Raw genomic sequence first — 114065 nt, forward strand, 5'->3', positions numbered from 1 at the left:
CGACGAACCCGCCCTGCCCACCGAACTCACCGCATAGCCTCAAAACCGAGATCACCGAGTGGCCGTCAATACACCACTTCGGCGGACGTGACCGTTTCCCGGTACCGGACCCCGCCGCCTGTAGTGCATCCCGGAGAACCGCGCTGGGGGAACCAAAGCGTCCGGCATAGGGCAGACCCCACAACTTTTCGAGGCGAGCACGACACGACGCAGGGACCTCGCCCCGCTGTGGGGTTGCCCCGACATCCCCCGTGGGGAGACCCCGGAGCACGAGTCAGGTGGCCTCGACAGCCATCGGGCACTGCCTGACCCCACCATGTGGAGGACGCGGGAGACGGCACACGCCCTGGACAAGGCCTCGCATCGTCATGTCTGCCGTCCGTCGCAGCGAAGAGGACCAGTGGAGGTTGCCATGAACCAGGCGATTGACATCTCATGGCCGCTGTCCAGCGGCGCCTGTGAAGTGGCATTGCCCACGGTTCGAGGGCGCCAGGCCGAGCAGGAACACATCACCCAGTGGATACGCCGGCTCATCCACCGCCGCGCCGGAGGTGCGCTGTGGATCGAGGGACCGGCCGACATCGGCAAGTCACGCATGCTGGCCTGCGCCGCGGACGAGGCGGCCCTGGCCGGCGCCCAGATACTGGCCGGGGTCGGCTCGGCGGGCAGCGAGATGGCCCCGCTGGCGCCGCTGCTGGACGCACTCACGCACGACGTCGCCGGCTTCGCGCACGGCCTGCGTCATCGCTCCTCCGCGCAGAACGACTCCTACTGGCTGGTGCAGGAGATCAAGAACCGGCTGCGGGTCCTGACCCGCGAGCGGCCTGTGGCCCTGTTCCTCGACGGACTCCAGGACTGCGACGAGCTCACCCTGGTTACCGTGCGCACCCTCACCGTGCAACTCGCCGACCTGCCGATTCTCTGGGTGCTCGCCGCCCGCGCCCACAGTGAGCGGCCCGCCGTTGAGGCACTGCGCCGGCACCTGCTCACCGGGCGCGCGGCCCACCTCGAGCTCCGCCCCCTCCCCGAGGAGGCGGTCCGGTCGATGACCCAGGACCTGCTGGGGGCACGGGCCGCGGAGGCGGCACCCTGTCTGCCCTACCTCGACGGTCTGCCGGGCGCGGTCCACCATGTGTGTGCGCAGATCGCGAGCGAGCCGCCCGCCACGGTGCCGCGCGCCCTGGACGCCCCGGGGTACGAACAGACCGTCGTCGCACCGTCCGTCCTGCGCCGTCTTGAGCAACTGTCCGACGAAGCACGGCAGTTGGTGCAGATCGCAGCCGTCCTCGGGGAGCGTCTGTCCGCCCGGCACCTGTTCCGGGTACTCAACCGCTCCGAGTCCGCCCTGCTCAGGCCCCTGCGCGAGGTGCTCGACGCCCGCCTGCTCAGCACCGACCAGGACCGTCTCTCCTTCCGCCACGCACTGGTGCGGCGGACCGTGTCCGCGACCCTGCCCCGGCCCGTACGCCAGTCCGTCCGCCGTCGTTCGATCGACCTGCAACTGCGCGCGGGGGTACCGGCCGCGTCGGTGGCCGCCGAGCTGGTCGACGTGGCCGAGCCGGGCGACACCCGCGCGATCGAGATCCTCCGCGCCGCCGCTCGGGAGCTGGCCGCCCTCTCGCCGTGCGCCGCGGCCGACTACCTGCACTGTGCGATGGGCCTGGTCCAGGGTGCCCCGCAGACGCGGCAGCAGGTCGCCGCGGAGCTGCTTCCCCTGCTGTGGCAGGTGGGCGAGGTCGGCCAGGCACGCGAACTGGCCCAGGAGATACTCCAGGCGCCGCCGGACCCTGTCGTTCATGCCGAAGCATGTCTGCACCTGGTGCGCATGGGCAGCCAGTTCCGCCTGCCCCGCCCGGCCACCCATCTGCGCCACGTCCATCGCCGCCGCGACGTCCCGGTGGCCCTGAAGGATCAGCTACTGTCCGCGACCTTGCTCAACGACCTGCTCACAGGCGGCGTCGAGGAACCTGGCGGAGGCATGTCCGACACCCTGATGCGGGCCCGGGGTGTGCACGCGGTCAGCGAGCTGACCTTGCGCACGCTGCAGTCGATGAACGCCTGCCACCGGCAGAACTGGGGAGACGCGCTGAAGCACAGCGAAACCGCGGTCACCGGCATCGCCCACCTGGACCTGGCTCACGCCACCGCCCTCCCCGAGGTCGCCTTGGCGACCAGCTGGCACGCCTCGGTACTGAGCCTCGCCGGCCACGACCGGGCCGCGCTGGAACTCGTCGACGACGGGTTGCGCACCGCGGAGGCGCGCGGTCGCCGGGTGTTCCTTCCGCTGTGGCGCACGGCGCGTGCCCGTTTGCTGCTCGACGCCGGTCGGCTCACCGACGCAGCGAGCGAACTGACCTCGGCCCAGGCGCTCGTCGCCACCACCGGCCTGCCCTTCACAGGTGAGGCCGCCACTCTGTGCACCCGCGTGCAGGTGGTCCGTCACCTGGGTGACGAGGCGGCTCTGGACCAGTGCGCGGCGAAGGCCGATGCCTGGCTCACCGGCGGCGATCCGTATCAGCGGCGCGTGGGTGCCTGGCTCACCGTGGTCATCGCGGCCCACCGTTCACAACGTCCGGCACCGCAGCTTCTCACTCACGCTGCGGCCTGCCTACGGCGCGGTTTCGTCCATGCCGTCGCTGTCGACCCCGGAGACGTGGTCATGCTGGCGCGTGCCGCCCTGCACTCGGACCGGCGCGACATCGCCGGCGCCGCGGTGGAGTTCGCCGAGAACCGGGCCCGGCGCAATCCCGGTTTCCCGCTGTTCCAGGCGGCGGCCGCGCACGCGAGAGGTCTCTTCGACGGCGACCGTGACCGGCTGCGGACCGCGACCGAGCTGTACGGCGACGCCCGCCCGCTGCTGAGGGCCGAGGCGCTGAAGGACACAGGCGAGCTGGAGACGACGGCCGTAGAAGCCCAGGCCTGCTTCGAGCAGGCACTGGAGCTGTACGACGCGTGCGGGGAGCACCCGGAGAGCGGACGCCTGCGGAACCGGCTGCGCAGGCTGGGCATCAGGTCGACGGGGGCCGTCTCCCCCGCAGCGGAGGCCGGCTGGCGTGGCCTGACCCCGGCTGAGCTGGGTGTCGTCCGCCTCATCGCGCACGGCGCGACCAATCGTGAGGCGGCGCAGCGGCTGTTCCTGTCCCCGCACACAGTGAACACGCACCTGCGGCACGCCTTCACCAAGCTGGAGGTGCGCTCGCGGGTCCAGCTGGCACGCCTCTATCTCCGCGAAGTTGATCACTCGGTTGGCGAGCCCTGATCACGACGCCCCGGGCCGGCTGCACAGCCTCCCGTGGGGTTTACCCCACGGCCCCCGTGTGGTCGGCGCACCCACTGCTGTGGAGATGCCTCGACAGATTGACGCGCCGCATATCAGCAGACTGAAACCACCACGCCGCCTGTGCCTGGTGGGCCAGAGGAAGACCCCGTCGGCCACGCACAGTGCGGGACCGCAAGAAGCGAAAGCGAGAGACGACATGTCCCACCACCTCGACTCCCCCATCGCCCGTCAGGACCCTCGCCTGGACATTACGGACCTGTATGTCTTCCGGGGTGAGCAGGGCACTGTCTTCGTCACCGACCACAGCCATTCACTCGCCGGTGAGGACATCCCCCGTGGTCTGCACCCGGAGGGCAAGTACGAGTTCAAGATCGACTCAAACGGGGACGCGGTCGAGGACGTCACCTACCGCTTCACGTTCGGCGAGGCCGACGAAGACGGTGTGCAGACCTACCAGGTGCGCCGGCTGTCCGGTCCGGAGGCGCGGAACGACTTCGCCGAGGGCACGCTGCTCGGCGAGGGCCGCACCGGCGAGCCGCTGGACCTTCCGGGCGGCAGCCGGGCCTGGGTCGGCAAGGCGGGCGACCCCTTCTGGATCGAGCCTGACGTGCTGCACGCCGTCGGCCACGCCTTCCAGGACGGCACCAAGGTCGACCTGTCCAACTGGAATCCCGCCGAGGCGACGAACCTCTTCGCCGGCCACACGGTCTACTCCATCGTCCTGGAGGTCGCCGACGAGGAACTGCTGCGCATCGCGGGCCACGACCGGAAGATCGACGTGTGGGCCGTGGCCTTCCTGGCCACCGACGCCGGCAGCTGGCGTCCGATCAACCGTGCGGGCCTGCCGATGATCCACCCGCTGTTCACGCAGTACAACGAGACGCTCGGCGACCGCCTCAACGAGAACACGCCGTCCGAGGACATCGAGCTGTACGGCAAGGCACTCACCGAGTCGGTGGCCGGCGTGGTGCGCGCCTACGGCACGGCGGAGAACCCGGAAGCCTACGCCCAGACCGTCGTGGACCGCATCCTCCCCAACGTCCTGCCCTACGAGATCGGCACGCCGGCGTCGTACGGCTTCGCACGCTGGAACGGCCGCACACTCACCGACAACGCGCCCGACGTGATGTTCTCCTTCGCCAGCAACACCCCAGTGACGCTGGGCATCACCAAGGAGTCGGTGATCGCCAAGCCCACCCAGACCTTCCCGTATGTGCCTCCGGCCGCGTGAACCGTCTGACGGAACAAGCCGTGCGGGCCCGTAACAGGTCGGCACGGCTTTCCTCTCGGCCACTCTCCGATCGTGCCGGTGGCCGACAGCACATTGCCCGGAAAGAGGAGCCGCCATGTCCACCGCGCCCACCGCGCCACCGCCACCAGCCACCGACACCTCGTCCTCCGTCCGGCGCGCGCTGACGCGGGCCGAGTGGTCACGGTTGGGAGCCGTCTTCGGGTTCATCGCGGCCCTGCACATCATCGGCTGGGGCATCCTGCTGACCGTCATCGCTCCGCACCACTTCGCCCTCGGGCAGCAGGGCTTCGGCGTGGGCGTCGGCGTGACCGCCTACGTCCTGGGGATGCGGCACGCCTTCGACGCCGACCACATCGCGGCCATCGACAACACGACGCGGAAACTGATGAACGCCGAGCGGCGACCGCTGACCGTCGGATTCTGGTTCTCTCTCGGCCATTCCAGCATCGTCTTCGCCCTGTCGCTCCTGCTGGCGTTCGGTGTCCGTAGCCTGGCCGGGCCCCTCCAGGACGATGACTCGACGTTGCACAACCTCACCAGCTGGATCGGCACTTTGGTCTCCGGGGCCTTCCTGTACGCGATCGCCATCCTCAACCTCGCGGCACTGGCAGGCATTTGGCGTATCTTCCGCGCCATGCGTCATGGCCGCTACGACGAGACGGAGTTGCAGAAACAACTCGACCAGCGCGGCTTCAAGACCGTTCCCTTAGGCCGCTCGGGCAACCCACCTGCGCTCCTGCCACGTGGGGCGGAGCGGGTACAGCGTACCGGCCTCCAGCTTCGCGCGGGGTCCGTGGTCCACACGGGGTCCACTGGCCATGCTTTCCGCTCGAAGACCGGCGACCTTCTGATCCGTAGGATCGGGCAGTACTCCACGAATGTCCACAACAGCCTCCCATTTTGATCGCAGAGGCTAGTGATCACGTGTAGGCATGTGCGTGGTTACCGTCAGAACTGCCATCAACTCCGCGAAGGCACCATCGTCATGAAGCCTTACGGCCCATCGGTGGCCGGCACATACTGAGACATCTGCCTCACTCACCGCGCGGAGGCCCAGTCGGCGCCTGTGCCACGTGAACGATTGCCTCCAACTGTTCCACGACCAGACGCCACTCCCGAGAGACCACGTCGGGAACGTTCAGCATGCTCGATCGGCCATGTAGCACGTCGGAAGACTTGCTATACACGTGACGCGCGATCCTGATTAGTCCGATCGTGTCGCTTCTGCGGCCTTCGGTAACCATTCCAAGAACGAAAGCCAACCGCTCCGGAATTCTGTTATTGAACGAAATTGAAGAATCCTGACACACGACTCGATAGGCTTCTAGTGCCACTCTCTCGATTCGCAGCCTGAGTTCCAGAACCTCGATACGAGAAGCAGATGAGAAACCCAGTGTCATTTCATTCAGCTCCCTGCTAGATCCATGCACGCCTTACGGGCAACGTCGATCTCCGACTTCAAGTCTTTCTTTTCAATAGGCGTCCCATGAACGGCATTGTTCCATGTCTTCAAGTAGACGCCGCACCGAACTTTAGCCTCGCGCACCGGATGCTTACTACCGTCAGGCACGATAATCACCTCTTCCGCCTTATCGAATCGCGCCAGGGTATTCTGACACGAATCAAGGCTGGCGAGGTTCTCAACTACGTCTCGACCACTTGAGAGAGCATTTCGTACGACAGCTTGGTGAAGGGCAATGTCAACCGCCTGACGCAGAAGACCTCGAATGATCTGTGTCTCATTGAGGTAGCCATTTACTGACACCTTAGGCGCCAAGGCTCGAATGTACTCTGCGTCGTCAATCAGCATGCGCCACAGCTCATCAGTGGACTCTAGAGAGATCACGCCAGTCTCAAGATCTCGACTAATCGCCCATGAATTATAGTTGAGCGAGCGCGCCATCAAGTGTGCTTTCAGCCGCTCATCATGCGTGAAAACAATAACCCGCCTCCTCGATGCGATTTCAGCGAGGACAGCAGCAAGCCTGTCAACGCGAATTTCATCAAAGGCATGCACAGGGTCGTCAAGCACCAAGAAGCCAAAAGGCCCGGACTCGATTGTTGCCAGAAGAGGAGCAAGGAGAAAGGCGTTTCTTTGCCCTGCGCTAAGCATAGCGAGGCTAAGCGGCTGCCCCGCTGGATTCTGAACCCTAACCTCCGCTCGCTGTGTAGTTAGCCGGACGTCCTCCAGAACAATCCCAGCATCATCCAATAGCGCTTTCACGCGTCCGCCGGCCAGTGCCGTAAAATCTTGGGCACGCTTATCACGCAGATGGCCCGTGAGGTCCTTCAGACATACACTGACTGCCTTCCAGAGTTGATATTCACCCGCGACCTCTGCGTTCTCACGCCATGCACTGACGAAGTCCTCAATTGCAGCCCTTCGCTTCAGCCTCCACTGCTTATCGAACGCGCTTAGGCTCGTAGCCTCTACACACGCTCTCCACCAGTCACGTGTTTCTAGCAGTGACCGAAGCTCAGTAAAGAAATTTCGCGCCACACTAGTGGGCTGACACCCGTAACGCTCCAAAACCTGGCAGAGTCCGTCGGCGCGACTCTGTACTCGGTCGAGGAGTTCCTGGGAGGTGACGACAGGAACAGTGGACGAACGCAGAACTGAGATCACTTGTTGCATCTCTGTCTCAATCGACCTCTTGAGCTCGATTAGCGACGACTCCGCTTCAAGATGGAGCGGTTCCAGGTCTGCCAGCTCAGAGACGCTCTTCCGCAGTCGCAGCGGCCAGTCAGCCTGCTCGCTCTCGCAGACAGGGCACTCCGTTCCCGGAGACTCAAGATCCATCACATGCTCATGGAAACCACGCAGCGAGTTCGCAAGTTTACGCTTTACTGAGTCTGGTGAAGCATCAATGCTAAGGAAAGCATCACCTGTCCTCGCCAACGCGGCAGTCAAGATTTCTGCATGCTTGTCCGTGACTTGCGGTAGAAATCCCCCCGAATCGCTCAACTGATTTTCTTCTAGCCATGCGTCAATATCAGAAATCCACGTAGGCCAGTTGACAACACCAACACTTACCGCAGGGTCAAGTTTCCCATTGACCTCATCAACTTGCGCGATTCTGCTTTTAGCCTCCTTGACTGCATCGTCGATGCATTTCTTTGCCGATGCCGACTTTTCACTAAGATCAGCGACGCGATCGTTCAAAACAACGAAGCATCCACCGAAAGCCAAAAGATTTTCAATGTACTCACGCAGGTCCTTACTTTGCTGAACTCGACGCTCGATGTCAGCATAGGCAAATACTGGAGGATGCCCTGCGAGAGCATGGTTCCATGCCGTCTCCCTCAGGTCGACGCTCATCACTTCACCGCTAGGTAGGGTCCATTCAGCATCATGGGAAGCGACCTCACCATCGCTATCGATCAGACAGGACAGTGCAAGTCTCTCTCCCCTTCTTGAAAGAACGACCTCAGCCATCGTCTTCTCGGCGTCGATCGCTGCGTGAAGCTTCTCCCACAGCGGCTCCAGCTTAGAGCGGGAGGATTTTTGCTCCACCGACGTCCACCATTTGGTGGACCCCGCTAGAGCAGTCCGAATTCCATCCGCAATGGTTGATTTACCTGAGCCGTTCGGGCCATGAATGATCGTCACGCCTGGCGAAGGGTCGACCTTCATTATCACTTGGTTCGTGGCACCCTGATACCCCACGACTGTCACAGATGTGAGATGCCACGGTTCCCCCGCTGCTGGATCCCATCGACCCTCTGACTTAGATTTCAGCTCTGCGGTCAGATCGCGAAGCTTAAGCCACGCCGCCTTCTTCTCCGAAAGGCGTGCGGCAGAGAGGAACTTATCGATATCCGTAGCCAGATCAGAGAAGCTCAGAAGTCGCAGGTTGGGGAGTTTCTGGCTCGCACTCGGCACTACCGTGTCAAGCTTCAAGTCAGTCGACGCTACGAATTCCGTGCTCACTGCCCCTCCATCAAACGCCATGATGGCCTAGATGGCCCGAGAATACTGTGAGGCAAAGTTCGACGCTTGGGGTTTTTGTGAGCAGAGGGAAAGTCGAACCTATTTTCGATTTTCGTGATTACCAATAAATGTCACAAAATTGGTCAAATGTATCAGCCCTGTTGCCCACTACGGACATCTCGTCAGGTTGACGTGAAATGGGGTGAACTTGCGTCGCCTTCGGATTCGGTCTGAGATCCTGGAGACTGATCGAGAGGGGTCGCAGGTATGGAATGGAAGACGCACGGTGAGCGACAGATCTACACCAACAAGTGGGTGAATCTGTGTCTGGTCGACGTCCAGCAGCCTGACGGGCGCAGGTGGGAGTACCACGTCGTTCGTCTGCGGCACCTGGCCGTCGCCGCCGTGGTCAACGACCGCCAAGAGGTCCTGATGATGTGGCGGCACCGCTTCATCACAGACTCGTGGGCTTGGGAGTTGCCCATGGGCCTGGTCGAGGAGGGCGAGACGCCGGAGGAGGCGGCAGCACGTGAGGTTCTGGAGGAGACGGGTTGGCGTCCCGGCCCCATCAAGCCCCTGATCTACGCCGAGCCGGCCAACGGGATCACCGACTCGCAGCACCACGTCTTCCGGATCGACGGCGCTACCTACGCCGGGCCTCCCACGGAGAAGAACGAGTCCGACCGCATCGAGTGGATTCCCCTCTCTGAGGTGCGAGGCATGATCGACCGCCGGGAGGTGGTGAGTAGCGGCTCACTCGTCGGCCTGCTCTACCTGCTCATGGATGAAGCGATCCGCTGACCGGCGGCAGGACTTCCCGTAGCCGCGCCTCGAAGGCCAGCGCTACGGGCTCCTGCCTGTGCGGGGCCAACTGGTCGTAGAACTCCCTGAGATGGCCTGATACTCGCTCGGATGCCACCGCCGACGCCGGTTTCAGTGCTTGCGTGGCGGTGTCACATGCCTGGTCGAGCTTGCCTTGATCCAGCTGCGTACGGGCAAGCCAGAACGAGTGAAACGCCCGCCCGCGCTGATTGGTGCGGGCCTCGCGCCGCAACGCGTCCGCGATCAGAGGTTCGGCGGTGGCTGCTTCGCCCAGTCGGCCGTGAGCGATCCCCGTGTCCACGATCAGCTTCGTCTCGTCGAAGTACGACACCCAGGACGGATCCGGGTCGCTCAACCGAATCCGCTCGAAATGGCGGTGCGCCTCCCCGATCGCCTGGTGCGTGGAGTCCCGGATGCCGAGCGTGGCGTGAGCGAAGGCTTCCCGCATCGACAGCATGGACAGGACCCGTGGGGTGGTGTCGACGGCCGAGCGTGCCTGGTCCTGGGCGGCGGTGACGAAGGCCAGTGAGTCAGCAGGCTTGTCCTGGTATGTGCCCTGCAAGCTCATGCAGGCAAGGACGTTGGCCATGAACTGGCGGTCGTCGATTTCCTTGGCCAGTTGCAGGGCCTCGGTGAAGTACGCGCGGGCCTGGTTGTACTGGCGGGCGTCGAAGTAGGTCCAGCCGGTGAGGCGTGCCAGCTCGGCGGCGATCCCGTACAGGCCGTGCTGGATGGACGGCGGTCGGTTCTCCTTCAAGAGACCGACGACATGGCGGAGCTGGCCGACGATCGCCGGCCGCAGTGCCTCGCCTCCGTGCTGGTCGTCCCGTCGCCAGTAGTCCTCGATGGAGGAGCGGAAGGCTTCAAGTGTGGCCGCGTTCAGGCTCGTTCGCGTGGCCAGGGCCAGAATGCCGTCCACGTCCGGGCCTGGTAAAGCGGCCGGGGTCTGCGGCTCGGGCTCCTGGACTACCTCGCGCTCGGTGACTACGAGGGCTTGAGGTGTCTCCCACACCCGACGGGCGAGCCCCAGCATGTGTCCTGGGATGCGCAAGCCGTCCGCGATGCGCTCGATGACGTCCATGTGCTGCAACTGGCGTTGCCCTGCGATGACTTCGCCGACACGGCTGGGCGTCAGCTCACAGCGTCTGGCGATCATGGATGGGTAGATGCCCGCCTTGATCTTCACCAGTCGGAAGACTCTGGCGAAGTCCCGCACTCGGCACGCATCGATCATCTCGGGATCGGTGAGCAGCCTGGCTGGCAGTTCCTGCGGCCGGTCTGCGTCGGGCATCGGCAAGCTCCCACACTGCGAGGGCTACGCAACGTCGCTGGTTCTCTACTTGCCGCGATGTTACCCAAGTTGGGTAATCAGCCTGACCTTTTGGCAGGGGTCCCCGGATCGCGATGCTCCTTTTATGGCGAGCAACCAGCAGACCAGACCAGGCATCGGTGAACTGGCGAAGGACAGTGCCCGCGACCGGATCGGCGTCGTCATGGGTGCACTCGGCGGCCGGGTGCAGATGAGGCCGATCGGCGGCGGCACGGAATGGGACGTCATGCCGGACAACGTGGTGGCGCCGAGTCCGCGGGAGGAACTGAGCGCGCGCCTGGCCATCAGGAACAGCAACAGTCGAGACGGGCTGTGATCCGCACTGTCGGCCGGTACGCAGGAGTCCTGTTCGTGATCATGCTCAGTGGCTCGTGCGGCCTGGTGATCGGCATGGCTCTCGCCATGGGCCAGTAGACGGGCCGCCCCGGACGGGTGCCAACTCCCCGGCTCCCCCTTCCCCGTTCGGGGCCGGCCATCCAACCCACGCACCGCCACACACAAGGAGTACTCGCATGACAGCAACGGCGAACGATCTGAAGACCGGTCGCGCGGTGGCTGGCGAGGAGCTGTTCGAGAGCCTCGCCCACTTCGTGGTCGTCCACAACGGGCAGTCACCCGAACGGGCCGAGCGGATCGCGGACCAGGCGGTCGCCTTCCTGGTCACCGCGGCCACGGCCAACGTCCCCATGGTCCCGTCCGATGACGTGGACCTCGGCCTGCACGCGCTGATCCTGCACACCAAGGAGTACGCGAGGCTGTGCGAGCGGTATGCGGGCCGCTTCCTGCACCACAACCCGAAGCCGGGCGGCGGCCCCCGCGACCTGCTGATGGTCATCACCGCGGCGCGCGCCATGAAGGCGGCCGGGTTCATGGTCTTCGACGACCTGTGGACCATGAACGGCACAAACCTCGCGCAGTGCGACTCGGACTGCGGCCGTCCGTACGGTCAGGACTATCAGGAGTAGGACACGACAGCAGCGACGCGGCCGGCCTCGACTCGTGGTCGGCCGCGTTCGCCCGGAAGGAGAACAGACGTTGCCCGGGTCACCCCCTGAACTGCCGATCGTGGTACTCGACGCGCTCATGTCCACGTCCCAACGGCTGGTCCTCGACCGCCGGGGCTCCACGGTGTGGGAGGTGGAAAGCCATCGAGGCCACTACGCCGTGAAAGTCGGCTACCCGATCGAGGCCACGGACGAATGGTCCGCCCAGCCCTGGACCGCCCTCGCGCCCGCACGCGAAGGGGCCGTTCTGCTGCGCCTCGGCCTGGTCGACCTCGCGTACGGCGAGTGGGAGCGCGGTACCTGGAACTTCCAGCCGTGGCACGAAGGGCCGGACCTGTACCAGCTCTGGGAGCCCTGCCGTAGGTCGGACTCGTCCATCGCACCGCACACCAGCGTGGCGTTGGGCTGCGTCGAGGCGCTGGCCGAACTGCACGCCAAGGGCTGGGCGCACGGTGACGTACAGCCCGCCCACTTCATCATCGGCCCGGAACGAACGCATCTCATCGACCTCGCCCTTGCCCGGGGCGGGCACGTGCCCGAGGGGTACGACTTCCCGTTCCGCGGCTGCCTCGTCCACTACGAGGCACCGGAAATCGCTCGCAGCGTGCTCGACACCGGAGAAGCCGAGCCAACGCCGGAAGCCGACATCTACGCGCTCGGCGCCTCCCTCCTCATCTCCGCCACCGGCTGGCGCGCGATGGAGTACCCGGACGACGCGCCCCGCCCGGTGCAGAGAGAGGCCGTGGCCAACGGTCGTCGCCGGCCCGTGAAGGCGCCCGGTGAACTGGGCGAGTTGATCGACGCCATGCTCAGCCACACGCCAGGGGACCGACCCACCATCTACGAGGTGGGCAAGGCTCTGAGCTGATTCCGAAGCGCCGGTTCGTCGGCACTGCTCGCACGGCTACGGCCGACAACTCAAAGACCGGACCACCCCTCAGCCTGGACAGCATTCCGGGTGGTCCGGTCGCGGAAGCCCTGATCAGGACCCCGGTGCCGATGGTACCGGGGCGGTTGGCGTGCTCGAACGTGGGTGCGGCTGCAACCCCGGTTTCTCGATGTCGAGTTGGAGAGGGTCTGAGCTGAGCCAGCGAAAGTCAGCCACGACGGCGGGTGGGCCGACTGAGCACCCGTCATGTGTGTTTCCAGCAACCCCGTGCCGTCCTCAGCCACGCTTCTTCCATCGTCACGGGCCGCACCTCGCTCGGACCTGGACGTTGCCGACGCGGCCCGTCCTCCAGGACCCCGCGTACGTCGGTGTCGCGGTCATGTCCCAGCACGGCCGCCCCGGCTTCGTCCGCATCCGCACCCCCTACGTCGCCGACGAGGACGCCGCCCGCGTCGCCGCAGAAACCTGCGATCTGATGCGCCACCCGGCCCGGCTCCTGGAGGACCTGACCGGACAGGACGTCGTGGACCTCGGCAAGAACGCCCCCGAGCCCCCGTCCATGGCGGCCTGACATGCGCCGCGTCATGAGGATCTACATCCGCCACATGCACAAGGCGATCGCCATCGGGGACCTCGACCGCGCAGGCCGGATCGGCATCGCCGCGTACCGCGTCGCCAACACCCACGAACGCCGGGTTCTGGAGACCTACCTCGGCCCGAACGCCGCTCACATGGCCGGCCTCGCCCCGAAGCCCTGACCCACGCCCGCCAGACTTCCCCACCGACACCGCGAAAGGAGGTGAACCCCCATGAGTGAGGACCGGATCACCCAACGCACCGTGACCGTGGTCATGGGCATCATCGCCCTCCTGGCGTTCGTCTTCTCCTTCGGCAACGTCTGGGCCCTGGCCCTGCGCCTGGGCGTCCCCGCCCCCATCGCGCCGCTCATCGCCCCTATGGTCGACCTGTCCGTGGTTGGACTCCTGGTCGCCCTGCGCTACCTCTCCCTACGCGGCGTCCCGCCCGAGCAGATGAAGGCGGCCACCCGGCTGATGCACGTCTCAGGCCTGCTGACCCTGGCCCTCAACATCGCCGAACCCGTCGTCGCCGGACACTACGGCCGCGCCGCCATCGACGCCGTAGCACCCCTGCTCCTGCTTGGCTGGGGAGCGGTCGGCCCGCAGCTCCTCCGCTCGTTCCACACGGTCGCCACTGCGGTAGCCGAGCCGGCACCTGCGACCGAGACGGAAGCGGTCCAAGAGCCCGCACCGGCTTCCGGCAAACCCGCGCCCGTCATATCGACTGCCCCGCCCGTCACGCCGGAACCGACCCCGCCCCCGGTCGCTCCGCTCACCGTTCCGGTTCCGGCTCCGGCCGCGCCTGCGGTCAAGGTCCCCGAACCGCTGCTGACCGAAGCACGGTCTATCGCGGCATCGCACCAGGCCGAGCACGGAGAAACGATTACTCCGGCCCAGCTCAAGATACGGCTCGGCATCGGCCTGCCCATGGCCACGGCCCTCCACTCCGCCCTGTAGAGCCGCGCTCTCCCCGTCGGCCTCCCGGCACTTCGGCACTTCGGCACTTCCCACCCTCGCCCGCCCCTGGGCCCGACCTGCCATTCCTGCGGGCAGCAGCCCGAGCGCACTGAATCGCTGCTGCCCGCAGGTCTCCACCCTCAAGCCAGAACGGAGACCCCGCCACCCATGCGCCGCCCCCTCGACCTGCGCCACGTGATCAGCCCCAGCCTGCGGGACCTGATCGAATTGGCCAACACCCACGACTTCGACCGCGTCACCGAACAGATCCGCGACCTGCACGGCTGCACCAGCCCCGTCAACCTCCATGGCTGGACGGTCACCACCGACCAGACCACCAAGGAAGTAGTCCGCTCCTACCGCTCCGAAGACGAACCCTCCGGACGCCTGCTGACCACCTGCGGCAACCGCCGCTCTTCCCGCTGCTCCGCCTGCTCCCGCGTCTACGCCGCCGACACCTACCACCTCATCAAGGCCGGACTGTCCGGCGGCAAAAACGTCGCCGAAACCGTCTACGACCACCCCCGGGCATTCGTCACCCTCACCGCCCCCTCCTTCGGCCCCGTCCACAACCGCAAGACCGACCACGCGGGCAAGCCTCGGTCCTGCGGCTGCGGCGCCCAACACCCTGAGGACGACCCGGCGTTGGGCACCCCGCTCGACCCGGCCACCTACGACTACACCGGCGCCGTGCTCTGGAACGCCCACGCCGGACAGCTCTGGGCACGGTTCACTACCTACCTTCGCCGCGCCCTGGCCGAGCACCTCGGCATGACGCAGAAGGCACTGAACGCCGCCCTGCGCGTCTCCTTCGCCAAGGTCGCCGAGTACCAAAAGCGCGGCCTGGTCCACTTCCACGCTGTGATCCGCTTCGACGGACCCGACGGCCACACCACCGAGCCCCCGCCCTGGGCCACCTTCGACGCCCTGAACGCCGCCGTGGGCCTGGCGGTCGAGCGTGCCCGGCTCGTCGTCGCCTCTGACGCCATCGGCGAACGCGTCATCGCCTGGGGCCGCCGATACAAGGTCGACCCCATCACCGCCCTGGGCGACGGCGAACTCACCGACGCCCGCGTTGCCGAGTACACCGAGAACAAGGTCGCCGGATACGTCGCCAAGTACGCAACAAAGAACGCCGAAGGCGCGGGCACCGTAGACCGCACCCTGATTTGCCGCCCCTGCCACGGGCGCGGCTACGTACGCGGCCCGGACGGCTTCCACGACCGGTGCGCCGACTGCGACGGCACCGGACAGGCCGAACTCATCGCGGCCCTGCCCATCCAGCAGCACGTACGGCAGATGATCCGCACGGCCTGGGCTCTGGGCCACCTGCCGGAGTTCGCCGAACTTCAAGCCAAGTCCCGCGCCTACTCCATCACCCTCGGCGCCCTCCGCGACGTACGCCGTGCCTGGCGCCTCGCCCAGGACGAAGCCGCCCGCGCCCGCGCCGGCCTCCCCACCACCGACGAGAACACCACCCTCGTCACCGCCTCCTCCTGGACCTACCTCAGCAGCGGCTACCGTCCCGGCGAAGAACTCCTCGCCGCCCAAGTCCGCCACGACATAACCCACGCCGAACTGATCAAGTCCGAAGGAGAGCCCTGGCTGTGACCACTTCACCCAAGGCCGACAAGCAGACCCTGAAGCTGGTGGAAGCGCTGGATGAGATCGGGGTCTCCCGTGCCACCTTCTACCGGATGCGCGCTCGGGGCCAGGCTCCCAGGCACCTGAAGCTGCCCAACGGCCAGATCCGTATACGCCGGGCCGACCTCGACGCCTGGTTCGACGCCTGCGAGGTGCCGGAAGCATGCTGACGTACGACGTTCAGATCTGGGGTATCCGCAAGCGGCCCAACCGTGCGGCGGCCTATCAACTCCGGTGGCGCGTCGGCCCACGCCCCTTCTCCAAGAGCTACAAGATCAAGGCTCAGGCGGACGGACGACGCTCCGAGCTGCTGACCGCCTTGCGCAATCGCGAGCAGTTCGACACGGAAACCGGCCTGTCCGCCTCGGAGGTGCAGGCACTCAACTCCTTCACCTGGTACGCCCACACCCGCGCGTACGCCGAGATGAAGTGGCCGGGCGCCTCCGCCAAGCACCGCGCGAGCATCGCTGACACGCTGGCGACCATCACGCCGAAGCTGGTCAAGGAGAAGCGCGGAGCTCCGGCCCCCAAGGTGCTACGGATCGCGCTCTACTCGTGGGTCTACAGGTTCGCCCTGGACAACGACGGGACGCTGAAATCCCGCCTTGACCTCGAAGAACCCCCGGCCGACATCGTGGCCGCGCTGGACTGGATCGCCCGCAAGTCGGTAGACATCACCGACCTCAACACACCGTCGGTGGTGCGGACCGCCCTCGACGCTCTGAAGCTGAAGCAGGACGGCACGGCCGCTGCCGAGAACACGGTGAACCGGAAGCGAACCGTCTTCAGCAACTGCCTGCGCTACGCCGTGGAACGAGAGCTGCTGACGACGCTGCCCCTCGACAAGGTGGACTGGACAGCGCCCGAGACCGATGACGAGATCGACTTCCGGTTCGTCCCCGGCCCGAAGCTGGCCAAGGCCCTCATCGATGCTGTCACCGAGCAGGGCGAACGCGGGCGGCATCTGACGGCGTTCTTCGGCTGCCTCTACTACGCGGCCAACCGCCCCGGTGAGGCGGTCAGTCTGCGCGAGAACGATTTCACGCTTCCCGAAGAGGGCTGGGGGGAAGTCCTGCTCTCCACGAGCATGCCCCGAGTTGGCTCCGGATGGACCGACACAGGCGAGTCATTCGATACGCGCGGCCTGAAGAAACGGGCTCGCAAAGCGACCCGGCCGGTACCCATCCCGCCCGTGCTCGTCCGCCTGGTCCGCGAGCACATCAAGGAGTTCGGCACGGCCGAAGACGGCCGGCTGTTCCGTGCGGCCCAGGGCGGCCATCTCCTGTCCAAGGAGTACGGAGAGGTCTGGAAGGCGGCCCGGCTCGCGGCGCTGACAGAGTCCGAGGCTGCCTCACCGCTGGCTGACGTGCCGTACTCGCTGCGCCACGCGGGTGTCTCGCTCTGGCTTGAGTCCGGCGTCTCCCCGGCCGAAGTCGCACGCCGGGCCGGACACAGCATCGCGGTCCTGTTCCGGTTCTACGCCAAGGCGATTCACCGCAACCAGCAGCGCTCGAACGAACAGATCGAGCGGGCCTTGGAGGCAGCCGAAGAGGAGTAACCGGTGCGACTGTCCGTGCATCAGGCGCCATCCTTACCTCACTCCGGGGAGGGATGGCGCCCCTTTTCGCTGCCCTGGACTTGGTCCGTCCCGCCTGAGCCGTTCATATCGCGCCATGTCTTTGCTTCCGTTTCCAGCCAACAGGAAATCCTTATATCACCGGGCCCCAAACCTCCAACATGCGAATCTATGGGAATCTTTTTACCTTCCATCAGGCATGGGCACTCAGCGTCACCTTCAGTCGGCACCCCGTACCATCACGGATGACAACACGGCAAATCCCGGATTAACACTCAACAAAAGACCGATGCGGAAATCCTGTGGATCGCCAGCTAGAAAGCGCTGTCCAGATACCTCCCTGTACAGTGTTGACTACATCCGCTTTGCCCCAAGTCACACATCCGTGTAGCCTTCAACGTTTTCCCACCATGCCCTTGACCGGCATCGCCGGCACCTCTTACGTTTCTGGCGTCGGGATCATGCGTTTCCCCCGGATAACGGGAATCACGAAGCGCATACCGTGTAACCAACTGGAGGATGAAATGAAGAAGATCGTCAAGATCATCAGCGGCATCACCCTCGCCAACCCGGCCAAGGCGGAGCGCCGCGACCACTGAGTCACGGACTCAAAGGACCGCCCGGCCCCGCGAGAACGGGGCCGGGCGGTCCACTCCGCTTGAAGCCCGCTTCGGAATAATGGGATTCAATGTCACGAATCGACCTAGTCAGTGCCGCGCAGGTATTGGTGACGGTACTCGTTGTCTTGAGGATGATCTGGGTCGGCTTTCTTCGAGAATCAGGGAAAGTTCTCAGTTGGCCGATGTTCACACTCGGCTGTTCCGTGATCGTCAACCTTAGAGCGGGCGATGCCGAAGCTGCCGAGGACATCAACATTTTCGAGATCTTGCCATCGGGGGAGTTCGCAATCTCTCTTAGCGAACTTCAGTTGGTAGTCGACTACGTATCCACCGAGCACGGCCAAGTAAATGGCACTGGCCGCATGCTCTGGGCTGAGGGTGAAAAGCCGATCACCGTCGAGGACAGTCATGTGGTTTCTTGACGCGCTTACCTCCGGATTCTCGACTCCAACATCTGAAATCCGGCTCCAATATTTCCGCATCCTGATCGGTCTCGCATGCTTCGCCAAGTTTGCGTTAGCGCTGCTCCATCGCGGATGGTTCCGCCTCGAACGGGGCGGATACACACACTACGCGCTGCAACGTCGGATGGGAAAGGAGCAGGCAGATCTAATCAGCACCACCTACCGACCCGTAGTTGCAATACGCCTCCTTGCGAGTGTTGCCGTAATCTGCGGAGTCGAACCAAAAATATCAGCACTACTGGTACTTGGTGGACTTTTCTACGAGCTCATCTACGAGTATCGATACAACACCATATACATGGCTCTGATGGTTGCATGCCTGCTGCCCGCCGGAAATCTTGGCACTGGATTCTCATTTTCCGATCAAATTTCCTCAACAAACACCTGGGCACAGTTTCTGGCGGTTTTGATAACTCTTGACCTCTACTGGAACGGAGTGTGGCTGAAGGTTCGATCGCCTCATTTCATGAGCGGATTACTGCTCGCGCAATACGTCCATGGAGCGGAAGAGGTCAAGGAGCGGTTGCCGTACAGGGAGTTCTTCTACCCGCGCCCAGTGCTGACAGCACTGGATGACAGCCCTGCCGGCATCAAGAAGTGGCGGCTCGCCGCGCAGGCCACAATAATCCTGGAGGTAGTGATCCCGATCGCGCTTTTCGTGCCGCAAGCTCGACCATGGGCCATCTCCATTGGCGTGCTGCTGCACACAGGTTTTGCGCTTTTGAAGCCTCGCGGAATCATCGGATTTTCCATAGCTACACTAGCCAGCTACATCCTCTTTGTGCCGTAAAGGGATCGCCTCATGAGCGTACTATCGGAGATTGGCGCCTTCGTCGCTGTTGCTACTGTTCTCACTATTACTCCAGGATTGGACACCACTCTCGTCCTCCGCGCAGCGGCGAGTCAGGGAACACGGAACGCTTACGCGACCGTCTTCGGTATTAGCGTGGGAGTACTGTGCTGGGGCTTGGCTGCCGCTGTCGGGGCAAGTGCGATTCTCGCAGCCTCGCCGACTGCCTACACGGTGCTCTGCGTCGCGGGCGCCGCTTACTTGATCTGGCTGGGAATCGGCATGCTCCGTCGTGCCCGAACCAGAGGAAGGGGGGCGGGTGTCTCCGAAGCTGATGCCGGGAGTTCATCAGCAGGTGAGCTTCCCATTCGCTCATGGTCGCGCGGGTTCTTTTCGAACCTGCTGAATCCCCGTTTCGGTCTATTCTACATGGCAATGTTGCCTCAGTTCATCCCGGAAGGGGCTCCTCATTTCCTAATGGGGCTCCTCCTGGCCTTGATCCACAACGCTATCGATTTGATTTGGTTCAGCCTACTGATACTCGGTGTCCACTTTCTGGGGCATTGGCTCAACAAGCCAACGGTTCAACGCGGCCTGGATTGCGTCGCTGGCGTGGTTGTAATTGCCTTCGGCGCCAAGCTGGTCATTCCCGTCCTACTGCCGTAGAGAGGCGCCATGGAACTACTACTGCTTTCGAACTCCACAGCGTTCGGGCGAAAGTACCTGGAACACGCGTTGGAGCCGATATCAGAAGCGTTGGGCGGGACAAAAGAAGTCCTTTTCGTACCCTTCGCCTTGGCCGATCATGATGGATACACCTCCGAGGCCGCCGAAGCTCTCGCCCCCTTGGGGGTGAAAGTCAGAGGCGCGCACACCGGCAACTCGGTTGACCTTGTAAAAGATGCAGAAGCAATATTCATCGGCGGAGGTAACAGCTTCCGCCTACTTAAAGCGCTGCACGCTCAGGGTCTCGTTCCTGTCATTCGCGACCGCATCCGAGGCGGCGTCCCCTACATGGGATCAAGTGCGGGGACAAATATGGCTTGTCCCACCCTACGCACCACGAATGACATGCCCATCGTTCAGCCGACAACGTTTGATGCGCTGAGCTTGGTGCCGTTCCAGATAAATCCCCACTATGTTGAGCGCAGTCCTGACAGCACTCACATGGGAGAAACCCGCTCCAAGCGACTGGAAGAGTTCCTTGAGGAGAACGATGTTCCTGTCGTGGCGATGCGAGAGGGGACGTGGCTCCGGCGATCCGCTGACCGTCTGGCCCTCGGCGGCTCTGAAGCGGGAGGTGTGCTCTTCCGGCGTGGGTCCTCGCCTGTGCAGCTCCGCCGGAACGCTGATCTCAGCGACCTACTCGAGGTTCCAGCTCGCTTCGACCTATGAGACGGCCGGAACCCTGGACCGTAGGCCCGTGAAGGGCACCAAGGAACTTCGTGCCCCCACCAGCGCATAAGCCCTGGTCACAACCACGGCTCGCGGCTGCAACATGGTCCACGCCTGGTCCACACGCACTGATCCACAACGCAACAGGGCCGGATCAAGGTGAGACAGACCCCATAGAGAAGGGGCCCCTCATCGAGGAACACCCCTTCTGACCAGCACGTCTCTGATCTGCGGAAGCGGTGGGATTCGAACCCACGGTGACGTTCTCACGCCACTACGGTTTCGTGAACCGTTTCCTCACACGCCTGACGGGATCCCTCAGCAAGCCGTGGCAGATGTACCCCCTGGGTCTGCTCTTCGGCCTCGGCTTCGACACCGCCAGGGAGATCGCCCTGCTGGTTCTGGCCGGCACCGGAGCCGCCTCGGGCCTGCCCTGGTACGCAATCCTCTGCCTTCCGGTGCTGTTCGCCGCGGGAATGACCCTGCTGGACACGATCGACGGTTCTTTCATGAACTTCGCCTACGGCTCGGCGTTCAGCAAGCCGGTCCGTAAGGTCTACTACAACCTGACTGTCACCGGCCTCTCAGTGGCCGTCGCCCTCCTGGTGTAGCTTCGCAATTGGGATGTCCCTTTCTCATTGACGGTGGCCCTTGTCCGACCCATGGGACACCGATGTGAGACGAACGCCTGCCCTGCCGCATGCGGTACCCCACGTTTTGTGAGAACACACCCTTGGAAACCACGCAGGGTGGAGCGGTAGGTGCCGCACATCGACCCGCCAGAGTCTGCCGATGAGGGGCGCCGCCGAAGATGAGAGTTGACAGGGCCTCTGACCTGGGCGCTATCACTTCAACGCCTGTCGAGCTGGTGGAACTTCGAGTCAACGGAAACGGAAGCCGGCCTCGGCTGCGGTCTGCGGTTGCACCGTTGAGAGTCCAACGACGCCTTGATGCTCGCCCGCATGGACGTCCGTAGGTGATAGTGCGCAGGTCAGAGCGTTGTTCACTCTCACTTGCACTATCAAGTTGGGCTCCACACTCTCATTTCGGCGTTCCGCGCTCAGCCGAATGATCTACGCTCCCACCTGGTGACAGGTGGGAGCGTAGATAGTCGTTCGAGGCTAGGAGGCTGCTTCAGCAGATGCTGATCCACTCCGTTGCGTACAGGATTTCGTCGGTGATGCCGAACCTGCCGTTTCCGAAGGACGCGATCTCCGCTTGTGAAGCGTTGTAGAGCCGCACCCTTGCGCCACCGTACTGGTTGTTTACGAGAGCGCCCGCGTTGATGAAGTCGTAGACCTTCCGCCATCCGCACCTATACATGACGAAACCGGAGTGCGTTCCATCGCCATCTCCCACGGTGATGCATGCGTAACCATTAAGATCCTCGGTCTGGCAGAGATCCAGGAGACGCTTTCGGGCTTCAGCGGAATCCAGCGCAACCTTAGTCTCGCCTGAGTAGAGCGGAACGACCCGAGGGTTCCAGGCCGCAGGTGCGACAACGTTCGTGGCCGACCTTGATTCGATGGCTGTCGATGCGGCTGTTGCCGACGTCGGCGACAGCGCGATCATGGTCAGCACCGCCAGTACCAACCCGACGAGCACTACTAGTGCCCTGCGTGCGCGCCCAGGCCCGAGCATGCTGTGAGTTCGCATCAGTCCTCCTGACTGTGTGTTCATTGCCCGCACCGCCGACGCGCCTGCGGACAGCGCCGTCCCGAGGCATGGGATCACGCTCCGGATCAGGTGCGGTCGAGGAGCAGGAGGCCGCCGAAGCCAGCTGCCGGCGAGGCCTGGCCGACACCGAGCCGCAGCGCGGACCGCGTGGCCGGGGCATGGGCACACCAGACATCGGCGATTCCCGTTGTTGTGGGCCGAAGTGGTCAGGTGCACGACGTTAGGGGGCGCGGCTCAAGGAAAACTGCGGAGATTCTGCGGCTCGGCCGTGGGGGGCGGTGGGACGGCCGGGGGCAGCGCCGGACGCGAGGAGATCTCTGTACACCGGCCGCGGGGGGACGACGTCGGGTCTGGCACGGTGAAGGGCTCGCCCGCCTCCCTGCTCCCGAAACGGCGGAACGTGGCCCTTGCCTCGTCCTGTGCCGCAGCCGCCTCGCTCCACCGCTCGAGACGCCACTGGGCCTCGGCCAGATCACGCAGGGTGCGAGCCCGCCACAGCGGCAGGCCCAGTGAGTCCCACCATTCCAGCGCCCGGCTCAGGAAGCCGCAGGCATCCTCCGGCCGGTCAGCGGCGAGTTCCATCTCACCCCATGTGCGCAGGACCAGCGCCTGGCCGAAGCCGTCTTCCATCTCGCGGCAGACGTCCAGCGCCTCCCGCAACAGTTCCCGAGCCTTGGCCTCCCGCCCCTGTCGAATCCAGGTCTTGGCCAACGCCTGCGCGGCGTACGCGGCCATCAGCCGGTCCCCCGACGCACGCAGCGTGGCAAGCGCCCGTGCACCGTCGCGCGCCGCGCCTTCCCAGTCGCCTGCCGCGCGCCTGGTGATGCCGAGGGAGCGCAGTACGAGGCCGACGCCGTGCTCGTCACCGGCCGCCTGGTACTGGCGCTGCGCTGCGGCCAGTTCGTCGCGGGCCTGCCCCAGCCGGCCGACCTCCGTCAGGATCCTGCCGCGGCTGTGCCGCGCCCCGGCCCGGGCGCCGGTGTCCGGGTGGGAGGGCAGCAGAGGGTGGGCCCGGTCCAGGGCGGCCAGAGCCGACGCGAACTCCCCCTTCTCCACGAGAACCCCGCTCAGTTTCAGCAGGGTCACCACCAGACCGTCGGTGTCGCGCGTGTCCTCGTACACCCGAAGGGCTTGACCGTAATAGTCGACGGCCTCGTCGAAACGATCCTGCTCGCTGCGCAGCCAGCCCAGACCCGCCAGCAGCAGTGCCTCCGCCGCGTGATCGCCATCCCGGCGTGCGGCCTCCAGAGCCACGGAGTGGGTGTGCCACCAGGAGTGGAACCGGTTGTGCACCGCAAACGAGGAGGCGCACAAGGCGGTCGCCAGATCGGTGGCGAGCTGGCCGAGCCCTACCTCGGTGGCCCGCTCGACCATGCGCACGAGCGCCGACTGCTCCGCCTCGAACCACGCATCCGGCGCGGCGAGCACTGCTACCCGGACCTCGCCGTCGATCACCGTCGCCGGGCCGCGCGCGGAGGGGCGCGGACGCAGCAGCCGTACAGGGGTGCCTCTGGACGCCTCCTCGATCAGAGCCAGCCACCAGCCACCGGCGCGGCCGGCCGCCGCATGCAATACGTGAGCCTCGTCCTCGGCCACGGCACGCTCATGGGCGAATAACCGGGTCAGGTCGTGCAGGCGGTAGCGGACGATGCCGGTACCGTCCATTCCAGCAACCTGAACTAACTGCGCGCGGACCAACTCGTCGACGACGTCCTCGCCGTCCTCGGCATCCCTCTCCAGCAGGACGGCGACGAGCCACGCCGGGAAGTCGGGCACCCCGAGCCAGCCGATCCGTCTCAGTCCTTTCTGCGCCAGGGGGGATATACCCGCGTAACTGAGCACGAGGCTGCCACGCACCTCCAGATCGCCAATGGCCAGTTCGTTCAGGCGCCGATGCTCTTCACGCAGCCGGCCAGCCAACCTGAGTAGTGTCAGGTCGGGGCGGGAGGACAGACGCGCTCCCGCGATCCGCACCGCGAGCGGCAAGTGCCCGCATAATCGGACGATCTCCAACGCCCGGCCGCGTTCGGCCTCGACCCGGGCGGATCCGGCGACACGCTCCAGAAGCTGGACGGAGTCCGCGTCGACCAGTTCGGGCAGGTCCAGCCGTCGGGCACCCTCCAGCGCCGCGAGCTGCGAACGGCTGGTGACCAGGCAGACGCAGCGCGGGCCACTGGGCAGCAGGGGACGCACCTGACGCTCGTCGGCCGCGTCGTCGAGGACGACGAGCACACGACGGTCGGCGAGCAGGGTGCGGTAGAGGTCGACGCGTTCACCGGTCCGTCGCGGCAGGCTGTGCTCCGAAGCACCGAGGGCGAGCAGGAAGCGTCCGAGCACCTCGTCGGGCTTCCTGGATTGGCCCTGGGTGCCGTGCAACTCGGCGAACAACTGGCCGTCGGGAAAGCGATGGCGTAGCAGGTGAGCGGCGTGCACTGCCAGGGTTGTCTTGCCCATGCCTGGGGCTCCGGTGATCGTCAGCACCGGGTCCCGGAGATCACGCAGGTATCGGAGTTCGGCTGTACGCCCGGTGAAGTCAGGCGTGTCCGGCGGGAGCTGGCGGGGTGTCGGCGAGGCTGCGGGACAGCTGACGTGGGCGGACGGCTCGACGAATGCAGGAGGTCTGCCCTTGGACCCCTGCGACTGGTGGCCGAGTCGTGATCCGTCGCCTCGGCCTCCGAGGACCTGGCGATGGATCTCCCGCAGCGCGGGGCCCGGTTCGATGCCGAGTTCCTCGACGAGGATCCGCCGCCCTTCCTGGTAGCAGACCAGTGCGTCCGACTGCCTGCCCTGTCTGGTGAGGGCGAGCATGAGGTGCCCGCGCAGTCGCTCCCGCAGGGGATGGCGCTCGACCACGGCCGCCAGCTCGTTCACTGGTACGACGTCCCGGCCGAGCAGAGTGGCGGCGTCCAACAGGTCTTCCTGAACGTCCAGGCGCACCGTGGTCAGCCGACTGCGTTCGCCGGCCGCCCAGGCGCCCGAGGCTCCGCCCAACGGCGCGCCGCGCCAGCAGCCCAGTGCCCGGAGGAACGCCGCCACGGCCTCCTCATGCCGGCCCTCGTCGGTCGCACGGCGGGCAGCCGCGGCACCGTCGGTGAATGCGTGTACGTCGATGTGGTGCGCCTCGAGTTCGAGCCGATAGGCGTCGCCCTCCCGGACCAACACGCCCGGGCCGAGGATCCTGCGCAGTGCCGAGACCTGCGTGTGCAGCGAGCTCCGGGGATCTTTGGGCAGCCGCTCGTCCCACAACGCGTCGATGATCCGGTGGACCGGCACCGCCCGGCCGCTCTCGCAGGCCAACAAGGCCAGTAACGTGCGCTGTCTGGGTCCACCGAGCGTGATCGCGCCGCGCTCGGTGTCCCGCACCCGGACAGGGCCCAGCACTTCGATGTCCATGGATCATGCCCCCGGTTCACGCCGTTCCCTGTTGGTCAGTCAGGGCACGCACACCAAGAGTTTATCGCCGGCGATGCCGACAGGTAGGGAGGGCAATGTCGATCGTTTGGGCGGCTCGGTCGGGCTGTGGGTGTTCTTCCGATGTTGCATCAGGTTGTGTGAGCTGAAGGGTCGTCACGCCTGTGGGCGGGGTGATCGGCCATTCCATCGTGACCAGCAGCCCCATGCTGGTCATCGGCCCGCGCAAGTGCGGGACGCCGTAGCCGGCGAACGCCCGCACTAACTTGACGTAGGTGCCTTTCGGCATAGTTCTCCAACTCGCCTGGAAACGGACGGAAAGTCCTCGCGGCGGGCCGGGCGGCGCAAAAGGGACAAGATCGTGAGACAGAAATACCGTGTCCCTCGAATGAGACGATGGATAAAGCCCAGGTCACCACGCCGGCATGGGAAATTCGGATTGCGAACCTACACCTGGTCGGTACGGTGGAACTGCTCGGGCTCCTCGCCTCGAAGGCCGGCCTGCACGGCGTGTTCTGGGACTGGATCGCCGGGGTGGACCTCAACTCGGTCGGCTACCTCATTATCGGCCTCTTCGTCGGCACCTGGCTGATCGCCCTCCTGGTATGGAAGGCCTGCAGCGTGGAGAAGCGCTGGGCGACCGGCGGCGCTGCGGAGATGTCGGCGGAGTGGCCAGCGGATTAGCCGGTGGAGGACGTCCTGCCGTACTTCGGGATCAGCCGACAGGCGTACTACTCCTGGTACCGCCGCTACCAGGCAGAGGGGATCGAGGGATTGCGGACCGCACCAAGGCCCCGAAAACGTCTCCGAACGCGACGCACGTTGAGGTGGCCGGGAAGATCATCTATCTGGGGCAGAACTACCACTTCGGGCCCGAGAAGATCGCCATGTACCTCAAGCGGTACCACGACGTCACCATCAGCAAGTCCGGCGTCTGGCGCATCCTCAACCGCCTCGGCATGGGCCGCCTGCCGGCCTCCCAGCACTACGAGCGCCACGACCGCAGGTGGAAGCGGTACGAGAAGCAACTGCCCGGCCACCGCGTGCAGATCGACGTGAAGCTCATCGAACCTCTCGCCTCCATGCCCCAGGGGCGCCGCGGCGGCCGCAACAAGTACTTCCAGTTCACCGCGATCGACGACTACACAAGACTGCGCGTCCTGCGGATCTACCCGACGCTGAACCAGGCCACGGCCATCCAGTTCCTCGACTACGCCATCCTGGCCTCGGCAGCGAGAAGTGGACCCACCCGACACCGAGTTCCGGCCCCACTTGTCGATCTCGGACGCCGAGATTGTCGGCGGCACTTGGCCCCACCGACGCGCACACGGTGCAGGTCGGCGGGTGGGGCCAGCATCCGCTGACGCGGCCCCGGTGGTGACGGCGGTGGGGCCAAGTGCCGCCGACAAGTGGAGCCACCGAACGCTGACAGAGCCACCAATCCAGCGGATGCCGTTCCAGGTCGAGGTCATTCAGACCGATAACGGCGCCGAGTTCCAGTCCGCCTTCCACTGTCACGTGCTCGACAAGGGCATCGCCCACACCTACATCAAGCCCCGCACACCGCGTCTGAACGGCAAGGTCGAGCGCTCCCACCGCATCGACGCCGAGGAGTTCTACCGCCTGCTGGACGGTGTCATCATCGACGACGCCGAGGTCTTCAACGACAAGCTGCGCGAGTGGGAGGACTACTACAACTACCATCGCCCCCACGGCGGCCTCGGTGGCCAGCCCCCTACGAACGCCTCAAGCAGAAGACCACGGCCCAGGCGTAATCGGTGATCGTCAGTTGCACATGACACATCCCGATGCCGGAGCAAACCCCGGATCAGGTCGAATCCGTACACCACTTCCGTGGACGCAACCTGATCCAGTCGCGGCGGTCGTCGTGTCGAGCCCAGTGGATGGCTTCGACTGCCCGGTATGCATGGCGGGCAATCTGAACGAGGCCGGGTCCGCCAACGCCGCCCATGCAGCCGAACGGACGCCTCTCGACAGTTCCTCCGTCCAGCCAGCATCACCCCTTCGGAGTCCCGCTGGTGGCTCAACCATTGATCAAATTCAACATGGTGGAGGCTGAACCGTTCCGGCTTTCCTGTCTCGCGCAGGTCGAGGCGGCCTCACCAATCTTCTGGCGTCATGACACATCATGGGCACAGCCCTGGATCTGGGGGAAGTGCCTGGCGTTTGAGGACGTAGCACATGACAGGCCTACTAGGTAGGTGACGACCCGCTGGCAGGTGACTATCAACTCACTTCATGTGATCACCAGCCTATGAAGATGGGTCTCTGCTACTCAGTAAGGTCACATACCAGATGAACTGGCACGTCTACATCACCGCCAAACCAGGCGCGGCAGGCAACATCGGCGGCCCTCGGATGCCGCTGAACCTGGGAACTGGCGAGCACGTTCGAGCAAGGCTTACCGAGCTGTTGCCGAGCCTCGAGTTCTCGTCAGATGGGTGGGGCGACTACGACAGCGATGACTTGACTATCAGTGCGCCTGTCACAGAAGCCGATCATGCCCCAGTCACAACCATCAGTTTGTTTCTGTACGGCAACAGTGGGTCTGCAGCGCTCACCGCACTCCGCATCGCAGAGGCCTTCAACGCCCAAGTCTATGCAACGTGGTTGAAGGAATTCCTCACGGCGGACACCGCACACGAAGCGTTCGATAGCTGGCATGCATTTCAAAAAACGCAGCGAGCTGACGGGTGACGCCTCGTTCCTCTCCCACCTTGAGAACCGAGCAGTGCCAGACTCCGTTGTTGCGCGTCGAAGGCACGGAGGGACTGTCCTGAAGTTGGGTCTTCCCCAAGATTTTCGTAGCCGTCGATCGGGTCAACTGACCTGTGGTGTCGGCTGGTTGGCGAGGTCATCCCGACGGTGCCTGCGATACGGCTGGATGACCTGTTACCGCAGCTGGCCGCGGTAACAGGTCGATCGCGTGGAGGCCAGTGGTGATCTGCTGCGGATCGCGGCCCGGACCCGGGACGATGCCGCAGCTGTACGCTCGGGGTGCGGGACAGAGTCGGATTGGGTGCACTCCCAGTACGTGCGGCATGTCGCGGACGAGGCGGTGAGTGGCCGGGCCGCCGTCATCGACCTGTCGGTACGCCGCCTGTATTGCGAGAACTCCGATTGTCCCAAGACCCGCCGAGCAGGTCACCGGGTGGGTTGCGCTACCAGCGACGCACCCTGGCCCTGCAGCACATGGTGCACGCGGTGACCGTGGCGCTGGCGGGATCGGCCGGTGCCCGACCGCTGGCCGTGCTGCACTGCGCGCTGTCCTGGGCAACCGTCCTGAACTGCCTGATGCGCATCCCCGTGCCGTCGGCGGCAGTCCCGCGCGTGCTGGGCATCGACGAGTTCGCCCCGCGCCGGGGCCACCGTTACGCCACGATCATCATCGACGCTGCCACGGGCGCGCGTATCGACGTGCTCGCGGACCGCGCGAAGGAGCCGGTCGCCACCTGGCTGCGCAAGAACGCGGGATTCGAGGTGGTGTGGCCGGACGGGGCCGGCAGCTTCGCCCAGGCCATCACCGACACGGCACCCACGTCGTGCAGGTCGCGGATCGATGGCACCTGTGGCACCTGCTGGCGGGACGGCACACAGGGAAGTCCGGGCGCACAGTGCCTGCTGGGCGCCCCTGGGACCACCGATCCGCGAGGGCAGACGCGCCCGGTAGCCGGCCTGGTGCGTGGAGGCCTCGTCGTGCTTCCGGCTCACCAGGTTGCTTTTCCTACCGAGGCGCTCCGCCGCCTCCCGGCTCCAAGCGTCAGTCTCGGAGCAGACCGCCCGCAGGTCTGTCGTGCGTTCCGTCTCCATGTCTCGGGATGTCCCGGACGTAGGGCCGACCCCACACTGTGCGATGAGCCGATGCACATGCGCATAAGCAGAGTGGAGTCCGAAAACGCAGCCCGTCAGCGCACGCGGATCACCTCGAGGCTGCTCAGACGTGCATCCGTACCCGACAGCGTGATGTCGAACAACAGCCGTCCCCCACCGGGGCGCAAGGTCATGTCGTCCCCTGGACCCACCACCCGTTGCCGACTCTCCTGTCGTACACCCTGACGCGGGCCCGCAACGAACGAGACGTAGACCGGGGAGGGGCCTGTGTTGCGCACCGTCACCTGTGATGTGCGCGTGCATCGTGCACTGCCATGGCCTTGGCCGGTGCAGCCGTAGCGAAGGTCGCCGAAGCCGTAGGTCCCGCAGGACAGCTCCAGGCCGGGAGGGAGCCTGGACCGGCACACGCGGCCGGCGGAAATATGGTCGGCCGCCTCCGGCTTGGCCTCCGTCGTGGCTCCGCCGCAGTGACTGACCCAGCATGCGGCACAGGTCAGTGCCAGCAGGGCGGGCCATGTGCCGGCACCCAGCCACCAGGTGGCCGTCCGGCGTGTGGGCCTCACTGGAACGACACCCACCTCCTACTGGGGCGAAACGCCCAGAGATATATCTTCAGGACTGATCAGGGTGCCTATTCCGGCATGTGCGCGACTCATGCGGCGGTGAGGTAGGTCCAGTGTTCGGCGACTTTGAAGCCGAGCGATTCATACAAGGGCAGGGCCATGTCGGTGGAGCGCAGATAGGCGGTTTCGGCGCCCGCCGCCCGTCCGCGGGAGACGATCTCCTCGGTGAGAGCTGCGCCGTAGCCGCGTCTGCGATGGTCCGGAGCCGTGGAGACGTTGAAGACCCCGATGTGGTCTTCGGTGAGGATGGTCATCGCGGTGGCCACCGGCTGGCCGTCTACCTCGGCCACGTAGGCGGTGATTCCGGGAGCGTCCATTACCCGCGCGGTGAACAAGGACGCGAACATCTCCTGCGGTGCTTCGAAGCCCGTGGAGAGAGCACGGACGTAGCCGTCGAACTCCGCCCCTGCCAGCGCGAGGACCTGGGGGACGGGGCCGGTGTCGCGGCGCGGGCCTGGCGTGTGTAGGTCGCGTATCAGGAACGGCTCCCACGAAGACTGGATCAGCCCGTGGCGGTCGGCCACTGCGCGGATCCGGTCGTCGGCCCGGCCGCGTACCTGGATACACCAGGGGACTGGTTCCGTGAAGGTCAGGGCAGTTGCGGCCGCACGGTCCGCGAGCTGGTCGATTTCCACGGGGTCAGGGGACCTGCCGAAGGTGAAAACGCCGTTGGTGCTGTCGGCCGGGCTGCCGGTGAACACCATGTATGTGTCGTGGCGGCCGGTGTATTGGAGCATGCGGGGTTCGGCGGCGGCGATTTGACGCAGCGCCTCCCCCCAGGCGGCGACAGCAGCATCAGTGCGCGACAGAGGGATCAGTGATTTCATGATGTCAGTCTATGGCAATGCATGGTGCGATAAGTGACAGTTAATGTCGGGGGTAAGTGAAGTCATGTTGTCGTCCGCGGCATCCCCCGGGCTGTCGTGATATCAGGGATGCGATCATGGATTGGCGTCATCAGGCGGCTTGCCGCACGCACGACCCGGAGCTCTTCTTCCCCATCGGCGATGCCGGGCCGGCGCTGCTGCAGATCGAGGAGGCCAAGGCTGTCTGTCGCGGCTGCCCCGTCGTGGCACGCTGCCTGGAGTGGGGACGGGCTGTGGGTGTGGAGTTCGGGATCTGGGGTGGCCTCAGCGAGAGCGAGCACCGCAGTCTGCGGCGTCGCTGGGCGACCGTCGTCGCACGGCGGAAGACATGTCAGGGCGAGGAGTCCCACGGGCAGCAGGCATGACAGCGCTGCCGGCGTGCGTGGTGTCTCCGGGCCGGGATCAGTTGTCCGAGGTGGCGGCCCGCTGCCGAGCCGCCACCTCACGGCCCGCGGTGGCTACTGTGCGACCGGAGCAGCAGCGGGCCGGATGTTGTGGTTGCGGCGGAAGACGTTGTGCAGGTCGTACTGCCTTTTGACCTCGGCGAGGCGCCGGTAGCGTTCGGTGCCGAAGACGCGCTCGACGTCTGCCTCCTCGTCGGCAGCGTCGGGGGCCACGAAGTTGACGACGTTCCGCTCGTCCGCCCAGGGAGCCAGCGCGGCGGCGTATCGGGTGAGGTATGCCTGCATCGCGGGCAGCTCGGGCGGCGCGGAGACACCGAAGGCGAAGCTGACGAAGGGCAGGCCGCGCGAGGGCACCGCATTGGGCACGGCGGGCTCGCGGTCGAGGGCACCGCCCAGCGCCCGCACCTCCACGGTCACCAGCGGGCAGTCGGAATCCGGGCCGGTGACATCCACCAGGGCGGCCAGCGTCTCGGCTGAGAACTCACGCAGGCCGAAGCCGGCTTCGACATACGGCAGCGGGTCGACCGGGTCGACGTGGATCGCGCCGATTTCCTGGACGGGCCGGGCAGCGAGGGAGTCGAGGACCGGTGTGCCGGCGGCCCGCAGCGGCGCGAGGAGCCGCTCGGCCTCAGCGGCCTCGCCGAGGTGGGAGAAGCGGACGTGCAGGACAAAGGCGCCACGCAGCGGCTCGGGAAGTGCGGGGTCCTGAGGCAGCCGCTGGACGGCGAAGGAGGTGGTGGCCTCCTCCGGCAGCGTGGGCGCCCAGGTCCGCCACACCTCCAGCACCTTGACCATGTCCTGGCCGGGGAACCAGAGTCCGCCACCGTAGAAGCCTGACAGTTCGATCGCATCGAACTCGACGCGGGTGACGATGCCGAAATTGCCCTTGCCGCCGAGCAGGGCCCAGTACAGCTCGGTCTCATCGGTGGGGGTGACGGTGCGGATCGTGCCGTCGGCGGTGACGACCTCCAGCCACCGTACGTGGTCGGCGGCGTATCCCTGGGAGCGGCCGAGCAGCGGACTGAGTCCGCCGCCGAGGGTGTAGCCGGTGACACCGACGACCGGTGCGGAGCCGGCGAGCGGTGCGAGACCGGCCTTCGCGGCGGCGTCGAGCGCCTCCTGCCAGCGGACGCCGGCTCCGACGCATATCGTCCGGGCCGCAGTGTCGACGTCGATGCCGCCCATGCGGCTGGTGGTGATGAGCAGGGTGTCGGCGCCGACGGACGGCACGACCTGGTGCCCGGCGTTCTTGACGGCGACGGCCATGCCGTGACGGGCGGCGAAGCGGACGGCGTGCGCCACGTCCTCGGCGCTGGTGGCTCCGACGGTCAGGGCAGGTGCGGTGGGCTGCGCGATGTTGTACGTGGCGCACTCGGCCGCGTAGGCGGCGTCCATCGGTTGCAGGACAGGTCCGGCGACGGCCGCCCGCAGGCCGGTCAGATCGTCGGCGGAGAAGAGGGCCTCGGCGGCAGCGTTCTCAGACATTGCATCCATCTCTGTGGTGGGGTCCGGCGCAGGACACGGCACCGCAGTGACGCTGCTAGCTGTCGTGTCACTGCGGTGGGTTGTATCTGCTGTCATGAGTGATGTGGCCACACTCCCAAGTCAGGGGTCACATCCTCCTGTTGGACCTTAAACCCGGAGCTTTGAACGATGGGTGTACGCATCACATACACCAAGACATCAGCCTGCGGCTGAACTCACTAAGGCGTGACATACTCCGGTCGCACATCAGTCAGTCATTGGGGTGTGCCAATGGCATGAGGCGGGTGTGTTCCTCGAGGAAAGGGCGGACCGATGACCAGGCCTGGGAGTTTCGACTACGTAGTGGTGGGCGGCGGCTCCGCCGGATGCGTTCTCGCGGCGCGGTTGTCGGAGGATCCGGACACGCATGTTCTCCTCCTGGAAGCCGGCAGCGGCACGCCGCTCGACCTGGTGGCCGTGCCGCCGGCCTGGCCGGCGCTGATGGGCACCGAGGCCGACTGGGCCGACCGGACCGTGCCGCAGGACGGCGCTGACGGTCTTGTGGTGCCCTGGCCACGTGGCCGGGGATTGGGCGGCAGCTCGACCATCAACGCCATGTGCTTCCTGCGCGGGCACGTCTCCAGCTACGACGCGTGGGTGAAGCAGGGAGCGACGGGCTGGGCGTACGACGACCTCCTTCCGTACTTCAAGCGCAGCGAGAACGTGACCGGTGTCCCGGGCCGCGACCCGCGCTATCGCGGGATGGACGGCCCGCTGAGGGTGGCACCGGCTGCGAACCGGCACCCCCTCGCCGAGGCGTTCCTCGCGGCGGCCGTCGAGGCGGGCCACCCGGTGACCGAGGACTTCACCAGTGGGCTGGACACGGCCTTCGGATGGGGCGACCTGAGCATCGCGGACGGCCGACGGTGGGACGCAGCCACCGCCTATCTGCGGGGGCCCGTGATGGACCGGCCGAACCTGCACGTGGTGACGGACACGCTCGTGCACCGGCTGACCTTCGAGGGTGAGCGCTGCACAGGTGTTGTCCACGGCGCGGACGGCGATCTCATCGAGGTCCGCGCCGAACGCGAAGTCGTGCTGACCGCGGGGGCCGTTGGCAGCGCCCAGTTGCTGATGCTGTCCGGCATCGGACCGGCCTCCCACCTGCGTGAGCTGGGCATCACCACGCGGGCCGACCTGCCGGGCGTAGGCGCCAATCTCCAGGACCACCCCATGTGCGGTGTCGTCTACGAGGCGACGGGCCCGGTGCCGCCGGCGGCGAACGGCCACGGCGAGGTGCAGGGTCTCATCCGCACCGACGACTCGCTCGACGGCCCCGACGTACAGCTCCAGATGGTCGATGTGCCGCTGCGCGAGGACACCCTTCCCGGGCCCGGCTTCGACCGCGGCTACACCATCATGGTGGCGCTGATGACCCCCTGCAGCCGGGGCAGCATCCGGCTCTCGGAGGCGACGCCCGGTTCAGCACCGATCATCGACCCGCGGTACTACGCCGACTCCCGGGACGTGGACGCCGTGGTGCACGGTGTGCGCGCGGCCAGGAGGATCGGTGCTGCTACCGCGCTTGACGCATGGCGGGGCGCGGAGGCCCAGCCGGGCCTGGCCGCGCTGAGCGACGAGGAACTTCGCGCGTACGTGCGCCGCAACCTGCGCTCCTACGGCCACTACACCGGCACCTGCCGCATCGGCGCGGCCGACGACGTCGATGCGGTGGTCCGTACCGATCTGCGGGTGCGGGGCGTGGCGGGCCTGCGGGTCGCCGACGCGTCGGTCATGCCTTCGGTGGTGTCCGCCAACACCAACGCGACGGTGTACGCGATCGCGGAACGCGCCGCGGACCTGCTGCGCGGCCACTGATCCCGTCCGCTGTCCCCGCTCCGGGCGGGACGGGGATGCCTGGACACCGGCGTAACGATCGGAGCGCTCTGGCAGGGCCGCGCCGGTGCCTGCTGCGACCGCGGCAGGTGCTGCGGGTCACGATCGCATGATCGAGTGATGTGTCGGGATGTGCGCAGATGTGAGCCTGGGTGATTGTTTGATCCATTTCTCCCCCCGTCGCTGACGAGAAGTCCCAGGAGACGATCATGCTGCGTTCGACCACGGCTGCCCCGAGCCGGCACTCCGCCGGACCGCATCCACGCGATCGTCGACGCGTGTCGCACGGTCCGCGCCGCCTGCTCCTCGCCCTCGTCGCGGGCGTTTCGCTCACCGCCATGACAGCCTGTGCCGGGCCGCATCAGGATCGGACGGCGCGGACCGCCAAAGACCTGGAGGTGTCGCGCTCCCCCGCGCCGGCGGCCCTGACCTCCCAGGGAGCCCGGCACGCCCTGCTCACCATGGCGTACCTGGGCTCACAGTGGACCGAGGTGCGGGACGTGCCTGGTGCCTACGACGATCTGCTGCAGGCCACAGTGGACAGGAGGCAGTTCTACCTGAACGACGCGGGCGCGGGTGCCTGCCAGCAGTTACTGGACCGGTTGAGCCGGAACCGGTTGGTAGCGGCCGCACCGGACGGCTCGGCGCACGCGGTCGCGGTGTTCGCCTCCGACGACGGGGCGCGCCTGCGCTACGAGGTGGGCGCCTATCCGGCGGACCGGCTCGCCGCGGACCGGACCTGGCTGGCCGCGTTGCCGGATAGGTGCGACCAGTTCGAGGCCACACGCCCCGACGGCAGTCGGGAGAGCGTCCAGGTCACTGCCCTCGACGTGCCGAAAACGGGCGGAACCCGGCAGGCCCTGCAGGTGGTCGCCAGGGGCACCACGAACGGGGTGCCGTTCACCCTGTCCCTCGACGTTGCCCTGGTGACCAGCGAGAGCAGCGCCATCAGCGTGATCAACGGGGGCCTGGGCGGGGCGTCCGCGGTGGCCACCGAACAGGCCGTCCGACTGGGCGGCGAGCGGCTGGCCACGGTCCTCGCGGGCGGAACGCCGCCAGCCTCGCCAGACGGGCTGTTCGACTGATCTGCGCGCACATGGCCCTGGTGTAGACGGCGGCACACAGCAACCCTGCGACAAGTCGCTCAACTAAGCGCATGTAAGAGTCACTGCTCGCACCCATGCCATGAACGAGTCAGCGATGGCTCACTGTGTAGTGTTTGAGTGTCACTCACTCTCACTGTGAGCTGACAGTCACTCTGACCCCTTCCCGGAAAGTGACCATGCGCATAGGTTTCGCACTCCCCCAGTTCCATCACCAGGCGTTCGAAGTTGCTCGGGTCGCGGAGTTCGCCCGCGAGGCCGAACGGGCCGGTGCCGCCAGTCTGTGGGTCGGCGATCGCAACCTCGCCGCCGTCCGGCCCCTCGTGGGCTACGGCGGACACGGCGACACCATTCCGCCCGAACTCAACCCCGCCGCCGACCCGTTCGTACTTCTCGGGATCGCGGCCGCCGTCACCGAGCGCGTCCTGCTTGGCTCGCACGTGCTCATCGCCCCGTTGTACCCGGCCGTACAGCTCGCGCGGGCCCTCACCACCATCGACGTGATCAGCGGCGGTCGGGTGCTGCCGGGATTCGGACTGGGCTGGTCGCCGGAGGAGTACGAGGCGGCGGGACGGGACTTCGCCCGGCGCGGTGCCTTGCTCGACGAACTCCTCGATGCCCTGGACGTCATCTGGACGCAGGACCCCGCCGGGTATTCCGGGAACTTGCTCTCCGTACCGCTGCATCATGCGCCGCTGAAGCCGGCCCGCACACCACGTCCCCCGGTCTATCTGGGAGCACTCTCCACCGTCGCCCTGCGCCGGGTCGCCCGCCGTGCGGACGGCTGGCTGCCGCTGTGCGTGGTGCCGGATTACGTCGACGCGGAGGGTCTGATCGCGCAGCGCGCGTCGATCGACACATGGGCGCGGGAGGCTGGCCGTCAACCGGCGGACATCGACACCGTGCTGCGGGTCAACGTTGCCCAGGGAACGGGTGTCGCGGCCGTGGCGGACGCGATCCGCGATCTGCACGACAAAACGGAGATAGATCACTTCATGGTCGATTCCATGTACGAAGTGGAGTCGGTGGACGGGGCGATCGCCTACGCGCGTGAACTGCTGGCGCTGCTGGCGGATATGACGGATACCCAGAACGCCCTTTTCTGACAACGTTGCCGTGATTCGCTCCGATGGTTTTTCCGAGCTGAGAGAGGCCTTTTAACCGGAGCAGGCCGTGCGCTGCGCTTCCTGCCACGCGCAGCGCGGGCACAGGGGGAGTCCGGGGACGTCATACCTGAAATCGGTGGGCTCCCGGCACAGGACACACTCGGCGGTCGGCTCACCAGGGGCCGCCCGCCACTCCTCCGCGTCGATGCTCGGCACCTGAGCAGGAGTCGGGCAATAGGGTTCCTTCTCGGGCATCAGGTCTCCTTCGCCGACCGGGGCCGCGTGGTACACCGGTCTCTCTTCAGCGGCTGAGCATCATATTGCCCGCTGTCATGCCAGAAAGCTGTCGAGCCGTCCGGACGGTTTCCGCGGAGAGCCCCACGGTGCGCCGTTGGTTTTGCACCAGGCCCCTCTTCAATCATGGGTAGACGTGTCACGTACACCCACACAGTCATGTTGGGGTTCATTGCCTCAAGTCAGCAAGTAACCTTAGTTAAATGCACAACGTCAGTCCTCTGGGTGAGTTCATACGAGCACGCCGCACTGCCACGTCACCCGCACAAGTGGGGCTTCCGGACGATGGTCCACGGCGTACCTCGGGGCTCCGGCGTAATGAGGTGGCCATGCTGGCGGGCGTGAGCGAAGGGTATTACGCGCGTCTGGAACAAGGGCGGGAGAAGCATCCGTCCGAGCAGGTGCTCAATGCGCTGACCCGGGTCTTCGGACTGGACGCCGAGGCCGCCGAGCATCTGCACCAGCTGGCCTGGCAGGGGTTGCGCACCCGTGAGTCGGCACCGATCGACAACTGCCTGGCCGCACACCTGGTCCGGCTGATCGACACCTGGGACACCCCGGCCCTGATCATGAGTCGCCGGTTCGACGTCCTGGCCGCGAACGACGGGGGCAGGGCGCTTTTCTCCATGCTGGGCGCGGAGACTAGCCTTCCCCGTTTCATCTTCCTGGACCCGCGCGCCCGGCAGTTCTACCAGGACTGGCAGGCGCTCGCCTGGGCCTGCGTGGCCAGTCTGCGCGCGACGTCCGCGCTCCACCCCAAAGACCGGGCGCTGCGCGCCCTGGTGGAAGAACTGTCGGCGGAGAGCGAGGAGTTCACCTGGTTCTGGGCGAAGTACGACATCCGCGCCAAGACCCACCGGACGGGCTGGATGGTGCATCCACAGGTCGGCGCCCTGCAGCTGACGTACCAGTCGTTCACCATCAACGGCACGCCCGGTCACCAACTCGGCACCTTCCAGGCCGAGCCGGGCTCGCCGAGCGAACGAGCACTGCGGGGGCTGATCCGCCCTGGGTGCGACGCTCCCGCCGGGGGGCCGGCCACGGGCGACGGCCGGTGCCTCGATAGCTCCTCATGACACCTGCCCCACAGCGCGTGCCGCCGCCCCGCTGACGCGCCGCCCGTTGCAACAGAAGCTGGGCGTACCCCCTACCCGTTCAGATCGGCCGACTCCCTGTCCTCGGTCGCCTGGGCCACCTCGTCGTGCCGGCGCAGCGCGGTCGAATGGGTCCAGGTCGAGCTGAAGGCGCTGCACGGACGTGCACAGACCAGGCTGCCGCAGGGATCTTTGCTGGGCTGTCAGCAGATCGTGCCGCTCCCGGTACCGACCCTGCCAGCCGACCGCCTCGGCGGCTTCGGCGGCTTCGGCTGCGAGCTCGGCGTTCGGGTGGATCTCGGTGAGCGGCAGGTGCCGCCAGACGGATACCCCATCCGGTCGGAGTCGTTCAGCAGGCGGGGCCGCAGGGCGTCCCTCTGAGATATGCGCGCCGGACGCGGGATCAGGGGCGGTGCGGCGTGCTGCCGGGTGCCGTCATGACCTCCGGCGGGGCGGGCGGCCGTCCACGCCGGGGCGGCCCACCACGCGGAACAGCAGGATCAGCGACGGCAGGATCAGTACGCCCGCCACACAGGCGACGCCGACGAGGACGCCGAGAGTGGCATCGGGTGAGGCGGCGTCCTGGAGCGAGACGTGGGTGCCGAGGAGGTAGGGGTACTGGGAGACGCCCCAGCCGCCGAGGACGAGGGCAACGGCCGCCGCGGCGGCCTCGCGCAGGCCCCGGACCTCTTCGGCGCGCAACAGCACCAGGCCCGCCAGACCGCCGAGCGCGGCCAGCAGGACCAGCGGCAGGGACCGGTGGGTCAGGTTGTGGAACAACCGGGGCACGTCCGCCCGCAGCACGAAGATGCCGCCGGCGCTGACGGCGCCGGCCAGCACGCCCGAGGCCAGTCCCCGGACACAGAAGTAGCGGAACAGATCCCCGTCCCCGCGGCGCCGGGCGGTCACCGTCAGATAGACGGCCGCGAGGTGGGCGCAGACCAGGACGGCTAGCACTCCGCCGAGGACACCGCTCGGGTTCAGCCAGCTGGTGAGGGCGTTCCCGCCGCCTCCGGCGGGCACCCGCCCGGAGGCCAGGGCACCGGCGACGGAGCCGAAGCAGAAGGGTGTCAGCACCGAGGAAGCGGCGAACGCGGCGCCGTACAGGCGCTGTTCGGGGGTGCGCAGGGAAACTTTGCGGAAGGCGAAGCCGGCCCCGCGCAGTACGATGCCGAGCGCGGCGACGCCCAGTGGGATGTAGCACGTCGTGGTCAGGGCCGCGAACGCCGTGGGGAAGCCGCTCCACAGGATCACCAGGCAGTAGATCAGCCAGGTGTGGTTGGCCTCCCACACAGGTGCGAGGGAGGCGTCGATGAGGGCGCGCGGGGCCCGACCGCGGCGAGCGCCGCCCGCGAGGAGGTCCCAGAACCCGGCGCCGAAGTCGGCACCGGCGAGCAGGCCGTAGGCGATGACGCCGAGGAAGAGGAAGACGGTGACGAGGTTCGCCATTTCAGGACACCGGCCCTTCGCGGACCTCGTGCTCGGGTCCGTACGGTACGGGGGCGGCCGCGTCGCCCTGCTGCCGCCAGCGGCGGGCCATGGCGCGCAGCACCCACACGGCGGCGGCCCCTACGGCGGAGTACAGGGCGAGCACCGTGCCGAAGAACGGCCACAGGTTGCCGTGGGTGGCGACCGCGTCCCGGGTGAGCAGGTGCCCGACCACGATCCAGGGCTGGCGGCCCACCTCGGTGACGACCCAGCCGCTCTCCAGGCACAGGACCGCCACGACGCCGCACGCGGAGGCGCAGCGCAGGAACCAGCGGCTGGTGGCGAGCCGGTCGCGGCGCAGCCACCACAGCCAGGTGAACCACAGGGCGACGGCTAGCAGGAGGAAGGAGGTGCCGACCATGATGTCGAATGCCCAGTGCACGACGGTGGCTTCGGCGTCTGTCGGCCTGACCTGGGCCGGAACCGCCTCCAGGCCGTCGATGCGGGTGGATGGTCGGAATCCGGCCAGCAGGGACGCCAGGTCCGGGATCTTGAGGCCGTACCGCACCTCGCCGTCGGCCAGTACGCCGCCGAGGGTCTCGGGGACGTGGCTGCTGGTCGTGGGGAGCAGTTCGATCGCCGCGAACTTGGCGGGCTCGTCGCCGAAGACCTGCCGGGCGATGGTGTCGCCGACGAGGATCTGTACCGGCAGCGCGTAGGCCGCCACGGCGAAGCCGGTGACGAAGCCCACCCGGTGGTAGCGGTCGCGGCGCCCGCGGAGCATGCCTGCCGCGTAGACCCCGGCCACGACGAAACCCGCGACGATGTACGCGGCGATGAACATGTGCAGGAACTCAAGCCAGAAGGCACCGTTGAAGTACACCTCCGCGGGCCGGACGGCAACCACCTTGCCGTGCTCGAGGGTGATGCCGGCGGGCTGGTTCATCCAGGCGTTGGCGGCGACGACGGAGGCCGTGCCGCCGAGGCCTGCCAGGGAGACCGGGACGCCGCACCAGAAGTGCGCCCAGGGCCGCATCCGGTCCCAGCCGTAGATGTAGAGGGAGACGAAGATGGCCTCCAGGAAGAAGAACAGTCCCTCGACGGCGAAGGGGAAGCCGAACGCGGAGCCGTAGTTCTTCATCAGGCCGGGCCACAGGATGCCCAGTTCGAAGGAGAGCACGGTGCCGGTGACGGCTCCGACTGCGAACAGTACGGCGGCCACCTTCGACCAGCGCCGGGCGAGCAGCAGCGCCTCGGTGTCGCCCTTGCGTAGCCCGCGGTGGTGCGCGATGAGCATGAGGGTGGTGAGGGCCACGCCGAACGGCACCAGGATGATGTGGAAGCCCAGGGTGAACGCCATCTGTTCACGGGCCGGGAACAGCTGCTCGGGGTCCGCGTCGGCCGGGATGGAAAGGTATGTGAGCGCGTCGGCCGTCGTCATGTGCGGCTCCGTCAGTCCTCGAGGTGGGGCGCGTTCATCCCGGGCAGGTATCCGGCTGTGCCGCCCCGGGGCGTGTCGTGCGCGATGGCCTGATAGTGCGTCAGTGTCCGTACGCTGCCGTCGTAGGCGGCGACGAGGTCGGTGTTGCCAGGTGCAGGTCGAGCAGCGTGGAGTTGACCGTGACGACGCTGGTGAAGACTCCGCCCAGGCTCAGGAAGCCGACGGCGCTCGCCGCCCCGGCCGCGAGCGTCAGCATGCGGCGGCCGGATCGGGGCGGTGTCGGCCGAGAGGGCCGTCGGCATCGCACCCCACCCTTTTCATCACCAACCTGTGGCTCAGCCTTCCGGCCCTCGGGGTAACCCGCATCACAAGAATGCGTGAGAGGGTGCCGCGGGCTCCGCTCGGTCGGTTCAGTCGTCCTCGGGGAAGGTGCTGAGGAACGCATCGATGTCGATCTTCTCCTGGCCTCGCGGGACGATTCGTTCAGTGGCCTTGAGGAAGTCGCCGACACGGGCGCGGCGCACCTCGATCAGCGCCGCTCCGGACAGCGGGGTCAGGGCGATCTGCAGAATCCTTTCTGCCTTCGGCGCCACACAGATGTCTCCGGCCCCCGACGGAAGATGCAGGCCGTCGGCGAGCAGGTCTCTGCCGAAGATCCACGTCACCTCGCGGTGGTTCGGCAGGCAGAAGGAGAGCCGCACCACGTACGGGTCGGCCGGGTCGTAGTCGAAACGGGCACGCAGGGGGATCCGCAGTGTTCCTGCCGAGGCCAGCCAGCCCCGGATGTCGTGGCGGATCCGGCCGGAGGTCTCCGTGCCCAGATCCTGCTGCGAGGGGTCGGCCGCACGAGCCGCGTGCTCGCGACGCTGGTCCATCATCTGCTCCGTTCGCTCTGCCGATGACCGCACGACAAGCCTGTCGCGCGAGCGGGTCGGCACACATCAGTCATGTGACGTCGTTTCAGCGTCAGTAGTGGTGCAGGGGCATGACGGCCCGGACGCTGGTGCCAGAGCCCGGCACGTGCCGGACACTCAGGGTTCCGTCCACGGCGAGGACGTGGTCGGTCATGGCTGCCAGAGGTGCCGCGTCGTCCCCGTGACGAGGTGCGTCACCGTCGTCGTCGACACACACCACCAAAGCGGAGCCGACGTCGACCCGCACCTGGACCAAGTCCGCGCCTCCCACCCGCCCGGCGCGGTCGATCGCCTCGGTGACCAGGAAGTAGGCGTGCATCTCCACCGGGTCGGGCAGCCGCCCCTCCAGGGTTCCTGTGACGGTGACCTTCAGCGGGCTGAGGGCCGCGAAGGCGAGGAGAGCGGCCTTGAGCCCCCGCAGCTTGAGAACGCCCGGATAGGTGGCGGCCGTCGCCTCCCTGACGTGGGCCAGGGCCTCCTCCGCGTCCCGCAGCGACGCGTCGAGCAACTCGATCGCCTCGGACGAGGGACCGGTGCCGTGGCCGAACTGCTCACGGACCAGGTGCAAGCCGAGCAGCAGTCCTACGAGACGCTCCTGAGCGCCGTGCTGGAGCGAGTCCGCGGTACGCCGCCAGTGGCGGGCGTCCTCCCGCGCGACATGTGGCTGCGGTTGCTGTTGCGGCAGCCGGAAGGGATCGCGCTCGGGCCACGGCTCGGCATCGTCGTCGGAGGGCGGCAGGAAGACGTACACCGCCGTCTCACCGCCCGGTCGGTGCAGCGGCAGCAGTGACCAGACCACCGGGACGAGCGAGCCGTCCGCATGGGTGAGGACACCTTCTCCGCGGGTCGGCAGCGTACCGGGGGCGCCGTGGCCGCCGGTGCCGCCCCTGGGACGCACGGACGGTCTGCCGTCGAGGCCCAGCAGGTCACGGGGCCGGTGGTAGCCCATGAACCGGGCAGCCGACGCATTCGCGTGCGACACCCGGTGATCGGCGTCCACAGCCCAGGCAGGCTGCTGAATGACGTCAAGGATGCTGGCCAGATCGTCGGCGGTTGACGTCATCGCGCTTCCCCTTCCCCTAGGGATCGAGCACTCCCCCGGCCACACACGAGGGATCATGAACGTGTTCCCGGGGCGGATCCATCTCGGCCACGGGGCACCCTGCGCGAACGGACTGGGGCCGGGGCGCCGCCGCCCGCTGTGCCGCAGCGCGGTCGTCCCGTTCGAGGGCCGGCCGGTGAGCGGTACCTTCGCTGGTAAGAACTCTTCCAGCAAAGGCGACGGGCGGCATCCGTCATTTGACGCTGGCTCGGTCCCGCCGGGCCGGAACACCTCGGGGACGGGCGCGGTCAGCCGGAGAGTGCGTCGCGCAGGGCCGCTCGGGAGCCGATACCGAGCTTGGGGAAGATCCGGTACAGGTGGGATCCCACGGTACGGGGCGACAGTTGCAGCCGTTCGCCGATCTGCTTGTTGGTCAGCCCTTCCGCCGCCAGCAGTGCGATCTCGGTCTCCTGCGCGGTCAGCCCGGCCGCCACGGCGCGGCCGGCCGACGGATGGGGCTGCGGCTGCCCGGCGGCCCGCAGCTCCGTGGCGGCCCGGGCGCTCCACGGAGCGGCCCCGAGCCGGTCGAAGAGGTCGAGCGCGGTCCTCAGGTGCTCGCGCGCCTCCCGCGCGGCGCGGGAACGCCGCAGCCGCTCGCCGTACAGCAGGTGTACGCGCGCGTGGTCGAAGGGCCACTCCTGTCCCCCGGGCACGTTGACGGCTTCGTCAAACAGGGCCAGCGCATGGGTGTCAGGGGCCACCAGGGCGCGAGCCGCCAGCGTGAGCATGCCCAGGCGTGGCGAGACCTCCCACAGCGCCGCCTCGCACATGGCCCGAACGTGCGCTTCGGCCTGAGGCCGGCGGTCCGTGCGCACGGCCGCCTCCACCAGGTCCAGGGCCACCCACATGGCGTGCGGGGTGTAGGGGGCGAGGGTGCCAGCCGGGCTGAGGTCGCAGGCGTGATGGTAGGCGGCCTCGAAGTCGCCCTGGCCGATGGCGCCGAGGGTGCGGGCGTGGTGGGCGAAGCGGGCCGCACCGTAGGCGCGGCGCAGGGTGGTGACCCGGGTCAGTTCGTCGGCCCACTCGTGCAGGGCGGCGTTCTCCCCGCGCACCGCGGCGAGCAGCGCCTCGTGGAAGAGGAAGTACCAGGCGATGAAGTCGTAGCCGTTAGCCTTGGCCAGGGCGAGTCCCTCGTCGGCCAGCCGCTGACTCTCCTCCCAACGGCCGGTCGCGAAGTCGTCGAGGCACAGGTGCATGAAGCAGGCCAGGCTGCTGCGGACCGTGCCGCCTGCCCGGCCGCTCTCGATCAGGCGCCAGGCACTGGCTCGGCAGCCGCCCAGCAGGTCAAGGTAGACCGCGGATGTGTTGACCCGGACCAGGCTGCCGGGGTCGAACTCGGCGTCCTGCCGGGCGATGAGCTCGGCAAGCGCCTGCCGGGTGCCGGCGGTCGCCCGCGCGGTATCGGGGAAGGCCCGGCTCATCAGCAGAATGATCTCCGGAGGCTCGGGCTTGAGCCGCTCGATCGCCCGGAACAGCGGGGGCCAGAACTCCTCACGGCCCGCCCACCAGCAGATGATCACGAGCATGTACAGCGCGTCGATCAGGTCGGTGTTGGCCGCCTCGTAGCCGTGGTCGCCGTTCTCGATCGCGCCCACCAGCAGTCGGTGCGCGGTGTCGATGATGCCGTCGCCGTTGACCGTGACCCAGGCGGCCGCCGCCGCGGCGTGCAGGGAGCCGCTCAGTTCGGGATCGATGGCGCGCGCCTGGTTCAGCAGCTGGGTCGCGCTGCCCAGCTCGCCGGTGACGTCGGCGCCCAGGTAGGCCGCCTCCGCGAGCCGCCGACCGCGGTCCACCGACTCCGGGCTGAGATGGGCGGCCCGGGTCAGGGCGGCGAGGGCGCCGGTGGCGTCGCCGCGCTGCAGTTTGCGGCGCGCCGCCTCCTCCAGCAGTCCAGCGACCGCCTCGTCGGGTTCCGTGGCGGACTCGGCAAGGTGCCAGGCTCGGCGCTCGGGGTCCTGGGTGAACAGGTGGGCCAGTGTGCGGTGCGCCCGGCGCCGTTCGGTGTTGGTCGAGGACTCCACGACGGCGGACCGCACGAGCGGGTGCCGGAACAGCAGACGCCCGGTGGCGTCGTCCCGTTCGACCAGCTTCGCCTCCTCCGCCGGGGCGAGCGCGGACGCCCCCTGGGTCGCGGGGGCTGCGCGTTCTAGCAGCCGCAGGTCACCGCTGCCCTCCAGCACCGCCAGCAGCAGCGCCTCCCGGGTGTTCGGCGGCAGCTGGTTGATGCGGGTGGTGAACAGCGCCTCGATGGAGGCGGTCAGCGGCAGTACGTCGGGGAGCGCCGCACGGGCGGCCAGCTGGGTCGGGTGCAGGGCGTCGGGCAGCTCCAGCAGGGCGAGCGGGTTGCCCTTCGCCTCGGCGAGCACTCGCTGCCGTACGCGGGCCGCCATCTCGGGGAAGGCATGGCGCAGCAGCTCGTCGGCGGACCCCTCGTCGACGGGACCGACGCAGAGGGCGGGCAGCCCCGCGGGGTCGAAGTAGACGTCCTCGCCGGTGCGGGAGGCGGTGAGCAGGCCGATACGGCTGCCGCCGAGGTTCGCGGCGAGGAACCGGAGCACGGTCGCCGTGGGCCGGTCGATCCAGGGCAGGTCGTCGACGACGAGGAACAGGGCGCGCGCCTCGGCCTCGCGCCGCAGCAGGGCGAGTGAGGTGCGCGCAACCTCCGTACGGTCGGGCACGCGTCCCGACTGCAGCCCGAGAGCCACCATGAGCGGGTTGCGCTCCGCCTCGTCCAGCCGGGTGAAGGCCGGGGCGAGCGGGAGCAGGAGCTGGTTGAGGACTGCGTAGCCGACATCCGCCTCGAACTGGACGCCCGAGGCCCGGACGACCCGGGCTCCGGCCCGCACCGCGCGGCCGGCCGCGGCGTCCAGCAGGACGCTCTTGCCCACTCCGGCGTCCCCGGTCAGGAGCAGGACTGCGCCGTCATGACCGGCTCGGGAGAAGAAGGCGTCGAGTTCTCTGAGCTCCGCGTCGCGTCCGAACAGGGGGCCTCCGGCGCCGGTGGTGGAACGGTCGGGTTCGCAGTCGGGCGAGGCGTTCTGGCTCTGCATGGAAACTACCCCTGGCAACATGCGACAGCTCGTTCCGGCCGGGAAGCGCGGACGGACCCAGCTCGACATGATTTAGTAGGTGACTGCGCGATAGTTACTTGCTCCCCTGGGGGGACACATTAGGTCCCTGTTGATGTCAGGTCCAGTCAAGCCCTGTCGTGCGCGGGTGTCATGGCTGAGGGGCCGACCCACCGGGGTCGGCCCCTCAGCCATGCGGGACGCGTACTGTCACGCGTCTGCCGGGTGAACGCTCAGCAGGTCGTCCAGACCGATCCGGGTCAGGAACTCGCGGCGGATGCGGTCGGCGGCCCTGGAGACCTCATCCGAGCCGTCGTTGGCCGGGGCGATGTGCACCCGGTAGGGCCGCGTGCCCTCGGGCAGCGCCACGATGCGGGCGATCTCGTCGGAGACCAGTGAGGCATCGGCGTCCTCGGGGGCGAGGGCCGCCAGCTTGCCAGCGACCTGCTCCATCAGCCCCGCGTACTTGGTCTCGTACTCCGCCTCGACGGTCTCGTCGGAGGGGTGGCCGGAGTGGGCGAAGTGGTTGGTGCCACTGGTGAAGGAGCCGGGCACGACGATCGAGGTCTCCACGCCCCAGCGGGCGAGCTCGCCGGCGTAGGTGACCGCGAGGGAGTCCATGGCCGCCTTGGCGGCGAAGTACGGGCCGAGGTAGGGCGGGGTGCCGCCCTTGACGCTGGAGCTGGAGACCCACAGGACCAGGCCCCGGCCGGCCTTGCGCAGGTGCGGCAGGACGGCGCGGTTGACGCGCTGGGTGGACAGCACGTTGATGTCGAAAAGTTCGTCGAGCTGCTCGGGGGTGAACGCCTCGGACGGGCCGGTGACCATGTGGCCGGCGTTGTGCATGATGACGTCGATCCGGCCGTGCTCCTCGATGATCTGCTTGACCGCGCCGTCGACGGAGTCCTGCGAGTTGACGTCCATCTCAATGGCGCGCAGATCCACGCCGTGTTCCTTGGCGTAGTCGGCGGCGGCCTGCACCTGGGGCGCGTTGCGGCCGGTGGTGGCGCGCATGCCGGCGTAGACGGTGTTGCCCGTGTCGGCAAGGGCGCGGGCGGTGAGGGCACCGAAACCGCTGGACGCACCGGTGATGACGACGATGTTGCTCATGGGAATCTCCTTGGCCACATGAGTGGGCTGACAGGGAAGTGAGGGCTCAGGCGGGGTTGCGGAGAGGAGGGCGGGGACTCAGATGATTCCGCCGTTGGCGTAGATGGTCTGGCCGTTGATCCAGCGGGCCGGGCCGGCGAGGAAGGCGATGGGCTCGGCGATGTCCTCGGGCGTGCCGATCCGCTCCAGCGGGGCGGCCTTGGCGAGGTTGTCGAGGGCTGCCTGGTCCTTGCCCTCGAGGAACAGCGGGGTGGCGGTGGGGCCGGGAGAGACGGCGTTGACGGTGATGTCCTTGCCACGCAGTTCACGGGCGAGCACGAGGGTCATCGCCTCGACCGCTCCCTTGCTCGCGGCGTAGGCGCCGTAGGTGGGGAACTGGAGCCGGGTAAGGGACGAGGAGACGTTGATCAGGGCGCCGCCGCTGCGCAGCCGCCGGGCCGCCTGCTGGGCGACGACGAAGGTGCCACGGATGTTGGTGCGGTGCATGCGGTCCAGGTCGTCCAGGTTCAGCGTGGCGATCGGCGAAAGCAGCATGATGCCCGCGGTGTTGACGACGACGTCGATGCCGCCGAACTCCTCTTCGATCGCGGCGAAAGCGGCGGCCATGGCGGTCTCGTCGGCCACGTCGCCGGCGACCGCGATGGCCTTGCCGCCGGCGGCCTTGACGGCCTCGACGGCCTCGTCGGCCTTGGCCTTGTTGCCGACGTAGTGCACCGCGAGGGCGAAGCCGTCCTTCGCCAGGCGGTCGACCACAGCCCGGCCAATGCCTCCGGTTCCGCCGGTGACCAGGGCGACACGGATGTTGGTCTCAGTCATGGTGATCATTCCTTCGCATGGGGTGGGGATACGCGCATCCGCGAGCCACATCATCGCTCTCGCATTTGCGTTATCGACGATAACACTCAGGTGGATCGATGAAAACACTGATGCGTGAGCATCGATAACAGCGCCGGGTAGGCAGTCGTGCACCGCCAGGAGGGGAGCTGGCCGAAACCCTGTTTGCCGGCCGGAAACCCTCGGCGCGCAGCCCAGTCTTCCTTCGGGACGCACGGCTCACCATCGAGCAGGCTGGACGTACGGTGTGTGGCTCACCCAGACCCCGCGTAAGGCAGACCCCACAACGAGCGCGCCGGACGTCAGGGCGCCCATGCGTCGGTCAGGCTTGCGCCGCCGCGACGGCCCTCAGTTCGGCCAGAGCCTTCTCGCCGGGCGAGGCCGGGTCGGGCTGGTAGGTGAACAGGTACTGGCCGACGGCCTGGCCGACGTCGAAGATCTGGTAGCGCAGCGTCAGGTCGCCCACCACAGGGTGGTGCAGCCGCTTTACATCACTCGCCTTGCCGTGAACTTCGTAACGGCCCCACAGTCGCTGGAACTCTTCGTGCGAGGCGAGTTCGTCGACGATCTCGGTGAGGCGGGCGTCTCGCGCCCTGCTGCCCCCGGTGGAGCGCAGCCAGGCGACCCCGGCCTCGGCGATGTCCTGCCAGTCGCGGTAGAAGACACGGGCGGCTGGGTCGACAAACGTGAATCTGACAAGGTTCCCGTAGGGCAGGGCGAGTTGGTACAGAGCGCGCCCCAGGGCGTTGGCGGCCAGGATGTCGAGACAGGAGCCGAGCACCAGGGCGGGGGTGTCCTCCCAGGCTTCGATCAGACGCACGACCGGCTGGGTGACCTCGGGCACCGGCACGGTGCTCCGGTCCCGGTCGTTCACCAAGCCGCGCAGGTGCCGGACGGCGTCGGGGGTGAGCTGTAGAGCCCGGGCCAGCGCCCGCAGGACCTGATCCGAAGGGGACGTCTCGCGGCCCTGCTCCAGCCGGGCGTACTAGCCCTTGCTGAGCCCGGCCAGGTGGGCGACCTCACTCTGCGTGAGGCCGGGGGTGCGGTGTGCCGCGTCGGCGGACAGCCCTGCCCGGCTGGAGGTGACAGCCGCTCTGCGGGCGCGAGGAACCGGCCGAGTTCGTTGACGCCGTCCATGGACACAGGTACGCGGCGTGTGCGAGGGAGCCCGGGCCGGGTGGGAGCCGGACCGGGAGGGCCACTGCACTCCCCCCGGACGAGCCGGGAGGGAGGCGGTGGCGGGGTGTCACTTGGCGAGGAAGTCCAGGAGTGCCTGGTTGACTTCCTCGGGGTCCAGGCGATGTTGTGCGGGCCGCCTTCGACCGTCACGAACGTCAGGTCCTTGATGAGCCCCGGCAGCCGCGCGGCGGTCGCCTCGTAGGGCAGGATCCGGTCGGCGTTCCCGTGCACCAGCAGCGTCGGAACGTCGATCTTGGGCAGGTCGTCCTGGAAGTCCGTCAGCCATGTGTCCACACACGCGTAGGCGGCGTAGGCCGACGCCGACACCGCGACGTTGAAGGAGTTCTGCCAGGCCTGGTCGCTGATCCGGGTGCCCGCGTACATGTCGACGTTGTAGAAGTTGTCGAGAAAGTCCTTGAAGTACGCCGGGCGGTCTTTAAGCACCGCCTCCTTGATCCCCTCGAACACCGAGGCGTCCACGCCTTCCGGATTGTCCGCCGTCTGGAGCAGATACGGCGGGATCGCCCCGAACAGCGCCGCCTTCGCCACACGTTCCGAACCGTACCGGCCCAGATACCGCGTCACCTCGCCGGTGCCCATCGAGAACCCGACCAGCACCACGTCCCGCAGATCCAGGTGCTCCAGCAGCACCTTCAGGTCCGCCGCGAACGTGTCGTAGTCGTAGCCCACCACCGTCTGCGACGACTGGCCGAAACCCCGTCGGTCATAGGTGATCACCCGGTACCCGGCCTCCAGCAGCACCCGCTCCTGCTTCTCCCACGAGTGCCCGTTCAGCGGGTAGCCGTGGATCAGCACCACCGGACGACCACTGCCGTGGTCCTCGTAGTACAGCTCGATGGCCCCGCTGTTCTCCTGCCCGACCGTCACGAACGGCATCACACACCACGCCCTTTCCATCAAGTACGTGATCTCCAGCCTGGACGTCTGGCAAGGTTCACGCATCACATGCACATGCGAAACGGACTCAGGGGCTCCGGCAACTGAAACAGCATGTGTCTGGGCATTGACATATGACTGACATAGGATGCGGTTTATGAGTGAACCTCTGAGAGCAGTGCTCGGAGAAGACCAGGCCCTCGTCCGCGAGGGCATCGCGACCATTCTGCGCAGTGCCGGCATCACTGTCGTCGCGGCCGTGGACAACGCCGTGGACCTGGTCCGCGTCACCAAGGAGCAGCGGCCCGACGTCGTGATCACCGACATCCAGATGCCGCCGAACCTGAACGCGGACGGCCTTCAGGCTGCGCAGGAGATCCGCACCGCGCAGCCGGAAATCGCGGTCATCGTGCTCTCGCAGTTCCTCGACGCCTCGTACGCGCTCGACCTGGTCGGCGACGACCCGAGTGGTGTGGGCTACCTGCTCAAGGAAAAGGTGGCGAGCCCGCAGATCCTCACCGACGCGGTCGAGCGCGTGGTCGCCGGCGGGTCGGCCCTCGATTCCGACGTCATCGCCGCCCTCGTCGGCCGCAAGCGCAAGGAGGACCCTCTCGCGGCGCTGACCCCGAAGGAGCGGGAGGTCCTGGCGCTGATGGCCGAGGGGCACTCCAACAGCGGCATCGCGCGCCAGCTGTTCGTGACGGTGCCCGCAGTGGAGCGCCATGTCACGGGCATCTTCATGAAGCTCGGCCTCAGCCAGGCCACCTCCAGCCAGCACCGCCGGGTGCTGGCCGTGCTGCGGTATCTCAAGCAGTAGAGACCTGCAGTTCTCAGGCAGTAGACGTCTGAGGTCCCCGGGCGGGCCAGCTGACGGGACGCGGTGCTGTCAGGCACGGCCTCTGGGCCCCATCAGGCAGGCGTCGTGCCGAAGATGCCCTTGAGATCGGCGTCGAAGAGACGGTCCTTGGCGATGAAGGACTCGATCCCCGCCTGCTCCAACTCCTCCTCCGACCAGTACGACTGCTCGGTGGAGGTCAGCACGATCCTGGGCTTGCAGTCCTCACGCCGCAACATCCGGGCGACGGTCACCCCGTCATGATCGGGAAGATGCAGATCGAGCAGGAGACCGTCCGGTTGGTGTTCGCGCACCGCGGCCAGGGCCGACGCGCCGTCCTCCGACTCCGCGACGACGTGCAGACCGCGCGCCGTTAGCAGCGTCTTGGCGATGCGGCGGAAACCTGGGTCGTCGTCGACGACCACGATGTTGACGGGCATGCTCACCAGAATGCCTTGCGCGTAGAAGAACAGACCATAGGGGCAGCCCCACGCTTTCCGCTAGTCGAGGACGGGGATTTCCGCACGGACCGACGTGCCTTTTCCGGTCGGCGAGTCGATGACCAGGACTCCGTCGAAGGCCGCCACGCGATCCATCAGCCCGGTCAGGCCGCTGCCGGCGGTGTCCCGCGGCACGCCACCGATGCCGTCGTCGGCGACTTCGACGCACAGGGAGCCCTTCGACACGATCGAGACGCGGATGTGGGAGGCCCGCGCGTGTTTCACCGCGTTCGTCAGTGCTTCCGCGATGACGAAGTAGGCGTTGGACTCGACTTCCGCCGGCAGGCGCTCCGGGCACTCTGCCAGGACGGTCGTCGGCACGGCGCAGCGCTCGGCCAGTGATTCCGCCGCGGCCACCAGGCCCTTCGTCATGAGCACCGCGGGATACACCCCGTAGGCCAGTTCCCGCAGCTCGTGGATCGCGGTCTGGGCGTCCTCGGTGGCCTGGTCGAGCAGGCCGGTCGCGTCCGATGCCGTGTCCGGCAGCAGCTCGCGCGTCAGGCGCAGACCGATCAGCAGGCTGACCAGGCGCTGCTGAGCACCGTCGTGCAGATCGCGGGAGGTCTGGCGGCGTACGGATTCGATGCTTTGCATGATGCGCCGCTGTGCTGCCCGCGACTCGTCCGCGCGGATTCGGGCGGCGTCCCGCTCCCGGCGGGCGCGCTCCAGTTCACGGGCCTCAGTCGCGTCGAAGAAGGAGTAGACCACTCCGCGCCCGTCCGGCAGGTCGACCGGCGCGGCCCACCAGGAGGCAGGGAAGAACGAGCCGTCGCGTCTTTTGAACCACTCGTCGTCGCCGTGGGCCGGCTCCCCGGTGGTGGCCGACCGAAGCATCGGGCACTCCGAGGCAGGGAAAAGCGTGCCGTCCGGCCGCTCGGGATGGAGCGTGGCGTGGCTGGAGCGACCTACCAGCTCCTCGGCGCTGTCGTAGCCGAGCGCCGCCACACCAGCCGGGTTGGTGTACAGAATCCTGCCCTCGTGGTCGACGACCCAGATGACCTGCGACACGCTGTCCAGGACGACGGGCAGTACATGGCCAATCGGTTGCACTCCAACTCCTATGCCGAGCCGCCGTGAGGCGTCGGACGGCCGGTGCCTCACGGAAGAATGGCGTCGACGTAACCACCGTCCACACGCAGAGCACCCCCTGTCGTCGCGGATGCCTGGTCGGAGCTGAGATAGACGACCATGTGGGCGATCTCCTCGGGCTCGATCAGCCGTTGCAGCAGGGACTGCGGCCGGTGCTCACGCATGAATGTGCGCTGGGCCTCCTCCCAGGCCAGGGAGCGGTCGACGAGTTCGTAGACGAAGTCCTCCACTCCTCCGGTGTGCGTGGGGCCGGCCAGCACCGCGTTGACCGTGACGCCGGTGCCGGCCGCCTTCTTGGCGAAGCCCCGGCTCACCGCGAGGAGTGAGGTCTTGGAGACGCCGTAGTGGATCATCTCGGCGGGGATGACGACGGCGGAGTCACTGGCGATGTACTGCACGCGTCCCCAGCCGCGCTCCATCATCCCGGGAAGGAACATACGAGTCAGACGCACCGCGGCCAGGACGTTGACCTCGAAGTAGCGCCGCCACTCGGCGTCGTCGATCTCCAGCGGGTCGGCCCGTGCAAAGATCCCGAGGTTGTTGACCAGGACATCGGTCTCCGGCACGGTCTCGGCGATCCGGTCGGCGCCCTCAGCCGTGCTGACGTCGGCGACGGCGGGGACGAGGTCCGCTCCCGGGATCTGCTCGCGCAGCCGGGCGATGCGCTCCGCCACCCGCTGTTCGTCCCGGCCGTTGACGGCCACTCGGGCACCGGCCAGGGCAAGGCCCGCCGCGATCGCCGCTCCGATGCCCTGGGTGGAGCCGGTGACCAGAGCCGTCCGGCCGGTCAGGTCGATCTGCATGTGCTGAAGCCTTTCCGTCTCTGGGCTGTCGGCTCACCGTCAGCTGTTCCGCCCGGACATGACGAATCGACGGACAACCGCGGCGCCGTACATGGCGGAGTGGTTGACCGTCGACTCGCCGCACCGGGCCGGAGGCTGTTCCCCACATGCCCCAGCCCGGCCGGTGGCGTCGGAACGACCGGGACGGGGGGTGCCTGGTCGTTCCGACGCACTGAGAAGCATACGGTGAGGTGTCACATGTTGAGTGTACGTACTGCGTCCACCAATCAGCCGAACTGACATCAGGTGTGACTGGCCTATATCTCTACCTATGCTGTTCCCTGTGAGCAGTGACTGATGGCCGGCCCGATCCGCTCTTTGGGGCCCACCCCACTTCCTGGGCTCATGGGTCATGGGGGTTGCTCCATGGTCCGCCGCATGCCCAACGGCGATCCTGAAAGCCGCGTGTCCGCCGCACGCGGCGTCCGGCAGTCGGTGCACTCCAGGCCCTGCTGCCGGACGCGACCAGTGCGACCGGCGGCCTGACCCACGAGCGCTGCGGACCGGGGCGCTGCCTCTCCGGGCCGCAGCAATGTCACCGGGCGCCTGTGAGGGATGGGGAGGGCGCCCGGTGACACCCCCCTCCCCCGTCTCCGGTTCCTGTGTCCAGCCGTCTCCCGGAAGGAAAACCGTCATGTCGGAGACACGTCCTCCGTTCCCCCCGTTCGATCGCGCGACTGCCTGGGCGAAGGTGCAGGCGGCGGAGGACGCCTGGAACAGCCGGGACCCGCACAAGGTCGCTCTCGGGTACTCCCCGGACTCCGTGTGGCGCAACCGCGATGTCTTCCTCGAGGGCCGGGCGGCGATCGTGGAGTTCCTCACCGCGAAGTGGGAGCGCGAACTCGACTACGTGCTGCGCAAGAGTCTGTGGGCCTGGCACGACAACCGTATCGCCGTGCGTTTCCAGTACGAGTGGCATGACCACGAGGGACAGTGGGTCCGCAGCTACGGCAACGAGCTGTGGGAGTTCGACGAGCACGGTCTCAACCGCCGCCGGGAGGCCAGCATCAACGACGTGCGGATCACCGAGTCCGGGCGACGGTACTTCGGCCCGCGGTCGGAGTACGAACGCGGCGTGGACCACGATTTCACGCTGCTCTAGCAACCGCAGCACCTCAGACTCCCGGGCCGGCCCAGCTCCCCCTCGGCCGGCCCGGGCCCGATACAGACGGGTCCATGGCACACATACCGAGAATCAACTGGCTCGGCCTCACCTGCGGGGCATTGGTCCTGTGGCTGACGGTGATCTGCTGGTGCCTGTACACGCAACGGCCGCAGGCGCCGGCTGCCCGAGGGGCGGTGAGCATCACAGCGCTGGAGGACGCGGCGACCGCCGCGGTGCGCGCCGATGACGCCGCCGCCTTCCAACGCCTCTTCCGAGCGGACAGCGTCGGTCCGCACTACGCCGAGCAGTACTTCGCGCAGCTCTTTGCCTATCCGGTCGCCAGCCTGCGTCTGACACAGCGGTCGTACGAGGACCTCGAGTACCTGGTACTGCGGGGTGAGTGGGGGGACCGCGCGATCTGCTCGGCCTGGTCGGTCCAGCGGGACGGCGGCCGGAGCGTTCTGACAGCCGTCCCGCCGCTGGTCAACGTGTGTGCCGCGACCGCCTCAGTCGGTGATCCGCCAGTCGCCCGCGTAGATGTTCATGGATTCACCGCGTAGGAAGCCGACGAGCGTCATGCCGCTGTCATCGGCGAGTTCGCATGCCAGCGACGAGGGGGCGGAGACCGCCGCGAGCACAGGGATGCCAGCCATGACGGCCTTCTGCACGAGTTCGAACGACGCCCTCCCGGAGACCATGAGCACGTGCCGGGCCAGCGGCAGCAGATCCTTCTGGAACGCCCGGCCGATCAGCTTGTCCACCGCGTTGTGGCGGCCGACGTCCTCCTGGAGGTCCATCAGCTCTCCCCGCTCGTCGAAGAGCCCGGCGGCATGCAGGCCGCCCGTACGGGAGAAGACCTTCTGCCCCTGTCTCAGCCGGTCCGGCATCGAGGCCAGCAGCTGCGTTGAGACGGAGAAGGAAGAGTCCTGGGTCATCGGCCAACGGGCGGTGGTCCGCACCGCGTCCAGGCTCGTCTTGCCGCACAGGCCACAGGAAGACGTGGTGTAAAAGTTGCGCTGCAGCTTGAACCTGTCCGGGGAGATGTTCTTCGCGGTGCTCACGTCGACGACGTTGTAGGTGTTGACGCCGTCCTGCGTCGCCCCCGCGCAGTAGGTGATGGTTCGCAGGTCGTCCACCGAGGCGAGTACTCCCTCGCTCACCAGGAAGCCAGCCGCGAGGGCGAAATCGTCACCGGGCGTACGCATCGTGATCGCCAGGGCCGCACCGTTCAGGCGGATCTCCAGCGGCTCTTCCACGGCCAGAGTGTCGGCCCGCGCGGAGCTGTTGCCGTTGCGCACTCTGACGACTCTGCGGTGGACCGCGGCTCTCCCCATGGATGTGTCCTTCAGGCGAAACGGTGTCGTACGTCGTACCCCGTGAAGCTAAGCGAAGTAGCCAGGCATAGGCATCCGTCATCTGACTCACCCGACGTCGCGCCGCTCCCTCGGTGCTGCTCCTCTCCCCCAGTGCTGCTCCTCTCCCCGCCGCGGCGGAAGCACTCATTCATGCGATGTGCGACGGCAGGGCGCCGCCGCACACTTCCGACAGGGGGTGAAAGGAGTGGTGGTGCCTTCTCTGTATCCCGCCGGTGCCGCAGCGGACACCGCAGGATCCACGGCCCCGGACCCGAACCGGTGGCAGGCGCTGTGGATCACCCTGATCGCCGGTTTCATGATCCTTCTCGATGTGACGATCGTGGCGGTGGCCCTGCCGTCCATGCAACGGGACCTCCACGCGACACCCGCGTCCGTGCAGTGGGTCGTGTCGGGCTACGCGCTGACCTTCGCCCTGGCCCTGGTGGTCGCCGGCCGGCTGGGAGACGCCCTGGGCCGGCGACGGATCTTCCTCCTCTCGCTGTCCGCCTTCGTGCTGTGCAGTGCGGCGGTCGGCGCGGCGCCCACCGTCACCCTGGTCGTGCTGGCTCGGCTCGCCCAGGGGGTTGCGGCCGGATTCATGGCCCCCCAGAACTCGGCCCTGATCCAACAGCTGTTCCGCGGCTCCGAACGCGCTCGCGCTTTCGGTCTGTTCAGTGCCACGGTGGGCATTTCCAGTGCCGTGGGTCCCGTCGCCGGCGGAGTCATTCTGGCGCTGGCGACAGGGCCCGAGGGATGGCAGTGGATCTTCTACGTCAACGTCCCCGTCGGGGTGGCGGCCGTGCTCCTGGGCCAGCATCTACTTCCCCGAACCGCGCCCGGAAGCCGCGGACATCTCGATCTCGTCGGGGTGGGGCTGCTGGGAGCGGCTGTGTTCGCCCTGATGTTGCCGCTCGTCCAGGCCGACTCCGGCGGTGTGCGCCACATGTGGTGGATGTTCCCCGTCGGCGCGCTGCTGCTGTGCTGCTTCGCCCGTTGGGAACGGCAGGTCTCCGCTCAGGGGCTGGTGCCGCTGCTCGATCCGCGTCTGATCACGGAAGTCCGTGGCTATACGCCCGGGGTCGCGCTCGCCACGGTGTACTTCGTCGGCTTCAGCGGCATCTGGTTGGTCTTCGCGCTCTATTTCCAGGACGCGGTGGGGTATTCACCCTTGCGGTCCGGACTGGCGGTCACCCCGTTCGCCCTCGGATCCGCGGGCGCAGCCGTCGTAGCCAGCCGCCTCGTGGACCGGCTGGGCCGCCTGTTGACCGTCCTCGGTCTGGTCGCGGTGGTGACGGGGCTGACAGCGACAGCGCTACTGCTGTGGCTGCTGCCGGCCCGTACCGCGGTGTGGGCGCTGATTCCGACGCTGCTGTTGAGCGGGGTGGGCGGGGGCTTCGTGGTCTCCCCCAACGTAACGATGGCCCTGCGAGAGGTGCCCATACCCATGGCGGGGGTGGCCGGGGGCGCTCTTCAGACCGGGCAGCGGCTGGGTGGTGCGGTTGGAACCGCCGTACTGCCGGGCCTGTACTACCTGATTCTCGGCGACCACGCCTCATCGTCCGCAGCGGTTGCTCTGTCGGTGACCGGTGGCACGGTCACGATCCTCGTGGCTCTCGGCCTGGCGGTGGTGGACTGGCGGGCGGACCGCCGGGCGAGCGGGCAGGATGCGGTGGACAGATCGGAGCGTCGGCGGCCCTGAGGGGACTGACGAGGTGGGGCAAGTTTGAGGGGAAGCCGATTCCAGTCCGTGAATCGGGTTGCCGTGGGGCGGACTCCGAGCATGCGGAGCTGTCCGGTCTCGCCGGAAGTGAGCCTGAGCACGATAGGTGTCGTATTTGCACGACAACTGTCGTCATCCGGGTCCGGCCTCCCGGTGCAGGTGCTCTCGGGACGCCCTCCACGAGTCGCCGGGAAGTGGTGTTGTCGGGGGGCTCTGCGATGGTGTGCGTCATGGATGAAGTGGTGGAGCGTGTCGACGGTCAAGATCGCGTGCTGGGGGTGGTCAGCCGTCGGGAGGCCATCCGGGAGGGGTGGCTGCATCGGGTTGCCGTGACGGTGTCGTGATGATCGTGGCCGGATCCTCGTCCACCGGCGGGCGGAGCAGGTATCGCGCCTCCCGCGGGCTCTATGAGGTCGAGGTCGGTGGCGCCGCGAATGTCGGCGAGTCCTGTGAACAGGCCTCCGCGCGGGGGCGGGCCGAGGAGCTGGGTATTCGTGCGCTGCCGCGCCTGCTGGTCACGTCCATCAACCGCAGCGGCTTGAGCCCTCACTGGCTCGGCGTGCACGAAGCCGTGGTCCCGGATGCACAATCGTTCTTCCACCTGACTCATCCTTCAGCGAGCAATGCTCAGAACCTGTGGATCAGCCCGGGGAGGACGTACCTTCCCGGGTGATTGATCGATAGGTCACCGAGCAAGACCGGTGTTCGCAGCACCGGCCGGGAAGGTACATCCGTGCTCACCGTAGTCAACGAGGACGGCTCCACGCACGACGGGTCGTCGCTGATCGACGAGATCGTTCGGGAAGGCGCAAGAAGGATGCTGGCCGCCGCGCTGGAGGCCGAAGTCAACGCCTACATAGGCGAGTTGGCTGACCAGCGCGACGAGAACGGTCGCGGCTCGTGGTCCGCAACGGCTACCACCAGCCCAGGAAAGTCACGACCGCGGCCGGCGTGGTCGAGGTGAAGGTTCCGCGGGTGAACGACAAGCGCGTCGATGAGGCGACGGGCGAGCGTAAGCGGTTCTCCTCGGCGATCCTGCCGCCATGGTGCCGCAAGTCGCCGAAGATCAGCGAGGTGCTGCCACTGCTCTACCTGCACGGCCTGTCCTCCGGCGACTTCGTGCCCGCCCTGGAGCAGTTCCTGGGCAGTTCGGCCGGGCTCTCCCCGGCCACGATCACGCGGCTGACGACGCAGTGGCAGGCCGACCACGCTGCGTTCATGGACCGAGACCTCGCGGGGGTCGGCTACGTGTACGTGTGGGCCGACGGCATCCACCTCAACGTCCGCCTGGAGGAGGCCAAAGCCTGCGTCCTGGTGCTCATCGGGGTTCGCGCCGACGGCTCCAAGGAACTGGTGGCGCTCAAGGACGGCTACCGCGAGTCCGGCGAGTCCTGGGCCGACTTGTTGCGCGACTGCGCCCGCCGGGGCATGCGCGCCCCCGTCCTCGCGGTCGGCGATGGCGCGCTGGGCTTCTGGAAGGCGCTGGCCGAGGTGCTTCCCGACACCCGCAAGCAGAGGTGCTGGGTTCACAAAAACGCAAATGTGCTCGACGCCATGCCGAAGTCCGCGCAGCCCGGCGCGAAGAAGGCGATCCAGGACATCTACAACGCCGAGGACCGCGACCACGCCATCAAGGCGGTCAAGACGCTCGCCCAGCTCTACGGCGCGAAGTTCCCCAAAGCGGTCAAGAAGATCACCGACGATCAGGAGGAGCTGCTGGCGTTCTTCGACTTTCCGGCCGAGCACTGGATCCACTTGCGGACCACGGATGTAATCGTCAAGCAGTGCAGGTCACGCGTCTCCGCCGGGGATGGCAGGCAGACGGGGCCTGCCGATCGGGCGCGTGGGCTGCCACTGGGCAGCCAGCAGTGCGTAGGCGCGTTCGGCCTGTTCGGCGATCTCGCGTTCGTGGCGGCGCAGTTGCTTGTTGTTGTAGTCGTAGCCTGCCCCTCGGCGCGAGATCCGGCGTTCGGCGCCCGCGGTCAGCTCAAGCTTGCGGCGTTTGAAGGCGACCAGGCTCGGGCGGGCGAAGGCGTAGTCCTGCTCCTTGGTGACCAGGTGCCAGGCGATGACGGCGATCTTCCGGGCGACCGCGACGGTCGCGATCTGCATCCCGCGCCGGGCCGCGATCCGCTGGTGCAGGGCCCGCAGCGGGCCCGGGGAACGCAACGCGGCGAACGCGGCCCGCACCAGCATCCCGCGGGCCTTGCCACAGCCGGCCTTCGTGATCCGGCCGTGGTGGGCGGGTGTCCCGCCGGACTGGCGCACCCGAGGGTTCAGGCCGAGATAGGACACGAGCTTGTCCGCGCTGCCGAAGCGGTGGAAGTCCCCGACCGCAGCCAGCACGGTGACCGCGGTCATCGCGTCCACCCCGGGGATGGTCATCAGGCGCCGTACGACCGGGTCGTCCAATGCCTCGACGGCCAACCGCCGTTCCACCTCGGCGAGTTCGGCACCGTAGAAGTCGAGCTGGCGCAACAGGGCGCCCACGGTCTGACGCTCGTCGGCAGGCAGTGTCTGATGCTCCAGCCAGGCCCGGCCGCGTGTGCCGAAGAGATCGGTGACCGGCGGTCGCGGCAGCATGTTGCGGTGCAGCACCGTCTGGACCTGGTTCTTCACCCGGATCCGGCCGCGCACCAGTTGCGCCCGGTGCGCCGACAGGCGCCGCAGCATCCTGATCCGTTCGTCTGGCAGCCAGGTGCCGGGCAGGAAGTCAGCGGCCAGCAGCTGGGCCAGGATGCGGGCATCAACCTTGTCTGTTTTGACCTTCGCTTCGGCGATCACCCGGGTCTTGACCGGATTGGAGATCACCACCCGGGCCACGTGCGGCTCCAACAGCACCGCCACCGCGCTCGCGTTGCCGGTGGCCTCCAGCGCCACCTGGTCGTCTGGACGCAGCCCGGCGGCGAACTCCCGCAGCGCCTGCGGTCTGCAATCCACCCGGCCCCAGTCCGTGACCAGCCTGTCCTCGACCACCGCAACCTGCGCGAAGTCACGGTGGATGTCCAAACCGATGAACCGCCCCACCGTCCGCCTCTCTGTGCCGACGCAAATCCGATGCGGGGATCAGCTGGGCAAATCGACGCTTACGGAATCGCGCTCACGACGCAGCCAGGCAAGTCGCAGGGGCGGCCATCTACTAAGGCGGGCTCGCAGCCCATCGTTCAAGATCGGCCTGCCCATGCTGATTCCCCGGACACCCCTTGTCCTGACGGTCGCACCGTACAACCGGGCCGAAGCCCGGTCACCAGGACACGGACAGCGGCACCCACGACTTTCATACCTGGTACGAATCCCATCGAGTCGACGTTCTCCACCGTCCGGCTGCGGACCAAGGTCACCCGCGGCTCCAGCACCGCCGCCCTGGCCATGGTCTTCAAGCTCGTCGAGTCCGCCCAGCAGCGGTGGCGGGCCGTGACCGCACCCCACCTCGTTGCCTTCATCCGTGCCGGAGCCCGCTTCGAACGCGGCCAGCTCATCGAACGCCCTACCACCGTGGCAGCATGACCGGCTTCAGGCAAGCGTCCAGGGAGGCATCCGCCTTGCCCGACCTCGACAGCCAGGTTCCCTACTGGGATGCCGCTGCGGCCACGAAGATGTTCACCCACCCACTCCATCTGCCCTGGCTCGAAGGGGTCAGCAGGCACGCCGCGATCCTCGACTACGGATGCGGCTACGGCCGCATCATGAAGGAGCTCGAACAGCACGGCTTCGGCAACCTCACGGGCGTCGACGCCTCACCGGGAATGATCAGCCGGGCACGCCACCTGCACCCCACCATGCGCTTTGCCGCCCTGGACGTACCACCCGCCTCGGCCTGTCCAGACGCAGGCTTCGACGCCGCTCTGCTCTTCGCCGTGCTGACCTGCGTCCCCGGCGACGAAGCCCAGCACCGGTTGATCGCCGAGCTGAACCGCATCCTCAAGCCCGGCGGAATCCTCTACATCAGCGATCTTCTGCTGCAAGACGACGAACGCAACCGCAACCGTTACGGCCGCCATGCTGATCACTACGGCAGCTATGGCGTGTTCGAAACCGGCGACGGTGCGGTCTGCCGCCACCACCCCCGCGAGTGGTTCTCCACCCTGCTCGCCGGGTTTCAGACCATCGACACCCGGACCATCACGGTGCCCACCATGAACGGTCACGAGTCAACCGGGATCCAGATCCTCGCCCGTAAGCCCACATCGCCATGAACGCGGCTCAGATCCACAGGTCTTGACTATTACTCCGCTGGACCCAGAAGCCGAACACTGGGTTCTGCTTGCCCAGTTCGGCAGCGACAGCGACGCGAAGATGACCTGGGGCGAGGAGGGCGCCCTGTACTGGCTCATCCGCTCCGAGGACCTCGCCGCCCGCCGATTCGGCGAGGCACGGCTCATCTTGCAGGGCTAGCACACGTAGATCGTGCTCATGTTGGGGCCGCCACCTGCTCGGTTGCGGTGGTGTGCTGGGGAGCGGCTCTCGTGACTGTGCCGCTGCTGGTCAGGGCGGCCGGGGTCGGCTGGGAGGGGTGCAGGGTGCCGGCGTCGGTTCTGAGGGCGGCGGCAACGCCGGCCGATGTGATGCGGGCGCGGGCGGAGTCGGCGACGAGCCTTCCAGCTCCGTTGGTGGCACTGTGGAGCGTGCGGGACGGCCTTCTCACAGAGTCCGGTGGCGCGGTGTACTCGGCGGGGGCATCGGCGAACGCAACGCCCCTTACGAAGTCGCGCAGTACGCGCCAGGTTTCCTGCTCGTCGGCGATGACGGTGGTGGCCGGGGGATTCCTCCTGCGTGCCGATGACCCCGACTCCGCTGTTTTCTCCTCCGGTCTGGGCGATCTGGACCCTGCGGACTTCGAAGTTGTGTCCGCGGATTTCGCGTCCTGGATCGAATCGCTGCGTCCTGCCCCTTCCTGCTGACAAAGGGCGGGGCGGCACCCGCCGGGTTGACTCGCCGCGTTTGGCCGCTCGACATCCACGACGACCCGGCGGCCACATGAGCACGATGGATGATCGCTCCGTCGGGAATCGACAGCGAGGTCGTCCGTCAGGAAGCATCGGCCGCACACCACACGCAGGCACCGCACGACCGCGATCTGACCCGGCATCGACGTGGATCAGGGTTGCCCGGAGGTCAGTTCGGACCCGTTGCCGGTCAAGGCCCGGGACCGCCGCGAGTACGGAGCGGCAGGTCCGTGAAGCTACGTAATACGGTACGGGCATTCGCTGCGGGGCGCGTGCACGCGCTGGACAGGGCGCCGGCCTTCACGGACAGCGCGATCGCCAGCACCAGCATCATCAGCCAGACCGCGGGTCCGGCGAGGTCGTGGAAGCGGCGCACCGTCTCCATGCCCTTGCTGATGATGAGCAGCTGGGCGGCCCAGACGCCGAGGCAGCACAGCTACGACGGCAGCGGCCTCAACACCCAGAAGTGGCACCTTCCCTTGTAGCCGACGGATTCACAGCACACCTCCGGTTGCCGGCGGCACCCGCGAAATCTGCGGGTGCCGCCCGCTGGTCATCGTCTGTTCACCTGCTCGGTCAGCTTCCCCTTGCGGAGGGTGAGTATGCGGTCGGACTGGGTGGCCAGTTGCTGGGAGTGGGTGACGACGACCACGCACTTGTTCTGTTCGTGGGCAAGGTCTCGGAAGGTGTCGATAATGCCCTGGGCGGTGTCCTCGTCGAGATTTCCGGTGGGTTCGTCGGCGAAGAGGATGTCGACGTCGCAGGCCAGTGCGCGGGCGATGGCGACGCGCTGCTGCTGGCCGCCGGACAACCTCATGACGCTGCGGGTGGCCATCGACTTGTCCAGTCCGATGTCGTCCAGCAGGCGAAGGGCGCGAGCCTTGCGGCTGCCCTGGACGGGCCGGACGCCGGTGATCTCCATGGCGCAGACGACGTTCTGCAGGGCCGTCATATAGGTGAGGAGGTTGTACTGCTGGAAGACCGTGGCGACGTGCTTGTTGCGATAGCGCCCCAGGCCCAGCTCCTTGAGGTCCCGGCCTTCGAAGCTGATGGTGCCGCTCGTAGGGGTGTCGAGGCCGCTGGCGAGGCTGAGGAGGGTGGTCTTGCCGCTGCCGGAGGGGCCCAGAATCGTGTAGAACGTACCGCGTTCGAAGGTGTGGTCGATGTCCCGGAGGACCGTGGTCCGGCGGCGCTGATCCGAGTACGTGTGGCTGACCCGGTCGAGACGGAGGACGGGCGGGGTCGCGGTGGCGTTGGTCATGGCGGGTCACTTGCCGTTCGTGAGGATGGATCGGGGGTTGAGGCGCAGCACGGAGGCTGCCGGGATCGCTGCGGCGAGCAGGCCGATCCCGAGTCCGGCGCCGCCGACGGTGGCGAGGTGCGCGGGCTCGAGCACCACCGTGATCCTGTCGACGGGATCGGCGTTCTCGACCGGCCGGTCGTCGGGGTCGATGCCCTCGCCGACGCCGGTGCTGCCCGGAGGGGGCGGCTGCCAGGCGTCGATCTTCCGCTGGGCCGAGGCGGCTTCCCTGCCGAGCAGTGACTGTCCCGCGCTCTGCGTCAGTCGCGGAGCGAACACGGACCCGAGCACGATGGCCAGGGCGGCCACGGCTGTGACCTCCAAGGCCTGCTGGGTGATGAGCTTCCACTTCTTCTCGCCCAGGGACAACAGCACGCCGTACTCCCTGCGGCGCTGCTTGACGGCGAGGTTGACGAGGAGGGCGAGGACAGCGGCGCCCGCGAGGCCGATCAGCCACATGGCGAGGGTGGCGGTGGAGCCGATGCTCTTGAGCGGTCCGGTCATCTGCTGCACGGCCTTGTCGTTGACGTCGAGCTTGAAGCCCTCCAGCGCGGCGCCGGCCAGCCTTTCGGCTTCGTCCCTGAACGCCTCCTGGTCATCGGGGTCCCTGAGGAGGAAGCTGGCACGGGTGATCTGCGGGGCCCCGCCGGTGGTGCCGAGGGTGGCGAAGCCACCGACAGTGCCGTAGATCATGTTGGCCGGGTTGACGCCGTACTCGGGTTCCAACTCGGTGCCGGGGCGCGGGTCGCGGAAGATGCCGGCCACGGTGAACCGCCCCGTCGTCTTCTCGTCGTTTCCCGTCAGGGTCACCTCGTCGCCGGGCTCGAGGCCGTTCTTCCCGGCCAGGCGCTCCTCGATCAGGATCCGCTTGGTGTCCTTGTCGGCGGCAGTCAGGTGCTTGCCGGAGAGAAGCCTGAACTTCCCGCTGCGGAAGTCGGTGAGCAGTGAGGAGTCGAGGAGGCCGATACCCGCGGTGCCGCCGGGTCCCATGGAGCCCTCCCCACCGTCGGTGACGAGTCCGACGTCTCCTTTGAGGAGCACCCGGTCCCACATGGAGTAGGTGTACTTCTCGACTTGGGTCAGCTCGCCGAGCTTTTCGACCACCGCCGAGTCGATCGTCGGGGCTTGGCCCACGCTTCCCTGAGCCTGCGGATCCATGACGAGAGTGACTTCTGCACCTACCGCCTTTTCGGCGTCCAGCTCGGCCCGGGCGGTCGCCGCGTTGATCAGTACGCCCGCCAGCACCATGAGGGAGATGACCAGGAACGTGGCGAAGGTGATCAGCGTGCGGCCCTTACGGGCCCACAGACTGAGACCTGCGCGTTTGACGAAGTTCATGAACAAGGGCTTTCTGGGTTCGGGCCGGCGGCCTATTCGCTGCCGGCCAGGATCGAGCGGGGGTGCAGGCGGAGGATCCCGAGGCCCGGGACGACGGTGGAGAGCAGACAGATACCGAGGCCGAGGCCAGCGACTTTTCCCACGTCGGTGGGATCGACGCGCACCGTGGAAGGTGCGACTTCCGCGTCCGCCACCCCCGCCGCCACGGTGTTTGGCTGCGGGCGGTCCAGCAGGGCAGCGCCCACGGACGGGCCGGCGACATGCCCCGTCAGTGCGGCGACGGCGACTGCGGGCAGGCACACCACCGCGGCCTCCACGACGTGCTGCAAGACGAGCTTCCACTTCTTCTCGCCCATCGACAGCAGCACTCCGAGCTCCTGGCGCCGCTCCCGGATCTGCAGCATCACGATCAGGCCGAGGATCAGGGCACCGGCAAGGGCGATGACCCAGACGATCAGGCCGGCGAAGGCGCCGACCCGCTGAACGGGACGGACCTGGTCCCGGTACGCCTTGTCGTTCACGCGGAAGGTGAAGTCCCCAGTGCCGAGCAGCCTCTTCGCCTCGGCGTGCAGACGCTCGGCCTGCTCGGGCGAACCGATCTTGAAGACCGCTTCGTCGAGACCGGCCGCACCGCCACCGAGTCTCTGCCCCACGGACGTCGGTACATAGAGGGTGTTGCCGGGCAGTTCGTTCGACGGTGTCCACTGCGACGGGTCCGGCCTGGGGTCCTGGAACACGCCGAGGACCTTCACCGAGACCTGGTGCCTGCCATCGACGGACCCCACCTGCACCGTGTCGCCGACCCTGAGGCCGTTGCTCGCGGCCAGGCGTTCCTCGATCACCGCGACCGCGCGGTCGACGTCCTGCGGAACGATGCCCCGCCCGGAGGTGATCTTCGTCGATCCGTATGAGAAGGGCAGCAGCATGCCCAGGTCCCGCACACCTCGCAGCGCCAGCGGCCCCCCTGCACTCCCATCACCCCGGTCTCCGCGCGACTTCGGCTCCGGTGGCACGAGCGGGTCGAAACCGTGCGCAACTGCGGTCAGCGGGAGCAGTGGGTTGTAGCGCGTCACGGGCGACCTGGAGCCGAGACGGTCCGCCACAGCCGAGGTCAGCCGCTTGCCCTCGATCGTCACGTCGACACCGATCGTGCGCTGCGCCTCGGCCGCCTGGCGTGCGGCGGCCGCCTCCAGCACGAACCCGCCGAGGAGCAGGCAACAGATCACGACGAAGATGCCGAGCAGGGCAGCGGTGCGGGATTTCCTGGCACGCAGGCTCATCCCGGCCCGCCTGACGAAATTCATGCGGCCAGTGGAGCAGGCGGTCCTTTGCAGGAGGATAAACGCGTTACAGCGGCATAAGGGGGGTCCGGGACTGCGCCGGGTCCGACGCCGTCGTCCTTACACGACCGCAAACACGGCCTTGGTTTCATGGGGCCATGAGAGTTCTGGTAGCTGAGGACCACCGCGTGCTCGCCCGCGCCGTCGCGGTCGGCCTGCGCCGCGAGGCGATGGCCGTCGACGTCACCCACACCGGCGACGCCGCCGAGCGGATGTGTCTGCTGACGGCGTACGACGTCCTGATCCTCGACCGCGACCTGCCGGTCATGAGCGGCGACGAGGTGTGCAGGCGCCTGCGGGAACTCGCCGATCCCCCACGGATCCTCATGCTCACCGCGGCGGGCGACATCACCGACCGCGTCTACGGTCTGACCACTCTCGGCGCCGACGACTACCTGCCCAAGCCCTTCGACTTCAGCGAACTGGTCGCCCGAATACGGGCGCTGAGCCGCCGGGCGCCCACCCCGCGGTCGCCCGTGATGCGGCACGGCGGCATCACGATGGACCCGTCGAGGCGCGAGGCGTCCATCGAGGGCCGCCCGCTGGCCCTGACACCCAAGGAGTTCGCCGTCCTCCACCTGTTGGTCGAGGCCCAAGGAGCCCCCGTCGCTCACGACGAGATCGTCCGCACCCTCTGGGACGAGCACCTCACCCCGCAGACCAGCGCGGTCCGCGCCACCGTCAGCCGACTGCGCGGCAAACTGGGGGACCCCGGCGTCATCACCGTCGACACGGGACAGGGGTACCGGCTGTGCGACTGAGCCCTCGCGCGTTCCTCGGCCGGCTCCCCTTCCGCGCCCGTCTCGCCGCGACCATCTTCACCCTCTTCCTGCTCACCGGCGTGGCTCTGCTCGCCTTCGTCGTCCTGCTCGCACGCCACGGGACGGCCCAGCAGGTTCAAGGCCTCGCCGTCAGATACGCGGACACGCCCGTCGGCTACGTCGCCCTCCATCCGTCCGCCCGCCCCGTGGAGTCAGGACCGACAACGCCCGGAACACGATGGGACACGGCCGAGATCCAGAAGATCGACCAGACGATCCAGGCCGTGCAGGACACCGCCCTGGGCCAGATGGTCCTCTGGTCCGCCATCGGTCTGCTCTTCCTGGCCCTTCTGGCCGGGCTGGCAGGCTGGTGGCTGGCCGGCAGGGCCCTGCGCCCCGTCGCCTCGATGACCGAGACCGCGCGCCGCATCAGCGAGCAGAACCTGCACCAGCGCCTGGCCCTCACCGGCCCCGACGACGAGTTGCACCGGCTCGCCGACACCTTCGACGCGGTACTCGACCGGCTGGAGAAGTCGTTCGACAGTCAACGCCGTTTCGTCGCCAACGCCTCCCATGAGCTCAAAACGCCCCTCGCCGCCCAGCGGACCGCCCTGCAAGTCGGTCTCGCCGACCCGCTCCCCGACCACCTCACCGAAGTCCGCGACGACCTGCTATCCACCAACCGCGAAGCCGAGCAACTCATCGACGCGCTGCTGCTCCTGGCCCGCAGCGACCGCGGACCGGCCGTGGCCGAGAGCGTCGACCTGGCCCTCGCCGCCCGGCTCGTCACCGTCCAACTCGCGCCACAGGCCGAACAGCGACAGGTGGACATCCGCGTCACGGCCGACACCCCCCTGACCGTCCGCGGTGACCCCGTCCTCCTACGCCACCTGCTCACCAACGTCATCCGCAACGCCGTCCAGTACAACCACCCCGGTGGCCATGTCCGGGTACGCGTGGAAGACCGCACCGTGACCGTGGCCAACACCGGCCCGCACGTCCCCGCGCACCGGGTGCCGGACCTCTTCGAGCCCTTCCGCCGCCTCGCCCCCGACCGCACCGCCGACACCGGCCACGGTCTCGGCCTGTCCATCGCCGCCTCCATCGCGTCGTCACATCACGCGGCCCTGAGCGCCGACCCCCGCCCCACGGGGGGACTGACGATCCGTCTGGAATTCCCCTGACAGTCCTGCTCGGCCCTCACCCGGAATCCCCGTTCACCACGGCGAGTGCAGTGTCGCGATGGGCATCGTGCTCGGCGAGCCGGGCGACGAGCGATGCCCGCACGTCTTCGTAGGTGTCGGACCCGAGAGGAAGGCGCAGCGGCGTGGCTCCCGAGTCGACGAGATCGATCATGGCCTGGGTGATCTTGTGCGGGTCGTTCGGCAAGGGAAAGGCGCCCGACGCGATGGCACTCCGCACCTCACCCGCCGGGGTGTTCTCGTACTCCGGCAGCACAGGCGCGGTGTCGAGGGCGCCGGCGAATCCGGTCGGTGTCGCACCGGGTTCGACGATGGTCAGACCGATGCCGAACGGCGCGATCTCTTGCGCTACCGTCTCGCAGAATCCTTCGATTCCCCACTTCGAGGCATGGTAGTAGCTGAAGTTCGGGTAAGTGGTCTGACCGCCGGCTGTGGACACCTGCACGATGCGCCCGTGTCCCTGGGCGCGCAGATACGGCAGGGCCGCGCGGATGACGTGGATCGACCCGAGGAGGTTGGTGTCGATCACGCGTTGGATCTGTGCGTCAGTGGCCTCTTCCACCGAGGCGAAGACGCCGTAGCCGGCGTTGTTGACGACCACGTCGATCGTGCCGAGCTCCTCGAAGGCATCAGCCACGACCCCGCGCACCTGCTCGGTGTCGGTGACGTCGAGCCGGGCTGGCCAGAGGCGGTCCCCGTACTGGGCGCGCAGGTCGTCCAGCGTCTCGGGCCGGCGTACGGTCGCGGCGACCCGGTCACCGCGGGCCAGCAGTTCCTCGGTGAGAAGACGCCCGAAACCGGAGGAAGTACCGGTGATGAACCATGTGGTTGACATGGCGCTCCTTTCATCGATGGCCGCCACGCTAGGAGTTCAAGTCGACTTGAGGGCAAGCTCGTAAGGTGGTGAGCATGACGAATGCCGAGAAATCCGTCCTGAGTATCGGCGAGGTCAGCGCACTCACCGGACTGCCCGCCCACATCCTGCGCTTCTACGAGCAGGAAGAGCTGCTCACCGCCGTACGGCGCAACGCAGCCGGACAACGTGTCTTCACCGAGGAGGACGTGGCCTGGCTCAAGGTGTGTGTGCAACTGCGCGCCTCCGGCATGCCGCTGCCGGAGATCCGCCGCTACGCCCGGCTTGCACAGGCCGGAGACGGAACCGTGCCGCAGCGTTTCGAGATCCTGCGGCGGCACGAGGCGAAGGTGCAACAGCAGGTGGCCGAACTCCAGGAAGCCCTCGGCATCATCCACACGAAGGTCGAGACCTACGCCCGGCACCTCGCGGCCGGCACGGCCGACGGGTTGTGGCGTGACGGCCCCGACTGCGAGCAGTGAGGTCTGAGAGGTGAAATACCGGTCCCTGAGTCAGTGACCCAGATCGCTGAGGTTCCCACGTATCATTCCCGCCCGACCCGCAACCCCCACCAAGGCCTTCGGACGTCTGTCGGAAAGGACGCCAAGCCCGCCCAGCGGCGTCAAGGTGCGATGCCGACGCCCTCGAGACGGCTCCACGCCGCTTCCTGCGCGGCGGACATGGCGGGCCAGTGGAGGCCACCGGGCCGGGGGCGGACCCGGGTGGCGAACGGGCCGGGGCGGTAGGCCTGATCGTAGAAGCAGCCACCACCGTGCGTGGTGTCGAACGTGCTGCATGAACGCGCGATCGAGCTGGGGGTGGGCTTCCGGCCGGTGCGCGTCCAAGTGTCCAGGGCCGCCAGGGAGTTGGCGTACTCGGCGTCGCTGAGCGCGCTGTGGTCGCTCTCCCTTGTGAAGGTCTGGACGAGGTTCTCACTGCGGCCGGCGGCCTGGACCGTGGCGCGATAGGCGGCCTCGTGTTCGACGAAGACCTGCGGGTCGTCGATCGCGTGCAGCGTGAGGACCGGGAGTGCGATCCGTCCGGTGAGGTCGCTGTCGTAGGAGAGGTCGCGGCGCGCACCGGGGTCGGGCGAGAAGCGCTCCACACCGGCGTTGAGCGCCTTGTCGTCGTGCGAACCGTCGTAGCGGACGCCGCGGTTGCCGAACGGGTTACGGCCGTCGAGGCGGTTGGCCACGATGTCTCTTACGAGGAAGGCCGCGTACTGCATGTGCGTGGCCAGGGACTGTTCCGGGATGCGGGTGACGGCCAGGATGTCTTCGAGGTTGCGCTGTTGCTTCGCGGTCCGGTCGGCCGGGTCGGAGTCGATGCCGGTGCACTCCTGGAGTCGGCCGTGGACCTCCTCGGGTGTCATCGGGGAGTCCGCGGGCAGTCCTTGCCACAGCGGGTACCGGGGTTCGGTGGGGCGGGGCAGGTTACGGCAGTAGTACTGGTAGACCGTCCGCAGGTCCAGGCGGGTGTCGTAGCCGCGCGAGCCGCCGGCCAAAAAGCCGTTGGTCAGCAGGACTCCGTCGTACACGCCACGCTTGTCGCCGTACGTCTCGGTGACTTTGGCCGCGACATTGCCGCCCCAGGACTGGCCGTGCAGATAGGTGTGGTCGGGGCGGCCGAACCGGCCGACGAACAGGCGGCGTACGTTGTCCGTGTCGGCGGCGGCCATCCGGACCCCGTAACCGCCGCGCCGGTACGAGGAACCCGCCCAGGCGTAGCCCTCGTCGACCATCACCGCCCAGCGTTCCAGGTCCTCGGTGGTGGTGGACTCGTCGTAGGAGAAGTCGGGACCGCCGTGGGCGTGGACGACGAGGGAGCCGTTCCAGTGCTTGGGGACGGCCATCGTGTAGTAGGCGCCGTTGGCGTCCCGGCCGGTGTAGCAGTCGGCCTTCTGCGCCAGACGGCCCGGGCAGGCGGCGGGGCGCGTGGCGTCGGCCGGGGCGGCGGGCGCACTGCCGAGCGTGCCCACGACCGCGGCCGCGAGCAGTGCCGTCGGCACGGTCCGGCGGCGGGCCCGAGGTCGCGGACCTGGTTCGGGCACGGCAGGTGTCTTCAAGGAGCTGCTCCTTCAGGTACTTGGGTGAGCCGACATGTGAAGGACCGCGTCCCGCAGGTGCGTTCGGGGGCACCGGCGGGCGGGGTGTGACCGTCTTGGCGCGCGGGTGCCCGGGGTCAGGCGGTGGGCAACGGGAGCACTGCCAGCGGCACATGGTGCTGACCGGAGTGGACGTCACGGTCGCGCAGTGACGCCTGGCTGACGGGGCGCGGGAAGGAGATCTTGACGACGTTCAGCGACGGGATGCGGAACATCCGCACGTCGGCCTCGTCGAGTCGGTAGAGACGGGCGATGGTGCCCTCGTTGAGGTACGTCTCGTCGGCGGCGATGCGATAGCCGTCCGTGTCACGCAGGAACAGCTCCATGGTGACCCAGAACGGCCCGGCGTTCTTGGAGCGGACCTCGTACGCCAGGTCGCCCAGGGTGGTGGGGGCGGTCTCAGCCATGGTGGGCGGGCTCCTCGATCTCGGTGCGGAACATGTCGGTGGGAGTGCGGGTGTCGACGACGTGGTGGAGCACGAACTCGTACGCCGGACCGCGCTCGACCTCGGCCGGTGAGGTGGCGAACGCCAGGCTCGGCAGGTAGTCCATGTCGGCCGTCGGCAGATGGAGCATCAAGGGGTTGGCTATCTTTGCGACGGCGGTCGCGGTGCTCTGGTCCGGCGCGCTGACGAGGAGCATGACCCCCACCTCGCGGGGCGGCCCCACTGCCGGTTCGAGGTCGCCGAGGATGGCGTTGTGCCCGTACAGGCGCAGGTCGAAGGCGTACTTGTCGTCGCCGAGGCCGATCGTCTGCTCCACCCGCTGCCTGATCATCGTCCGCATGAGGTCGGCCCAGTCGTCGATGTTCGCGAGGATGTGCGGGTCGCGGATCGCGCTGAACGACATGGTCTCGTAGCCGGTGATCCGGGCGCCTTCGAGCTTGATGGTGTGCTGGTCGGCGACATGGAACCGGGAACCCTCGACCCGCACCGTGCGCTCGTCCAGGGCGGTGTAGACGGCCTCACTGACGTCCAGGGTGCCGTCCGGCTCGCGCATCTGGAACGGGTCCACGGTCTCGTAGAGCATGTGGGCGGCGACCAGGATCGGTGTGCAGGCGACCGTCGGGTCGAGCGGCTCGATGGTGAAGCCGTGGGCGTCGATGGTGGCCAGGACCCCGCCCGCGCGGGGATTGCTGGTGCACTGCCCGCCGCACTCGATGATCTTGGCGGCGTGCCAGGCCGGTCCGGCCGGCATTTGCTTCATCAGCGGATAGGCGGCGGCGATGGCGGTGTCCGTGGCGCGGCCGGCGAGCACGACCTGCGCACCTGCTTCGAGCGCGGCGACGATCGGCTCGTGCCCCATCGCGCCCACGATGTGCGTGCAGCTCTCCAACGTCGCCGGCTCCAGTTCACCGAGCGGAGGCAGGGCATGGATCCGGCCCTCCTCCAGGCGCTCGAGAAGCTCGCCGGTCGACTGCTCGCTGTAGATGCGCGCCACCCGCATCCGGAGTCCCTCGGCGGCCTGGATGTCGGCGACGATGCCGGCGACCCAGTCGACCCCGGAGTCGGTTCCGCTGGTGCCGCACGAGCCGACGATGAGGGGGATGCCGGCGCTTGCCGCCGCCTTGAGCAGGACGCGCAGGTCCCGGGCGACCGCCGCGCGGGTGGTCTTGGGCTGCGACGCGCCGAGGTAGTAGGGGCCGGAGTCGGTGCTGCCCGCGTCGACGGAGATGACGTCGGCTCCCAGCGCCAGACCTCGCTCGATCGTGGCCTCGGGAAAGCCGGCACCGAGCATGCCGGTCGGTGCCAGGACATTGACCTGGGTGACCCGTTCGTTTTCCATGGTCCTCTTTCCTTTCGGTGGGCCGGGCGGGTGGCGAGCGGGTGTCACCCGTCGGCCCGGGCGGTGGGGGCGTGGTGCAGCAGGTGGGCGTTGACCGCGAACCGGGGGCGGCCCGCGAGGGCGGCCACCACCTCGGCCGCACCTTCGCGGCCGGCGGCGGCACGGGCTTCGGCGGTCTGGCCCGCGAGGTGGGAGAAGACGACGATTCCCTCGACGTCCCGCAGTGGGCTGTCGGCCGGGAGCGGCTCCTCGCTCACCACGTCGAGCGCCGCCGCCGCGATCTCGCCGCTGCGTACGGCCTCGGCGAGCGCCTGTTCGTCGACGACGGCCCCCCGCGCGGTGTTGACCAGCACCGCCGTCGACTTCATCCGCCGGAAGGCGGAGGCGTCCAGGAGACCGCGTGTGCGGTCCGTCAGCGCGGTGTGCACCGATACGTAGTCGGATGCGGCCAGCAGTTCGGGCAGCGCGACGAACCGCACCGACGGGTCCGGGCGTTGGTCCTCGGGCACCCCGGTCGTGCAGAGCACGTCCATGCCGAAGGCGCGCGCCAGCGGTACCACGGCGCGCGCTGCCGCCCCGTATCCGATCAGGCCGAGCGTGGAGCCCCGCAACTCGTGGCCGTGCTGCCTCGGCCAGCGGCCGGCTGCGACGCCCGCCGCGCTCTGCACCAGTCGCCGCGCGGCCGCCAGCAGCAGGCCGAGGGTGTACTCGGCCACGGCGTTCGCGTTGATCCCCGGCAGGTTGCTCACCGTGATGCCGAGCCTGCCCGCGGCGTCGACGTCGATCGAGTCGTAGCCGACGCCGGTGCGCACGATGGCGCGCAGCCGGGGAGCTTCGGAGAGGACCTGGGCGGTCAGGGCGTCATGGCCGACGAGTGCCGCGTCGATCCCGTCGAGGGCGGCGACGAGCTGCTCGGGACCGCGTCGGCCGACCAGCGGGGCATGGACCGTCGTGTGGCCGTGCGCCCGGAGATAGTGATCGGCCTCGTCGTCGGGCCGCAGATAGTCGGTGGTGATCAGGATGCGGGGCACGGTTCCTCGTCTCTGGCCGCGTCGGGCGCTGGGCGCACGCCGCGCTGCGGGGGGTGGGCTGGTCACTTGGCGAGGGTCAGGCCGGTGCGCCGCTGGAGCACCCTGATCCTGGCCACGACGATGATCGACAGCGTGGCGACCAGGGCGATGTCCATGAGCATCAGGGGCCAGCCGGTGATGTCGACCATGCCGCCGACCACCGCCGGGCCCAGGAAGCCGCCGCCGGCCCAGCCGACGGTGTACAGGCCGGCGTAGGTCCCGAAGACCCGTGCCGAGGGGGCGAGGTTCCACAGGACGACCACCGCGTTGACCAGGAAGCAGGTCGCGCCGGCCGCAGCGAGGCACAGGGCCGCGGTGGCCCCCATGGGGGTCTGGACGATCGTCCCCAGCACCATGGCGCCGGCGAAGACCGACATGCCCACGACCATGACCCGGAGTCGCCCGTACCGTTCGGCGAGGACGGCGGCCGGGTAGGCCGCCAGGATGAACGCGATGCCGCTGGGCAGGGTGAGACCGCCGGCGGCTCCGCGGGACATGTCCAGGGCTTCCATCCCGTACGGCGTGATCAACGACCGGGACGCGGCCCACGCGCTGCCGAAGAGGAGGATCGCGAGGAGCAGCAGCAGCCGGCTGCGGTCGGTGTCCTTGAGGATCTCGACGAAGGTGTCCCGGACCCGTGGTGCGGTGCGCTCGGGACCGTGTTCCTCATCGCTCTCGGCCACCGCTGCCCGGTAGGCCGGGGACCGGTTGTCGCGCACGGTGGCCGCGAGCACCCCGATCGAGATCAGCATGATGATCGCGGGGATCGCGAATGCGAGGCTCAGATGGTTGTCGACCAGGAAGATGCTGATGAGCGCGGCGACGATGGCCGTGATGCTGGAGGCGATCTTGACTGCGGCGTTGGCCCGGCTTCGCCGCTCGGGTGCGATGAAGTCCGGTACGAGCGCCTCGGCGATCGGCTTGAAGGTGTTGGCGACGAGCGCGTACGAGAACAGCACCACGATCAGCAGCGGCAAGGATCCCGCACTGTGCGGGATGAGGATGAAGAGCGCGGCTGCGATCGGCATCCCCACCACCAGGTAGGGCATCCGCCGGCCCCAGGAGGTCCGCGTGCGGTCGGACCGGTTGCCGATCCACGGCTGGATGAAGATGCCGAGCAGGTTGTCCATGCCCATCAGCAGACCCACGACGGCCGTGCTGGTGAGATGCTCCCGCAGGAGCGGCGGAACCTGGGATTCGTAGAAGTTCCAGGTCGACTCCTGTGCGAAGACCGCGAGAGCGACCAGGAACGTGATGCGCCGGGTACGTGTGCGCTGCCCTACTGACACCGTCGTCATAGGGTCGTCCCTTCACGCCGCCACCATGTCGGGCAGCTACTGGATGGTTTGTCGGTGTCGGCGTGCGGGGGAAGCCGTTCCCCCGGACCGGTCGCCGAACGGTTCAGTCCCGGTCGAGTTCGACCACGAGGGTCAGGTCGTCGGTGACCCGGATCCGGCACTCCGGTCCGAAGGAGCAGGACGATTCGCGTTCCTCGAGGATCGCCGGACCTGTCAGCTCGGTGCCCGGCGTGAGCTCGTAGCGGTTCCACACGGTGGTCTCGAGCGGCCCGTGTCCCGGGAAGTGGACCGGCCGGACACCGCGGCTCGCCTTGCCCCCTCCCGCGGGGGCGCCCTCCGTCGTCAGCTCATGACCGGGCAGTCGCATGGAAAGCCGCCAGTTCACGACTTCCACGGCCCCGTCGAGGGAGCGGCCGAACACGGTCCGATAGGTCGACTCGAAGGCGCTCCGGATGCGTCCGAGACCATCCGGGCCGAGGTCCTGCTCGGACACCTCGACCTCGATCTCGAAGCCCTGGCCGAGGTAACGCATGTCGGCCGAGCGGTGGACCCGGACCAGTTCCGGGTCGTCCGGCTGGAGCGTTTCGGTGGCCCGGGTCGTCATCTCGTCGTAGAGCGCGGCCACTTGGTCCCAGTCGACGTCGGCCAGGGGCGAGGGCAGACTGCGGACCTCGTCGACCGTGGGAGCGGCGGCCAGGAGCCCGCAGGCGGACATCACACCGGCCCGCATCGGCACGATCACCTTGGGGATCTTCAGCGACTTGGCCAGCCCGTAGGCATGGGCGGGTCCCGCGCCGCCGAAGGCCAGCAGGGCGAAGTCGGCGGGGTCCTTGCCCTGTTCGGACAAGTGCATGCGGGCGGCGGCGGCCATGCTTTCGGTGACCACCTCGACGATCCCGGCGGCAGCGTCGGCGGTGTCGAGTCCCAGCGGACCCGCCACCTCACGCGTCAGCGCCTTGTGGGCCTCGCGGGTGCGCAGCCTCATCTCGCCGCCGAGGAAGGTGTCCGCGTCGAGACAGCCGAGCAGGAGGTCGGCGTCGGTCACGGTGGGCAGTTCGCCGCCACGACCGTAGGCGACGGGGCCGGGCACCGAACCGGCGCTGCGCGGTCCCACCTTGAGCAGCCCCAGCGCGTCGGGCGCCGCGATCGAGCCGCCTCCCGAACCGATCTCGATCATGTCGACGACGGTCAGGCGCACCGGCAGCCCCGAGCCGGGCTTGAACTTGTCGACCCGCCCCGCCTCGAAGTCGTGCTTGAGCCCGGGCCTGCCCCCGTGGACCACGGCGATCTTCGCGGTGGTCCCGCCCATGTCGAAGGAGACGACGTCCTGCTCCCCCAGCGTCCGGGCGACTGCGGCAGCGGCGATGACACCGGCCGCGGGGCCCGACTCCAGCAGCCGTACGGGGAACCGCTTGGCGTCCTCGAGAGTCGTGACACCACCGCCGGAGAGCATGATGCGAAGGGGCGCGTCGATCCCCAGGGCGGTGAGGTCGTCGCGCAGGTCGTCGAGGTAGCGCGACATCAGGGGCTGCACATACGCGTTCAGGCAGGCGGTGCCGGCCCGCTCGTACTCGCCGATGACCGGGGCCACGGCGCTGGAGAGCGTGACGGGCAGGTCGGGATGGGCGCGCGCGACCAGGTCGCGTACCCGGTGCTCGTGTCCGGCATGGCGGTAGGAGTGCATGAGGGCCACGGCCAGGGCCTCGATGCCCTGGTCCACCAGTTCCCGCACCGCCGCGAGGGCGGCAGGCTCGTCGAGCGGTTCGAGTTCACCGCCGTCCGCGGCGATCCTGCCGGGCACCCCGCGGCGCAGATGGCGCGGCACCAGCGGCTGGGCGGGCCGGGCGAGCAGGTCGGTGGTGTCGAACCTCGTCTCCCGTCCCATTTCCAGACAGTCGCTGAACCCGCTGGTGGTCAGCAGACCGACGACCGCTCCGGTGCGTTCCAGCAGGGTGTTCGTCACCAGCGTGGTGCCGTGCACGATGCCCGCGACGTCTGCGGGGGCCGTGGACGTCTCCTCCAGCAGGCGGGTGATCCCCGCGGTGATGGCCTCGTTGGGGGCATGGGGTGTGGTGGGCAGCTTTCCGGGCCGGATCAGTTGCCGGTGCGGGTCGTGCAGCAGGAGATCGGTGAACGTTCCGCCGACGTCGACGCCGATCCTGACCGTGCGGGTCACCGGCTCACCTCCTCATGTGCGCGTCCGGCCGCCGTCGGGGCCGTGTGCGGGTGCCGGCGACCGGCCGGGAGCGTGTAGCCGGCGATCTCGTCGGCGACCAGGAGTTCGGGCTCGCGCTCCTCGGGACGGCCGAACCCGCCGCCGCCGGCGAAGGAGATGACCACCGATGCGCCGGGGGCCAGCTGCGAGATCGACTTCAGGGGGACACGCTCGCCGGAGTCCAGGACGACTTGTGCGGTGGCGCCGGGTTCGCCGCCGGCCAGTCCGAGTGCCGGGTGCCGTTCGCGGTCTCCGAGCAGCACCATCTGCACCGGTCGGCTCGTCGGGTTGCGGACCTCGATGGTCTGGCCGAGGCCGCCGCGGCGTCGGCCCCGTCCGCCCGATCCGGCACGCAACTCCTTGCGGAGGAAGTGCAGGGGCGAGGCGGCCTCCAGTGCCTCGATGCTGCCGCCGCCCGAGTTGGTCGGGAAGGCGGTGGCGGACAGCCCGTCCGACTCCTTGGACGCGCCCATGCCCGCGTTGGCGAAGAGCATCAGGCTGAAGGGCCGGCCGCTGTCGTCGACCCCGGCGAAGCGGACCCGCAGGGCGGGGGCGCCGCCGCTGTCGGCGATGACACGGTCGGGCAGCACCGGCGCCAGTGCCTGGTACACCGCGCAGGACAGGAGGTGCCCGGTGAGGTGCCGTGCGACGACGGGCGCGGGAAATCTCGGGTTGACGATCGTGCCCTGCGGAGCGGTGACCCGGATGGACCGGTAGGAGCCCCAGTTGGTCCGCGTGGACGGATCCAGCAGGATCTTCAGCGGATACATGGAGTAGGCGCGGGTGTAGTTCAGCGTCGAGTTCGTCGCGAAGGGCACCTGGGGGGAGCTGCCGGTGTAGTCGATCGCCACTTCCTCGCCGCGCACGGTCACCGCGCACTCGATGTGCGTGGGGTGGCCTTCGACGCCGTCCGCGTCCAGAGCGGCGCGGTAGACGCCGTCGGGCAGATCGCGGACGCCCGCCCGCATCGCCGCGTCGGTCACCGCGTGGACCTGGGCAGCGAACGCCTCGAAGTCCCGCTCACGGAAGTCGTCGAGGAACTCCTTGGCACGTCGGCGGCACACGGCGTGTGCCGCGGCCTGCGCCTCCAGGTCGCCCCACACCTGGTCCGCCAGTCGTACGTTCGCCAGCAGCAGGTCCTTGATCCCCTGCTCGACGCGTCCGGCCCGGAACAGGCGCAGCGGGGGGATCAGGATCCCCTCGGACAGGAGCTCGGTCGCGCTCATCGAGGGTGTGCCGCCGATGTCCGGTGAGTGCGCCACGGTGCCCGCGAACGCGACGAGCCGTCCGCGGTGGAAGACCGGGGAGATCATGGCGATGTCGGGCAGGTGCCCGGTGGCGATCCACGGGTCGTTGGTGATGACGCTGTCGCCGTCCCGCCACTCGTGCGCCGGGAACCGTTCGAGGACCAGGGCGGTCAGCGAGCTCATCAGGGCGGCGAAGGCGGGGATGCCGGCTCGTGACTCGGCCATGGTGCGGCCCGCGCGGTCCATCAGGACGACGGTGTAGTCGTTCGACTCCCGGATGATCGTGGAGAACGCCGTGCGCAGCATCGTGGAGGCCGCCTCGTCGGTGGCGGCGGCGAGCCGGTCCCAGCGCACTTCGAGGCCGACCGGATCGCAGACAGGTCTGGTCATGACGCCGCGACCCCCTCTTCGACCGCTCGGCCGGCAGCGTCTGCGGTCGCCGCCGCCCCGCCGTGGCCGGCGCGAGTCCCCGCGGCGATCCGGGCCGCGATGGCCCGGCCCAGCCCGGCCGTGGTCCCCGTGCCCCCGAGGTCGGGGGTGACCACCTCGGGCTGCTCGTCCAGAACGCTCTCGATCGCGGCCACGACGTGCGCGGCCGCCTCGTGCTCGCCGAGGTGGGTGAGCATCATGGCGCCGCTCCAGATCTGGCCCACGGGGTTGGCGACACCGAGGCCGGCGATGTCCGGCGCCGAGCCGTGCACCGGCTCGAAGAGACTGGGGAAGGAGCGGTCGGGGTTGATGTTCGCGCTGGGGGCGATGCCGATCGTCCCGGTGCAGGCCGGGCCGAGGTCGGAGAGGATGTCGCCGAACAGGTTGCTGGCGACGACCACGTCGTACCGGTCGGGCTGGAGGACGAACTTCGCGGCCAGGATGTCGATGTGGTCCTTGTCCGCGGTCACGTCGGGGTACCGGGCGGCCATCTCGGTGGCGCGCTCGTCCCAGTAGGGCATGGAGATCGAGATCCCGTTGCTCTTCGTCGCCCACGTCAGGTGCTTGCCCGGACGGGACGAGGCGAGTTCGAAGGCGTAGCGCAGGACACGGTCGACGCCGGTGCGTGTCATGACCGTCTCCTGCACCACCGTCTCGCGATCGGTGCCCTCGAAGATCCGGCCGCCGATGCTGGAGTATTCGCCCTCGGTGTTCTCCCGCACCACATAGAAGTCGATGTCGCCCGGCCGGTGGTCACGCAGCGGACTGCGCACACCGCGCAGCAGCCGGACGGGGCGCAGATTGACGTACTGGTCGAAGCCCCGCCGCAGCTGGAGCAGGCTGCCCCACAACGACACATGGTCCGGAACCACCTCCGGCCAGCCGACCGCGCCGAAGAAGATCGCGTCGAACTCGCCGAGTACCTCCCGCCAGTTCTCGGGCAGCATCGTGCCGTGGCTCAGCCAGTAGTCGGCGCTGGCGAAGTCGAACTCGGTGACGTCGAGTGCGAATCCGTGCGTCTCGGCGGCGGCCCGCAGGCACCTCAGTCCCTCCGGGACGACCTCGCGGCCGATCCCGTCGCCCGGAATCGCTGCGATGCGATAGCTGTGCGGCACGAGTTCACTCCCAGTCCACGGATTGATGCGCAAGGCCGGTGACGGGCACTCCGTCCAGAGGCACTTCGGTCACGGCGCGGCTGGCTCCTACCTTGGCCAGCGGCGACACCCGTTACAAGGCCGTAAAGGGCAAGGTACGTTTTCCCCCATGGAAAGCCCCCGGCGTTCTGGCCGCCCCTCGTCCAAGAGCCGTTCAGCCGTGGACGACCTGCAGTTCTTCCACGTGATCGCGTCGAGCGAGACGCTGACGGCCGCGTCCCGAGAACTCGGCTGCTCTCTGCCCGTCGTCAGCAAGCGCCTCAGCGCGCTGGAGCGCCGCCTGGACGTCCGGCTCGTGCAACGCGGCGCCCGCCGACTCGTGCTGACGTCGGAGGGCGCGCTGTATGCGGCGCGCGCCGAGGCGATCCTCGACCAGGTACGCGAGCTGGAGGACACCATCACCGACACGGCCGGGGGGCTGCGCGGGTCCGTGGTCGTCGAGGCCACGCTCGGTCTCGGCCGCGCGCACATCGCGCCGCTGCTCGGCGAGTTCGCCGCGGCCCACCCGGACCTGCACGTCCGGCTCCAGACGTCCGCGCTGCCGCTGCGGCCCCACCAGCGTGAGTTCGACGTCGCCGTCCACGTGGGCATGCCGCCCGACTCCTCGCTGCGCATGCGGCGGCTGGCCAGGAACCGGCGCGTGCCCTGCGCGGCGCCGTCCTACCTCGCCGAGCACGGCACCCCGGACAGCATCGAGGATCTGGCCCGCCACAACTGCATCGTGCTGCGGGAGAACGAGAGCGACTTCGCGCTCTGGCGCTTCGGGGACGCGGCCCGCCCACGGCACGTGCGGGTGAACGGCAGCCTGTCCAGCAACGACGGTGACGTGGTGACCGGCTGGGCCCTCGAGGGCCGTGGTGTGATCATGCGGTCGGAGTGGCACATCAGACCGCATCTGGAGCGCGGCGAGCTCGTCCGGGTCCTGCCGCACCTGCCGACACCGGCCGCCGACATCTACGCCCTCCTGGAGGAGGACGGGCACGTCCCGCGACGCGTCAGCGCCCTCATCGACCACCTCGCCGCGCGGCTCCCGCTCCGGCTGGATCACGCCGCGGATCAGCCGACCGTCCCCCGGAGCGCCGGCCGGCCCCTGTCCGGTGCGCGGCCCGCCTGACGGCACCGGAGCCGAACCGTCAAAAAACCCTCAAGTTCCGCATGCGGCGGTCGTCAAGTGCCCTCAGAAGGATGTGCCGGGTCGTCTTCCGCACAGTGAGGGAATCTTTGATGGCTACGCTCTTGTACCGGCTGGGCGCGTTCGGCGCCCGTCGGTGGCGAACGATGTTGATCGGATGGCTCCTGGCCCTCGTCGCGGTGGTCGGTCTGGGGGTTTCCTTCGCCGGTTCCTTCGCCGACAGCAGCTCCATTCCCGGCTCTCCGGCCCAGACGGCGCTGACGAAGATGGAACGGCACTTCCCCGAGCCGGATGCGCAGTCGGCACGGATCGTGTTCCAGGCGCCGGCCGGCCGCAAGGTGACCGAGCCTCAGCTGCACGACTCCCTGAAGGCCACACTGGAGGCCACGGGCCGAGTGCCGGGGGTGAGCAAGGTCAGTGACCCGGAGCGAAATGACGCCGTCTCCGGGGACGGACGCACCGCGGTGGCCGAGGTCACGTTCACCACGAAGGAGGCCGACGACGTGCCGGAGGGCACGCTGGACGCGGTGAGGGCCGCCGGGACGTCGGCGGAGCGGGCAGGCCTGCGGACCATCTACGGCGGTGAGCCCTACGAGACCTCGCACCCGCCCGTGGGACCCGGTGAACTGCTCGGTCTGGGCGTGGCCCTGGTCATCCTGGTGATCACGTTCGGGTCGCTCCTCGCCGCCGGTCTGCCCCTGCTCACCGCGGTTCTCGGCATCGTCGCAACGGTGGCCGCGATGATGGGTCTGGCCACGGTCTTCGACGTCTCCGACAACGCACCCACCCTGGCGATCATGCTGGGGCTGGCCGTCGGTATCGACTACGCCCTGTTCATCGTCTCCCGCCACCGCGCCCAACTGGGTGCCGGTATGCCGGTCAGGGAATCCATCGCCAGGGCCACCGCCACCGCGGGCAGCGCCGTCGTGTTCGCCGGAGCCACCGTCCTCATCGCACTCGCCGGTCTGTCGGTGGCCGGCGTGCCGATGCTCACCTCGATGGGACTGGCCTCGGCCGGAGCAGTCGCGGTCGCCGTGATCACCGCCCTGACCCTGCTGCCCGCCCTGATGGGGATGGCTGGCCACCGGCTCACCCCCCGGGCACCCCGGCCCGCGGCCCGGCGCCGCCGGTTCCTGCCCGTGATCGGCCGCAGGCGCGCCCTGCGGCCGGCGGCGCCCAGCGGCCGGCCGGCCACGATGGGCGTGCGCTGGACCCAGGGTGTGCTGCGCCACCCCGTGCGCAACCTGATCCTGGGCACCGCCGTGCTGATCGCCCTGGCCGTCCCCGGCATGGAGCTGAAGCTGGCGCTCACCGACGAGGGCTCCAGCGACACGAGCAGTTCCAGCCGCCAGGCCTACGACGTCATCGGCGACGCCTTCGGTCCCGGCGCCAACGGCCCCCTCGTCGTCCTCGTCGAGAACGACGACCCGGCCACCGTCCACTCCACGGCCACCGCCGTCGAGGACTCGTTGCGCAAGGTCGAGGGGATCGCGGACGTCAGCGGTGTCGACCTGGCCGAGAACGACACTGCGGCAAGGATCCAGATCATCCCCGAGACCGGACCGCGGTCCGAGGAGACCAGCAGCCTCGTGGCCCGGCTGCGCGCCCGGATGCAGCCACTGGCACAGTCCAGCGGCTCCTACGTGGCCGTCACCGGTATGACCGCGGTCAGCATCGACGTCTCCGACAAGCTCAGCGGCGCGCTCGTGCCGTTCGTGATCGTCGTCGTCGGCCTCTCCCTGCTCCTGCTGATGATCGCCTTCCGGTCGATCGCCATCCCGGTCAAGGCGACCATCGGCTTCCTGCTGTCCGTGGGCGCCGCCTTCGGAGCCACCGTCGCGGTCTTCCAGTGGGGCTGGCTGGCCGGAGTGCTGGGCGTACCCAGCGAGGGACCCGTGGCCAGCTTCGTGCCCATCATCGTGATGTCCGTGCTCTTCGGGCTGGCCATGGACTACGAGGTGTTCCTCGTCTCCGCCATGCGCGAGGACTACAACCGCCACCACCACGCCCGCACCGCCATCCTCAACGGCGCCCGCAACTCCGCCCGTGTGGTAACTTCTGCGGCGCTCATCATGATCGCGGTGTTCGTCAGCTTCCTGTTCTCCCACGACCCCGACATCATGCCGATCGCCTTCGCCCTGGCCTTCGGAGTCATGGTCGACGCCTTCCTGGTCCGCATGACCCTCGTGCCGGCGGCCCTGGCACTCCTCGGGGACCGGGCCTGGCGGCTGCCACGACGCCTGGACCGAGTCCTGCCCCATCTCGACGTCGAGGGCGAGAACTTCCACGCCCCCCAGCCGACGGCCCCACACACCCCCGCCAAGGAATCCGCCCCCGCACGCCCGTGACCCCACCATGACCAGCAGCGCCGCTACCGGGACACCCGAGTCGGCCCCACCGGCGGCAGCGGCAGACCTCGGTCGGCCGCTGCCGCCACCAGGAGCACACATGAACGCCGTCAACACGCCGGCCACCGCCGACCGCGTCCTCGTCGTCGACGACGATCCCGGTATCAGGCGCCTGCTGATCTCGGCACTGCAGTTCGCCGGATTCGACGTCGAAACGGCGGGCGACCTGAGCGAGGCCCTCGACCAGGTCGCCCGCCGCCCCCCGGACGTCATCGTCCTCGACGTGATGCTCCCCGGCGCCGACGGCTTCGAGATCCTCCAACTCCTGCGCTCCCGCGCCATCGACGTCCCCGTCCTCTTCCTCACCGCACGCGACGCCGTCGAGGACCGCGTACGGGGACTGCGCCTGGGCGGCGACGACTACGTCACCAAACCCTTCAGCGTCGTCGAGGTCGGCGCCCGCCTGCAGGCCCTGCTGCGTCGCGCCCGCGGTGGAACAACCCCCGCCGCCGAGGAGACCCGCCTGTCCTGTGACGACCTCACGCTCGACGACCTCCGTCACGAAGTCCGCCGAGACGGCCGACTCATCGAACTCTCCCCCACCGAATACCGACTGCTGCACTACCTGCTCAGTCACCAGGGGCAGGTCCTCTCCCGCGCCCAGATCCTCGAGGCCGTGTGGCAGTACGACTTCGGCGGGGACTCCGTGGTCGTCGAGCGTTTCGTCTCCAACCTCCGACGCAAGATCGACCATGGCCGCACACCACTGCTGCACACCGTCCGCGGTGTCGGCTACACCCTCCGAGAGCAGGACGGCACGTGAGACTCCGCCGCCGCCTTCCCTGGGCCTCCTCCAGCGTCCGCCTGCGCCTGCTCGCCGGCCTGGCGGTCCTCCTCGTCGTCGGCCTGGTCGCCAGCGCCGTCATCAGCGCCCTCCTCCTGGAGGACTTCCTGGACAGGCGCAACGAGGACACCCTCAAGGCCAATGCCGCGCGTCTGGCGCGGGTCATCGGTCAGGGACCGCAAACCGCCGATGCCGACCAGCTCGGCGCACTGCTCGGCTCGCCCCTGGGCACGGTGGCCGTCGACGAGGGCAACAGGGTCCTGCTGAGCACCGGCTCCGCGTCCCGGGCCGCCCACGAGGTGGCCGCGTTCAGCGCGACGGCGCCGACGGGGAGCGTGGTCACTCTCGAGGGCGTTGACCTCAGCGCCGTACGCATCCCCAGCCCCGGGCTGGTCATCGACCGCGGGCCCGCAGAAGGCACCGTGGCGCCTGCGACCGTCATCCTCACCATCGACACCTCCGTCGACGACACCACCACCGGCGTGCTCATCAGACGGCAACTGGCGTTGATCGGGGGCACGTTACTGGTGCTGCTGGGGCTGTCCGTCGTCGTTCTCCGGCTCGGCATGCGCCCGCTCGTCCGCATGGCCCGCAGCGCCGACACCATCGCCGCGGGATCCCTGAGCGAACGGCTGCCCACCCACCGCAACGGCAGCGAGGCCGACCTGCTGGCCAAGGCGGTCAACCGGGCGTTCGACGCCCAGGCCCGCGCGGAGGCGACCGTTCGCTCGCTGGCCGCCGACACCTCCCACGAGCTGCGCACTCCCCTGTCCACGATCTCCGGCTGGCTCGACCTGCACCGCCAGGGCGGCCTGTCCGGTCCGGGCCTGGAAACCGCGCTCGAGCACATCGAGAACGAGGTGGGCCGGATGCGCCTGCTCGTGGAGGATCTCGCGCTGCTCGCCCGCCTGGACGCCGGCCGTCCCGTGGAGCAGGACGACGTGGACCTCACCGTCCTGGCCGCCGGCGTCATCGAGGACGCGCAGATCATCTACCCCCGGCGCGACATCGCCATGGCGTCCGCCCTGCCCGCCCCCGTCGTCGGCGACGCCGCCCGGCTGCAGCAGGTTCTGCGCAATCTCGTCGGCAACGCCGTCCAGCACACTCCGGCCCGGACCTCCGTACGCGTCGAGGTCACCCTGAGCCGGGAGACCGTGCAACTGAGTGTCGTCGACAACGGCCCTGGGATCTCGGCCGACGACCTGCCCCGCGTCTTCGAGCGCTTCTGGCGCGCCGAGGCCAGTCGCAGCCGCGCCTACGGCGGTTCCGGTCTCGGCCTGGCCATCGTGGAAGCCATCGTCCACGCCCACCAGGGGCAGGTGGACGTGCAGTCGGAGGTGGGAGTCGGAACCATCGTCACCATCCGGCTCCCGCGCGGCCATCGCCCGTGACGTTCGCCCTCGGCACCCGGCCCACTGACCCGCACCCGCCCCCAGCTTCACTGGCCTGCCCTCTTACGGTCGGCCGGCGCGTGCCCTGTGCGCGGGCGCAGCGACCACCACCGTCTATCCGCAGACCGACGCCGACGAATCGGCGTACGTCCTGTCGCGCTCCGGCAGCCGGGTGCTCCTCGCGGAGAGCACCGAGCAACTGGCCGAGCTGGAAGCCCGGTACAGGCCGCGTCTGGAACGCGACCCCGAGCTGATCAAGGAGCGGGTCCGCGCCATCGCCAAGGACCAGCTGGCCACCGTCATCTTGCTCCACGCCACTTCCCTGATGATTGAGCGAGTTCAAGCGTCAGGGGAGGCGTTGGTTGAACGAGTGGCATGTGGTGCGCGTGCCGGATCCCGAGCGCTGGGGAACGCTGCCGCCTGAAGGGATCCTGGGGGTCCAGGATCTACCGGCGGCGGTCGCCCGGATCGGTCTGCGGCCGGGTGACCCGGTGTTCGTGGCGCCGGACGGCACGGTCGACCGGGACCTGCTGGACTTCGTCCGCTCCCTTGAGTTCCGGAACCTGGAGCCGAGATCGAAGAGCTCCGCCAGCTGGTGGCCAGGCTCACCCTCGCCAGCGCCGTGCTCCTCCAGGACGACGATCAGCAGGCACAGGGCACATCTGCCGCCGACAACGTCGTGCCATTGCGCCGATCACCCACCTGACGACTCGGGTGGCGGCGCCACCCGAGCCGGTGGGCGCACCTCTCTGGAGAGGCGTCGACAAGCTGTGCCATGGCACGCGAAGGCACGCCGACGCGGAACGCGCAGTGGGTCAGTCTCGTGTGTTCCACACGAGCGGGGCCTGGTGGATCCAGATGCCTTGTTCGATGGTGTCCAGGAGAAAGCCGGCGAGGTCGGCGCGGTTGATCCAGGGGCCGGGCTTGTCGGTGCCGGCCTCGGCGGCCCGCAGCGGACCGCGGGCCGGTTTGTCGGTGAGGGCGACGGCCCGAGCGAGGGTCCAGTCGGTGTCGGAAGCCCGCACGGCCTGGTCGACGCCATGGTGGTCGGTGAAGCTGGCCTTGATGTTGGACAGGTTGACGGCGGCCTTGGCCAGGGGGCTCATCCGGGCCCAGTCGTCTCCCGCGCCCTGTGTGGAGACGAGGACGATCCGGCGGATGTCCTGCTCGCCCATGGCGGTGAGGGTGTTGCGGGTGGCGTTGGTCATGAACATCGGCGGGCTGACGGGTTTGGCCCAGGGGTTGTCCGAGGCCCGGGAGTTGTTCAGCGCGCTGATCACGGCCTCGGTGCCCTGAGCGGCCTTGCGAATGTCGTCGAGGCTGGTTGGGCTGCCCTGGATGAGTTCGACGTCAGCCGGTGCCTGAACGGTGTCGGGGTTGCGCACCAGTGCACGAACCCGGTGACCGCGTGCGGCCGCCTGTGCGAGCACATGCGTCCCGGTGCGCCCACTGCCGCCGAGAACAAGCAGATCAGTCATGAGATTTCACCTATGGAGAAGTCAGGCGGCGGACGGAGCGCTGATGGTCGTGGCAAGACGGCGGACCTGGTCGTGGGTATCGGCCAGGGATGCCTCGTGCAGCGGGATGAGCGAGGCCAGCGTCGAGGCGTGGGGCGCCATGGTCAGGTCGGCTGTCACCGCGGTCACGTCCAGGCCAAGGAGGTTGGGGTTGCCCAGGACCGCTTCCAGCGCGGGCACCACGTAATCCAGGCCGTGATTGGGTGTGCCGGGCCCGTAGCCGCCGCCTCGGGCGGAGATCAGCACGGCCGGCCGTCCCTCGGCGGGAGAGGGACCGGCGTGGTTCAGGGTGCGGCCGTCGACGATGATCTGGTCCAGCCACGCCTTGAACACCGATGGCATCGTGAGGTTGTACATCGGCACGGTGAACAGGTAGGCGCCGGCGCCGAGGAACTCCTCGATCAACTCGTCCTGGAGGGCGGCGGCTGCGGCCTGTTCCGGGGTGTGCGCAGCGGGGTCGGTGGTTCGGGCGGAAATACCCGCCGCGTTCAGGTGAGGCACGGGTGCGGCGGCGAGGTCGCGGTGGACAACGGCGCCCGGCCACGCGTCCCGGAAGGACTGGGCGACTTGGCGGGAGACCGATGTCTCGCCCAGCGAGGAGGAATCGATGTGGAGCAGGTACGACATGACGGGTCCTTCACGAGTTGAGCTGAGGGATCAGGAATGGGTGGGAACTGCGCATCCGTCAGGCCCGCAGACGGGTGCCTGGCCCGCGGGCACGGGGATCACAGGGTGGGCTTCGTCCCAGGCAGTGCGCAGCAGGTCGAGCAGGGTGTCGCTGTCCTGTGCGCCGGGGACGCCGTAGCGGCCGTCGGCGACGATGAACGGGGCACCCGTCGCACCCAGGCGCTGGGCCGTGCGGGCGTCGTCGCGCACCTGGCCGCGGTAGCGCCGCCCGGTGAGCGCCTGGCGGGTCCGCTGTCGGTCCAGGCCGAGTTCGTCGGACAACGTGAGCAGGTCGGCCAGCGCGAAGACGGGCTCGGCCCGGCCGAAGTAGGCGCGGAAGATCGCGTCCCAGGCTTCGCGGTTGTGGCCCTCGGCGGAGGCGTGGGCGAGGAATTCGTGGGCCAGGTCGGTGTTGCCGACCTGGTTGTCCAGCACCCGGTAGGGACTCAGGCCGTCATCGGCGGCCAGCGCCTCGATTCGCCGGGTCGCCGCTTCGGCCTGAGCGCCGCCGATGCCGTGCTGGCGCAGTAGCGCCTCGCGGACGCTGAACAGACGGCCCTCGGGGAAGCCACTGCCCAGCGGGAACGAGCGGTGGACGACCTCCACGTCGTCGCCGTGCTCGAATCGGGCTACGGCCTGGTCCAGCCGGTGGCTGCTCAGACCGCACCAGGGGCAGGTGACCTCGGCCCAGATCTCTACTTTCACCACGCACCTCCAATTCCTACTTTTTGTGCGTAGCGCCATGATGCGTCAGTATGGATGCGCTTACAAAAGGCACATCGCTGTGCGTGCCGGAGAGGAATGTGCGCCATGCAGGACCAAGCCGGATCGGGCATCGCCGTGGGCCGGGGGCCGTGTGCCGGCATCCCCGCCGAGCAGATGGCTTTCATCCGCCAGGTACTGGACCGTGTCGGCGACAAGTGGAGCTTGCTGGTGATCGCCACGCTGGAGGCAGGCCCGTTGCGCTACACCGACCTGCAGCGCGACATCCCCGGCATCTCCCAGCGCATGCTCACCCTCACACTGCGCCAGCTCCAGCAAGACGGGCTGGTGACGCGGACCGCCTATGCCGAGGTGCCACCGCGGGTGGAGTACGCCCTCACCCCGCTCAGTCGCAGCCTGAACGAGATCGTCAAGCAGTTGATCGGATGGGCCGCCGACCACCACGACGAGATCCGCCAGAATCGGACCCGCGCCACCACGAGCGTGACGTCTCAGCACTGAGCCCTCCCCCGGTCTGGCTGGCAGCACGACGGGCGTGGGCAGGTCAGGTGAAGCCGCGACGACGCAGCGGGAACGTCACACTCGTCTTTCGTGACGACCTCCAGGTCGTCGTCGAGACCGTCCAGTACCTCTGCCCGGAGGGCATCACCCCGGGATATGCCCGCACATCAACTCCTGCCACGAGTCGTGCAACAACCCGCCGCAGAGCCACACCCCCCGAGAACGAGTCCCAGAGCTCAACGAGCCCACCTCGCCGTTTCCTCCGGTCAGGAAGCGGGAGGGACGGCACGCGTGAGAGGTTCCGGCTCTCCGTCCCGGGCGGCGTGCAGCGCGGCCGCGAGTTCGCGGGCACGCTCTTCGCTGTGCCCCGTGTAGGCGTCCAGATCGACCTCACGGCTGTGTACCAGGCGGATGATCGCGGCCGACCCGCCACGTGATCAATCGCGGGGCCGACCACGTTTGCATCGACTTCCGGCTGTCATTCCCATGCGGAAGTCTGGGGCTTCAGCGATCGAACACAACGACTTGCCAGGGAACGCCACCGACGCTCATCGCGCTGGACGAGGTCTCGATCCTCCACTGCCGCCCAGGAGAACGGTCGGGAGGGGAAGTCGTACGAGGAGGTGGTCGCGGCGCCCGCCACGGTCAAGCTGATCGACGGGTACGTACGGCAGTACAACGTGGGCCTTCAGCGGTGGCAGACCGACAAGCAGTTCCGACGGCTGTCCCCGGGACCTGGATGCGGACGTGGCTACCGGGGCACGCCTGAGGCGTAGGTCTGGCAGCCGCGGGCGGGCCAGGGCCTGATGCGGTCGCACATCCAGGGCTACGAGGCCGCGTGCAGCCGGGTCGCGAGGGAACTGGTCGGTGTCACGCCCGGCACGATCAGCCCGCTCTCGTAGGCGAAGGCAATCAGGTGTCCGCGCCGGCGGATTCCCAGCTTGCTGAGCATGTGGGTGATGTGGGTTTTCACGGTGAGGGCGCTGAGACCGAGGTCGCGGGCGATGGAGGCGCTGTCCTGACCGCTCGACAGCGTGGTGAGGATCTCGCGTTCTCGTGCGGAGAGATCCCGGGTGAGTTCGGGCGTGACCCGCGGTTGCGCCTTGTGGACGGCCGGGGCCGTCCCCAGGGCGACGACGAGACCGCCCCGGCACACGGTTTCCAGCGCGGCGACGAGCTGGGAGGCGCTGACATCCGCACCGAGGACACCCGTGGCGCCGGCACGCACCTGGGCATCGACCTCCTGAGCACTGGGAGCGCCGAACACGACGGCTCGGGCCGCGGCACAGACCTCGGTGATCAAGGCCGTGAAGCCGCCCGGGCGCCCGGAGTGGATGCAGCGGTCGAGCAGGACGACGTCCGCGTCGACGCCGGCGGCGAGCAGGTTCTCGAGATCCTCGGTGCGAGCGGCGGCGCCGGCCACCCTCAGGGTGTCGCTCGCATCGATCACCCTGGTCAGCGCGGCCCGGACCAGCGACGGTCCTCCTGCGACAATCACCTTGTTCAAGGGTCCTTCTTCGGTTCGACGGCCCTGCCGTCACCGCCCGTCCGGCGCGAAGGCCGAGGCCCTGACCGGTTTCCGGGATGACCCGATCCATGATTCACACGGCACTTGACGGTCGGCCCGCCGTGAAGCTGAGCGTTCCTTGACGGTTGCCCGGGAAGGCCCCGAATCCGGCCGTCGGGACTCGGTCGGAACTCACTCACGCGCAAGTGGTTGACAATTCTGCTGTAGCAAATACCGTACTGCTCATGGCACAGCTTCCGCAGCTCACGATCTCCGCGACCCTGGGCGATCAGGCGTACAAGGCGATCCGTGAGGCGATCGTCTCGGGCGTCCTCGAACGGGGCCAGAAGGTGACCGAGCGGGGGCTGGCCGAGTCTCTCGACATCAGCGCGACACCGGTACGTGAGGCGCTGCGCCGCCTGGAGCAGGACCGGCTGGTGGAGAGGACCGGCCCACGTTCTGTGCGCATCGCGAAGTACGCGGACGACGAGCTGCGGGAGTTCTCCATGATCGGGGACTCGCTCCGCGCTCTGGCCGCACGTCTGGCCGCGGAGAAGTCGACCGCGGAGCAGCGTGGACAGATGCGTGCCGCCCTGGACGAGGCGGACCACCTGCGCGGCCAGGCGGCCGGACTGGCTCCCGGCAGCGAGGAGGAGCGGAAGCTGATCGAGGAGATCCTGCACTGCATGCGGCGGTTCCACAGCCTGGTGGACCAGGCCGGCGGGAACGCGACACTGCTGCAGATGCTGCACATGGTCGACGCCTTCGGCGCGGACGAACGACGCAACAGCGTCCTGTCCGAGGTCAGCGGCGAACGGCGCAGCGCCGTAGATGCGCGCTACCACCAGCACCGCGCCATCTACGACGCCATCGCCGCCGGAGACGGCAGGCGGGCGGAAGAGCTGATGACCGCGCACAGCCGGTCTTCGAGCTCCTCGCTGCTCACGGCACGTTTCTCACACTGAGCATCGAAACCGAAGTCACCGGAGTGGCCATCCGCTCTCGCCAGAGCTATAGCAAATAGCTATTGCTCCGGAAAGGCGCATCCCTGCACGCCGCATCGAAAACCAGCAGGCGGGGGCAGGTGACGCACAACGAATATGCTATGGCATATGGCAAAGGAGCCGCCATGCCCAACGTCGCACCTCAGCCCGAGCCGCTTGAGGACACTCCCGCAGGCGCCCCAGCCGAGGGAAGGCCGGCCGCCCCGCGGCGGATGAACGCCACGACGGTCCTGTGGGTGACCCTGGCCGTCTTCGCCCAGGAATCGGTGTGGAACTTCTACGACGCGCAGGTGCCCTCCGAGCTGCGACACTACATCGCCTCCGCCGGTCTGGTCGGCTTGATCATGGGCATGGACAACGTGCTCGGAGTCCTGATCCAGCCCTGGACGGGGTTCCTGTCCGACCGTCGCGCACGCGACGGAAAGAGCCGATGGGCGATCATCCTGACCGGCGCCGCCCTGTCCTCGGTGCCCTTCGCCCTGATCCCCTGGACGCACACTCTGCCCCTGCTCCTGATGTGCGTCGTCGGCTTCGCGGCGATGGCCAACGCGTTCAAAGGCATCACAGAGACCCTGGTCTCCGACTACGTCGCTCCCTCCCACCGAGGCAAGGCCCAGGGCTTCGTGAAGGCCGGCGTCAGCCTCACCATCGTCGTCTCGTCCCTGATCAGCCTGCTCGTCGTCGACCGCAGCACCACCCTGGCGTTCGCCATCCCGCCCGTCCTCATGCTGCTGATCCTCACCACGTCCTGGTTCTTCCTGGGCCGCCGGCACCACACCGCCACGCTGTCGCCCACCGATTGGGCTTCCGCGGCCGAACCCCACCCCCTCCAACCGCCGTCCGACGACTTCGCCTCACCCTGGGGCGTCATCAAGGACATGGTGCGCGAACCGTCCCGCGCCCGGGCCCTGCTCATGCTCGGCATCTTCTGCTTCGCCGGCATGTGGTCCGCCCTGCGCACGCTGCTGACGCCGTACGGCACCGAGACACTGAGCCTGTCCCGCGGCTCGGCCGGCGGACTCGCGCTCCCCGGCGCCGTCGCCTTCCTGGTCTGCGTCGTCCCGCTCGCCTACGCCTCGTCCCGGCTGGGCCAGGTGCGCGCCATGCGCTACGGCGTCGGCGTGTTCATCGTCGGCCTGCTCATCGGCTTCGGCGTCCCCACGGTCCCGGGCACGGTCATCTCCCTGGTGATCGCCTCCGTCGGTTACGCGGCCTTCGCCGTCAACGCCCTCGTCGCGTTGTGGGACCTCGCCCCCAGCAGACACGTCCTGGGCACCTACACCGGCCTGTACACCGTCGCCTCGTCCACCGGCGCAGCACTCGGCCCCGCCCTGCTCGGCCTCACCGTCGACGCGACCGGATGGCGCTTCATGCTCCTGAACGGCGCGGTGTTCGCCACGGTCACGTTCGCCGTCTTCACCCGTCTGGCACGCCGCATCGCTCCTACCGCCCCCTGAACCACCGCCCCTCACCAAGGAAACGGACCCCCATGGAACTACGCATCCTCGCTCCCACCGGAGCGCTGGGCGCCGGCTTCGACACCGCCGCCTTCCGACGCGGCGTCGAAGCCCGCCCGCACGTCATCGCCTGTGACGCCGGATCGACCGACTCGGGGCCGGCCGCACTCGGCTCGGGCACCCCCAAGCTCTCCGACCAGGCCGTCACCCGCGACCTGCGCCTGCTGCTCACCGCCCGCGACGAGTTGGGGGTGCCGCTGATCATCGGATCCTGCGGCACCAGCGGCCGTGACACCGGAGTCGATCGCGTGGCCGCCCTCGTCCGCGACATCGCCGCGGCGCAGGACCTGCACTTCAAACTCTCGCTGATCTACTCCGACCAGCCGGCCGAACGTCTTCAGCACCTCTACGACGCCGGCCGACTCCGACCGCTGCCGCACGCTCCCGAGATCGACCGGGAGCTGTTCACCCGCAGTCACACCGTCGCCATGATGGGGGTCGAGCCCATCCAGGAGGCCCTGGCAGCAGGCTGCGACGTCGTCCTGGCCGGACGCGCCAGCGACACCGCGCTCTTCGCCGCACTCCCCCGCATGCTCGGCGCCGATCCCGGCCTGACCTGGCACATGGCCAAGACCATCGAATGCGGCGCCGCCTGCGCGATACCCCCCTCCGCCAACGGCCTGCTCGTGCACCTGCGGGACGACCACTTCGACGTCACCACGCTCGCGGAAGGCAGCCGTCTCACCCCCCGCTCCGTAGCCGCCCACACGCTGTACGAGAACGCCGATCCGTATCGGGTCGCGGAACCGTCGGGCGTCCTCGACACCAGTGAGGCCACCTACGAGGAGGTCGACGAACGCACGGTCCGGGCGCGCGGAGCGCGCTTCGTCCCCGCGGACGGCTACAGCAACAAGCTCGAAGGGGCCCAACTCGTCGGCCACCAGACCGTCATCGTCGGAGGGGTGCGCGACCAGGTGGTCATCCGGCGCCTGCCCGACCTGCTCCCCTTCGCCCAGAAGTACTTCGCGGACAAGATCCTCGACGTGTTCGGCGGCGCCGTGGATCCCGACGACGTCGACATCGACTTCCGCCTGTACGGCGGCGGGGCCGTACTGGCCGCCGCGGAACCGGAATCGCTGCACCCCCGCGAACTCGGTGTCCTCATCACGGTGACGGCCCCCGATCAGGCAACCGCCCACGCGGTCGCCACCTTCGTCGCACATGCCAGCAGCCACCTGCCCATCCCGGAATACGACGGGCTGGTCTCCACCCTCGCCTACCCGTACTCCCCGCCCGAGATGGACCGGGGCCCCCTCTACCGGTTCACCCTCAACCACGTCGTCACCGGCGTCAGTCCCACGGAACTGTTCCGCACCGCCACCGAGGAGCTGTGACCCATGACCACCCTGCTCGACTACTGCTCCCTCGTGCGCTCCAAGAACGCCGGCCCCTTCACTCTCACCTTCGACTTCATGTGCCACGACCAGGGCGCCTATGACGCCCTCGTCGCCAGCGGCTTCCTCAACAGGGAACTCTTCGCCGACCTCTACGGCGCCGACCCCGCCGACATCCTGCTCGTCAACCACCCGCTGGCACTCGCCGTGAAGGTCTCCCTCCCCCGTCCGACAGTCCAGGGCGACCTGCGCGACAGCGACTGCTACGCGGGCCAGCAGTACGCCCCTCTGATGGACCTCGCCGTGAGCGACGCGGACAAGGAGCAGCACGCATGACCGCCCAACTCCCTCTGGCTCCCTGGGACCTGCCCGCCGGACACCCCGGGATCACTTTCCTGACCGGCCCCACAGCCTTCTTCGCCCTCGCCGACGACCCCCGCTTCTCCTACTGCCTCTACGTCCCCACCGGTCACACCCCCGACGGTCCGCCCCTCCCGCTGGTGATCACCGTCCACGGAACGCGGCGCCGCGCCGAGACACTCCGCGACGCTTTCGCCGACTTCGCCGAACGCCGCAACTGCGTCGTCCTCGCCCCGCTCTTCCCCGCCGGGATCACCGGCCCGAACGACGTGGACAGCTACAAGCTCCTGTCCCCTGCCGGATTCCGCGCCGACGAAGCCCTCCTCGCCATGGTCGACGAGGCCGCGGCCCGCTGGCATGTGCGCACCGACCGCTTCCACCTCCACGGCTTCTCGGGCGGCGGCCAGTTCGCGCACCGCTTCGCCTACCTGCACCCCCGCCGACTGGCGAGCCTGTCGGTGGGCGCCCCCGGGCGCGTCACCCTCCTCGACCCCGCGACGACGTGGTGGCACGGCACGGCCGACATGAAGGAACAGTTCGGGACCGACGCCGACCCGGCAGCCCTGCGCGGCCTTCCCGTGCAACTGGTCATCGGCGAGAACGACACCGACGCGGCCGAACTCGCCCCGGCCGACGCACGTCTGCCCGAGGCCACGGGGACCGACCGCGTCGAACGTATCAACGCGCTGCGCGCCAACTGGCGCGATCACGGCATCGACGCGCGCCTCGACACAGTGCCCGGCACCGGCCACAACCACTTCGCGGTCCTCCCCACGGTCCAGGAATTCCTCGAAACGCAGGTCCGCGCGCCGGAGGTCCCACAGCAGTGACCCACCATCGACTCGATCCACACGTCGCACAACTGATGGCCGACCGCGAAACGGACAGGCGGGCCGGTCCGCCCGGCCTCCAGGGCTGCGCAGCGATGCCCATGTGCGAAGCCTTCCGGGATCTCCTCGACAGCACGGCTGACGGGCCGACGCCGTGAAAGCGGCGCATTTATACAGCCAAGGTTGTACAGCCTGGGCTGTCTATCTACTCTGAGGACATGATGCCAGCGGATGAACACCCCTTGACCGAGGCCGCCGTTCAGGCGGCCGGCGACATCTGGGTGATGGTGGGCCGGCTCCGTCGCAAGCTGCGCGCCCTCGAAGCGGCCGAGGAACCGGCGGGCCGGGGCCAGAGCGCGGAGAAGGAACCATCTCCGCCGCAGAGTTCCGTTCTGCGCCGTCTCGCCAGGAACGGTCCCGCCTCCGCCAGCGATCTCGCCGCCGCAGAGGGCGTACGGCCTCAGTCGATGGCCAAGACCGTCATCGCCCTGGAAGAGGCCGGGCTCGTCTCGCGCAGTCCGGACCCCGAGGACGGACGCCGGCAACTGGTCTCGCTCACCGCCCGCGGGCACGAACGGCGCAAGGGCGAGCGCCTCGCCCGTCAGGTGTGGCTCGCCCGGGCCCTGCAGGAGCACGGCACCGAGGAGGAGGTCCGGGCGGTCATCACCGCCATGGCGCTGCTCGACAGGGTGGCGCAGGCGTGACACGTACAGCCGCGCACGGACAGCGGCAAGCAGAGAGCGGCGGCTTCGACCGTCGCCTGATCGCACCGATGATCCTGGGTTCGGTTCTCAACCCCGTCAACTCCTCCATGCTCGCGGTCGCGTTGGTCCCCATCGGCCGCGCGTTCGGCGCGCCGCCCTCACAGACGGCATGGCTCGTCTCCGGCCTCTACCTCGCGACCGCCGTCGGCCAGCCGGTGATCGGGCGACTCGTCGACGCCTTCGGTCCGCGTCGGCTCTATCTGCTGGGCACCGCGCTGGCCGGCCTGGCAGGACTGCTCGGCACTCTCGCTCCGAACCTGTGGGTCCTGGTCGCCTCCCGCGTCCTCCTCGGATTCGGCACCTCGGCGGCCTTCCCCGCGTCCATGTCCCTGCTGCGCTCCGAGTCCCAGCGCACGGGCCGGCAGAACCCGAGTGGCGTCCTCGCCGCGCTGTCGATCGCCAACCAGGTCACCGCGGTCGCCGGCCCGGCCCTCGGTGGCCTGCTGATCGGCACGGGCGGCTGGCACCTGATCTTCGGCATCAACGTGCCCCTGTCGCTCATGTGCCTCGTCCTGGGCACACTGTGGCTGCCACGCGGCACGCCCTCGGGCGGGACACCACACATCGATGTGCCGGGCATGCTGTGGTTCGCCGGATCACTGACCACGTTCATGCTGTTCCTGATGAACCCGGCGGTCACACACTGGTACCTGCCGGTGCTCGGCCTGGCCACGGGCGCGGTGTTCGTCCGCCGCGAACTCGGCATCGCCCAGCCGTTCATAGACCTGCGGGTCCTCGGCGGCAACGCACCGCTGCTCGCCACCTTCACCCGACAGTGCCTCGCGTACACCACGTCGTACGCCTTCTTCTACGGTTACAGCCAGTGGCTCCAAGAGGGCCGGGAACTCAGCGCGCCGGAGGCCGGGCTGCTTCTGCTCCCCCTGTCGGTGACGGCCCTCGGTGTCACGGCGCTCACGGGGCGCCGTGGCCGGGTGCGGGGCAAACTCGTCGCCGGCGCCCTCTTCCAATGCCTCGGCTGTGGGGCGTTGTTGCTCCTGCGCAGCGACAGTCCGGTCTGGCTGCTCGTCGCGCTCAGCGCCGTCGTCGGCATCCCGCACGGGCTGATCGGACTGGCCAACCAGAATGCCCTGTACGCACAGGCCGACCCCGCCCGCATGGGCTCGTCCGCGGGACTGCTGCGCACGTTCATGTACGTAGGCGCCCTGTTCGCGGCGGCGGCGAGCGCCGTGTTCTTCCAGGACGGCGCCACCAGCTCCGGACTCCACGCCATGGCCTGGCCCCTCATCGGCGTGGCCGCCGTGTTCCTGGTCCTGTGCCTGGCCGACCGGTCGTTGGGCCGCGTCGGCTCCACACCTGTCGACAAGGCAACTCCCCGGTTGACGAACTGAGTTAACGCCGATAACTTATCGCCCCTGACTCAGATGGGAGCCGCCCGTGCCCACACTCGTGGCCGAAGACGTCTACGCACTCGCGCCGTACGCCAAGACCCTCGGAGTCGCGTTCGAGGAGATGACGACAGCCGGCGTTCGAGCCACACTGGCGCACGATCCCTCACTCTCCACGGTGGGCGGTGGCCTCCACGGGGGCGCGTTGATGGGACTGGCCGATGTGAGCGCTGCCGTGTGCGCCGCCCTCAACGGCCCGGCCGGCGCCGCACCGGCCACCGTGGAGTCGACCACGCACTTCCTTCGGCCGGCACACACAGACGTCGTCGCGACAGCTCGCCCCCTGCGCGTGGGCCGCAACACCGTCATCGAGGTCGACGTGCACGACGCTGCAGGCGAACTGTGCGCCCGGGTGACCCAGGTGGTCACCACCGTCAAGCCGAAGACAACTTGATGTCGTTCTGCCCCGAAGGCCTCTTCCTGTGACCGGCTCCCGCGTTCGTGCCCCCAAGGGTCAGGGGGGCCTGCTGCGCGAACAGCTGCTCGACATCGCCGGTCAACTGCTCGAAGACGGTGGCCCCGACGCCCTGACGATCCGCGCTGTGGCGACAAGCGCGCGAGTCACCCCACCGGCCGTCTACCTCCACTTCGCTTCGAAGAGCGAACTCGTCCACGCCACGTGCCTGCGGGTGTGGAGTTCGCTGTTCGTCGAGTTGGAAGCGGTGTCCCGGGCGGTCCCGGACCCGGTGACGGCGCTCCACGAGACCTGCGTCTCCTACATCACGTTCGGGCTCCGCCATCCCTCCCAGTACCGACTGGTCATGGACGGCGAGGCCACCGAGGCCAGCCGCCAGAACGCGGACGCGTGTTTCCGGTATTTCCGGGACAAGGTCGCGGCCTGCGTCGATGCCGGAGTACCGGTGGAGAGCCCCACCGAAACAACCAGACTGCTGTGTTCCGCCGTACACGGCGCGGTCAGTCTCCTGATCCACCAGGAGCGGGACATGTGGCCTCCGGACACCGCTCGCTATGCCGACAGGGCGGCGTCCTCATCTGTGCACGGCGCGCTTCTCTCCGCATCGCCACCCTCGCTGTCCACCGTCGCGGCCTTGCGGGTGTGAGCGGACACGAGCCGTACACCCACGGTGCCAAAACGTCGACGGCCGCGGCAGAGGTACGCGGAAGCGAGGTTTCCCGGGCCGAGCGGACGGACCAGAACCACGGCGTCGGCACGGCCGTGCCGACCCATTGAGGACACCCCTTTCGCCGATTCGATGTTCCTCACCTTGCTCCTGTGCATCGACGGCCAGACCGATCTGCGTCTGGTCGCGCCCTTTCGGAAAGTGGCACGCGTTCTGGAACTGACCGGGGCCGACGAAGTGCTGGCCGTGCGATCGACCGTTGCCGAAGCCGCCGCGGGCTGAGGTCGTCTCACGTACCCTCCCAAAACCCCTCCCCCGGCCCGGACAGGCGTTCCCCCCGCCCCACACCCCGCCCCGCCCGGCGTTTCCCGGCGACGTCCCGGTCGTTGACGGGCGTATGACGGCACGGGACGAGGACGCACATCCGGTGGCCTTCGCACAGCTCACCGGCGCGTACTGGCTGGAGGACGAGGTGTGCATGTGGTGCAGCACCCTGCTCAGCACACGCAGCGTATCTGCGACCGCCGGAGACCACGAACACCCTGACGACCGGTCCGGGTGGGCACAGTGGATGGGCCGCATCCGCGTGGTCATAGTGCCGGTAGCCGCGCTGGTCATCGCCTCCGCCTTGATCGTCGCGGTGACGTGAACGACACGCGGCGTGTCAGCCGCAGCGGATACACAGCCCCTGAGCGGTGGCCGCGTTCGGAGGCCAAACCGGCTGCCTGGTGGGAGAGATTGGAGGAAGGGCGGCCGCCGCCCTGTCGGCGATGACAGCGGCCGCACGTGCGAGGAGTCGCGTCACCCCCCGGACCCAGACCTCCTCGCACGAGATCACCCTTGTGACCTTGGGGTATGCGGGAATACACCCCAACTCAAGAAGCCGCAAAAACGACCGGTCCGGGGCTCGCAAGCGGCCCCCTCTCGCGGGAAAGCGAGCTCCGGTCACCCAAGCATGTCGCCCGAGACGACCGCCAGCAGCACCGCTCAACGCCTACGAAAATCTTGGAAGACCCTAATTCATGACGCTCCCCCCCCGGAAGCCCGGCCCCGGAACCCGGGGCGACGCACTGTCCCCCGGCAACGGCCCGCATGGGCGTTGCCGGGGGACAGTGCGTCGCTATCAGGCTCTCGCTGCCGCCCGGCAGAGGCGGGCGGTGCGCCTTAACCCTCCACGAAGGCCAGGATGTCGGCGTTGAGCACCTCGGGGTGCGTCGACAGCATGCCGTGGGGGTAACCCTCGTAGCTCTTGAGCGTGCCGTCCTTGAGCAGCTCAACGGACTTCGGGGCCGAGTCGGCGTACGGCACGACCTGGTCGTCCGTCCCGTGCATCACGAGGACGGGGACGTCGATCTTCTTCAGGTCCTCGGTGAAGTCGGTCTCCGAGAACGCCTTGATGCATTCGTAGTGGGCGTTCGTCGCGCCCATCATGCCCTGCCACCACCACCGGTCGATGAGTCCCTGGGACACCTCGGCCCCGGGCCGGTTGAAGCCGTAGAAGGGGCCGGCCGGGACATCGATGAAGAACTGGGCCCGGTTGGCGGCGAGCGCGGCACGGAATCCGTCGAAGACCTCGATCGGAGTGCCTTCGGGGTTACTGTCCTTCTTCACCATGACCGGGGGGACGGCAGCAACGAGTACCGCCTTGGAGACCCGGCCGGGCTTGGCCTGCGCCACGTAGCGCGCGACCTCGCCGCCGCCGGTGGAGTGCCCGATGTGCACCGCTCCCTGCAGGTCCAGGTGGTCGGTCAGCACGTTGACGTCAGCGACGTAGGTGTCCATCTCGTGGCCGGTCGAGGGCTGGCTGGAGCGCCCGTGCCCGCGGCGGTCGTGGGCGATGACGCGGTAGCCCTTGGAGAGAAAGAACAGCAACTGGGCGTCCCAGTCGTCGGAGCTGAGCGGCCAGCCGTGGTGGAAGACGATCGGCTGGGCGTCCCGCGGGCCCCAGTCCTTGTAGAAGATGACGGTGCCGTCCGGTGTGGTGACTGTGCTCATTACTGGTTCCTCTGCTTGTTCGGATGTTCGGTTGTGCATGGCGTCAGTCGACCCGTGTCCCGGTGAACGCCGGGGTGTGCCGGCCGACTGCCGGGCCTGTGCGAGAAGTTCTCGCCTTCGGACGGCTCTCGGCCGGCCTGTCGCCCGAGCCGCGTGGAGCTCACCTGGTGGAGCTCACTTGGTCGCTTCGACGGCCTGCAGGATGATGTCCACGACCTCGTCAGGGTGGGAGAGCATGACCATGTGCGAGGCGTCGATCTCCACGAAGTCGATTCCGGCACGGCGGTAACCGAAGCGTTCCACATCGGGATTGATGGTGGTGTCGGAGCTGGAGACGACCGCCCACGCCGGCTTGGTCCTCCAGGCCGCGGCGGTCGCCTTCTCGGCGAACGCCAGACCCGCCAGCGGGCGCTGTGACGACGCCAGCACGGCGGCGAGATCCGGGTCCACGTCGGCGGCCACGACCTCGGGGAACTTGTCCACGTCGACGGTGACGTCGGGGTTCTTCTCGTCATAGTCCGCCAGTGGCGACGGCGTGAAGACGAGGGCGGCGCCCAGTTTCGAGTCGGGGAAGCCGCCCTGGAGTTCGCCCAGGCTCTCGCCCTCCTCCAGCGCGTACCCCGAGAGGTACACCAGGGCCTTCACGTTCTCCTCGGTCCCGGCCATGGTGATCACGGCACCGCCGTAGGAGTGACCGACGAGGACCACCGGGCCGCCGACGTTGCGCACGACGGACGCCACGTATGCGGCGTCGCCCAGCAGGCTGCGGTTCGGCACGCCCGGAGCGACGACCTTGAAGCCCTTCTTCAGCAACCGGGAGGTGACGGGGGCGTAGGAGGAGGCATCGGCGAACGCTCCATGGACGAGAACGATGGTGGGCCGGGTCACGGGTCTCCTCGGGTGAGCGATGGGCGGTGAGACCCTCGACAGTACGGAGTCATATCGCGGCGTCTTGTCTCTGAGCGCACGAAGTCTGACCCGAAAGCGCTCGCGCGGCATGCGCGAGACCGTCGCATCAACGACCGTAGCCGGAATCGCCGCAGTCAGCGCGGCGAACTTCGGTCCGCGGTGGTCGTGGCTTCGCTCAGTTCGAACCGCCTGCCGATGATGAAGGCACCGTCACCTACGACGGCGCCACAGAGGGCATCCGGTCCATGGTCCGATGACGCTCTCGGCCATCTCTCCGGGCAGGGGCGCCAGGTACTCCGCCACCGCGAGCAAGGTCCGGTCCGAACAGGCCGGTCCTACGAGCTGCACACCGGTTGGGAGGCCGTCGGCCCTATGCGCAACAGGCATGACCAGGCTGGGCAGACCGACGGTGGTTGGTGGGGTTGGCCCAGCCGGTCTGGTCGAAGAAGCTCCGTTCGACGCCGCCGACCATGATGAGAGAGCGGCTCCCGGCCGGGACTGTCAACGGAAACGGGGGCAGGGGGCAGGGGGAACATGTGCGCAGGGCGGCGGAAAGGTACGGGTACGGGTACGGGTGTGAGCCTTGCATGTGGCGGTGGCCGGGATCAGTCCGAGCGGGGCGAGGAGCGGGGCGGAAGTCCCCGCACCCGCCAGGCCCTCCATATCCGAGCCACATGGAGCGGCACGGCGAGCGGCGAAGACGCAGCCCGAGCGTTCGGGCTGTCCAGGTCGAAGAGCTACGACCTTGTCCGCCGCGGCGAGTTTCCCTGCCGCGTGCTCCAGATCCGACGCACCGCCCGGATTGTCACTCAGGCGGTGAAGGCGAACTCCGGATCGTGCAGTTCGAGACCGAGACAGTGCTTCCAGTCCAGGTGGCAGCGGACCGTGTCCGCCGCCTGCCGGTCGGTGAGGTTCTCCACGTACTGCACCACCGACACCAGCGCCAGCTGGGCCCGCGACAACCCGCGCCGTCCGTCAGCCGGATACCAGTCGGCGAAGTCGCTATCCGTGCACAGGCCATCCAGCCGATCGCGCACCTGCATGGCGGCCGTGCCCCGCGGTTTACTCGCCCGCGCCATCCGCACCGTCAACGGCGGAATCACCCGTCCTGGCCTCGAACCCATCACCACCGGGGCCACCCTCCGACCGCCGAAACCGCCCCGCTCCTACCAGCGCAGCACGACAGGAACATCAACTCACGTGCAGCCATCAGACTTCACCTCACCGAGGGAAGATCACCAACAGCATCAGTTCCGCGAACGGCGGGTGGGGTTGCCGGTCAGCCCAGCAAGGCGCTCGCTGCACGCAATTCGTTCAGGGCTGCCAGGGTGTACCCGGCGAGGTCGTCCTCGCCGTCACGGTCGCCCTCGGACCATTGGGCGTATCCCCGTTTGAAGGCGAGGACGCCCAGCTCGCCCGCCAGAGCCGCGGTTGGATCGGGTATGCCGCGGGCGACCAGAGCGTTCGTCATCGCGGCCGCGAGGCTGACGCTCTTGAGGGCGTCACGCTCTTGGAGTTCGGCGCTGGCGGCGACGGCCGCCTTCAGGCGAGGCGCGAGCTCGCGGCTCATGGGGCCCATCGCGCTCGACGCGCGCTCCAGACCGGCGGCGACCGCCTCAAGCGGGCTGGCGTCAGTGGGTGCGTCGGCGATCCCGTCGGTCAGCAGTCGGCTCAGCGTCTCCTGTCCGGCCACCAGCAGCTCGCGCTTGTCGGGGAAGTGCCGGAAGAAGGTGCTCTTGGTGACCCCTGCGCGCTCGGCGATCTGCGCGACCGTCGTGGCGTCGTACCCCTGCTCGGTGAACAGGTCGACGGCGGCCACGACGAGGCGTTCGCGTGCGCCCGGTTCCCATCTGCCCATGGTCACCATCCTAAGCGATGGGACTCTTGTCCCATCACTGCAGTAGAGTGATGGGACAAGAGTCCCATCACTCGTGGGGGAGTTTTCCATGCGCGTTTTTGTCACCGGTGGCACCGGTCTGATCGGTTCCGCTGTCGTCGCCGAACTGCTCGACAACGGCCACACCGTCCTCGCTCTCGCTCGCTCCGACGCATCCGCGCAGGCCGTGGAGGCGGCCGGTGCCGAGCCCCTCCGGGGAGCCCTCAGCGACCTGGACACCCTTCGCGCCGGCGCCGCCCGGGCCGACGGGGTGATCCACCTCGCGTTCGACCACGACTTCAGCAGTCCCGACACCCTCGCGAAGTCGGTCGCGGAGGAGGGTGCCGCCCTCGCGGCCCTCGGCGAGGAACTCGTCGGCAGCGACCGGCCCCTCGTCACCTGCTCGGGTACGCCCTACGTACCCGGCCGCGCCTCTACTGAGGCCGACCCGCTGATGACCGAGGGGCCGGTCGGCGGTCGCGGTCGTGCGGTGACGTCGGTCCTGGGCCTGTCCTCGCGCGGGGTCCGCAGCAGCGCCGTACGCCTGCCACGCACGGTTCACAACCAGGGTTCCGGCGGATTCGCCGGCCTGTTGACCGGCATCGCACGCCGGACCGGGGTGTCCGGTTACCCGGGTGACGGCGCCCAGCGCTGGCCGGCGGTGCACGCGCTCGACGCGGCGGTCCTCTTCCGGCTCGCCCTGGAGCAGGCGGAAGCGGGTACCTCCTGGCATGCCGTGGCCGACGAGGGGGACGAGGTTCGCGATATCGCCACGGTCATCGGCCGACGGCTGGGCCTGCCGGTCGAGTCGGTTCCGGCGGAGACCTTCGGCCCCCTCGGCCAGATCTTCGCGAGCGACCAGCCCTCGTCCAGCGCGTACACCCGGCGGGCGCTCGGCTGGGAGCCCAAGCACCCCAGCCTTCTGGAGGACCTGGAGAACATCCAGCCCTGACCGGCGACCGGGACGTCGGGCAGGCCCCCTGCCGAAACGGTCCCCCGTTCCCGCCCCTGATCCGTGAATCCCATGGCTGGGTGAGGATGCGGGTCCGGAGGAGTTCGAACGAAGCTCGCCCGTACATCGCCCTCTTGAGTGTCTTCACTCGGTTCACGTGACCTTCAACGACGCCGGAACTCCACGGGCGGGTGGGGCCGGCGGTGACAGCGTCGAGGTCTTGGCGGAGGAAGTCGGCGAAGCCCTTCATTGGCTTCGGTGCGTCCTGCTCGGCCTGGCAGATCCACTCCATGTGGCGGGTGCACCGCGGTGAGGCGCTGATCCTGGCCGTCACGACGGTGTCGATCGTCGCGGTGAGCATGTTCGAGGGCGTGCTCATCGGTCTCGCGCTGGCCGTGGTCAAGACGGCGTGGGACTCCTCGCACGTCCGGCTGGAGATCGTCGACAAGGGCGCCGGCCTCATCCAGGCGCACCTCACCGGCAACGCCACCTTCCTGCGCCGGCCGAAGATCCTCGACGGCCTGGAGGCGCTGCCGCAGAACCGTCGCGTCGAGGTCGACCTGTCCGGGGTGCACCACCTGGACCACGCCTGCCGTGCGGCGTTGGAGAACTGGGCGGCACGGCTCCCCCACTTCTCGACTTCACTCGAAACTGCGGGTGCCTCCACCGCGGACGGAATCAAGCCCGTCCCGAAGGCATCGGCCGTCTGACGGAGCGGCTACGTCGCGGTCCCGGGACGGTTCCCGGTACCGCGACGTGGTCTCGCCGCCTTCATGGACGGTAGGGAAAGACGGCTCCGGAGCCGGTCGACCAGCCACCGGTCCGCGGCCACAATGAGCTCGTGGACGTCGTGTGACAGCGGCTTTGGGCGACGGACGCCATGGGCAAGGGGATGACGGGTGAGTGGGGCAGCGAGAGAGCGCGAGCTGCGGTGGCCGGTCTTCCAGAAGGTCTGGGAGGAGCACGACCGGCACCGGTGGACCGGGGCGGCGGGCAACCGCCGTCCGACGAGCGTCCCGCGCGAGCCCGTCACGATCGACCCCGGCACCGAGGTTCACGAGGCGTAGTCATTCATCCTCCGGAAGGCTTACCACGCCCCGCGGGCTGTCAGGGTGCGTTTTGATAGGTGCACGCTCGGGGCCATGGGCCGGGTTCCTCCGCTCGCGGTGGCCGCGGCAGCTGCCGCCCTCGCTCTGCCGCCGGCCCTGGCCCTCGTCCCGGCAGCCGCGCTCACCGGCACCGCTCACTGCGCCGTCGCCTGCCGGAACTGAGATCCGGGTGCGGACACGGCCTCCCGCACCGTCGGTGGCAGCCGGGAGTCAGTCAGCGGTTTCTCCGTCGCAGGTGACTTCGTCGCGGGGCACGTACCGGGTCTTGAAGGTCTCCCGCTTGATCTCCTCACCGTCGTTCTCGAAGATCCGGTCGACCGCGACGTCGAAGCCTTCGAGCGGGGTCTGTGGCACGCACTTGTCCCCGGAGCCTTCACGGATTCCTGGCTGCTTCACGTTGGTACGCGGGCCCTTGACCGCTGCCACCGAGTCGTACTTCTTGGTGCCGAGGAAGGTGACCGTGACGGAGGTGTCGGTGGCCTGCGCATCGATGTAGATGGCGTTGCCGGAGTCGTTCCTGAACTTCAGGTCGAGGCTTCCCCAGGCCACGGTCGCTTCCCGGCCCTCCGGGTAACGCTCGATGTAGAAGGAGTGCGCGCCGTACTCCACCGGTTTCACGCCCGCGAAGAAGACGGCGTTGAAGACCGTGGTGGCGACCGTGGAGACGCCGCCTCCGGCCGCTTTCTCGAACTGGTTGTTGTTGATGATGATGCCCTCGACGAACCCGTTGGCCTCGGTCCGCTCCCCCACGGTGCGGTTGAGGCTCCAGGTCTTGCCGGGCAGCACGACCGACCCGTCGATCAGCTCCGCGGCGCGGCCTATGTTCGTGACGCGATAAGCGGCGGGCTCGAAGTCGACCGTGAAGCTGGACATCTTCTCCTTGATGCCCAGTCGGCCGACGTTGTCACGGGTCAGCTCCGGCGCCACCTTCTCGGTGGCCAACGCCGCGGTGCGGGCCGCCCCGGTCCTCGTCAGCAGCGGCAGCACGGCTTCCTCCAGCGCCTTGGCCGTGACCTCCTGCCCGGACTTGCCGTCCGAGGCCACCACCACCCGCCCGCCGTCCACGCGCAGCTTCGCGTTGACCGCCTTGTCAGTGGCCGAGGCAAGCAGGCCGGACACCGCCGGATCGGCCTGGAGCCCCTCGCCGTCGAGCACCGGCTGCAGCCGGTTCCCCTCGTCCGGCTTCATCGTCAGGTGCTTGCCGAGCGTCACCGGGCTGATCTCCACCGTCCGGCCGCCCGTGGTGAGCGTGACCGGGGCCGACATCGCGGGGGTGGCGAAGTCGTTCATCGCCCGGGTCACCTCCGCGGCACCGACCTTGGGTTCGTTGGTGCTGATCGGCAGACGAATCGCTTCCGTGCCCTGGCCCGGCACGGTCGAGGCCAGAACCTTGAGCGCACCGTCCACGTCCAGGGACTGCCCGGACACCGGCTTCACGGACACCGGCTCACCCGCGTGGAACGTGACGCCGCCCTCCCTGGCTTTCCGGTCGTGCGCCTTCGCCGTCCTGGTCAGTGCGGCGCGGGCCTTCTCCTTGTCCACGCGGACCACCGGCTCCACCTCGCGATCACCGCTGGTGAACAGGCGCCCGATCACGGTGAACGGGTCGGACCCCGCTTGTGCGGCATCGGCTACGGTCCGCTCACTGTCCAGCGAGAAGCCGATCGCGTCGATGGCGGCGGTACGGTCGCCGATGCGTACCTTCAACGGCTCCGACCAAGCTCCGCCGAGGGCTCTCTCCAGCTTCTCCCTCGCCTCCGAGCGACTCAGCCCGCCGATGTCCACACCGCTCACCCGGGTACCGCCGGGAACCTCGTCACCGGCGGCCAGCAGGCCCACCCCGTACAGCCCTCCGAAACCGATACCCGCCGCACCGGCCGCCACCAGGGCTACGCGGCCGGTGCGGCCTATTCGGCGGCGACCGGCCGGCGTGGTGTCGGCGGGTGGGTCGAGAAGGAATGAGCGAAGCACTGGTTCTCCTCGTCTATGACGGTGGCGGGCGCGGGAAGGGACCTCACACCGGGCCGCGGGCCGGATGATGATGTGGAGACTCTTGCGGCGTTTCTGTCAGCTACGTCACCGGGGCCTGCGACAGAGCAGGTGCGAGCACTTTTCGGAACGCCGATTCACCGCGGGCAACCCAACAGGCGCACAGCCTACCTCCTATCCAACTAAGCCACTTAGTGGTCGGTGCCGTAAATCCTTCGGGGGTTGACTTCAAGGTGGGCCGCCCTTGGGTAGGCCGCGAGGTGCAAGGTCGCTACAGAATGGGCATGCAAGATGACTGAGCGAAGTGGTCGCCTCTCTCGTCTGGAGAAGCCGAAATGCATCATTCGCCGGGCGTTACCTTCCTGGACAACGCTGGGACCGTCATCCTCCTGCTGTGGGCCTTCGCCATGTGGGGCGCCGTCGCGGTGCTCGCCCTCGCTAGCCGCAGGGCCGTCGCTCCGTGGATGTTCCGCGCGTCGGCCGCCGTCATCATCCTCGGGATCCTGGGCCAGCTCGGCCACATCCAGGAGCACGTGGCCCAGACCGGGTACTGGGTGGCCAACCCCGAGGCCCAGCCGTGGATGACGCCCTGGGGTACCGGTCTTGCCAACGGCTTCGGCCAGATCGATACCTCCAAGCCGAGCCTGGGTATGGAGATCCTGCACTTCACCGGCAACCTCATTTTTCTCGCCGGTATCGTCGGTGTCATGCTCATCACCCGCCGCGCACTGGGGACCAGGGCACGCAGGTACGCCAGGATGGGTGTGTGGATGCAGGGCATCCACGGGATCGAGCATGCCGTGCTGACTCTGTCGGTGGCCCTGGGGGCATCGCGGGCGATCGGCCTGTCGACGTGGTTCGGCCTGCTGGAGCCGGGGCCCGGTCTGTGGACGTACCGAATCTGGTGGCACATGCTCGCCAACCTCGTCGGCTCCGTCATCTTCGGCATCGCGGTCTACCACCTGTGGCGGGAACGCCGACAGATCCGCGAGAGCCATCGTCTGCTGCTGGCCGGCAGCTCCGTCCCGCCCCAGGCCTCCCCTGCCCCACTCGTAGCGCAGCACGAATCTGGCCCCTCGGCTGGTCGCTGACGGTGCAGCAATGCCGGTTCGAGCCGGGGACGTCCGGCGTGGAAAGGACGCAGGACACGCCACATGGGGAGGAGAGTGCGGTCGCCGGACGTTCGCCGTGCAGGTAGAAGGGCTGACTGGGCCGTTCGCGCATACCTGCGCTCACGTTCCGCATCGGGCAGCCCGCCGGCCATCTGGGGCCAGGCGGTGCGGGCGCGGGCGGACAGCCGCTGCTCAAGCGGGGTCTTGGCCGAGGCCGGTGGGGCAGGCATAGGACCGTCCTGCCTGCCCCCGTCCTGACACTCAGTCATGATCGTGTCTGTTCCCGTCTCCTGCACCGAACGGCCCCACGACCGTGCCTCGAGCCAGGACGAACTGCTGCGGCTGGCAGGCGCGTTGGAGCACGCCTCGGAGCACCCCATCGCCCAGGCGATCGCGGCCCTTGAGCGTTGCCGCCCTGCCCATGCTGGCACCAGATCCCGATATAACCTAAGGTACTTAGTAGAAAAGTCTTCGGCGGGTCACGTGTGCGCCTCTCCGCCGCCCATCGGGAGGTTCCCATGCCTCAGTCCCTGTACCCGCTGCTCCTCCTGGCCTGCCCGATCGGCATGGGCCTGATGATGTGGTTCATGATGCGCGGCGGTTCGCACGCATCGCGGCACGGCCACTCACCCTCGCCGCAGGCCGAGTTCGCCGAGCTGCGCAAGGAGATCGCCGAGCTGCGCGCCGCCCAGGACCAGAAGGACACACCCCGGCCACTGCGGAGCTGAGCCAGAGACCCTCAGCCTCAGGGCTGCCGCGGCGGCACTGACCGCCGCACCGCTCTTCTCTTCGCCTCCGCGGTCTACGACACGACGCGCCTGATCACTCCCCGCCAGACCCGTCGGCCACCCCTCGCCTCCGGGGTCGACGCGCGGCACTGTAGGCCGAGGAGCGGTGGTACACCGACCTGCTCCTGCGCGGACGGATCGACGCCCGATCCTGTCGGCAGCGGATGAGCAGCCTCGCCCGGGGACACCGTGTCGACCGACCCCGCCGACACGGGCGACCGAACCGCCATTGCTACTAAACCAATTAGCGAAATACGATGGCGGACAACCGCCGACCGGAGGCGAGGCGCACCCCCGTCGCCCCGTCCGCCGGTCGGCGGCTCGATCGTAAGGAGCAGTACATGGGCACCTGGCCCGCCCGCAAATGCGGCTCTCCCGCGCTCTGACCCGGCCGCTCGGGAACACCGACGCCTCCACCCCGCCGTCCGCTCCCCGGCATCCGCCACCCCGGAGCAGCTGCTCGCCGAGCGGTTCGCCCGCGATGAGATCGACGAGAAGGAGTACGGGCGCCGCCTGGAGGTACTGCGCAACGGCGGGCCCACGCTGACCGAGCGGTGACCCGCTGAGGTCGGAGCCGGCTCACCTCGAGGGACCTCGTAGAGGAGGCACTGCCATGCGAGCGATCGCCCCGATCGGTGTGGGACTCTCGGCTCTGGCTGCCGTAGCCCTCGTACCCGCGACCGCGAGGGCCGACGCTCCCTCGGATCCGGGTCCCAGGTTCGGCCAGCGCGTCCGGCACTGCGCGCAGGCCATGGGATTCTCCGGAACCCACAACCCCCTGGTGATGAGTGACGGATGGCGTGAGGAGTCTGCGGGCGGGGGAGTATTGGCCATGCCGGTACTGCTGTGTCCGGCAGACGTGTCCGCAGGGAGGCATGGAGCACTACTTGCCGCGTCGGTGGTTGGTCAGGTGCTGCGGGCCGTTCTCGGGGCGTCCGGGGTACGCGGCTCGGCTTCGGCGGCTGAGGGCGCCGCTGCGGGCAGCCGCAGCCGTTTCAGGGCGAGGGCGTTGACGGCGACGATGATGCTGGAGCCGGACATGGACAGGGCGGCGATCTCGGGGCGCAGGACCAGGCCGAGGGAGGGTTCGAAGACGCCGGCGGCGATCGGGAGGGCGATGGAGTTGTAGCCGATGGCCCAGGCGAGGTTCTGGCGCATCTTGTGCAGGGTGCCGCGGCCGATGCGCAGGGCGGTGGGCACGTCGAGGGGGTCGGAGCGCATCAGGACCAGGTCGGCGGTCTCGATGGCGACGTCGGTGCCGGCGCCGATGGCGATGCCGAGGTCGGCCTGGGCGAGGGCGGGGGCGTCGTTGACGCCGTCACCGACCATGGCGACCTTGCGGCCTCCTGCCTGCAGTTCGGCGACCTTGGCGGCCTTGTCGCCGGGGAGGACCTCGGCGATCACGGTGTCGATGCCGAGCTGTTCGGCGATGCGGTCGGCGGTGGCCTGGTTGTCGCCGGTGAGCATGACGACCTCGACGCCGAGAGCGTGCAGTTCCCTCACCGCGGCCGCCGAGGTCTCCCGGGGTGCGTCGGCGATGCCGATCAGGCCGGCGGCGCGGCCGTCGACGGCGGCGATGACGACGGTGCGGCCGGTGGTGGCCAACTCCTTGCGGCGCTGGGCCAGTTCACCCAGGTCGATCTTTTCCCGCTCGGCCATGCGGCGGTTGCCGACGACTACGCGGTGGGCGTCGACCTCGGCGATCGCGCCGTGGCCGGGGACGTTCTCGAAGCCCGCGGCGCGCGCCGCGTCCACGGCCTGCGTGTCGGCGTGCCGGACGATGGCCTCGGCCAGCGGGTGCTCGGACTCCCGTTCCACCGAGGCGACCAGGCGCAGCAGTTCGCCCTCGGTGATGCCGTCGGCGGCGATCACGTCGGTGACTTCGGGTTCGCCCTTCGTCAGGGTGCCGGTCTTGTCCATGACGACGGTCTGGATGCGGGCGGAGGCCTCCAGGCCGACGGCGTTCTTGAACAGCACACCCCGCTGGGCGCCGAGCCCTGTGCCGACCATGATTGCGGTCGGGGTGGCGAGACCGAGGGCGTCGGGGCAGGTGACGACCACGACTGTGATGGCGAACAGCATGGCGGTGCCCAAGGAGCGGTCGGTGGCCAGCAGCCAGACGGCCAGCGTGGCGGCGCCGCCGAGCAGGGCGACGAAGACCAGCCAGAACGCGGCCCGGTCGGCGAGGCGTTGCCCGGGGGCCTTGGAGTTCTGGGCCTGCTGGACGAGTTGGACGATCTGCGCCAGGGCGGTGTCGGCGCCCACCTTCGTGGCACGGACTCGCAGAGTGCCGTTGGCGTTGATGGTCGCGCCGACGACCTGCGAGCCGACGGATTTGTGGACGGGCAGGCTCTCGCCGGTGACCATCGACTCGTCGACGTCGCTCTCGCCCTCCTCCACCACGCCGTCCACGGCGATCTTCGCTCCGGGGCGGACCAGCAGCAGGTCTCCCACCACGACCTCGGCGGTGGGTACTTCGGCCGGCTCGCCGTCGCGCAGGACGAGGGCCTTGGGCGGCGCGAGGTCGAGGAGGGTGCGGATGGCGTCGTTGGCGCCGCCGCGGGCACGCATCTCGAACCAGTGGCCGAGCAGTACGAAGGATGCGAGCACGGTGGCGGCCTCGTAGAAGGCGTCGCCGCCTCCGGTGAGCGTGACGATCAGCGAGTACAGCCAGCCCGAGCCGACGGCGACCGCGACCAGCACCATCATGTCCAGGGTGCGGGCACGCAGGGCGCGTACGGCGCCGTCGAAGAAGATCGTGCACGAGTAGAAGATCACCGGCAGGCTCAGCAGCAGCGCCCACACGTCCTCGCGCAGCCCGAAGGGGACCGGGACGTCCAGGTTGAAGACGTCCTCGCCGATCGGTGACCAGATGACGATGGGGATGGAGAAGAGCACGGCGACGAGGAAGCGATTGCGCATGTCCGTGACCATCTGGGCCATGGACATGCCCTCGTGTCCGCCGTGGCTCATCACCTCGTGCGGAGAGGGCATGGCCTCCGGGGCGGCGTGCGCCTCGTGCTCGGCAGGGGTGACATGTCCCGCGTGAGCAGCGGGAGTCGGCGGCTCGGCGACCGCTGTATGCCCCTCATCGTCCACGCGTCCGCCCGCTGCCGCGACAGGTGGAGGGTCCGGCTCGGCCATCGGGTCGCACAGGTGGGTCGGCACGGACTGGCCCGCGCAGTGGTAGCCGCACTCTTCCACCCAGCGGCGCAGCTCGGCCAGCGAGGTGAGGTTCGGGTCGAAGACCACGGTCGCTGTTTCCGACACCGGGTTGACCTCGACCTCCAGCACTCCCGGCCGGCGCCCCAGGACGGCGGCGGCGACGTTCTGCTGGGAGGCCCAGCGAAGGCCGCCCAGTTCGAGCACCGCGGTGCTGCGCTCCTTGCTGTGGCCCATCGGGTGATCCACGTGATGCTGCATGGACACTCCTCCTTCGGGTGGCGGGTGCGTGTGGAACATCGACGGCAGCCCTCGCCTACAAACTAATGGTTTTAGTACGTACGTGCAGGGCGACCGGTGCGTTCGCTGCGACGGGGTGTGCGCCACCACCGCGGCCGCCGAAAGCAGGGAGGTCGGCGAGTGCGATGGCGGTACCCCGCGTCCTGGCGGCCTCGGTGGCCCGG

The 114065-nt window shown here is 68.3% G+C and carries 103 protein-coding genes, 1 tRNA gene and 12 pseudogenes; 69 read left to right on the top strand and 47 right to left on the bottom strand.

Going from position 1 to position 114065, the window contains the following annotated elements:
* Positions 1-412: 412 nt before the first annotated feature.
* The 3 genes from PH203_RS34830 (at position 413) to PH203_RS34840 (ending at position 5436) form a co-directional block, all read left to right on the top strand.
* On the top strand, positions 413-3259 hold the full coding sequence (locus PH203_RS34830; protein ID WP_289925326.1) for a LuxR family transcriptional regulator: 2847 nt from the start codon (positions 413-415) through the stop codon (positions 3257-3259).
* 217 nt (positions 3260-3476) lie between these two features.
* Complete coding sequence (locus tag PH203_RS34835) at positions 3477-4511, top strand: DUF4331 family protein (protein WP_289925328.1); 1035 nt, start codon at positions 3477-3479, stop codon at positions 4509-4511.
* A 115-nt stretch (positions 4512-4626) separates the two neighbouring features.
* A complete protein-coding gene (locus tag PH203_RS34840) occupies positions 4627-5436 on the top strand; it encodes a hypothetical protein (protein WP_354671289.1) in 810 nt (269 codons plus the stop codon).
* A gap of 501 nt (positions 5437-5937) precedes the next feature.
* Here the strand turns inward: PH203_RS34840 and PH203_RS34845 are convergent.
* Positions 5938-8463, bottom strand: coding sequence for an AAA family ATPase (locus tag PH203_RS34845; protein ID WP_289925329.1), 2526 nt, complete (start codon positions 8461-8463; stop codon positions 5938-5940).
* Positions 8464-8730: 267 nt separating this feature from the next.
* Here PH203_RS34845 and PH203_RS34850 point away from each other — a divergent pair, with 267 nt between their 5' ends.
* On the top strand, positions 8731-9264 hold the full coding sequence (locus PH203_RS34850; RefSeq protein WP_043407174.1) for an NUDIX hydrolase: 534 nt from the start codon (positions 8731-8733) through the stop codon (positions 9262-9264).
* Here PH203_RS34850 and PH203_RS34855 read toward each other — a convergent pair.
* A complete protein-coding gene (locus PH203_RS34855) occupies positions 9242-10576 on the bottom strand; it encodes a hypothetical protein (RefSeq protein ID WP_289925332.1) in 1335 nt (444 codons plus the stop codon). The genes PH203_RS34850 and PH203_RS34855 overlap by 23 nt on opposite strands.
* Positions 10577-10700: 124 nt before the next feature.
* On the opposite strand from PH203_RS34855, the gene PH203_RS34860 reads away from it, so the two are divergent.
* From PH203_RS34860 to pepE, 14 genes are all read left to right on the top strand, one after another.
* A complete protein-coding gene (locus tag PH203_RS34860; protein ID WP_289925333.1) occupies positions 10701-10931 on the top strand; it encodes a hypothetical protein in 231 nt (76 codons plus the stop codon).
* Between the two features lie 196 nt (positions 10932-11127).
* The gene (locus PH203_RS34865) at positions 11128-11580 is read left to right on the top strand and encodes a hypothetical protein (protein WP_289925334.1); all 453 of its coding nucleotides are present in this window, start codon (positions 11128-11130) and stop codon (positions 11578-11580) included.
* A gap of 70 nt (positions 11581-11650) precedes the next feature.
* Positions 11651-12487 (top strand): protein kinase, encoded by an 837-nt coding sequence (locus tag PH203_RS34870; protein ID WP_289925335.1) that lies wholly within the window; start codon positions 11651-11653, stop codon positions 12485-12487.
* Positions 12488-12836: 349 nt separating this feature from the next.
* Entirely contained in the window at positions 12837-13079 is a 243-nt protein-coding gene (locus PH203_RS34875) for a hypothetical protein (protein ID WP_289925336.1), read from the top strand.
* A 13-nt stretch (positions 13080-13092) separates the two neighbouring features.
* Entirely contained in the window at positions 13093-13266 is a 174-nt protein-coding gene (locus tag PH203_RS34880; RefSeq protein ID WP_289925337.1) for a hypothetical protein, read from the top strand.
* A 51-nt stretch (positions 13267-13317) separates the two neighbouring features.
* Positions 13318-14043 (top strand): DUF2637 domain-containing protein, encoded by a 726-nt coding sequence (locus tag PH203_RS34885; protein ID WP_289925338.1) that lies wholly within the window; start codon positions 13318-13320, stop codon positions 14041-14043.
* 168 nt (positions 14044-14211) lie between these two features.
* On the top strand, positions 14212-15654 hold the full coding sequence (locus PH203_RS34890; RefSeq protein ID WP_289925339.1) for a replication initiator: 1443 nt from the start codon (positions 14212-14214) through the stop codon (positions 15652-15654).
* On the top strand, positions 15651-15857 hold the full coding sequence (locus PH203_RS34895; protein WP_289925341.1) for a helix-turn-helix domain-containing protein: 207 nt from the start codon (positions 15651-15653) through the stop codon (positions 15855-15857). Before PH203_RS34890 ends, PH203_RS34895 begins: the two co-directional genes overlap by 4 nt.
* Complete coding sequence (locus tag PH203_RS34900; RefSeq protein WP_289925342.1) at positions 15851-17245, top strand: site-specific integrase; 1395 nt, start codon at positions 15851-15853, stop codon at positions 17243-17245. Before PH203_RS34895 ends, PH203_RS34900 begins: the two co-directional genes overlap by 7 nt.
* A 434-nt stretch (positions 17246-17679) precedes the next feature.
* Positions 17680-17862 carry a hypothetical protein gene (locus PH203_RS34905; RefSeq protein WP_289925343.1) on the top strand — a complete coding sequence of 61 codons (183 nt, stop codon included), beginning with the start codon at positions 17680-17682 and terminating at the stop codon, positions 17860-17862.
* Positions 17863-17951: 89 nt separating this feature from the next.
* Positions 17952-18305, top strand: coding sequence for a hypothetical protein (locus PH203_RS34910; RefSeq protein ID WP_289925344.1), 354 nt, complete (start codon positions 17952-17954; stop codon positions 18303-18305).
* Entirely contained in the window at positions 18292-19137 is an 846-nt protein-coding gene (locus PH203_RS34915; RefSeq protein WP_289925345.1) for a hypothetical protein, read from the top strand. Before PH203_RS34910 ends, PH203_RS34915 begins: the two co-directional genes overlap by 14 nt.
* 12 nt (positions 19138-19149) lie before the next feature.
* Positions 19150-19803: a LysE family translocator gene (locus PH203_RS34920; protein WP_289925346.1), complete on the top strand. Its 654-nt coding sequence runs from the start codon at positions 19150-19152 to the stop codon at positions 19801-19803.
* Positions 19804-19812: 9 nt separating this feature from the next.
* The gene (gene pepE, locus PH203_RS34925) at positions 19813-20532 is read left to right on the top strand and encodes a dipeptidase PepE (protein WP_289925348.1); all 720 of its coding nucleotides are present in this window, start codon (positions 19813-19815) and stop codon (positions 20530-20532) included.
* Between the two features lie 229 nt (positions 20533-20761).
* Here the strand turns inward: pepE and PH203_RS34930 are convergent.
* Positions 20762-20837: transfer RNA gene (locus PH203_RS34930), tRNA-OTHER, on the bottom strand.
* Between PH203_RS34930 and PH203_RS34935 the strand changes: the two are divergent.
* A pseudogene (locus PH203_RS34935) lies at positions 20811-21140 on the top strand (HoxN/HupN/NixA family nickel/cobalt transporter); the annotation flags it as partial. The gene PH203_RS34930 and the pseudogene PH203_RS34935 sit on opposite strands and share 27 nt — an antisense overlap.
* 526 nt (positions 21141-21666) lie before the next feature.
* On the opposite strand, the gene PH203_RS34940 reads toward PH203_RS34935, so the two are convergent.
* Positions 21667-22188, bottom strand: coding sequence for a hypothetical protein (locus tag PH203_RS34940; RefSeq protein ID WP_289925350.1), 522 nt, complete (start codon positions 22186-22188; stop codon positions 21667-21669).
* A 255-nt stretch (positions 22189-22443) separates the two neighbouring features.
* Positions 22444-25602: a BTAD domain-containing putative transcriptional regulator gene (locus PH203_RS34945; protein ID WP_289925351.1), complete on the bottom strand. Its 3159-nt coding sequence runs from the start codon at positions 25600-25602 to the stop codon at positions 22444-22446.
* Between the two features lie 414 nt (positions 25603-26016).
* Between PH203_RS34945 and PH203_RS34950 the strand changes: the two genes are divergently transcribed.
* The 6 genes and pseudogenes from PH203_RS34950 to PH203_RS49765 form a co-directional block, all read left to right on the top strand.
* Entirely contained in the window at positions 26017-26304 is a 288-nt protein-coding gene (locus PH203_RS34950; RefSeq protein WP_354671290.1) for a hypothetical protein, read from the top strand.
* Between the two features lie 3 nt (positions 26305-26307).
* A pseudogene (locus tag PH203_RS34955) lies at positions 26308-26379 on the top strand (hypothetical protein); the annotation flags it as partial.
* A 68-nt stretch (positions 26380-26447) separates the two neighbouring features.
* Entirely contained in the window at positions 26448-26984 is a 537-nt protein-coding gene (locus tag PH203_RS34960; RefSeq protein ID WP_289925671.1) for a hypothetical protein, read from the top strand.
* Between the two features lie 85 nt (positions 26985-27069).
* Entirely contained in the window at positions 27070-27402 is a 333-nt protein-coding gene (locus PH203_RS34965; protein ID WP_289925352.1) for an integrase core domain-containing protein, read from the top strand.
* Between the two features lie 534 nt (positions 27403-27936).
* A complete protein-coding gene (locus PH203_RS34970; protein ID WP_289925353.1) occupies positions 27937-28338 on the top strand; it encodes a hypothetical protein in 402 nt (133 codons plus the stop codon).
* Positions 28339-28935: 597 nt separating this feature from the next.
* A pseudogene (locus tag PH203_RS49765) lies at positions 28936-29121 on the top strand (transposase); the annotation flags it as partial.
* A 1003-nt stretch (positions 29122-30124) separates the two neighbouring features.
* Here the strand turns inward: PH203_RS49765 and PH203_RS34980 are convergent.
* Positions 30125-30922 carry a GNAT family N-acetyltransferase gene (locus tag PH203_RS34980; RefSeq protein WP_289925356.1) on the bottom strand — a complete coding sequence of 266 codons (798 nt, stop codon included), beginning with the start codon at positions 30920-30922 and terminating at the stop codon, positions 30125-30127.
* 116 nt (positions 30923-31038) lie between these two features.
* Here PH203_RS34980 and PH203_RS34985 point away from each other — a divergent pair, with 116 nt between their 5' ends.
* Positions 31039-31326, top strand: a complete 288-nt coding sequence (locus tag PH203_RS34985; protein WP_289925357.1) for a WhiB family transcriptional regulator — start codon at positions 31039-31041, stop codon at positions 31324-31326.
* 93 nt (positions 31327-31419) lie between these two features.
* On the opposite strand, the gene PH203_RS34990 is transcribed toward PH203_RS34985, so the two are convergent.
* Positions 31420-32850 (bottom strand): FAD-binding oxidoreductase, encoded by a 1431-nt coding sequence (locus PH203_RS34990; protein WP_289925358.1) that lies wholly within the window; start codon positions 32848-32850, stop codon positions 31420-31422.
* A gap of 312 nt (positions 32851-33162) precedes the next feature.
* On the opposite strand from PH203_RS34990, the gene PH203_RS34995 reads away from it, so the two are divergent.
* The 3 genes from PH203_RS34995 (at position 33163) to PH203_RS35005 (ending at position 36934) form a co-directional block, all read left to right on the top strand.
* Complete coding sequence (locus PH203_RS34995; RefSeq protein WP_289925359.1) at positions 33163-34707, top strand: GMC family oxidoreductase N-terminal domain-containing protein; 1545 nt, start codon at positions 33163-33165, stop codon at positions 34705-34707.
* Positions 34708-35003: 296 nt separating this feature from the next.
* Entirely contained in the window at positions 35004-35810 is an 807-nt protein-coding gene (locus PH203_RS35000) for a hypothetical protein (RefSeq protein WP_289925360.1), read from the top strand.
* A gap of 197 nt (positions 35811-36007) precedes the next feature.
* On the top strand, positions 36008-36934 hold the full coding sequence (locus PH203_RS35005; protein WP_289925361.1) for a TIGR03619 family F420-dependent LLM class oxidoreductase: 927 nt from the start codon (positions 36008-36010) through the stop codon (positions 36932-36934).
* A gap of 51 nt (positions 36935-36985) precedes the next feature.
* On the opposite strand, the gene PH203_RS35010 is transcribed toward PH203_RS35005, so the two are convergent.
* Complete coding sequence (locus PH203_RS35010; protein WP_289925362.1) at positions 36986-37189, bottom strand: hypothetical protein; 204 nt, start codon at positions 37187-37189, stop codon at positions 36986-36988.
* A gap of 242 nt (positions 37190-37431) precedes the next feature.
* On the opposite strand from PH203_RS35010, the gene PH203_RS35015 reads away from it, so the two are divergent.
* Entirely contained in the window at positions 37432-38304 is an 873-nt protein-coding gene (locus tag PH203_RS35015) for a helix-turn-helix transcriptional regulator (protein ID WP_289925363.1), read from the top strand.
* 453 nt (positions 38305-38757) lie between these two features.
* On the opposite strand, the gene PH203_RS35020 is transcribed toward PH203_RS35015, so the two are convergent.
* The 10 genes and pseudogenes from PH203_RS35020 to PH203_RS35065 form a co-directional block, all read right to left on the bottom strand.
* On the bottom strand, positions 38758-39771 hold the full coding sequence (locus PH203_RS35020) for a cytochrome d ubiquinol oxidase subunit II (RefSeq protein ID WP_289925364.1): 1014 nt from the start codon (positions 39769-39771) through the stop codon (positions 38758-38760).
* Position 39772: 1 nt separating this feature from the next.
* Positions 39773-41191, bottom strand: a complete 1419-nt coding sequence (locus PH203_RS35025) for a cytochrome ubiquinol oxidase subunit I (protein ID WP_289925366.1) — start codon at positions 41189-41191, stop codon at positions 39773-39775.
* Between the two features lie 100 nt (positions 41192-41291).
* Positions 41292-41447, bottom strand: a complete 156-nt coding sequence (locus PH203_RS35030) for a DUF1275 family protein (protein WP_289925367.1) — start codon at positions 41445-41447, stop codon at positions 41292-41294.
* Positions 41448-41601: 154 nt separating this feature from the next.
* The gene (locus tag PH203_RS35035; protein ID WP_289925368.1) at positions 41602-42066 is read right to left on the bottom strand and encodes an SsgA family sporulation/cell division regulator; all 465 of its coding nucleotides are present in this window, start codon (positions 42064-42066) and stop codon (positions 41602-41604) included.
* Between the two features lie 91 nt (positions 42067-42157).
* Positions 42158-43168: a histidine kinase gene (locus tag PH203_RS35040; RefSeq protein ID WP_289925369.1), complete on the bottom strand. Its 1011-nt coding sequence runs from the start codon at positions 43166-43168 to the stop codon at positions 42158-42160.
* 287 nt (positions 43169-43455) lie between these two features.
* Positions 43456-46257 carry a LuxR family transcriptional regulator gene (locus PH203_RS35045; protein ID WP_289925371.1) on the bottom strand — a complete coding sequence of 934 codons (2802 nt, stop codon included), beginning with the start codon at positions 46255-46257 and terminating at the stop codon, positions 43456-43458.
* Positions 46258-46485: 228 nt separating this feature from the next.
* Complete coding sequence (locus PH203_RS35050) at positions 46486-47385, bottom strand: SDR family oxidoreductase (protein WP_289925372.1); 900 nt, start codon at positions 47383-47385, stop codon at positions 46486-46488.
* A 78-nt stretch (positions 47386-47463) separates the two neighbouring features.
* The gene (locus PH203_RS35055) at positions 47464-48201 is read right to left on the bottom strand and encodes an SDR family oxidoreductase (RefSeq protein ID WP_289925374.1); all 738 of its coding nucleotides are present in this window, start codon (positions 48199-48201) and stop codon (positions 47464-47466) included.
* A gap of 340 nt (positions 48202-48541) precedes the next feature.
* Positions 48542-49093: a hypothetical protein gene (locus PH203_RS35060; protein WP_289925654.1), complete on the bottom strand. Its 552-nt coding sequence runs from the start codon at positions 49091-49093 to the stop codon at positions 48542-48544.
* A 372-nt stretch (positions 49094-49465) separates the two neighbouring features.
* Positions 49466-50295 (bottom strand): annotated as a pseudogene (locus PH203_RS35065) (alpha/beta hydrolase).
* Positions 50296-50452: 157 nt separating this feature from the next.
* Between PH203_RS35065 and PH203_RS35070 the strand changes: the two are divergent.
* A complete protein-coding gene (locus PH203_RS35070) occupies positions 50453-51112 on the top strand; it encodes a response regulator transcription factor (RefSeq protein ID WP_289925375.1) in 660 nt (219 codons plus the stop codon).
* Between the two features lie 92 nt (positions 51113-51204).
* On the opposite strand, the gene PH203_RS35075 is transcribed toward PH203_RS35070, so the two are convergent.
* The 3 genes from PH203_RS35075 to PH203_RS35085 are packed head-to-tail and all read right to left on the bottom strand — an operon-like array spanning position 51205 to position 53522.
* Positions 51205-51570, bottom strand: a complete 366-nt coding sequence (locus tag PH203_RS35075) for a response regulator (protein ID WP_289925378.1) — start codon at positions 51568-51570, stop codon at positions 51205-51207.
* Between the two features lie 60 nt (positions 51571-51630).
* Positions 51631-52680 carry a PAS domain S-box protein gene (locus PH203_RS35080; protein ID WP_289925380.1) on the bottom strand — a complete coding sequence of 350 codons (1050 nt, stop codon included), beginning with the start codon at positions 52678-52680 and terminating at the stop codon, positions 51631-51633.
* A gap of 47 nt (positions 52681-52727) precedes the next feature.
* Positions 52728-53522, bottom strand: a complete 795-nt coding sequence (locus PH203_RS35085) for an SDR family oxidoreductase (RefSeq protein WP_289925381.1) — start codon at positions 53520-53522, stop codon at positions 52728-52730.
* 673 nt (positions 53523-54195) lie between these two features.
* Between PH203_RS35085 and PH203_RS35090 the strand changes: the two genes are divergently transcribed.
* Positions 54196-54663 (top strand): nuclear transport factor 2 family protein, encoded by a 468-nt coding sequence (locus tag PH203_RS35090; protein WP_289925382.1) that lies wholly within the window; start codon positions 54196-54198, stop codon positions 54661-54663.
* 74 nt (positions 54664-54737) lie between these two features.
* Positions 54738-55226 carry a hypothetical protein gene (locus tag PH203_RS35095; protein ID WP_289925385.1) on the top strand — a complete coding sequence of 163 codons (489 nt, stop codon included), beginning with the start codon at positions 54738-54740 and terminating at the stop codon, positions 55224-55226.
* On the opposite strand, the gene fdhD is transcribed toward PH203_RS35095, so the two are convergent.
* Positions 55173-56000: a formate dehydrogenase accessory sulfurtransferase FdhD gene (fdhD, locus tag PH203_RS35100; RefSeq protein WP_289925387.1), complete on the bottom strand. Its 828-nt coding sequence runs from the start codon at positions 55998-56000 to the stop codon at positions 55173-55175. The two genes, PH203_RS35095 and fdhD, sit on opposite strands and share 54 nt — an antisense overlap.
* Before the next feature lie 232 nt (positions 56001-56232).
* Between fdhD and PH203_RS35105 the strand changes: the two genes are divergently transcribed.
* The 3 genes and pseudogenes from PH203_RS35105 to PH203_RS35115 all read left to right on the top strand — a co-directional run.
* Positions 56233-57720, top strand: coding sequence for an MFS transporter (locus PH203_RS35105; RefSeq protein ID WP_289925388.1), 1488 nt, complete (start codon positions 56233-56235; stop codon positions 57718-57720).
* A gap of 251 nt (positions 57721-57971) precedes the next feature.
* Positions 57972-58324, top strand: a pseudogene (locus tag PH203_RS35110) (NUDIX domain-containing protein); the annotation flags it as partial.
* Positions 58325-58474: 150 nt separating this feature from the next.
* Positions 58475-59517, top strand: a pseudogene (locus PH203_RS35115) (IS256 family transposase); the annotation flags it as partial.
* A 15-nt stretch (positions 59518-59532) separates the two neighbouring features.
* On the opposite strand, the gene PH203_RS35120 reads toward PH203_RS35115, so the two are convergent.
* A complete protein-coding gene (locus PH203_RS35120; RefSeq protein WP_289925655.1) occupies positions 59533-60750 on the bottom strand; it encodes an IS110 family transposase in 1218 nt (405 codons plus the stop codon).
* 279 nt (positions 60751-61029) lie between these two features.
* Here PH203_RS35120 and PH203_RS35125 point away from each other — a divergent pair.
* The 5 genes and pseudogenes from PH203_RS35125 to PH203_RS35145 all read left to right on the top strand — a co-directional run.
* Positions 61030-61248 (top strand): annotated as a pseudogene (locus PH203_RS35125) (IS256 family transposase); the annotation flags it as partial.
* Complete coding sequence (locus PH203_RS35130; RefSeq protein WP_289925389.1) at positions 61245-61937, top strand: class I SAM-dependent methyltransferase; 693 nt, start codon at positions 61245-61247, stop codon at positions 61935-61937. The pseudogene PH203_RS35125 and the gene PH203_RS35130, both read left to right, overlap by 4 nt.
* Before the next feature lie 22 nt (positions 61938-61959).
* The gene (locus PH203_RS35135; RefSeq protein WP_289925390.1) at positions 61960-62136 is read left to right on the top strand and encodes a DUF1963 domain-containing protein; all 177 of its coding nucleotides are present in this window, start codon (positions 61960-61962) and stop codon (positions 62134-62136) included.
* A 71-nt stretch (positions 62137-62207) separates the two neighbouring features.
* Positions 62208-62642 carry a hypothetical protein gene (locus PH203_RS35140; RefSeq protein WP_289925392.1) on the top strand — a complete coding sequence of 145 codons (435 nt, stop codon included), beginning with the start codon at positions 62208-62210 and terminating at the stop codon, positions 62640-62642.
* 275 nt (positions 62643-62917) lie between these two features.
* Positions 62918-63172, top strand: a complete 255-nt coding sequence (locus PH203_RS35145) for a hypothetical protein (protein ID WP_289925393.1) — start codon at positions 62918-62920, stop codon at positions 63170-63172.
* Between the two features lie 68 nt (positions 63173-63240).
* Here PH203_RS35145 and PH203_RS35150 read toward each other — a convergent pair whose 3' ends face one another.
* The 3 genes from PH203_RS35150 to PH203_RS35160 are packed head-to-tail and all read right to left on the bottom strand — an operon-like array spanning position 63241 to position 66629.
* Positions 63241-63948: an ABC transporter ATP-binding protein gene (locus PH203_RS35150; protein ID WP_289925395.1), complete on the bottom strand. Its 708-nt coding sequence runs from the start codon at positions 63946-63948 to the stop codon at positions 63241-63243.
* Positions 63949-63954: 6 nt separating this feature from the next.
* Entirely contained in the window at positions 63955-65325 is a 1371-nt protein-coding gene (locus PH203_RS35155; protein WP_289925396.1) for an ABC transporter permease, read from the bottom strand.
* A gap of 32 nt (positions 65326-65357) precedes the next feature.
* Entirely contained in the window at positions 65358-66629 is a 1272-nt protein-coding gene (locus PH203_RS35160) for an ABC transporter permease (protein WP_289925398.1), read from the bottom strand.
* A 134-nt stretch (positions 66630-66763) separates the two neighbouring features.
* On the opposite strand from PH203_RS35160, the gene PH203_RS35165 reads away from it, so the two are divergent.
* Together PH203_RS35165 and PH203_RS35170 are read left to right on the top strand one after the other, a co-directional pair.
* Positions 66764-67426, top strand: coding sequence for a response regulator transcription factor (locus tag PH203_RS35165; RefSeq protein WP_289925400.1), 663 nt, complete (start codon positions 66764-66766; stop codon positions 67424-67426).
* Complete coding sequence (locus PH203_RS35170) at positions 67417-68610, top strand: HAMP domain-containing sensor histidine kinase (protein WP_289925402.1); 1194 nt, start codon at positions 67417-67419, stop codon at positions 68608-68610. Before PH203_RS35165 ends, PH203_RS35170 begins: the two co-directional genes overlap by 10 nt.
* 16 nt (positions 68611-68626) lie before the next feature.
* Here PH203_RS35170 and PH203_RS35175 read toward each other — a convergent pair whose 3' ends face one another.
* The gene (locus PH203_RS35175; RefSeq protein WP_289925404.1) at positions 68627-69490 is read right to left on the bottom strand and encodes an SDR family oxidoreductase; all 864 of its coding nucleotides are present in this window, start codon (positions 69488-69490) and stop codon (positions 68627-68629) included.
* Between the two features lie 47 nt (positions 69491-69537).
* On the opposite strand from PH203_RS35175, the gene PH203_RS35180 reads away from it, so the two are divergent.
* A complete protein-coding gene (locus tag PH203_RS35180; protein ID WP_289925406.1) occupies positions 69538-69963 on the top strand; it encodes a MerR family transcriptional regulator in 426 nt (141 codons plus the stop codon).
* Positions 69964-70103: 140 nt separating this feature from the next.
* Here PH203_RS35180 and PH203_RS35185 read toward each other — a convergent pair whose 3' ends face one another.
* The 8 genes from PH203_RS35185 to PH203_RS35220 all read right to left on the bottom strand — a co-directional run bounded on the left by PH203_RS35185 (position 70104) and on the right by PH203_RS35220 (position 80744).
* On the bottom strand, positions 70104-71531 hold the full coding sequence (locus PH203_RS35185; RefSeq protein ID WP_289925658.1) for a DUF6351 family protein: 1428 nt from the start codon (positions 71529-71531) through the stop codon (positions 70104-70106).
* A 131-nt stretch (positions 71532-71662) separates the two neighbouring features.
* Positions 71663-71992, bottom strand: a complete 330-nt coding sequence (locus PH203_RS35190; RefSeq protein WP_289925407.1) for a DUF4387 domain-containing protein — start codon at positions 71990-71992, stop codon at positions 71663-71665.
* Positions 71985-73370, bottom strand: coding sequence for an acyclic terpene utilization AtuA family protein (locus PH203_RS35195; RefSeq protein ID WP_289925408.1), 1386 nt, complete (start codon positions 73368-73370; stop codon positions 71985-71987). The genes PH203_RS35190 and PH203_RS35195 overlap by 8 nt, the downstream gene beginning before the upstream one ends.
* Positions 73371-73414: 44 nt before the next feature.
* Positions 73415-74401 carry a phosphoglycerate dehydrogenase gene (locus tag PH203_RS35200; RefSeq protein WP_289925409.1) on the bottom strand — a complete coding sequence of 329 codons (987 nt, stop codon included), beginning with the start codon at positions 74399-74401 and terminating at the stop codon, positions 73415-73417.
* A 62-nt stretch (positions 74402-74463) separates the two neighbouring features.
* On the bottom strand, positions 74464-75738 hold the full coding sequence (locus PH203_RS35205; protein ID WP_289925411.1) for an MFS transporter: 1275 nt from the start codon (positions 75736-75738) through the stop codon (positions 74464-74466).
* A 103-nt stretch (positions 75739-75841) separates the two neighbouring features.
* A complete protein-coding gene (locus PH203_RS35210) occupies positions 75842-77914 on the bottom strand; it encodes a hydantoinase/oxoprolinase family protein (protein ID WP_289925412.1) in 2073 nt (690 codons plus the stop codon).
* Positions 77911-79590: a hydantoinase B/oxoprolinase family protein gene (locus tag PH203_RS35215; RefSeq protein ID WP_289925413.1), complete on the bottom strand. Its 1680-nt coding sequence runs from the start codon at positions 79588-79590 to the stop codon at positions 77911-77913. The genes PH203_RS35210 and PH203_RS35215 overlap by 4 nt, the downstream gene beginning before the upstream one ends.
* Entirely contained in the window at positions 79587-80744 is a 1158-nt protein-coding gene (locus PH203_RS35220; protein ID WP_289925414.1) for a tartrate dehydrogenase, read from the bottom strand. The genes PH203_RS35215 and PH203_RS35220 overlap by 4 nt, the downstream gene beginning before the upstream one ends.
* Positions 80745-80943: 199 nt before the next feature.
* On the opposite strand from PH203_RS35220, the gene PH203_RS35225 reads away from it, so the two are divergent.
* The 5 genes and pseudogenes from PH203_RS35225 to PH203_RS35245 form a co-directional block, all read left to right on the top strand.
* Positions 80944-81897, top strand: a complete 954-nt coding sequence (locus tag PH203_RS35225; protein WP_289925415.1) for a LysR family transcriptional regulator — start codon at positions 80944-80946, stop codon at positions 81895-81897.
* 110 nt (positions 81898-82007) lie between these two features.
* Positions 82008-84263 carry an MMPL family transporter gene (locus tag PH203_RS35230; protein ID WP_289925416.1) on the top strand — a complete coding sequence of 752 codons (2256 nt, stop codon included), beginning with the start codon at positions 82008-82010 and terminating at the stop codon, positions 84261-84263.
* A 100-nt stretch (positions 84264-84363) separates the two neighbouring features.
* Positions 84364-85086 (top strand): response regulator transcription factor, encoded by a 723-nt coding sequence (locus PH203_RS35235; RefSeq protein ID WP_289925417.1) that lies wholly within the window; start codon positions 84364-84366, stop codon positions 85084-85086.
* Positions 85083-86498 (top strand): HAMP domain-containing sensor histidine kinase, encoded by a 1416-nt coding sequence (locus tag PH203_RS35240; RefSeq protein ID WP_289925418.1) that lies wholly within the window; start codon positions 85083-85085, stop codon positions 86496-86498. The genes PH203_RS35235 and PH203_RS35240 overlap by 4 nt, the downstream gene beginning before the upstream one ends.
* 85 nt (positions 86499-86583) lie before the next feature.
* Positions 86584-86802: pseudogene (locus PH203_RS35245) on the top strand (long-chain fatty acid--CoA ligase); the annotation flags it as partial.
* A gap of 511 nt (positions 86803-87313) precedes the next feature.
* Here the strand turns inward: PH203_RS35245 and PH203_RS35250 are convergent.
* The 3 genes from PH203_RS35250 to PH203_RS35260 are packed head-to-tail and all read right to left on the bottom strand — an operon-like array spanning position 87314 to position 89389.
* The gene (locus PH203_RS35250; protein WP_289925420.1) at positions 87314-87976 is read right to left on the bottom strand and encodes an NAD(P)H-binding protein; all 663 of its coding nucleotides are present in this window, start codon (positions 87974-87976) and stop codon (positions 87314-87316) included.
* 21 nt (positions 87977-87997) lie between these two features.
* Complete coding sequence (locus PH203_RS35255) at positions 87998-88642, bottom strand: NAD(P)H-dependent oxidoreductase (protein ID WP_289925422.1); 645 nt, start codon at positions 88640-88642, stop codon at positions 87998-88000.
* A gap of 30 nt (positions 88643-88672) precedes the next feature.
* The gene (locus tag PH203_RS35260) at positions 88673-89389 is read right to left on the bottom strand and encodes a DsbA family oxidoreductase (RefSeq protein ID WP_289925424.1); all 717 of its coding nucleotides are present in this window, start codon (positions 89387-89389) and stop codon (positions 88673-88675) included.
* A gap of 93 nt (positions 89390-89482) precedes the next feature.
* Here PH203_RS35260 and PH203_RS35265 point away from each other — a divergent pair, with 93 nt between their 5' ends.
* Positions 89483-89905 carry a helix-turn-helix domain-containing protein gene (locus PH203_RS35265; RefSeq protein WP_289925425.1) on the top strand — a complete coding sequence of 141 codons (423 nt, stop codon included), beginning with the start codon at positions 89483-89485 and terminating at the stop codon, positions 89903-89905.
* 547 nt (positions 89906-90452) lie between these two features.
* Positions 90453-90646 (top strand): annotated as a pseudogene (locus PH203_RS35270) (long-chain fatty acid--CoA ligase); the annotation flags it as partial.
* 85 nt (positions 90647-90731) lie between these two features.
* Here PH203_RS35270 and PH203_RS35275 read toward each other — a convergent pair.
* Positions 90732-91403, bottom strand: coding sequence for a response regulator transcription factor (locus PH203_RS35275; RefSeq protein ID WP_289925660.1), 672 nt, complete (start codon positions 91401-91403; stop codon positions 90732-90734).
* A 254-nt stretch (positions 91404-91657) separates the two neighbouring features.
* On the opposite strand from PH203_RS35275, the gene PH203_RS35280 reads away from it, so the two are divergent.
* The 11 genes from PH203_RS35280 (at position 91658) to PH203_RS35330 (ending at position 100358) form a co-directional block, all read left to right on the top strand.
* Positions 91658-92377: a GntR family transcriptional regulator gene (locus tag PH203_RS35280; RefSeq protein ID WP_289925427.1), complete on the top strand. Its 720-nt coding sequence runs from the start codon at positions 91658-91660 to the stop codon at positions 92375-92377.
* Between the two features lie 164 nt (positions 92378-92541).
* Positions 92542-93873 carry an MFS transporter gene (locus tag PH203_RS35285; RefSeq protein ID WP_289925428.1) on the top strand — a complete coding sequence of 444 codons (1332 nt, stop codon included), beginning with the start codon at positions 92542-92544 and terminating at the stop codon, positions 93871-93873.
* 32 nt (positions 93874-93905) lie between these two features.
* Positions 93906-95267 (top strand): acyclic terpene utilization AtuA family protein, encoded by a 1362-nt coding sequence (locus tag PH203_RS35290; RefSeq protein WP_289925430.1) that lies wholly within the window; start codon positions 93906-93908, stop codon positions 95265-95267.
* 3 nt (positions 95268-95270) lie between these two features.
* Positions 95271-95603, top strand: coding sequence for a DUF4387 domain-containing protein (locus PH203_RS35295; protein ID WP_289925431.1), 333 nt, complete (start codon positions 95271-95273; stop codon positions 95601-95603).
* On the top strand, positions 95600-96457 hold the full coding sequence (locus tag PH203_RS35300; RefSeq protein WP_289925433.1) for a PHB depolymerase family esterase: 858 nt from the start codon (positions 95600-95602) through the stop codon (positions 96455-96457). Before PH203_RS35295 ends, PH203_RS35300 begins: the two co-directional genes overlap by 4 nt.
* A 218-nt stretch (positions 96458-96675) precedes the next feature.
* Positions 96676-97161 (top strand): MarR family transcriptional regulator, encoded by a 486-nt coding sequence (locus tag PH203_RS35305; RefSeq protein WP_354671291.1) that lies wholly within the window; start codon positions 96676-96678, stop codon positions 97159-97161.
* The gene (locus tag PH203_RS35310) at positions 97158-98570 is read left to right on the top strand and encodes an MFS transporter (protein WP_289925434.1); all 1413 of its coding nucleotides are present in this window, start codon (positions 97158-97160) and stop codon (positions 98568-98570) included. Before PH203_RS35305 ends, PH203_RS35310 begins: the two co-directional genes overlap by 4 nt.
* 46 nt (positions 98571-98616) lie before the next feature.
* Positions 98617-99021, top strand: a complete 405-nt coding sequence (locus PH203_RS35315; RefSeq protein WP_289925435.1) for a PaaI family thioesterase — start codon at positions 98617-98619, stop codon at positions 99019-99021.
* Positions 99022-99049: 28 nt separating this feature from the next.
* Positions 99050-99688: a TetR/AcrR family transcriptional regulator gene (locus PH203_RS35320; RefSeq protein WP_289925437.1), complete on the top strand. Its 639-nt coding sequence runs from the start codon at positions 99050-99052 to the stop codon at positions 99686-99688.
* A gap of 153 nt (positions 99689-99841) precedes the next feature.
* Positions 99842-99991: a hypothetical protein gene (locus tag PH203_RS35325; RefSeq protein WP_289925438.1), complete on the top strand. Its 150-nt coding sequence runs from the start codon at positions 99842-99844 to the stop codon at positions 99989-99991.
* A 115-nt stretch (positions 99992-100106) separates the two neighbouring features.
* Complete coding sequence (locus PH203_RS35330) at positions 100107-100358, top strand: hypothetical protein (protein ID WP_289925439.1); 252 nt, start codon at positions 100107-100109, stop codon at positions 100356-100358.
* Positions 100359-100873: 515 nt separating this feature from the next.
* Here the strand turns inward: PH203_RS35330 and PH203_RS35335 are convergent.
* From PH203_RS35335 to PH203_RS35355, 5 genes are all read right to left on the bottom strand, one after another.
* A complete protein-coding gene (locus tag PH203_RS35335) occupies positions 100874-101704 on the bottom strand; it encodes an alpha/beta hydrolase (RefSeq protein WP_289925441.1) in 831 nt (276 codons plus the stop codon).
* Positions 101705-101878: 174 nt separating this feature from the next.
* Positions 101879-102592 carry an alpha/beta hydrolase gene (locus PH203_RS35340; protein ID WP_289925443.1) on the bottom strand — a complete coding sequence of 238 codons (714 nt, stop codon included), beginning with the start codon at positions 102590-102592 and terminating at the stop codon, positions 101879-101881.
* Positions 102593-102823: 231 nt separating this feature from the next.
* Positions 102824-103000, bottom strand: a complete 177-nt coding sequence (locus PH203_RS35345; RefSeq protein ID WP_289925445.1) for a hypothetical protein — start codon at positions 102998-103000, stop codon at positions 102824-102826.
* A gap of 422 nt (positions 103001-103422) precedes the next feature.
* Positions 103423-103656, bottom strand: a complete 234-nt coding sequence (locus PH203_RS35350) for a transposase (protein WP_289925446.1) — start codon at positions 103654-103656, stop codon at positions 103423-103425.
* A gap of 236 nt (positions 103657-103892) precedes the next feature.
* Complete coding sequence (locus PH203_RS35355) at positions 103893-104471, bottom strand: TetR/AcrR family transcriptional regulator (protein ID WP_289925447.1); 579 nt, start codon at positions 104469-104471, stop codon at positions 103893-103895.
* 88 nt (positions 104472-104559) lie between these two features.
* Between PH203_RS35355 and PH203_RS35360 the strand changes: the two genes are divergently transcribed.
* Positions 104560-105441 carry an SDR family oxidoreductase gene (locus PH203_RS35360; RefSeq protein ID WP_289925448.1) on the top strand — a complete coding sequence of 294 codons (882 nt, stop codon included), beginning with the start codon at positions 104560-104562 and terminating at the stop codon, positions 105439-105441.
* A gap of 79 nt (positions 105442-105520) precedes the next feature.
* Here PH203_RS35360 and PH203_RS35365 read toward each other — a convergent pair.
* Positions 105521-105682 (bottom strand): annotated as a pseudogene (locus PH203_RS35365) (transposase); the annotation flags it as partial.
* A gap of 49 nt (positions 105683-105731) precedes the next feature.
* On the opposite strand from PH203_RS35365, the pseudogene PH203_RS35370 reads away from it, so the two are divergent.
* The 3 genes and pseudogenes from PH203_RS35370 to PH203_RS35380 all read left to right on the top strand — a co-directional run.
* Positions 105732-106151: pseudogene (locus PH203_RS35370) on the top strand (STAS domain-containing protein); the annotation flags it as partial.
* A 189-nt stretch (positions 106152-106340) separates the two neighbouring features.
* Positions 106341-106508: a hypothetical protein gene (locus PH203_RS35375; protein WP_289925449.1), complete on the top strand. Its 168-nt coding sequence runs from the start codon at positions 106341-106343 to the stop codon at positions 106506-106508.
* A gap of 75 nt (positions 106509-106583) precedes the next feature.
* Positions 106584-106712, top strand: a complete 129-nt coding sequence (locus tag PH203_RS35380) for a hypothetical protein (protein WP_289925450.1) — start codon at positions 106584-106586, stop codon at positions 106710-106712.
* A gap of 48 nt (positions 106713-106760) precedes the next feature.
* Here PH203_RS35380 and PH203_RS35385 read toward each other — a convergent pair whose 3' ends face one another.
* On the bottom strand, positions 106761-108461 hold the full coding sequence (locus PH203_RS35385) for a VanW family protein (protein WP_289925662.1): 1701 nt from the start codon (positions 108459-108461) through the stop codon (positions 106761-106763).
* Positions 108462-108874: 413 nt separating this feature from the next.
* On the opposite strand from PH203_RS35385, the gene PH203_RS35390 reads away from it, so the two are divergent.
* The 3 genes and pseudogenes from PH203_RS35390 to PH203_RS35400 all read left to right on the top strand — a co-directional run.
* Complete coding sequence (locus PH203_RS35390; RefSeq protein ID WP_289925453.1) at positions 108875-109630, top strand: DUF6008 family protein; 756 nt, start codon at positions 108875-108877, stop codon at positions 109628-109630.
* Between the two features lie 539 nt (positions 109631-110169).
* Positions 110170-110379, top strand: coding sequence for a hypothetical protein (locus PH203_RS35395; protein ID WP_289925455.1), 210 nt, complete (start codon positions 110170-110172; stop codon positions 110377-110379).
* A gap of 507 nt (positions 110380-110886) precedes the next feature.
* Positions 110887-110997 (top strand): annotated as a pseudogene (locus tag PH203_RS35400) (SHOCT domain-containing protein); the annotation flags it as partial.
* A gap of 348 nt (positions 110998-111345) precedes the next feature.
* Here the strand turns inward: PH203_RS35400 and PH203_RS35405 are convergent.
* The gene (locus PH203_RS35405) at positions 111346-113862 is read right to left on the bottom strand and encodes a heavy metal translocating P-type ATPase (protein WP_289925456.1); all 2517 of its coding nucleotides are present in this window, start codon (positions 113860-113862) and stop codon (positions 111346-111348) included.
* Positions 113863-114065 lie beyond the last annotated feature (203 nt).

It is taken from the genome of Streptomyces sp. S.PB5 (genome assembly GCF_030403745.1).
In the GTDB taxonomy this organism is placed as follows: Bacteria; Actinomycetota; Actinomycetes; order Streptomycetales; family Streptomycetaceae; genus Streptomyces.

Coding starts and splice junctions, on each gene's coding strand:
- PH203_RS34830 (WP_289925326.1), top strand. CDS start 413: ATGAACCAGGCGATTGACATCTCATGGCCGCTGTCCAGCGGCGCCTGT.
- PH203_RS34835 (WP_289925328.1), top strand. CDS start 3,477: ATGTCCCACCACCTCGACTCCCCCATCGCCCGTCAGGACCCTCGCCTG.
- PH203_RS34840 (WP_354671289.1), top strand. CDS start 4,627: ATGTCCACCGCGCCCACCGCGCCACCGCCACCAGCCACCGACACCTCG.
- PH203_RS34850 (WP_043407174.1), top strand. CDS start 8,731: ATGGAATGGAAGACGCACGGTGAGCGACAGATCTACACCAACAAGTGG.
- PH203_RS34855 (WP_289925332.1), bottom strand. CDS start 10,576: ATGCCCGACGCAGACCGGCCGCAGGAACTGCCAGCCAGGCTGCTCACC.
- PH203_RS34860 (WP_289925333.1), top strand. CDS start 10,701: ATGGCGAGCAACCAGCAGACCAGACCAGGCATCGGTGAACTGGCGAAG.
- PH203_RS34865 (WP_289925334.1), top strand. CDS start 11,128: ATGACAGCAACGGCGAACGATCTGAAGACCGGTCGCGCGGTGGCTGGC.
- PH203_RS34880 (WP_289925337.1), top strand. CDS start 13,093: ATGAGGATCTACATCCGCCACATGCACAAGGCGATCGCCATCGGGGAC.
- PH203_RS34885 (WP_289925338.1), top strand. CDS start 13,318: ATGAGTGAGGACCGGATCACCCAACGCACCGTGACCGTGGTCATGGGC.
- PH203_RS34890 (WP_289925339.1), top strand. CDS start 14,212: ATGCGCCGCCCCCTCGACCTGCGCCACGTGATCAGCCCCAGCCTGCGG.
- PH203_RS34900 (WP_289925342.1), top strand. CDS start 15,851: ATGCTGACGTACGACGTTCAGATCTGGGGTATCCGCAAGCGGCCCAAC.
- PH203_RS34910 (WP_289925344.1), top strand. CDS start 17,952: ATGTCACGAATCGACCTAGTCAGTGCCGCGCAGGTATTGGTGACGGTA.
- PH203_RS34915 (WP_289925345.1), top strand. CDS start 18,292: ATGTGGTTTCTTGACGCGCTTACCTCCGGATTCTCGACTCCAACATCT.
- PH203_RS34920 (WP_289925346.1), top strand. CDS start 19,150: ATGAGCGTACTATCGGAGATTGGCGCCTTCGTCGCTGTTGCTACTGTT.
- pepE (WP_289925348.1), top strand. CDS start 19,813: ATGGAACTACTACTGCTTTCGAACTCCACAGCGTTCGGGCGAAAGTAC.
- PH203_RS34940 (WP_289925350.1), bottom strand. CDS start 22,188: ATGCGAACTCACAGCATGCTCGGGCCTGGGCGCGCACGCAGGGCACTA.
- PH203_RS34945 (WP_289925351.1), bottom strand. CDS start 25,602: ATGGACATCGAAGTGCTGGGCCCTGTCCGGGTGCGGGACACCGAGCGC.
- PH203_RS34950 (WP_354671290.1), top strand. CDS start 26,017: ATGGATAAAGCCCAGGTCACCACGCCGGCATGGGAAATTCGGATTGCG.
- PH203_RS34965 (WP_289925352.1), top strand. CDS start 27,070: ATGCCGTTCCAGGTCGAGGTCATTCAGACCGATAACGGCGCCGAGTTC.
- PH203_RS34970 (WP_289925353.1), top strand. CDS start 27,937: ATGAACTGGCACGTCTACATCACCGCCAAACCAGGCGCGGCAGGCAAC.
- PH203_RS34980 (WP_289925356.1), bottom strand. CDS start 30,922: ATGAAATCACTGATCCCTCTGTCGCGCACTGATGCTGCTGTCGCCGCC.
- PH203_RS34985 (WP_289925357.1), top strand. CDS start 31,039: ATGGATTGGCGTCATCAGGCGGCTTGCCGCACGCACGACCCGGAGCTC.
- PH203_RS34990 (WP_289925358.1), bottom strand. CDS start 32,850: ATGTCTGAGAACGCTGCCGCCGAGGCCCTCTTCTCCGCCGACGATCTG.
- PH203_RS34995 (WP_289925359.1), top strand. CDS start 33,163: ATGACCAGGCCTGGGAGTTTCGACTACGTAGTGGTGGGCGGCGGCTCC.
- PH203_RS35005 (WP_289925361.1), top strand. CDS start 36,008: ATGCGCATAGGTTTCGCACTCCCCCAGTTCCATCACCAGGCGTTCGAA.
- PH203_RS35010 (WP_289925362.1), bottom strand. CDS start 37,189: ATGCCCGAGAAGGAACCCTATTGCCCGACTCCTGCTCAGGTGCCGAGC.
- PH203_RS35015 (WP_289925363.1), top strand. CDS start 37,432: ATGCACAACGTCAGTCCTCTGGGTGAGTTCATACGAGCACGCCGCACT.
- PH203_RS35020 (WP_289925364.1), bottom strand. CDS start 39,771: ATGGCGAACCTCGTCACCGTCTTCCTCTTCCTCGGCGTCATCGCCTAC.
- PH203_RS35025 (WP_289925366.1), bottom strand. CDS start 41,191: ATGACGACGGCCGACGCGCTCACATACCTTTCCATCCCGGCCGACGCG.
- PH203_RS35030 (WP_289925367.1), bottom strand. CDS start 41,447: ATGCTGACGCTCGCGGCCGGGGCGGCGAGCGCCGTCGGCTTCCTGAGC.
- PH203_RS35035 (WP_289925368.1), bottom strand. CDS start 42,066: ATGGACCAGCGTCGCGAGCACGCGGCTCGTGCGGCCGACCCCTCGCAG.
- PH203_RS35040 (WP_289925369.1), bottom strand. CDS start 43,168: ATGACGTCAACCGCCGACGATCTGGCCAGCATCCTTGACGTCATTCAG.
- PH203_RS35045 (WP_289925371.1), bottom strand. CDS start 46,257: ATGCAGAGCCAGAACGCCTCGCCCGACTGCGAACCCGACCGTTCCACC.
- PH203_RS35050 (WP_289925372.1), bottom strand. CDS start 47,385: ATGAGCAACATCGTCGTCATCACCGGTGCGTCCAGCGGTTTCGGTGCC.
- PH203_RS35055 (WP_289925374.1), bottom strand. CDS start 48,201: ATGACTGAGACCAACATCCGTGTCGCCCTGGTCACCGGCGGAACCGGA.
- PH203_RS35070 (WP_289925375.1), top strand. CDS start 50,453: ATGAGTGAACCTCTGAGAGCAGTGCTCGGAGAAGACCAGGCCCTCGTC.
- PH203_RS35075 (WP_289925378.1), bottom strand. CDS start 51,570: ATGCCCGTCAACATCGTGGTCGTCGACGACGACCCAGGTTTCCGCCGC.
- PH203_RS35085 (WP_289925381.1), bottom strand. CDS start 53,522: ATGCAGATCGACCTGACCGGCCGGACGGCTCTGGTCACCGGCTCCACC.
- PH203_RS35090 (WP_289925382.1), top strand. CDS start 54,196: ATGTCGGAGACACGTCCTCCGTTCCCCCCGTTCGATCGCGCGACTGCC.
- PH203_RS35095 (WP_289925385.1), top strand. CDS start 54,738: ATGGCACACATACCGAGAATCAACTGGCTCGGCCTCACCTGCGGGGCA.
- fdhD (WP_289925387.1), bottom strand. CDS start 56,000: ATGGGGAGAGCCGCGGTCCACCGCAGAGTCGTCAGAGTGCGCAACGGC.
- PH203_RS35130 (WP_289925389.1), top strand. CDS start 61,245: ATGACCGGCTTCAGGCAAGCGTCCAGGGAGGCATCCGCCTTGCCCGAC.
- PH203_RS35150 (WP_289925395.1), bottom strand. CDS start 63,948: ATGACCAACGCCACCGCGACCCCGCCCGTCCTCCGTCTCGACCGGGTC.
- PH203_RS35155 (WP_289925396.1), bottom strand. CDS start 65,325: ATGAACTTCGTCAAACGCGCAGGTCTCAGTCTGTGGGCCCGTAAGGGC.
- PH203_RS35160 (WP_289925398.1), bottom strand. CDS start 66,629: ATGAATTTCGTCAGGCGGGCCGGGATGAGCCTGCGTGCCAGGAAATCC.
- PH203_RS35165 (WP_289925400.1), top strand. CDS start 66,764: ATGAGAGTTCTGGTAGCTGAGGACCACCGCGTGCTCGCCCGCGCCGTC.
- PH203_RS35180 (WP_289925406.1), top strand. CDS start 69,538: ATGACGAATGCCGAGAAATCCGTCCTGAGTATCGGCGAGGTCAGCGCA.
- PH203_RS35190 (WP_289925407.1), bottom strand. CDS start 71,992: ATGGCTGAGACCGCCCCCACCACCCTGGGCGACCTGGCGTACGAGGTC.
- PH203_RS35195 (WP_289925408.1), bottom strand. CDS start 73,370: ATGGAAAACGAACGGGTCACCCAGGTCAATGTCCTGGCACCGACCGGC.
- PH203_RS35205 (WP_289925411.1), bottom strand. CDS start 75,738: ATGACGACGGTGTCAGTAGGGCAGCGCACACGTACCCGGCGCATCACG.
- PH203_RS35215 (WP_289925413.1), bottom strand. CDS start 79,590: ATGACCAGACCTGTCTGCGATCCGGTCGGCCTCGAAGTGCGCTGGGAC.
- PH203_RS35230 (WP_289925416.1), top strand. CDS start 82,008: ATGGCTACGCTCTTGTACCGGCTGGGCGCGTTCGGCGCCCGTCGGTGG.
- PH203_RS35235 (WP_289925417.1), top strand. CDS start 84,364: ATGAACGCCGTCAACACGCCGGCCACCGCCGACCGCGTCCTCGTCGTC.
- PH203_RS35250 (WP_289925420.1), bottom strand. CDS start 87,976: ATGACTGATCTGCTTGTTCTCGGCGGCAGTGGGCGCACCGGGACGCAT.
- PH203_RS35255 (WP_289925422.1), bottom strand. CDS start 88,642: ATGTCGTACCTGCTCCACATCGATTCCTCCTCGCTGGGCGAGACATCG.
- PH203_RS35265 (WP_289925425.1), top strand. CDS start 89,483: ATGTGCGCCATGCAGGACCAAGCCGGATCGGGCATCGCCGTGGGCCGG.
- PH203_RS35280 (WP_289925427.1), top strand. CDS start 91,658: ATGGCACAGCTTCCGCAGCTCACGATCTCCGCGACCCTGGGCGATCAG.
- PH203_RS35285 (WP_289925428.1), top strand. CDS start 92,542: ATGCCCAACGTCGCACCTCAGCCCGAGCCGCTTGAGGACACTCCCGCA.
- PH203_RS35290 (WP_289925430.1), top strand. CDS start 93,906: ATGGAACTACGCATCCTCGCTCCCACCGGAGCGCTGGGCGCCGGCTTC.
- PH203_RS35295 (WP_289925431.1), top strand. CDS start 95,271: ATGACCACCCTGCTCGACTACTGCTCCCTCGTGCGCTCCAAGAACGCC.
- PH203_RS35300 (WP_289925433.1), top strand. CDS start 95,600: ATGACCGCCCAACTCCCTCTGGCTCCCTGGGACCTGCCCGCCGGACAC.
- PH203_RS35305 (WP_354671291.1), top strand. CDS start 96,676: ATGATGCCAGCGGATGAACACCCCTTGACCGAGGCCGCCGTTCAGGCG.
- PH203_RS35325 (WP_289925438.1), top strand. CDS start 99,842: ATGTTCCTCACCTTGCTCCTGTGCATCGACGGCCAGACCGATCTGCGT.
- PH203_RS35330 (WP_289925439.1), top strand. CDS start 100,107: ATGACGGCACGGGACGAGGACGCACATCCGGTGGCCTTCGCACAGCTC.
- PH203_RS35335 (WP_289925441.1), bottom strand. CDS start 101,704: ATGAGCACAGTCACCACACCGGACGGCACCGTCATCTTCTACAAGGAC.
- PH203_RS35345 (WP_289925445.1), bottom strand. CDS start 103,000: ATGCCTGTTGCGCATAGGGCCGACGGCCTCCCAACCGGTGTGCAGCTC.
- PH203_RS35350 (WP_289925446.1), bottom strand. CDS start 103,656: ATGCAGGTGCGCGATCGGCTGGATGGCCTGTGCACGGATAGCGACTTC.
- PH203_RS35355 (WP_289925447.1), bottom strand. CDS start 104,471: ATGGGCAGATGGGAACCGGGCGCACGCGAACGCCTCGTCGTGGCCGCC.
- PH203_RS35360 (WP_289925448.1), top strand. CDS start 104,560: ATGCGCGTTTTTGTCACCGGTGGCACCGGTCTGATCGGTTCCGCTGTC.
- PH203_RS35380 (WP_289925450.1), top strand. CDS start 106,584: ATGGGCCGGGTTCCTCCGCTCGCGGTGGCCGCGGCAGCTGCCGCCCTC.
- PH203_RS35390 (WP_289925453.1), top strand. CDS start 108,875: ATGCATCATTCGCCGGGCGTTACCTTCCTGGACAACGCTGGGACCGTC.
- PH203_RS35395 (WP_289925455.1), top strand. CDS start 110,170: ATGCCTCAGTCCCTGTACCCGCTGCTCCTCCTGGCCTGCCCGATCGGC.
- PH203_RS35405 (WP_289925456.1), bottom strand. CDS start 113,862: ATGCAGCATCACGTGGATCACCCGATGGGCCACAGCAAGGAGCGCAGC.